94 protein-coding genes (2 of these 94 only partly in view) are annotated in these 115,343 nt (G+C 65.8%); 50 read left to right on the top strand and 44 right to left on the bottom strand.

The features are described from left to right. Positions 1–4,462, top strand: partial view of a LysM peptidoglycan-binding domain-containing protein gene (locus O3300_RS02595; protein ID WP_305051919.1) — the 3' end only. It extends 6,077 nt beyond the left edge of the window; only the last 4,462 of its 10,539 coding nucleotides appear in the window; the start codon falls outside the window, past its left edge; its stop codon occupies positions 4,460–4,462. A 15-nt stretch (positions 4,463–4,477) separates the two neighbouring features. Here the strand turns inward: O3300_RS02595 and O3300_RS02590 are convergent, their stop codons facing one another. Together O3300_RS02590 and O3300_RS02585 are read right to left on the bottom strand one after the other, a co-directional pair. Then, entirely contained in the window at positions 4,478–5,428 is a 951-nt protein-coding gene (locus O3300_RS02590; protein WP_305051918.1) for a 2-hydroxyacid dehydrogenase, read from the bottom strand. A 111-nt stretch (positions 5,429–5,539) separates the two neighbouring features. Further along, positions 5,540–6,229, bottom strand: a complete 690-nt coding sequence (locus O3300_RS02585; protein WP_305051917.1) for a hypothetical protein — start codon at positions 6,227–6,229, stop codon at positions 5,540–5,542. A 234-nt stretch (positions 6,230–6,463) separates the two neighbouring features. On the opposite strand from O3300_RS02585, the gene O3300_RS02580 reads away from it, so the two are divergent. From O3300_RS02580 to O3300_RS02540, 9 genes are all read left to right on the top strand, one after another. Next, complete coding sequence (locus tag O3300_RS02580) at positions 6,464–8,671, top strand: TonB-dependent siderophore receptor (RefSeq protein WP_305051916.1); 2,208 nt, start codon at positions 6,464–6,466, stop codon at positions 8,669–8,671. A gap of 98 nt (positions 8,672–8,769) precedes the next feature. Next, entirely contained in the window at positions 8,770–9,645 is an 876-nt protein-coding gene (locus tag O3300_RS02575) for a hypothetical protein (RefSeq protein WP_305051915.1), read from the top strand. Between the two features lie 68 nt (positions 9,646–9,713). Beyond that, positions 9,714–10,871, top strand: a complete 1,158-nt coding sequence (locus tag O3300_RS02570; protein ID WP_305051914.1) for a sensor histidine kinase KdpD — start codon at positions 9,714–9,716, stop codon at positions 10,869–10,871. A gap of 128 nt (positions 10,872–10,999) precedes the next feature. Beyond that, positions 11,000–12,454, top strand: coding sequence for a circularly permuted type 2 ATP-grasp protein (locus O3300_RS02565; protein WP_305051913.1), 1,455 nt, complete (start codon positions 11,000–11,002; stop codon positions 12,452–12,454). After that, positions 12,448–13,392: an alpha-E domain-containing protein gene (locus tag O3300_RS02560; protein ID WP_034787425.1), complete on the top strand. Its 945-nt coding sequence runs from the start codon at positions 12,448–12,450 to the stop codon at positions 13,390–13,392. Before O3300_RS02565 ends, O3300_RS02560 begins: the two co-directional genes overlap by 7 nt. After that, positions 13,392–14,201 (top strand): transglutaminase family protein, encoded by an 810-nt coding sequence (locus O3300_RS02555; RefSeq protein ID WP_305051912.1) that lies wholly within the window; start codon positions 13,392–13,394, stop codon positions 14,199–14,201. The genes O3300_RS02560 and O3300_RS02555 overlap by 1 nt, the downstream gene beginning before the upstream one ends. 91 nt (positions 14,202–14,292) lie before the next feature. Beyond that, a complete protein-coding gene (locus O3300_RS02550; protein WP_092604876.1) occupies positions 14,293–15,171 on the top strand; it encodes a peptidase in 879 nt (292 codons plus the stop codon). Positions 15,172–15,279: 108 nt separating this feature from the next. Continuing rightward, complete coding sequence (locus O3300_RS02545; RefSeq protein ID WP_305051911.1) at positions 15,280–16,611, top strand: alpha/beta hydrolase; 1,332 nt, start codon at positions 15,280–15,282, stop codon at positions 16,609–16,611. 103 nt (positions 16,612–16,714) lie between these two features. Continuing rightward, complete coding sequence (locus tag O3300_RS02540; protein ID WP_034787417.1) at positions 16,715–17,140, top strand: Fur family transcriptional regulator; 426 nt, start codon at positions 16,715–16,717, stop codon at positions 17,138–17,140. A 27-nt stretch (positions 17,141–17,167) separates the two neighbouring features. Here the strand turns inward: O3300_RS02540 and O3300_RS02535 are convergent, their stop codons facing one another. From O3300_RS02535 to zigA, 4 genes are read right to left on the bottom strand one after another with little or no spacing between them, the layout of a single operon-like run. Then, entirely contained in the window at positions 17,168–17,686 is a 519-nt protein-coding gene (locus tag O3300_RS02535) for a GNAT family N-acetyltransferase (protein WP_305051910.1), read from the bottom strand. Positions 17,687–17,729: 43 nt separating this feature from the next. After that, a complete protein-coding gene (locus O3300_RS02530) occupies positions 17,730–18,518 on the bottom strand; it encodes a hypothetical protein (protein ID WP_305051909.1) in 789 nt (262 codons plus the stop codon). Then, entirely contained in the window at positions 18,515–19,519 is a 1,005-nt protein-coding gene (locus tag O3300_RS02525; protein WP_305051908.1) for a GTP-binding protein, read from the bottom strand. The genes O3300_RS02530 and O3300_RS02525 overlap by 4 nt, the downstream gene beginning before the upstream one ends. Before the next feature lie 19 nt (positions 19,520–19,538). Beyond that, positions 19,539–20,765, bottom strand: coding sequence for a zinc metallochaperone GTPase ZigA (zigA, locus tag O3300_RS02520; RefSeq protein WP_305051907.1), 1,227 nt, complete (start codon positions 20,763–20,765; stop codon positions 19,539–19,541). Between the two features lie 390 nt (positions 20,766–21,155). On the opposite strand from zigA, the gene O3300_RS02515 reads away from it, so the two are divergent. From O3300_RS02515 to O3300_RS02490, 6 genes are all read left to right on the top strand, one after another. Then, a complete protein-coding gene (locus tag O3300_RS02515) occupies positions 21,156–21,800 on the top strand; it encodes a hypothetical protein (RefSeq protein WP_305051906.1) in 645 nt (214 codons plus the stop codon). A gap of 30 nt (positions 21,801–21,830) precedes the next feature. Then, entirely contained in the window at positions 21,831–22,937 is a 1,107-nt protein-coding gene (locus tag O3300_RS02510) for a hypothetical protein (RefSeq protein WP_305051905.1), read from the top strand. A 96-nt stretch (positions 22,938–23,033) separates the two neighbouring features. Next, a complete protein-coding gene (locus O3300_RS02505; protein WP_305051904.1) occupies positions 23,034–25,130 on the top strand; it encodes a bifunctional 2',3'-cyclic-nucleotide 2'-phosphodiesterase/3'-nucleotidase in 2,097 nt (698 codons plus the stop codon). A 56-nt stretch (positions 25,131–25,186) separates the two neighbouring features. Beyond that, positions 25,187–25,879: a tetratricopeptide repeat protein gene (locus O3300_RS02500; RefSeq protein WP_305051903.1), complete on the top strand. Its 693-nt coding sequence runs from the start codon at positions 25,187–25,189 to the stop codon at positions 25,877–25,879. A 128-nt stretch (positions 25,880–26,007) separates the two neighbouring features. Further along, positions 26,008–26,271: a hypothetical protein gene (locus O3300_RS02495; protein WP_251348811.1), complete on the top strand. Its 264-nt coding sequence runs from the start codon at positions 26,008–26,010 to the stop codon at positions 26,269–26,271. 280 nt (positions 26,272–26,551) lie between these two features. Next, positions 26,552–27,991: a catalase gene (locus O3300_RS02490; protein ID WP_305051902.1), complete on the top strand. Its 1,440-nt coding sequence runs from the start codon at positions 26,552–26,554 to the stop codon at positions 27,989–27,991. A gap of 81 nt (positions 27,992–28,072) precedes the next feature. Here the strand turns inward: O3300_RS02490 and O3300_RS02485 are convergent, their stop codons facing one another. Then, complete coding sequence (locus tag O3300_RS02485) at positions 28,073–28,405, bottom strand: hypothetical protein (protein ID WP_305051901.1); 333 nt, start codon at positions 28,403–28,405, stop codon at positions 28,073–28,075. A gap of 209 nt (positions 28,406–28,614) precedes the next feature. After that, positions 28,615–29,793 (bottom strand): hypothetical protein, encoded by a 1,179-nt coding sequence (locus O3300_RS02480; RefSeq protein WP_289905039.1) that lies wholly within the window; start codon positions 29,791–29,793, stop codon positions 28,615–28,617. 284 nt (positions 29,794–30,077) lie between these two features. On the opposite strand from O3300_RS02480, the gene O3300_RS02475 reads away from it, so the two are divergent. Genes O3300_RS02475 through O3300_RS02465 form a run of 3 tightly spaced genes read left to right on the top strand, consistent with a single transcriptional unit; the run spans position 30,078 to position 34,908 of the window. Next, positions 30,078–32,093 carry a serine protein kinase gene (locus tag O3300_RS02475; RefSeq protein WP_305051900.1) on the top strand — a complete coding sequence of 672 codons (2,016 nt, stop codon included), beginning with the start codon at positions 30,078–30,080 and terminating at the stop codon, positions 32,091–32,093. 2 nt (positions 32,094–32,095) lie between these two features. Further along, a complete protein-coding gene (locus tag O3300_RS02470; RefSeq protein WP_305051899.1) occupies positions 32,096–33,352 on the top strand; it encodes a DUF444 family protein in 1,257 nt (418 codons plus the stop codon). Then, positions 33,349–34,908: a SpoVR family protein gene (locus O3300_RS02465; RefSeq protein WP_305051898.1), complete on the top strand. Its 1,560-nt coding sequence runs from the start codon at positions 33,349–33,351 to the stop codon at positions 34,906–34,908. Before O3300_RS02470 ends, O3300_RS02465 begins: the two co-directional genes overlap by 4 nt. Before the next feature lie 280 nt (positions 34,909–35,188). Here O3300_RS02465 and O3300_RS02460 read toward each other — a convergent pair whose 3' ends face one another. Beyond that, complete coding sequence (locus O3300_RS02460) at positions 35,189–36,547, bottom strand: SDR family oxidoreductase (RefSeq protein ID WP_369812257.1); 1,359 nt, start codon at positions 36,545–36,547, stop codon at positions 35,189–35,191. Further along, complete coding sequence (locus O3300_RS02455) at positions 36,547–37,869, bottom strand: nucleotide sugar dehydrogenase (RefSeq protein ID WP_305051897.1); 1,323 nt, start codon at positions 37,867–37,869, stop codon at positions 36,547–36,549. Before O3300_RS02455 ends, O3300_RS02460 begins: the two co-directional genes overlap by 1 nt. 213 nt (positions 37,870–38,082) lie before the next feature. On the opposite strand from O3300_RS02455, the gene prsT reads away from it, so the two are divergent. Genes prsT through O3300_RS02440 form a run of 3 tightly spaced genes read left to right on the top strand, consistent with a single transcriptional unit; the run spans position 38,083 to position 44,111 of the window. Further along, complete coding sequence (gene prsT, locus O3300_RS02450) at positions 38,083–40,866, top strand: XrtA/PEP-CTERM system TPR-repeat protein PrsT (RefSeq protein ID WP_305051896.1); 2,784 nt, start codon at positions 38,083–38,085, stop codon at positions 40,864–40,866. A gap of 3 nt (positions 40,867–40,869) precedes the next feature. Beyond that, the gene (locus tag O3300_RS02445; RefSeq protein WP_305051895.1) at positions 40,870–43,350 is read left to right on the top strand and encodes a hypothetical protein; all 2,481 of its coding nucleotides are present in this window, start codon (positions 40,870–40,872) and stop codon (positions 43,348–43,350) included. Further along, positions 43,347–44,111, top strand: coding sequence for a serine protease (locus O3300_RS02440; RefSeq protein ID WP_305051894.1), 765 nt, complete (start codon positions 43,347–43,349; stop codon positions 44,109–44,111). The genes O3300_RS02445 and O3300_RS02440 overlap by 4 nt, the downstream gene beginning before the upstream one ends. Before the next feature lie 4 nt (positions 44,112–44,115). On the opposite strand, the gene O3300_RS02435 is transcribed toward O3300_RS02440, so the two are convergent. Both O3300_RS02435 and O3300_RS02430 read right to left on the bottom strand, forming a co-directional pair. Continuing rightward, entirely contained in the window at positions 44,116–44,862 is a 747-nt protein-coding gene (locus O3300_RS02435) for a long-chain N-acyl amino acid synthase (protein WP_099668059.1), read from the bottom strand. Between the two features lie 200 nt (positions 44,863–45,062). Further along, a complete protein-coding gene (locus O3300_RS02430; protein WP_289897990.1) occupies positions 45,063–45,686 on the bottom strand; it encodes an XrtA/PEP-CTERM system exopolysaccharide export protein in 624 nt (207 codons plus the stop codon). A gap of 243 nt (positions 45,687–45,929) precedes the next feature. Between O3300_RS02430 and O3300_RS02425 the strand changes: the two genes are divergently transcribed. The 12 genes from O3300_RS02425 to O3300_RS02370 are packed head-to-tail and all read left to right on the top strand — an operon-like array spanning position 45,930 to position 62,677. Further along, entirely contained in the window at positions 45,930–47,459 is a 1,530-nt protein-coding gene (locus O3300_RS02425) for an XrtA system polysaccharide chain length determinant (protein WP_099668061.1), read from the top strand. Between the two features lie 16 nt (positions 47,460–47,475). Next, positions 47,476–48,318 (top strand): XrtA-associated tyrosine autokinase, encoded by an 843-nt coding sequence (locus tag O3300_RS02420; RefSeq protein ID WP_099668062.1) that lies wholly within the window; start codon positions 47,476–47,478, stop codon positions 48,316–48,318. Further along, on the top strand, positions 48,302–49,831 hold the full coding sequence (locus O3300_RS02415; protein WP_305051893.1) for a TIGR03016 family PEP-CTERM system-associated outer membrane protein: 1,530 nt from the start codon (positions 48,302–48,304) through the stop codon (positions 49,829–49,831). The genes O3300_RS02420 and O3300_RS02415 overlap by 17 nt, the downstream gene beginning before the upstream one ends. Positions 49,832–49,841: 10 nt before the next feature. Beyond that, positions 49,842–51,002, top strand: a complete 1,161-nt coding sequence (gene wecB / locus O3300_RS02410; protein WP_305051892.1) for a non-hydrolyzing UDP-N-acetylglucosamine 2-epimerase — start codon at positions 49,842–49,844, stop codon at positions 51,000–51,002. Next, entirely contained in the window at positions 50,999–51,850 is an 852-nt protein-coding gene (locus O3300_RS02405) for an XrtA system polysaccharide deacetylase (protein ID WP_305051891.1), read from the top strand. The genes wecB and O3300_RS02405 overlap by 4 nt, the downstream gene beginning before the upstream one ends. Further along, the gene (locus O3300_RS02400) at positions 51,850–52,929 is read left to right on the top strand and encodes a FemAB family XrtA/PEP-CTERM system-associated protein (RefSeq protein WP_305053123.1); all 1,080 of its coding nucleotides are present in this window, start codon (positions 51,850–51,852) and stop codon (positions 52,927–52,929) included. The genes O3300_RS02405 and O3300_RS02400 overlap by 1 nt, the downstream gene beginning before the upstream one ends. Before the next feature lie 15 nt (positions 52,930–52,944). Beyond that, complete coding sequence (locus tag O3300_RS02395; RefSeq protein ID WP_305051890.1) at positions 52,945–54,246, top strand: TIGR03087 family PEP-CTERM/XrtA system glycosyltransferase; 1,302 nt, start codon at positions 52,945–52,947, stop codon at positions 54,244–54,246. After that, positions 54,243–55,853, top strand: a complete 1,611-nt coding sequence (xrtA, locus tag O3300_RS02390) for an exosortase A (protein ID WP_305051889.1) — start codon at positions 54,243–54,245, stop codon at positions 55,851–55,853. Before O3300_RS02395 ends, xrtA begins: the two co-directional genes overlap by 4 nt. Then, entirely contained in the window at positions 55,843–57,045 is a 1,203-nt protein-coding gene (locus O3300_RS02385) for a TIGR03088 family PEP-CTERM/XrtA system glycosyltransferase (RefSeq protein WP_305051888.1), read from the top strand. Before xrtA ends, O3300_RS02385 begins: the two co-directional genes overlap by 11 nt. Positions 57,046–57,055: 10 nt before the next feature. After that, complete coding sequence (locus tag O3300_RS02380) at positions 57,056–59,008, top strand: XrtA/PEP-CTERM system amidotransferase (RefSeq protein WP_305051887.1); 1,953 nt, start codon at positions 57,056–57,058, stop codon at positions 59,006–59,008. 4 nt (positions 59,009–59,012) lie between these two features. After that, positions 59,013–60,242 carry a TIGR04063 family PEP-CTERM/XrtA system glycosyltransferase gene (locus O3300_RS02375; RefSeq protein ID WP_305051886.1) on the top strand — a complete coding sequence of 410 codons (1,230 nt, stop codon included), beginning with the start codon at positions 59,013–59,015 and terminating at the stop codon, positions 60,240–60,242. Beyond that, positions 60,239–62,677 carry a glycosyltransferase gene (locus O3300_RS02370; RefSeq protein ID WP_305051885.1) on the top strand — a complete coding sequence of 813 codons (2,439 nt, stop codon included), beginning with the start codon at positions 60,239–60,241 and terminating at the stop codon, positions 62,675–62,677. Before O3300_RS02375 ends, O3300_RS02370 begins: the two co-directional genes overlap by 4 nt. Before the next feature lie 9 nt (positions 62,678–62,686). Here the strand turns inward: O3300_RS02370 and O3300_RS02365 are convergent, their stop codons facing one another. The 9 genes from O3300_RS02365 to O3300_RS02325 form a co-directional block, all read right to left on the bottom strand. Beyond that, positions 62,687–63,031, bottom strand: coding sequence for a hypothetical protein (locus O3300_RS02365; RefSeq protein ID WP_099668072.1), 345 nt, complete (start codon positions 63,029–63,031; stop codon positions 62,687–62,689). A gap of 158 nt (positions 63,032–63,189) precedes the next feature. Beyond that, a complete protein-coding gene (locus O3300_RS02360) occupies positions 63,190–64,287 on the bottom strand; it encodes a serine hydrolase (protein ID WP_305051884.1) in 1,098 nt (365 codons plus the stop codon). 57 nt (positions 64,288–64,344) lie between these two features. Continuing rightward, on the bottom strand, positions 64,345–66,084 hold the full coding sequence (locus tag O3300_RS02355; protein WP_305051883.1) for a serine hydrolase: 1,740 nt from the start codon (positions 66,082–66,084) through the stop codon (positions 64,345–64,347). A 209-nt stretch (positions 66,085–66,293) separates the two neighbouring features. Next, positions 66,294–66,938 (bottom strand): hypothetical protein, encoded by a 645-nt coding sequence (locus O3300_RS02350; RefSeq protein ID WP_305051882.1) that lies wholly within the window; start codon positions 66,936–66,938, stop codon positions 66,294–66,296. Positions 66,939–66,982: 44 nt separating this feature from the next. Next, entirely contained in the window at positions 66,983–67,282 is a 300-nt protein-coding gene (locus O3300_RS02345; protein WP_305051881.1) for a hypothetical protein, read from the bottom strand. A 336-nt stretch (positions 67,283–67,618) separates the two neighbouring features. Beyond that, complete coding sequence (locus tag O3300_RS02340) at positions 67,619–68,194, bottom strand: hypothetical protein (RefSeq protein WP_305051880.1); 576 nt, start codon at positions 68,192–68,194, stop codon at positions 67,619–67,621. A gap of 73 nt (positions 68,195–68,267) precedes the next feature. Continuing rightward, a complete protein-coding gene (locus tag O3300_RS02335) occupies positions 68,268–68,906 on the bottom strand; it encodes an Imm26 family immunity protein (RefSeq protein ID WP_305051879.1) in 639 nt (212 codons plus the stop codon). 44 nt (positions 68,907–68,950) lie between these two features. Then, positions 68,951–69,418 (bottom strand): MepB family protein, encoded by a 468-nt coding sequence (locus O3300_RS02330; RefSeq protein ID WP_305051878.1) that lies wholly within the window; start codon positions 69,416–69,418, stop codon positions 68,951–68,953. Further along, positions 69,415–69,648, bottom strand: coding sequence for a hypothetical protein (locus O3300_RS02325; RefSeq protein ID WP_099668077.1), 234 nt, complete (start codon positions 69,646–69,648; stop codon positions 69,415–69,417). Before O3300_RS02325 ends, O3300_RS02330 begins: the two co-directional genes overlap by 4 nt. A gap of 98 nt (positions 69,649–69,746) precedes the next feature. On the opposite strand from O3300_RS02325, the gene O3300_RS02320 reads away from it, so the two are divergent. After that, entirely contained in the window at positions 69,747–70,109 is a 363-nt protein-coding gene (locus tag O3300_RS02320; RefSeq protein ID WP_289905067.1) for a TfoX/Sxy family protein, read from the top strand. Here the strand turns inward: O3300_RS02320 and O3300_RS02315 are convergent. From O3300_RS02315 to O3300_RS02285, 7 genes are all read right to left on the bottom strand, one after another. Further along, positions 70,098–71,102 carry a 2-hydroxyacid dehydrogenase gene (locus tag O3300_RS02315; protein WP_305051877.1) on the bottom strand — a complete coding sequence of 335 codons (1,005 nt, stop codon included), beginning with the start codon at positions 71,100–71,102 and terminating at the stop codon, positions 70,098–70,100. The two genes, O3300_RS02320 and O3300_RS02315, sit on opposite strands and share 12 nt — an antisense overlap. Positions 71,103–71,189: 87 nt before the next feature. Next, positions 71,190–72,383 (bottom strand): hypothetical protein, encoded by a 1,194-nt coding sequence (locus O3300_RS02310; RefSeq protein ID WP_305051876.1) that lies wholly within the window; start codon positions 72,381–72,383, stop codon positions 71,190–71,192. 41 nt (positions 72,384–72,424) lie between these two features. Then, complete coding sequence (locus tag O3300_RS02305) at positions 72,425–73,615, bottom strand: hypothetical protein (RefSeq protein WP_305051875.1); 1,191 nt, start codon at positions 73,613–73,615, stop codon at positions 72,425–72,427. Between the two features lie 2 nt (positions 73,616–73,617). Then, positions 73,618–75,195, bottom strand: a complete 1,578-nt coding sequence (locus O3300_RS02300; protein ID WP_305051874.1) for an MBOAT family protein — start codon at positions 75,193–75,195, stop codon at positions 73,618–73,620. Next, entirely contained in the window at positions 75,185–76,258 is a 1,074-nt protein-coding gene (locus tag O3300_RS02295) for a glycosyltransferase family 4 protein (RefSeq protein ID WP_289915047.1), read from the bottom strand. Before O3300_RS02295 ends, O3300_RS02300 begins: the two co-directional genes overlap by 11 nt. 2 nt (positions 76,259–76,260) lie before the next feature. After that, on the bottom strand, positions 76,261–77,733 hold the full coding sequence (locus O3300_RS02290) for a lipopolysaccharide biosynthesis protein (protein ID WP_305051873.1): 1,473 nt from the start codon (positions 77,731–77,733) through the stop codon (positions 76,261–76,263). Between the two features lie 15 nt (positions 77,734–77,748). Beyond that, positions 77,749–79,833, bottom strand: coding sequence for a glycosyltransferase (locus O3300_RS02285; RefSeq protein WP_305051872.1), 2,085 nt, complete (start codon positions 79,831–79,833; stop codon positions 77,749–77,751). Between the two features lie 152 nt (positions 79,834–79,985). Between O3300_RS02285 and O3300_RS02280 the strand changes: the two genes are divergently transcribed. Next, positions 79,986–81,272, top strand: a complete 1,287-nt coding sequence (locus O3300_RS02280; protein WP_305051871.1) for a putative O-glycosylation ligase, exosortase A system-associated — start codon at positions 79,986–79,988, stop codon at positions 81,270–81,272. After that, positions 81,269–82,204, top strand: a complete 936-nt coding sequence (locus O3300_RS02275) for a polysaccharide deacetylase family protein (RefSeq protein WP_305051870.1) — start codon at positions 81,269–81,271, stop codon at positions 82,202–82,204. The genes O3300_RS02280 and O3300_RS02275 overlap by 4 nt, the downstream gene beginning before the upstream one ends. Here the strand turns inward: O3300_RS02275 and O3300_RS02270 are convergent. The 3 genes from O3300_RS02270 to O3300_RS02260 are packed head-to-tail and all read right to left on the bottom strand — an operon-like array spanning position 82,113 to position 86,916. Continuing rightward, complete coding sequence (locus O3300_RS02270) at positions 82,113–84,059, bottom strand: asparagine synthetase B (protein WP_305051869.1); 1,947 nt, start codon at positions 84,057–84,059, stop codon at positions 82,113–82,115. The genes O3300_RS02275 and O3300_RS02270 overlap by 92 nt on opposite strands. Continuing rightward, positions 84,056–85,312 (bottom strand): pyridoxal-dependent decarboxylase, exosortase A system-associated, encoded by a 1,257-nt coding sequence (locus tag O3300_RS02265; protein WP_305051868.1) that lies wholly within the window; start codon positions 85,310–85,312, stop codon positions 84,056–84,058. The genes O3300_RS02270 and O3300_RS02265 overlap by 4 nt, the downstream gene beginning before the upstream one ends. Next, a complete protein-coding gene (locus O3300_RS02260; RefSeq protein ID WP_305051867.1) occupies positions 85,309–86,916 on the bottom strand; it encodes an acyl-CoA ligase (AMP-forming), exosortase A system-associated in 1,608 nt (535 codons plus the stop codon). Before O3300_RS02260 ends, O3300_RS02265 begins: the two co-directional genes overlap by 4 nt. A gap of 186 nt (positions 86,917–87,102) precedes the next feature. On the opposite strand from O3300_RS02260, the gene O3300_RS02255 reads away from it, so the two are divergent. From O3300_RS02255 to O3300_RS02230, 6 genes are read left to right on the top strand one after another with little or no spacing between them, the layout of a single operon-like run. Further along, positions 87,103–87,858, top strand: a complete 756-nt coding sequence (locus O3300_RS02255; protein WP_305051866.1) for a GNAT family N-acetyltransferase — start codon at positions 87,103–87,105, stop codon at positions 87,856–87,858. Continuing rightward, on the top strand, positions 87,837–88,082 hold the full coding sequence (locus tag O3300_RS02250) for an acyl carrier protein (protein ID WP_305051865.1): 246 nt from the start codon (positions 87,837–87,839) through the stop codon (positions 88,080–88,082). Before O3300_RS02255 ends, O3300_RS02250 begins: the two co-directional genes overlap by 22 nt. Further along, positions 88,079–88,939 (top strand): hydrolase 2, exosortase A system-associated, encoded by an 861-nt coding sequence (locus O3300_RS02245; RefSeq protein ID WP_305051864.1) that lies wholly within the window; start codon positions 88,079–88,081, stop codon positions 88,937–88,939. The genes O3300_RS02250 and O3300_RS02245 overlap by 4 nt, the downstream gene beginning before the upstream one ends. Then, positions 88,936–89,823 carry a hydrolase 1, exosortase A system-associated gene (locus O3300_RS02240; protein ID WP_305051863.1) on the top strand — a complete coding sequence of 296 codons (888 nt, stop codon included), beginning with the start codon at positions 88,936–88,938 and terminating at the stop codon, positions 89,821–89,823. The genes O3300_RS02245 and O3300_RS02240 overlap by 4 nt, the downstream gene beginning before the upstream one ends. Further along, positions 89,817–91,094 carry a glycosyltransferase gene (locus tag O3300_RS02235; RefSeq protein ID WP_305051862.1) on the top strand — a complete coding sequence of 426 codons (1,278 nt, stop codon included), beginning with the start codon at positions 89,817–89,819 and terminating at the stop codon, positions 91,092–91,094. Before O3300_RS02240 ends, O3300_RS02235 begins: the two co-directional genes overlap by 7 nt. Continuing rightward, positions 91,091–91,789: a tetratricopeptide repeat protein gene (locus tag O3300_RS02230; protein ID WP_305051861.1), complete on the top strand. Its 699-nt coding sequence runs from the start codon at positions 91,091–91,093 to the stop codon at positions 91,787–91,789. Before O3300_RS02235 ends, O3300_RS02230 begins: the two co-directional genes overlap by 4 nt. Here O3300_RS02230 and O3300_RS02225 read toward each other — a convergent pair. Genes O3300_RS02225 through purT form a run of 4 tightly spaced genes read right to left on the bottom strand, consistent with a single transcriptional unit; the run spans position 91,776 to position 94,967 of the window. Beyond that, positions 91,776–92,519, bottom strand: a complete 744-nt coding sequence (locus O3300_RS02225) for a hypothetical protein (protein WP_305051860.1) — start codon at positions 92,517–92,519, stop codon at positions 91,776–91,778. The genes O3300_RS02230 and O3300_RS02225 overlap by 14 nt on opposite strands. A 15-nt stretch (positions 92,520–92,534) precedes the next feature. Further along, on the bottom strand, positions 92,535–92,981 hold the full coding sequence (locus tag O3300_RS02220) for a DUF6678 family protein (RefSeq protein ID WP_305051859.1): 447 nt from the start codon (positions 92,979–92,981) through the stop codon (positions 92,535–92,537). Then, positions 92,978–93,691 carry a DUF6058 family natural product biosynthesis protein gene (locus O3300_RS02215; protein ID WP_305051858.1) on the bottom strand — a complete coding sequence of 238 codons (714 nt, stop codon included), beginning with the start codon at positions 93,689–93,691 and terminating at the stop codon, positions 92,978–92,980. The genes O3300_RS02220 and O3300_RS02215 overlap by 4 nt, the downstream gene beginning before the upstream one ends. A 43-nt stretch (positions 93,692–93,734) precedes the next feature. Further along, the gene (gene purT / locus O3300_RS02210) at positions 93,735–94,967 is read right to left on the bottom strand and encodes a formate-dependent phosphoribosylglycinamide formyltransferase (RefSeq protein WP_305051857.1); all 1,233 of its coding nucleotides are present in this window, start codon (positions 94,965–94,967) and stop codon (positions 93,735–93,737) included. A 175-nt stretch (positions 94,968–95,142) separates the two neighbouring features. Here purT and O3300_RS02205 point away from each other — a divergent pair, with 175 nt between their 5' ends. From O3300_RS02205 to O3300_RS02195, 3 genes are all read left to right on the top strand, one after another. Then, on the top strand, positions 95,143–95,649 hold the full coding sequence (locus tag O3300_RS02205) for a sigma-70 family RNA polymerase sigma factor (protein WP_289909806.1): 507 nt from the start codon (positions 95,143–95,145) through the stop codon (positions 95,647–95,649). Next, positions 95,616–96,593 carry a FecR domain-containing protein gene (locus O3300_RS02200; protein WP_305051856.1) on the top strand — a complete coding sequence of 326 codons (978 nt, stop codon included), beginning with the start codon at positions 95,616–95,618 and terminating at the stop codon, positions 96,591–96,593. Before O3300_RS02205 ends, O3300_RS02200 begins: the two co-directional genes overlap by 34 nt. Before the next feature lie 66 nt (positions 96,594–96,659). Continuing rightward, positions 96,660–99,167: a TonB-dependent siderophore receptor gene (locus O3300_RS02195; protein ID WP_305051855.1), complete on the top strand. Its 2,508-nt coding sequence runs from the start codon at positions 96,660–96,662 to the stop codon at positions 99,165–99,167. On the opposite strand, the gene O3300_RS02190 is transcribed toward O3300_RS02195, so the two are convergent. The 6 genes from O3300_RS02190 to O3300_RS02165 form a co-directional block, all read right to left on the bottom strand. After that, the gene (locus tag O3300_RS02190; protein ID WP_369812256.1) at positions 99,164–99,661 is read right to left on the bottom strand and encodes a VOC family protein; all 498 of its coding nucleotides are present in this window, start codon (positions 99,659–99,661) and stop codon (positions 99,164–99,166) included. The genes O3300_RS02195 and O3300_RS02190 overlap by 4 nt on opposite strands. A 67-nt stretch (positions 99,662–99,728) precedes the next feature. Continuing rightward, entirely contained in the window at positions 99,729–101,168 is a 1,440-nt protein-coding gene (locus O3300_RS02185; RefSeq protein ID WP_305051854.1) for a TolC family protein, read from the bottom strand. After that, on the bottom strand, positions 101,158–102,501 hold the full coding sequence (locus O3300_RS02180; RefSeq protein WP_305051853.1) for an HlyD family type I secretion periplasmic adaptor subunit: 1,344 nt from the start codon (positions 102,499–102,501) through the stop codon (positions 101,158–101,160). The genes O3300_RS02185 and O3300_RS02180 overlap by 11 nt, the downstream gene beginning before the upstream one ends. Continuing rightward, positions 102,498–104,684, bottom strand: a complete 2,187-nt coding sequence (locus tag O3300_RS02175) for a type I secretion system permease/ATPase (protein WP_305051852.1) — start codon at positions 104,682–104,684, stop codon at positions 102,498–102,500. Before O3300_RS02175 ends, O3300_RS02180 begins: the two co-directional genes overlap by 4 nt. A gap of 90 nt (positions 104,685–104,774) precedes the next feature. After that, positions 104,775–107,813: a calcium-binding protein gene (locus O3300_RS02170; RefSeq protein ID WP_305051851.1), complete on the bottom strand. Its 3,039-nt coding sequence runs from the start codon at positions 107,811–107,813 to the stop codon at positions 104,775–104,777. A gap of 291 nt (positions 107,814–108,104) precedes the next feature. After that, positions 108,105–109,025 (bottom strand): LysR family transcriptional regulator, encoded by a 921-nt coding sequence (locus O3300_RS02165; protein ID WP_305051850.1) that lies wholly within the window; start codon positions 109,023–109,025, stop codon positions 108,105–108,107. Between the two features lie 109 nt (positions 109,026–109,134). Between O3300_RS02165 and O3300_RS02160 the strand changes: the two genes are divergently transcribed. After that, complete coding sequence (locus tag O3300_RS02160) at positions 109,135–110,628, top strand: MFS transporter (protein ID WP_289898039.1); 1,494 nt, start codon at positions 109,135–109,137, stop codon at positions 110,626–110,628. A gap of 111 nt (positions 110,629–110,739) precedes the next feature. Here the strand turns inward: O3300_RS02160 and O3300_RS02155 are convergent, their stop codons facing one another. From O3300_RS02155 to O3300_RS02145, 3 genes are all read right to left on the bottom strand, one after another. Next, positions 110,740–111,276, bottom strand: coding sequence for a CPBP family glutamic-type intramembrane protease (locus tag O3300_RS02155; protein ID WP_099664098.1), 537 nt, complete (start codon positions 111,274–111,276; stop codon positions 110,740–110,742). Between the two features lie 107 nt (positions 111,277–111,383). Next, a complete protein-coding gene (locus tag O3300_RS02150; RefSeq protein ID WP_099664099.1) occupies positions 111,384–112,964 on the bottom strand; it encodes a methyl-accepting chemotaxis protein in 1,581 nt (526 codons plus the stop codon). Between the two features lie 266 nt (positions 112,965–113,230). Next, the gene (locus O3300_RS02145; protein WP_305051849.1) at positions 113,231–113,665 is read right to left on the bottom strand and encodes a hotdog fold thioesterase; all 435 of its coding nucleotides are present in this window, start codon (positions 113,663–113,665) and stop codon (positions 113,231–113,233) included. Between the two features lie 143 nt (positions 113,666–113,808). Here O3300_RS02145 and lpxO point away from each other — a divergent pair, with 143 nt between their 5' ends. The 3 genes from lpxO to O3300_RS02130 form a co-directional block, all read left to right on the top strand. After that, positions 113,809–114,708 carry a lipid A hydroxylase LpxO gene (gene lpxO / locus O3300_RS02140; RefSeq protein WP_099664101.1) on the top strand — a complete coding sequence of 300 codons (900 nt, stop codon included), beginning with the start codon at positions 113,809–113,811 and terminating at the stop codon, positions 114,706–114,708. 83 nt (positions 114,709–114,791) lie between these two features. After that, positions 114,792–115,205, top strand: a complete 414-nt coding sequence (locus O3300_RS02135; RefSeq protein ID WP_305051848.1) for a DUF6331 family protein — start codon at positions 114,792–114,794, stop codon at positions 115,203–115,205. A 43-nt stretch (positions 115,206–115,248) separates the two neighbouring features. Continuing rightward, on the top strand, positions 115,249–115,343 hold the 5' end (the start) of the coding sequence (locus O3300_RS02130; RefSeq protein ID WP_305051847.1) for a carbonic anhydrase. Its footprint extends 538 nt past the window's final position; 95 of the gene's 633 nt are visible here — the first part of the coding sequence; the start codon lies at positions 115,249–115,251; the stop codon falls past the right edge of the window.

The following is a 115,343-nucleotide window of genomic DNA, read 5'->3' as shown; positions in this document are numbered from 1 at the left end:
CGGCACCGCGCTGGCCAGCGCCGCCACCCTGGCCCACGTATACGAGCTGGTGGGACCGTCGGCCGCCGATGCCCAGCGCCTGGAATACTTGCTGAGCGGCATGGCCGCCGTGGGCGAAACCCTGGTGGCCGGCCTGTTCCTGCTGTACAGCGAAGGCGGAAGCGACCAGGTGGCGCTGACGGGCCAGGCCGATGCCGACTACCTGTGCTTTCTGACGCAAACCAATCTGTCCACGGAAAGCCATCCGCCGGCCAGCCGCATGCTGCTGGACGCGGCGGGAACGGTCTTGCCGCGCGGCATAGCCAACAGCCCCTCGCAATTCATCAAGCTGCTGTGGGAGCAATCGGTGGTGCGCGGCGGCGGCTACTATCTGTATTTCGAGGACATGGTGTCGGGCGCCGGCCTGCCCCCATCCGTCTTCGACGCCACGGGCACGGCCACGCTGACCCTGGTGGTGCCGCTGGCGCGCCAGGCGGCGGGCGCCGCCGACACCGTGCCGAACTTCGTCAACGCCCTGCTGACGACGCAAGCGATCGATCCGCAGCAGGACGTGCTGGTGTTCGAATCGCTGAGCAAGCCGGCCAAGAGCCAGCCTTTGGCCCTGGCCGCCACGCGCACCCTGAGCGCCGTGGCCGCCACGTACGGCATGGGCGTGGGACAGCTGGCGCGGCAAAACGCCGTGCGGCCGCTGCGCGCCGGCGCCAGCGTGCCCGTGGCCGGCATCCTGCACCAGCTGAACCTGCAAGACATGGCCGCGCCCGCGCAAGCGCTGGAGCAGCTGGCCGCGTACTACTCGGCCGGCGCCACCCCGCTGAGCGCGGTGCAGATCGCTGCCTACAATCCCGGCGTGACGGTGACGCTGGGCGCGACCATGCGCATTCCGCCGCTCGTCTACCGCGTGCCCGCCGCCTCTGGCGGTCCCGGCAATACCTTCGCCGCCCTGGCCGCCTACTACGGCTTGTCGGTGGACGCCCTGGCCCTGGGCGCGGCCGACACCGAAGGCCTGTACGACGATGGCGCCGTGCTCGACGTCGACAGCCTGGCCCTCGATGCGCAAGCGACATTGGCGCCGGGCAACCTGTCGTTCCAGCTCAAGCGTACCAATGACGGCGTGCCCGTGCTGCCGCCCAACCCCACGCCGCAGCAACAGCAGCAATATGCGCAGGCGACCCTGTCCGCGCTGTACAACACGCTGTCGGCCGGCCTGGGCCGCAACCCGTTTTTCCTGCCCAGTCCCTACAGCCTGCCTTTCGGACCGCAGGACCATGCGAACGACAGCGACGGCGGCGGCGATGGCGACGATGGCGAAGCCCACCGCCGGCGCTATGCGGCCGCGGCGCTGGCCGATTACGACTACCGCCAGGCGCTGGGCTACCTGGGCAACAACAGCCAGGGACGGCCGTTCGCCACGCTCAATGCGGCGCCGGCCAATCCGCCGGCCGGCCTGCCGCCCGCCGCCGACAATCCCTACCTGGGCGTGGGCGGCCATGCGTCGCTGGCCCTGCGCTGGCAAGACCTGTTCGGCAACACCACCGTCACGCCGTTCGAGGCGCCGCCGGCCGGCTACACGGGTGCGCTGGACCAGGCCCCCGCCCCGCTGCGCTACACGGATCGCCTGCTGGGCCTGTCCGCCTGGCCGAAAGTCCAGGCCAGCTACCTGTATGGCACGGATGGGGGCGGCGCGCCCGCGCTGCTGCTGACCTTGCGCATGGATGGCCTGGCCTACGCCACGCCAGCCGACGCGGCACAAGACTTGCCTTTCTATCAATGTCTGTACTTCCAGCTGCACCAGGACTATACGGGCCTGGGCGTGCCCGGACTGAGCGGAAATGCGGTGAGCATTTCCCTCAGCAACTCGCTCTTGGCCACGCCGCTGCAGCCGCTGGACGAGGCCCGGTCGCGGCAGGTGCGCGACTTCGCCGCCGCCTGCGCCATCTACTTGCAAGCCCTGGCCAACGGCGGCAGCGCCACGGCGCCCGCCGCCACGCTGTCGGTGCCGGTGCCGCTGGCGCAACTGGCCAGCGCCAACCGCATCGCGCTCGACGTGGCGCTGGTGCTGACGCGCCAGGCCATCCTGCTCGATCCCGCACTGGCGGCCCTGCCGGACGGCGCCAGCGTGGTCAGCGCCGTGTTGCCGCAGGCCGACACGAACGGCGGCGCGTCCAGCTTCACCACGTTTGCCAAGGCGCTCGAAGCGTGCCTGAAGACGCCGCAATGGTCGATGCGCGCGGGCGCGGGGCTGACGCGCATAGGCAGCGCCGGACAGCAGACGCAGCAGTTGTTCGCCGTGCGTTTCAGCGACACGCCGGGCCAGGGCATCCATTTCCGCCTGGGCCAGCAAGCCAGCTACTACGCGCCGTTGCCCGTCGCCAATTCGCTGGAAAGCCGCACGGTCAGCATCGACGCCTATCCGACCAATACGCCGCATGCGCTGACGCTCAATAGCGTCGACCTGAACCTGTGGCTGCAAAGCTGTCTCGACGCCATCGACAAGTTCCTCTCGGCCACCTATGCGCCGCCCGCCTACATCCTCGATCGCCTCAACGGCGTCGCCGATCCGCTGCAGAGCGGCCAGCTGGGCCTCGTACTCAAGGCGAAACAGACGCTGGCCGACGTCATCAGCGCCACGGTTAGCCCTGTGCTCAGCAGCAGCGCCGCGGACGAAGCCACGCGCGTCAGCGCGGCCGCCACCATGCGGCAGCAACTGCTGACCACCCTGGGGCCGGCCTTTGCCGCCGGCGCCGTGGTGGTGTACGGCGTCGACCAGGTCACGGGCGCGGACGACGAAGACGAGGGCGCGCCGCCAGCGCTGTACGGCCAGCCCGCCGGCGCAGGCACAGCCGACGGCGCGGCCGGCGACGGCAACCAGAACTACACCTTGTTCCCGACCCGGCTGCCTTTGCTAGGCACGGCCGCGCTGGACCAGAGCCGGCTGTCATTCAACTTCATCTCGAAGAACGTCGAAGGCCAGGCCTATGTGCCGCTGGACTTGCGCTATCAGATCACGCACATGGAATTCGACCAGCGCCCCGTGCCCGGCATCGAAAACTACCTGCAAAGCCAGTGGCTGCTGTTCATCACGGGTCCGTTCGAGGTACCGCTGGGCAATGGCACGCAATATATCCCCGTGCTGAACCGCGCCCTGCCCGTGCCGCCCACGGTCAACCGGCAGACCGCCACCGCGTCCGCCGCGCCGCAGGGCGGCCGCATGCGCCTGGCCGCCGGTGGCTTGCAGCCGGCCCAGCTGGCCCAGTGGGATTACGGCTTCAGCTACACCTATCGCCAGGCGGCGCAGGATGCCGTGCACGTCAGCGTCGTGCTCAACGTGCCGTCGCAGGTTGCCAGACTGTCCGCGGCGACCGGTCCCGACCTGTTCACGGCGCTGGCCGCCTTCGTCAGCAACTATCCGCTCATCTCGGCTGACCTCGACGCCTTCCTCGCCCCCCTCGATGGCAAGCAGGATACGCCCGATAGTGTCGCCAAGGCAACACTGGCCACCACCGCCTTCCAGCAGCTGGTGACCCAGGTGGCAACCAGCTATGGCCAGCATTTCGGCACGGCGCGGCTGGCGGCGGCGCAAGGCGAGACCAGCGTGGCCGTGGAATTCGACGCGCGCCTGGAAGACCATGGCGGCGACGCCTGGTATGCGCTGCTCAATGTCACCGTTGGCGGCGCGCCCGCCACCTACGACCCGCTGTCCGGCACCCTGAGCAACGGTATCGTCAGCGTGCCCGTGCCCGTGCTCGACATCGATGCGCTGCAGTACCGGGCCACGCCGGCCACGCCCACGCCGCCCGATGCGCTGCTGGCCTACCGCTACGCGGCCATCGCCGCCGACGCGCCCGACCTGTCGTTTGCCGCCGCGCTGGCCAATACCGGCCGCGAGGTGCGCATGCCGGGGCTGAACGTGATGGTGTACAAGAACGCCCAGGCTTCGCTGTACGTGCAGCGCAACCGCTACCTGTGCCCGCCCAGCCAGACGCAGGTGTCGACCATGCACGCCTTCCTGTACCAGACGCCGGTCGTCAAGTTCAGCGACCCCATCCTGCCACGCCTGAGCTGGCAAGGCTATGATTTGCGGCAAGTCGCACCGGTGGGCGGCAGCGACGTGGCGGCCTATATGCGAGGCTTCTTCAACGCCCTCTTCACGGGCGCCTCGGGCAGCGTGCGCATCGCCATGGATGGCAGCTATTCCTACAGCGTGATGCCGGCCGTGGCGGGCTTTCCCCGCACTTCGCTGCCGGTCAGCCTGCTGCCGGCCGTGCTCGCGCCCATCGATGCGGCCCAGCCTCCCGCCGCGCCCATGGCGCTGGTGGCCCAGGTGCAGCAATGGTATGACGCGCAGCAGCCGACCACGGATGGTGGCGCCGCCATGGATTTCCGCCTGAACTTCTTTACGGACGGCGCGCCCGAGCAACTGTTGCTGTCGCTCGAAGACGTGCGCTGGGTGGTGCGGCCCTGACGCGGCGGCGCAGCGTCAGGGCACGGGCGTGAGCAGCGGCAAGCCGGCAAAGTGGGCTTGCAGATTGTCCAGCACCAGCTGGCCCATGGCGTGCCGCGTTTCCACGGTCAGGCTGCCCACGTGCGGCGTGAGCACCACGTTCGGCAAGGCGCGCAAGGCGGCTGGCACGCGCGGTTCGTCCGCAAACACGTCGAGGCCGGCCGCGCCCAGGCGGCCATCCTGCAAGGCGGCGATCAGCGCGTCTTCGTCGATCAGGGCGCCGCGGGCGATATTGATCAAGGTGCCTTGCGGGCCGAGCGCGTCGAGCACGCTGCGCTCGACGATCTTGCGCGTGGCCGGCGTGCCCGGCGCGCAGACGATCAGATAGTCGCTTTCCTGAGCCAGGGCCAGCAGCGATGCGGCGCGTGGCGCGCTCGCGCCGGGAATGGCGCGCGGCTGGAAGTAGCGCACCTTGACGCCAAAGGCGGCCAGGCGCAGCGCGATGGCTTGCCCGATCTGGCCGAAACCGAAGATGCCGGCCGTCTTGCCGCGCAGGCTGGATGCGGGGACGATGGCTTCGCGGCGCTCCCAAGCCCCGTCGCGCACGAAACGGTCGAGCGCCACGATATGCCGCGCGCTGGCCAGCAGCAAGGCCAGCGCCACGTCGGCCACGTCATCGGTCAGCACGTTCGGCGTGGTGGTGACGGCGATGCCCCGTTCGCGCGCCACGTCCAGCGCCACGCCGTCGAGGCCGACGCCATTGACGGCGACGATTTCCAGCTTCGGCAACAAGGCCATGTCGGCGGCGTTCAAGCCCAGCGCACCCGTCGTGACGACCCCGCGGATGGCCGAAGCGCGCTGGGCCAGCCAGGCGTGGCGCTCGTCCGCCGGCACTTGCCAGGCGTGGTGGCAGGTGTAGTGCTGCTCCAGCTGCGCGTTGACGGCAGCCGAAGGGCTGGGAGCGAGGATGAGGAGTTCGGGGAGCATGGGCGTCCAGGTTGGTGTCGACAGGATTAGCAGACGCAACTTAGCATATTTGGGAACCGGCCGGGGCTGAGCGCCCCGTATGCCGTGAAAACCGTGTACTGCGCGGAAACGTTAGCCCGGGCAAGGCACGCGTTTGACCTTGCCGCCCGTCCTGGCCGGGTCGGCGCCCGAGCCTGGATTCTCGGCCATGCCAAAGCACGTGGCGCCGCCGGCGCTGACGACGCGCGTGGCGGGCCGGCCGTCGGCCGTCAGGTAGTCCTCCACGCGGATGACGGGGCCGCCGCGCCAGGCGGAGGCGACCAGTTTCTGGAAGGTGCTTTCGCTTTTGAGGTCGGCAGCGGCCAGCCACGGCTGGTCTTGCCTGCGTTCGCCGCGCAGGGCCTTGTCAGCGGCGCCCGCCGCCAGCCGGGCGCGCGTGAGCAAGTCGGCCGTGGCAGGCGCCGTGGCTGGCGCGGCGGGAAATTCCTCGGCCGGTACGGTGATCGCTTCGGCCGCCACGGGCGGCGGCGCGAAGAAGACGGGCGGCGCGGCGGGCGGCGCAACGGCCCGCGCGCGCGGCGCAGGAACCGGCATGGGCATCGGCAAGGCCATCGGCGGCGTCTGCGGCAGCGCACGGGGCGGCAGCAAGGTCATGAACGCCACTTCCGTGTATTGCTTGAGTTGCCGCGCCGGCAAGAGCAGGAAATACAGGCCCAGCACGTGCATGGCCAGGATCAGCGCGACGGCGGCGCCTTTCAGGCTCAAGCCGTCCCGTATGCGCATGCGCATGGAAGCGGACGGTAAATGGCGAAGCAATGGCATGCGGTGTCCTGTGGGCGCGGGGCGCGATGGCCTATTCTAGCGAAACTTGGATTTGCGCATTAATAAATCCGCAAGGTATCGCCTGGCGCGCCTTTTTCCCCCAGATTCCAGCACCCTGGCTTGCCCGGTGTTGTACGAATGGCGACTTTCTTGCTCGCTTTCTCACACTTTCCCACGCGCTGCGCTGTGCTGGAATATAATGATAATCATTCTCATTAATATCCAGATAACTCCATGCGCACCTTCCACCTCGTCCCTACCCCGTTCGCCCTGGCCGCCTTCCTGCTGGCCAGCGCCGCCGCCCACGCCCAAGCCACCACCACCGCGCCGGCCGGCGACGCGCAAACCATGCCCACGGTAGTCGTCAATGCCTCGGCCGATGCGTCGGCGGAAGGCCTGTCGAAGGCGTATGCGGGTGGCCAGGTGGCGCGCGGCGGGCGCATGGGTATCCTCGGTGCCGTGGACATGATGGACTCGCCGTTCGGCAGCACCAGTTACACGCAGCAATTCATTGCCGATCAGCAAGCGCGCAGCGTGGGCGACTTGCTGCAGAGCGATCCGGCCGTGCGCATGTCGCGTGGCTATGGCAATTTCCAGGAAGTGTATGTGATCCGCGGCTTCGCCCTCGATTCCGACGACGTGGCGTACAACGGCCTGTACGGCGTGTTGCCCCGTCAATATGTATCGCCGGAATTGCTCGAGCGCGTGGAAGTGTTCCGTGGCGCCAGCGCCTTCCTGAATGGCGCGGCGCCGGGCGGCAGCGGCATCGGCGGCGCCATCAACCTGATGCCCAAGCGCGCCGGCAATGCGCCACTGACGGAATTGACGGTGGGCGTGGAATCGGGCGGCCACGCCTATGCAGCCATCGACGTGGCGCGCCGCTTTGGCGAGCGCCAGGAATTCGGCGTGCGCGTCAACGCCGCCAAGCGCCAGGGCGAGACCGGCATCCAGCGCGAAGACCACGACGTGGGCATGTTCTCGGTCGGCCTCGACTACCGCGGCAGCGGCTACCGCCTGTCGGCCGACGCCGGTTACCAGAATTTCGACCTGACATCGCCGCGCCCGTCCGTCGGCATTGGCAGCGTGGCCGTGCTGCCATCCGCACCCGATGCGTCGAAGAACTTTGCCCAGCCGTGGAGCTATTCCAAGGAGCACGATGTGTTCGGCACGGCGCGCGCCGAAGTGGACCTGGCCAAGGATGTCGTGGCCTGGGCCGCATTTGGCTCCCGCTCGACCAAGGAAGCCAACAGCCTGGCCGAACCGACGTTGACTTCGATCAATGGCGACGCCACGGTGTCGCGCTTCGACAATGCCCGCAAGCAAGAAATCCGCACGGGCGAACTGGGCATTCGCGGCAAGCTCGTTACGGGCGCCGTCAAGCACACCCTGGTGGCCAGCTGGTCCGGGCACTGGAATGAAGCGAAGAACGCGTTTGCGATCGGCGACAAGTTTGCCACCAACATTTACGCCCCGGTCGACGTGACGGCGCCGCCGGCGCCCTACACGGGCGGCATCATGAGCGACCCGCGCATCACCCAGAAAACCATCCTCAACAGCTACGCCCTGGCCGACACCATGGCCTTCCTCGACGACAAGCTGCTGCTGACCGTGGGTGTGCGCCGCCAGCAGATCAAGGATGCCGCTTACGACTACAACACCTCGGCGCCGCAAGGCAAGGCCTATGACGAGAGCGCCACGACGCCCGTGGCGGGCATCGTCTTCAAGGCCAGCAAGGACGTGTCGCTGTACGCCAACTACATCGAGGCGCTGGTCAAGGGGCCGACGGCCACGGGAACGTATCTGGAAAACGGCCAGCAGGTCAATGTCGAGAACATGGGCGAGGTGTTTGCGCCGTATAAATCGAAGCAAAAGGAAATCGGCGTCAAGTATGACGGCGGCAAGCTGGGCATGAGCGCGGCCCTGTTCACGACAAGCAAGCCTTTGCTGGCCGTGCTCGGCAAGCGGGCCGAACTTGATGGCGAGCAACGCAACCGCGGCCTGGAATTGTCGATTTTCGGCACGCCGATGCAGGGCGTGCGCCTGCTGGGCGGCTTGACCTGGCTCGATGCAAAGCTCAGCAATACCGGCGTGGCCGCCAACAATGGCAAGAAACCCATCGGCGCACCGGAAACGCAGATGAGCGTGGGCGGCGAATGGGACGTGCCCGGCGCGCCAGGCCTGACCCTGAACGCCCGCACCATCTACACCTCGACGCAATACGCGGACCTGGCCAACACCCGGCAACTGCCATCGTGGACCCGCCTCGACATCGGCGCGCGCTACCTGACGCAAGTGGCGGGCCGTGACGTGACCTTGCGCGCCCGCGTGGACAACGCGACGGACCGCAATTACTGGTCGTCAGCCGTGTCGTCCTTCAATATCGGCTCGCTGGTGCTGGCCGCGCCGCGCACCGTGGTCGTGTCGGCCAGCGTGGCGTTTTAACGACCACGCGCCTGTCGCACGATGAAAAGCTGCCTTCGGGCAGCTTTTTTATGTGTGTGCGCCTGTGCCGCAAGGCGCGCTTCGGCGACAATGCCGACATGAAACGACTCCCTGCCCTGCTGCTGTTGCTTTGCCTGTCCCTGCCGGCCCTTGCCCAAAAACAAGCCGCCTGCCCGTACGCCGCCTGGAAAAGCGGCTTCAAGGGCGATGCGCTGGCGCAAGCCACGTGTTTGCTGCGTCCCGTCAAGCTGTATGCGCGCTTGGGGGACAGCGCGCCGCTGCCGGACTTTCTGGCCGCCCGCATCGGCCAGCGCGCGGGTATCGCGCCGGCCCGCCTGCGCGCCTGGCTGGCGGAACAGGGCATCGCCGAGGCGGACGTGGGCGGCGCCGTCGACGCGCCCCTGTCGCGCGCCGTGGGCCGGCTGGCCGCGCCGATGGCGCGCTATTTCGTCATCCACGACACCAGCTACCCGAATTTCTTGTTAGAAACCATTCCCGACCACATCAACGACGCCAGCTGGGATTTCAACGACTTCAGCTTGCGCAATCCGGCGCTGGGCGGCGGTCCGAAAGGCCATGTCTACGTGAACCGCCTGGGCGGTTCCTTGCAGGTGCGCGATTTCAGCATGGCCAGCTTTGCCAGCAAGCTGGAAAAGGACAAGCCTTCGCTGACGGGCCTGTTCCTGCACGTGGAACTGGTGCAGCCGCGCAACTCCGTGCCCGGCGGCGGCAAGGGCAACGATGGCCTGGCGCCCGATCCCGGCTTTACGCCGGCGCAATACGACCGCCTGGCCCTGCTGTATATCGCCGCCAGCGTGCGCAAGGGAACGTGGCTGATTCCCGCCTTCCACGCCGTGCTCGATACAGGGTTTGCGAATGGTCATGATGACCCACAGAACTTTTCGCTGAGCGAGTGGTCAGCCTCGCTTTCCCGCCTGTATGCGGCCTTGCGCCAGGCCGATACTGGACAATAAAGCGTTTCCCCGCCGGCTGATTAGGCGCATACTATTGCAAGCATAGTCACTGCGGTCAGGGAGGCCAGGTGAGCATCAGCACGGATCAGCACGTGGGTCGCCAGGCCGGCGCGCACCAGCCATTGCAGCGCGCGCAGCGCATCTTCGCCATGCGCGACGCCGTCCTCGAGGCTTGGGAACAGCGCGTGCGCGCCAGCGTGCGCGGCGCAGACCAGCTGCTCACGCCCATACTCATCAATACCTTGCCGGCCTTTTTCGACAACCTGGCCGAAGCCCTCACCCCCGGCCACCCGCGCGACAACGCCGCCAGCAACAGCAACGTGCCCGCCGTGCATGGCAACGAACGGGCGCGCATGACCAATTACGGCCCGGAACAGGTGATCCAGGAGTACCAGATCTTCCGCGACTGCTTCGCCGCCACTGCGCATGAGTCCGGCATCACCCTGCGCAGCAAGGATTGGCAAGTGATCAACAAGTCGATCGACGTGGGCATCCGCGAATCGATACGCGAATTTACCAGCATGCATGAAAGCTTCCGGCGCCGCGTCGCGGCCGGCCTGTCGCACGACATGCGCAATCCCTTGGCCGTCATCAGCACGAGCGCCCAGCTGTTGTTCAGGCCAACCGACCCGGAGCGGGTAGTATTGCTGGCGCACAAGATTGTCGAGCACAGCAAGCGGCTCGACAGCATGATCGAGGAATTGCTCGATGGCCTCAGCTACCACCAGGGCCAGCAACTGCCGCTGGTGCTGAGCCAATTCGACGTGCTGCCGCTGGTACACGCCGTGGCCGGCCAGGTCAACTTGCAGCGGCCGGACAAATGCCGGGTCAGCGGGCAAGCGGTCACCGGCTGGTGGTGCGAGAACTCGCTGCGGCGGGCGCTGGAAAACCTGCTCGGCAATGCCCTCAAGTATGGCGACGACACGCCCATCAGCGTGCACGTGGAAGCGGTCCACGAACGCCTGATCGTCACCGTCCACAATGGCGGCCAGGCCATCGCGCCGGAACAGGCCGCCCGCATCTTCGACTACTTGCGCCGCGAAAACGACAACCCCGCGCCAGGCTGGGGCATCGGCCTGCCCTTCGTGCAAAGCGTGGCCGAAAGCCACGGCGGCAGCATCGCCGTCGACAGCGCGTCCGAAACGGGCACCAGCTTCATCTTCGACGTGCCCGTCGATTGCCGCCCCTTCGTCCCGTCCGCCGACGTCCCCAAGAGTGGCGCCTAGCGCACCGAGTTGGTGCAAGGAATGGCGTGACGCCACAAAAGTGGTCATATTTACACCTGTTCACGTCCGCCCTGTTGGCACGCTTCCTGCTGAGCTATACCCAGACACGGCTCAAGGGAAATCACAACATGGCAAATTTTTTCAATGAAATGACTGCAAATGAAGTGGGTACGGACAGCAAGGTACGTGAACACTATCGTGAATTCAGCAATTGGCTGGAACAGCAATCGCCCGAGACCATCGCCCGCAAGCGGGCCGAAGCCGACCTCACGTTCCGCCGGGTCGGCATCACGTTCGCCGTGTATGGCGACGATGCCGGCACGGAACGCCTGATTCCGTTCGACACCATCCCCCGCATCATCCCCGCCGCCGAATGGGCGCAGATGCAGACGGGCCTGGTGCAGCGCGTGCAAGCCTTGAACATGTTCATCCATGATATTTATCATGAACAAAACATCATCAAGGCGGGCATTATTCCCGCCGAGCAAATCTACAAGAATGCCCAGTACCGCCCGGAAATGCAGGGTATATCCGTCGCTTCCGACATCTACGCCCACATCGCGGGCGTCGATATCGTGCGCGCCGGCCAGGGCGAATTCTATGTACTGGAAGACAATTTGCGCGTGCCCTCCGGCGTGTCCTACATGCTGGAAGACCGCAAGATGATGATGCGGCTGTTCCCGGAACTGTTCGCCCGCAACCGCATCGCCCCCGTCGACCATTATCCGGACATGCTGCTCGACAACCTGCGTTCCGTCGCGCCCATGGGCGTGGACGACCCGACCGTCGTCGTCATGACGCCCGGCATGTACAACTCCGCCTACTTCGAACACGCCTTCCTGGCCCAACAAATGGGCGTGGAACTGGTCGAAGGCAAGGATTTGTTTGTCAACGATAATTCCGTGTACATGCGCACGACGCGGGGCCCGAAGAGGGTCGACGTCATCTACCGCCGCGTGGACGACGACTTCCTCGACCCGCTGGCCTTCCGCTCGGACTCGTCGCTGGGCGTGCCGGGCCTGCTGTCCGTGTACCGCGCGGGACGCGTGACCCTGGCGAACGCCATCGGCACGGGCGTGGCCGACGACAAGTCGATCTATCCTTTTGTGCCCGACATGATCAAGTTTTACTTGTCGCAGGAACCGATATTGAACAACGTGCCCACGTACCAATGCCGCAAACCGGCCGATTTGTCCTACGTGCTGGCGAATTTGCCCAAACTCGTGGTGAAGGAAGTGCATGGCGCGGGCGGCTACGGCATGCTGGTGGGGCCGGCGTCCAGCCTGGCGCAACTCGAGGATTTCCGCCAGCGCCTGCTGGCCAATCCGGGCGGCTACATTGCCCAGCCGACACTTGCCCTGTCCGCCTGCCCCACGTATGTCGAGGCCGGCATTGCGCCGCGCCACATCGATTTGCGCCCGTTCGTGCTGTCCGGCAAGACAATTTCCATGGTGCCGGGCGGCCTGACCCGCGTGGCCCTCGGCGAAGGCTCGCTGGTGGTCAATTCCTCGCAAGGGGGCGGCACCAAGGATACCTGGGTATTGGAAGCCACATCCGCTTTTGCAGGAGAAAAAACATGCTGAGCCGCACCGCCGATCATTTGTTCTGGATGGCCCGCTACACGGAGCGGGCGGAAAACACGGCGCGCATGCTGGACGTCAACATGCAGACGTCGATGCTGCCCCAGTCGGAGCAGGACGCGGAACAGGGCTGGCGCGCCACCCTGGGTATTTCCGAGCTACAAAGCGCCTACGACCATAAATATGGCCGCTTCCACACGCGCGACGTGCTCGACTTCATGGTGCGCGACCCGAACAATCCGTCTTCCATCCTCGCCTGCCTGACGGGCGCGCGCGAAAACGCCCGCGCCGTACGGGGCACCCTGACGACGGAAGTGTGGGAAATCCAGAACGCCACCTGGCTCGACATGCAAAAGCGCCTGAAGAGCAATCTGCTGGAAACCGACCCCAGCCAGTTCTTCGAATGGGTCAAGTACCGCTCGCATTTGTCGCGCGGCGTGACCCTGGGCACCATGCTCAAGGATGAAGCCATCCACTTCATCCGCCTGGGCACCTTCCTGGAGCGGGCCGACAACACGGCGCGCATCCTCGACGTGAAGTTCCACGGCGCGCGCGACACGTCGAAAGACATCACCCAGCGCGACTTTTACTACTGGGCGGCCCTGCTGCGCTCCGTTTCCGGCTTCGAAATCTACCGCAAGGTGTACCGCGACGTGATCACCCCGGCACGGGTGGCGGAATTGCTGATGCTGCGCGGCGACATGCCCAGGTCGCTCTTGGCCTGCATGGATGACGTGGTGGAAAATCTCAAGCATATCCGCAACGACGTGTCGGCCGATACGGAGCGTTTCGCCGGCAAACTGCATGCGGAGCTGAAATTCGGCCATATCGACGACATCATGAAGGCGGGCCTGCACCATACATTGACGGAATTTCTGGAAAACATCTATGACCTGGGCAACCGGGTCAGCCGCGACTTCCTCGTTCCCTTGGCGGCCTGATGCAGCTCACCATCCGCCACGAAACCCATTACGCCTATAGTGCGCCGCTGGCCTACACCATCCAGCAGCTGCACCTGACGCCGCGTATCGAGCCGCAGCAGCGCGCCCTGTCCTGGCATATCTCCACGCCGGGCCAGTGCCACGCCTACACGGATGCCTACGGCAATCTGTCGCACATGCTGACGATTAACGGCAGCCATCAGTCGCTGAGCCTGGTGGCGCACGGCGTGGTGGAAACCATCTACCCGCACAAGGGACGGCTGAACCTGGTCGATACCCTGTCGCCGCTATTGTTTACCATGCCGACGCCGCTGACCCAGGCCAACCCCGCCATCCTCGAACTAACGGCCGCCAGCCTGCCGGACCGCCGCGTGACGGCCGGCACGGGCCATTTGCTGCGCCTGGCCGAGCACATCGTCGGCAAGGTGGCGTATGAAAGCGGCGCCACCATGGTCACCACCACGGCCGGCGACGCCCTGGCCCTGGGGCGCGGCGTGTGCCAGGACCACGCCCATTTGTTCCTGGCGTGCTGCCACGCCTGGGGCATCCCTGCCCGTTATGTGTCCGGCTATATCGATCCGGGCACGACGGGCCACGCGGCCAGCCATGCCTGGGTCGACGCGTGGACGGAAGACACGGATTTCGCGGGCTGGGTCAGCATCGACGTCACGCATGCGCGGCTGATGACGGATGCGTATTGCCGCCTGGCCATCGGACGCGACTACGATTCGGCCGCGCCCGTGCGGGGCGTGCGCCAGGGTGGCGGCACGGAAACATTACGAGTCGATGTGCAGATCGTGCCCGTGTAAACGGGCAGGAATGAGGCTGGCCGGGCCTTGCAGGCGGTAGGCCGGACCCGGCTGGTGTAAAATGCTTCCCCTTTTGATTTGATTTACGACGATGACTTATTGCATAGGCATGCGCCTGAACGAAGGCCTGGTCTTCCTGTCCGACTCCCGCACCAACGCCGGCGTGGACCAGGTGGGCACCTTCCGCAAGATGAGCGTGTTCGAAAACCCGGGCGACCGCATGCTGGTGCTGATGACGGCCGGCAATTTGTCGATCTCGCAGGCGATCCGCCAGATCGTGTCCGAGCACGTGGATGCGGACGGGCGCAGCATCTGGAACGTGGCCAGCATGTACGACGCGGCCCGCATCGTGGGCGAAGCCGTGCGCACCGTGCACCTGCGCGAAGCGAAGGCGCTGGCCGACTGCGGCATCGATTTCAATGTCAGCATCATTCTCGGAGGCCAGATAGGCGCCGAGCGCTGCCGCTTGTTCCAGGTGTATTCGGCCGGCAATTTCATCGAATCGCACGATGAAAACACGTATTTCCAGATCGGCGAAGCGAAATACGGCAAGCCCATCATCGACCGGGTCATCAACCCGTTCACTCGCCTGGACGAGGCGGCCAAGTGCGCGCTCATTTCCATGGATTCGACCCTGCGCTCGAACATTTCCGTCGGCTTGCCGCTGGACTTGCTCGTCTACGAGACGGGCAGCCTGGCCGTCACGCGCTTCGTCACCATCGATGAAAAGAACCAGTATTTCCGCATGATCCGCGATACGTGGGGCGAACAATTGAAGCATGTGTTCGAAGGCATCGTCGATCCCGTGTGGAATGCGGCGCCGGAAACGACGACGAACGTATTATCGTCGGCCAACATGCACAGCAAGCCCGTACGCGTGGCCATCCCCGAGCACGTGAGCCGCGGCGGCCTGACCGTGGCGCCCCTGCAATCCCTGGCGCAGCAGTTCAGCGACGACAAGCAGCATTGACCGTTGACAGGTCCGCTGCGCGGGTCGCTGGACAAGTCGCTTTCCGCGTGCTTTTATGGCAATATGGGTTGACATTCAATCCAGATTGACCTGAAAGGCAGGTGGCGCATGGACTTGATCACTTCCGCCGTCGTGGCAGCCATCGGGCATGGCGCGCCCGGCCATGCTCCCGAAGCCGTCGCCAGCCACTATGAACGCCTCAAGCAAGCCATCGCCAAGTTCGACGGCGCCGCCGCCATCCTGGCCGCCATCGCCGCGCTGGAAACGGCGCCAGCCGATCCCCAGCGGCAACTGGCCCTGGCGGCCGCCCTGTCGACCGCGAAAGTGCCGGACGACATGGAAACCCTGTTTGCCGCGCAAGGCTTGCTCGATGCGGTGCAGCCCCCGCTGCGTCCATTCCCCCCGTCGCCCGCCCCTGCCGACCAGGGCGCCGTCGTGTCGAACTATGCGGTGGTGAAAGTGTATTTCGCCACGGACCGCCAGCGCGACGTGGGCAAGCCGCCGGCCCAGCGCTTCAGCGGCGAACGCAACATCATGGGCGGCAATGGCCCCCTCAGCTATGGCAGCTGCGACATCAGCATCCCCCGCGACCATCGAATGGGGCAGCTGGAATCGCCGTCGCTGTGGCGCCTGGAATTTCGCGACGACCCGGCCAAGCACGTGGTGGTGCTGTCGGCCGACGTGCAAGACCGCGGCAACTTCTTTGCCGCCTTGAAGACCCAGATCCGCGCCTCGGACGGCAAGAGCGCCTTTATCTTCGTGCATGGCTATAACGTGAGTTTCGAGGATGCGGCGCGGCGCACGGGACAGATGGCCTACGACCTGGGCTTTGACGGCGCGCCCGTGTTCTACAGCTGGCCGTCGCGCGGCGAGGTGGCCGGCTACACCATCGATGAAAACAATATCGAGTGGAGCACGCCCCATCTCGCCAGCTTCCTGACCGACTTTCTTGCCAGCACGGAAGCGGCGCAAGTGTATCTGGTCGGACACAGCATGGGCAGCCGCGGCCTGGCGCGGGCCGTGGCCGACTTGCTGGCCGCGCAGCCGCATCTGGCGCAAAAGATCACGGAAATCATCCTGTCTGCGCCCGATATCGACGCCGCCATCTTCAAGCACGATATCGCGCCGAAACTGGCTGGCGCGCGCAATCCCGTCACCCTGTATGCCTCGTCGCAAGATCTGGCCCTGGCCGCCTCGAAAGCCGTGCACGGCTACCCGCGCGCGGGCGACAGCGGCGCCGGCATGCTGATCGTGGCGGGCGTGGAAACCATCGACGCCACGGGGGTCGACACCAGCTTCATGAAGCACTCTTACTTTGCGGAAAAGCGCTCGGCCCTGTCCGACATGTTTTATCTGATACGCAACCAGGCACGCGCCGACCAGCGTTTTCTCGACCCCGTCGATACGGTGGCCGGCCGCTATTGGACGTTCAAACCGTGACGCCGTTCCATCGAGTACGGCACGCATGCTAAGATACGGCCCATAGGGTGGCAACGGGCACGGCGATGACGCCGCCAGCCGATCCCCCGCAAGCAGGCCTATCATGTTGACATCATCTTCTACACCGCAAGCCGAATCGCTGATCCGCAACACCAATGCCCGCGTCACCAAGACGCGCGTGAAGGTGCTCGACTTTTTAATGGCGCAAAGCCGTTCGCTGACCCACCATGAAATCCAGCAAGCGCTGTCGCAGGACAGCGACATCGATTCCGTCACCCTGTACCGGGTGCTGGAATGGCTGACGGAAAATGAACTGGTGCACCGCATCGCAGGCGCCGACCAGGTGTGGCGCTTCAGCGCGGGCGCCGGCCACCAGGCGCACGAACACGCGCACTTCCAGTGCACGAAATGCGCGAACGTCACCTGCTTCAATGAAGTCAAGCTGCCCCCGCCCGTGCTCTTGCCGGAAGGTTTCAGCGGCGGCGAAGTCGATTACCTGATCAAGGGCCTGTGCCCGCGCTGCAAGTAAACGGTACCGGCAGCGGTACCGGCGGCATTACCTGATCAATAAAGCCAGGTGATGCTCGTCATAGAACAGCTCGCCCACGCGCATCGAGCGCGGTTCCGTGCCATATGCGATAAATCCCAGCGATTCATACAGGCCCAGGGCGGCATTGTTTTCCGCATTCACGCTCAAATGCACTTGCATGACGGCGGGGTCCGCTTCGGCCTGGGCGATGCAGGCGTTCACGAGACGCCGCGCCACGCCCTTGCCCCGCTGCGCCACATCGACAAACACGCCCCACAGCAAGGCCTTGTGCGACAGTTGCCGCATGGATTCACGCCGCAAGCCGGCAAAGCCGACCAGGCGTTCGCCATCGAAGGCGCCGAACGCCCGGTGCAGCGGGCCGTCGGCGATGCGCTGAACGTGTTCTTCGGGCGTGCGGGCCAGCTCATCCTCGCGCGAAGAGGAAAACGAGCTGGGCGAATCGAGGATGGCGCGCAGGCGCAGCGCGCAAAAGGCGGCGGTGTCGGCCTGCGTCAGCAGGCGGATGACGATTTCAGGTGCGGGCATGGTGGAATCCGGCAGTTTTTTTCCATTATACCCACGCCCCGCCTCAGGCACGCACGCGGCGCAAACCCAGCAAGGTCCAGCCGTACAGGGCCGCCATCAGCAACACCATGGCCGCACCGAGGGCCGCCGTCCAGCTTTCCGGCAGCGACCAGGCCGGATCGAGCTTGCCGGCCGCCATGTACGCGGCCATGGCCACGCAGATGGCGACGATGGGCCAGCCCAGGCGGCGCCGGAAGGCGCGCACGAGGTCAATCTGGCCGGTGCGCATGACTTTTGCCGTGACCCAGCCATCGAAGGTATCCGTCACGCCCATGCCGACGGTGAATACCAGGCCCGTGAGCAAGGCCGGCTGCATGCCGCCCAGCGCGACGGCTGCGTAGCCCCAGGCGGCCGCCTGCAGGGCCGTGTCGAAGACCAGCGCGAACAGCATGCCGACGAGAATGGCGGCGAACGGCCCGGACGCGCCCCGCAGCCAGCGCGGCAGCAGCCGGCCGCGCACCTCGGCCAGCTGGGCGCCGGCCAGCAAGCTGCGCGCATTCAGGGCCGCAATCAGCAGCAGCAAGCCGATGGGCAACCATTCCAGCCAGCCGAACACGGTTTCCGACGGTGAAAATTGCTGTGACGCCACGGCGGCCACGGCCACGATGGCCAGCACGGTGACGCCATGGCCCAGCGCAAACAGCGCGCCCATCCACGGCGTCCAGCGGGGCGCCGCGGCCTGGCTGCGCAGGGTCAGGCCGTCGACGGCGGCCAGGTGGTCCGGTTCCAGCCCATGCCGCATGCCCAGCAAAAAGATCAGCGCCAGGGCGGGCAAGCCCGCTTCCACGCTCACGCCGCCACCTCGGCGGGGCTGTCCGCCTTGGCCACGCAGCGGTCCAGGCCCCGAATCAGCATATCCTGCGGCAAGTCGCGGCCGATGAAGATCATCTTGCTGGCGCGCGTTTCCCCGTCGCCCCACGGCGCGCCCAGTTCCGAGCCCATCAGCATGTGCACGCCCTGGAAGACGGCGCGGCACGGCACGTCGGCCACGTACAGGATGCCCTTGTAGCGCATCAGCTGGCTGCCAAACAGCTGCACCACGGCGTCGAGAAAATTTTCCACCTGCAACAGATCGAGGGGCCGGGACTGGTGATAGACGAACGATTGCACGCCGTCGCCATGGCGGTGGCCCAATTCTCCCAGGAAATCCGGCTCCAGCTCGACGATGGCGTTCAAATTGAAACCGCGGATGTTCAGGATATCGCGCAAGGGCACATTGCCAAAGCGCACTTTCTGGATGCTGGCGCGGCCATTGATGGCGACCAGGCGCTGGCGCAGCGCGGCCAGCTCGTCCTTGCCGACCAGGTCCGTCTTCGACAGCAGGATGCGGTCGGCAAAACCCACCTGCTCCTGCGCTTCCTTGTGCGCCGTCAATTGCTGCTGCGCATGGCGCGCATCGACCACCGTCAGGATGGCGTCAAGCATGTAGTACTCGCTGACGGATGGCTCCGCAAAGAAGGTTTGCGCCACGGGGCCGGGCGCGGCCAGGCCCGTCGTTTCGATGATCACGTGGTCGAAAGCGATGGTGCCGGCTTCGCGTTTGGCGTGCAGTTCGCCCAGGATGCGGATCAGGTCGCCGCGCACGCTGCAGCAGATGCAGCCATTGTTCATTTCCACGATCTGCTCGTCGCTGTCCTGCACCAGCAAGCCATGGTCGATGCTTTCGGCGGCGAATTCGTTTTCGATCACGGCGATGCGCACACCGTGATCGCCCTGCAATATGCGCTTGAGCAAGGTGGTTTTCCCGCTGCCGAGAAAACCCGTGATGATGGTGACGGGGATCAATTCTGTCATATTTGTTTCCTATCGATGGTTAATCTTCCAGTTCTTCCATGCGCTGCCACTGCGGAAACGGATCCGGCAGCTTGCGCCAGGCGGCCATGCCCTGGCGCGTTTCCGTGTAGTTGAGTTGGCATTTCTTCAAGTCCGCCTCGATGGCGGCCTGGTCCATGTCCTGGCCGATGAAGACGAGCTCCTGGTAGCGGTCGCCATACGGCTCGCTCCAGCCTGTTTTGACTTCCGCCAGCGAGGCCGCATCCGTGGGCCAGCGCTCCTTCGGCACGGACGCCCACCACAGACCCACGGGTTCGATATTCATCAGCTTGCCCGCGCCGGACAGGCTGGCCACCCATTCGGGCCGGCTGGCCAGCCAGAAATATCCCTTGCTGCGCACCACGCCCTTGATCGGCTGGGCGATGTAATCGTGCAGGCGCTGCGCGTGGAACGGCGCTTTCGCGCGGTAGACGAAGCTGCTGATGCCATACGTTTCCGTCTCCGGCGCATGCACGCTGGCCAGCTCCTGGGCCCAGCCCGGCATGCCGGCCGCCTGTTCCAGGTCGAACAAGTTCGTGCCCAGGATGGCGTCCAGCGGCACGACGGACTGGTTCGTTTCGATGATGCGCGCGCCGGGATTCAAGGCTTTTAAAATGGCCAGCACGCGCAGGCGCTCGTCCGCCGCCACCATGTCGACCTTGTTGAGGACGATGACATTGGCAAATTCGATCTGTTCCGTCAGCAAATTGGCCAGCTGGCGGTCGTCGCCCTCGCCGGCGATTTCGCCGCGCTGCTCCAGGCTGTCTTCGCTGTGGAAATCGTTGAGCAGGTTGGCGCAGTCGACGACGGTGACCATGCAGTCGATGCGCGCCACGTCGTTCAAGCTGTCGCCGTGCTCGTCCTCGAAGTCGAAAGTGGCGGCCACGGGCATCGGTTCGCCCACGCCCGTCGATTCGATCAGCAGATAGTCGAAGCGGTCTTCCGCGGCCAGGCGCCGCACTTCCAGCAACAGATCGTCGCGCAAGGTGCAGCAGATGCAGCCGTTGGACATTTCCACGAGTTTTTCTTCCGTGCGCGACAGGGCCGCGCCGGCCGCCTCAGCGCCATCCCTGACAAGCGAAGCGTCGATATTGACTTCGCTCATGTCGTTGACGATGACGGCCACGCGCTTGCCTTCGCGGTTGCGCAGTATGTGGTTGAGCAAGGTGGTCTTGCCGGCGCCGAGAAAGCCGGACAGGACGGTGACGGGGAGTTTGCGCTGTGGCATGGGGATTCCTTAGGCTGGCTGAGTTGGCGAAGGTCGCACTAATGCAAATGAATTGCGTTTTCGAATTATAATGCAACTAACCTGCATTTACCTGGCGATCTTTGCCTGCCACCGTGAAAAAGAGGAATCCATGCGCTACCAGCAGGATCAGTATCCCGGCCCTCGACGTGCTAGAGTGCGAACTCGTCGGCGATGCCATCGAAGTAAGCGCATGGCGGCTGAACTGTTGTCAACAGCCCCTGGATGATGCGATGAAGACTGATTCTGCCCCCCGTGCAGACATACAGCCGTGCTTCTCAGCCGTGCGGCCGCGCGAGCATCACATCGGCTGGCTTCGATTTTATTAGCCCTTAGCAAGCCGCTCTTAAATATTTTATTCTCGCCTAGCCAATGAAAAAAATACTGATAATAAGCCTGCTCGCTCTCATCTCCATATATTCTTTTAAGAAAATGATTTACAACCCGTATATATGGAAACAAACCATTAACAGCCCTGAGCATAAATTGCAAATTGGAAGTTTTATTTTTAACAAAACAACAGGGGTTAATGGTGGAAGCCAAAGCATTCAAACGGATTATTACATTTTCAAAGTAATAGAGATCAATGGCGATCATGTTCGGCTTTCTGTGGTCAGGCAATTGTCGAAAAATAACACAATTTTACAATCCGACTTCTCGACCACAAAAGAGAATTTTGAATATTTAAAAAAACATATCAATAAAATTACAATTACAGGAATTTTGACAAAAGACTTATTCGTGGGAAATTATGAGCCATATACCGTGAATGATTATTTGCTAAAGAAGTATCCTTCATTGGAAAAATCAAGGTATTACTTCGAAGATATCCCTGAAGAGAAGAAAAATTTGCCGTTACCGACAGACAATAACAAACTACAGGATTATTTTAGTACAATCTATTCCAAAAAAGAAATTATTGAAAATGGCAAGCTTGCTCTCTGGGTTTTAAATAATAGCAATAATCCTGAATTGGCCAAAAGATCAGCAGAAGATATAGATTTAATACAAAATTAGATTTTGTCGCGCTTGATCAATTGTGCTTGCATGGCGCGTGAAGATACTCCATCTTGCCACAGTTCAATTTTCACAATCACCAAGGAATCGATGTTCTTGCGCAACTCCATAAGGCGTCTTGCCGTACTTGTTTTGATGATGGGCAGCGCCATTGCCGCAGACATAAAAAAGCCGATCCAGCACTATCTTTACTTTAGTCACCGTGAACTGAACGGGGAAAACATCCGCTCGGATAAAGCGTTAAACGATGCCCGCTTCCGTGGCGCGCAAATCGTCTACACCTGGCGCAGCCTGGAGCCGCAACAGGACCGGTATGATTTTTCGGCGATCCGCCACGACATCGCCTTTCTCGATTCAATCGGCAAAAAACTGTGGATACAACTGCAGGAAAAATCCTTCACGCCGCGCCATAATGTGCCGGCCTATCTGCTCAGCGATCCTCGCTACCAGGGCGGCATCATCAAGCAAAGCATGCTCTCGGCGCCGGAGCGCGACCCGCACAAACCGGTGACGGATGATGAGTACGGCTGGTCGCCAAAGATGTGGGAACAACCGGTGCGCGACCGTTACCAGCGCTTGATCCGGGCGCTGGGCCAGGAATTCGACGGAAAAATCGAGGGCATTAATTTCAGCGAAAGCTCGATCGACATCGGCGTCGAGGACGGTAAAGGAAATACGATTTTTCCCGATGATTTCAAGCCGCAACAGTATGTCGATGCCATCAAGGAAAACATGCGGGTGCTGGCCGGCGCCTTTCCTCACACCAATACCATGGTGTATTTGAATTTTTTGCCAGGTGAATGGCTTCCGTGGAGCGACAAGGGTTATATGCGCAGCGTGTTTGCGCAAGCGCAAACGCTGCATATGGGCGTGGGCGGCCCCGACCTGATGCCGTATCGAAAAAGCCATATGGGCCAAAGCTACGGCTTCATCAAGGACTACCCGGCCGATCTGGTCAAAGGCATGGCCGTGCAAGACGGCAATCTGCGCCAGATCAATCCCCGCACCGGGAAAAAAAACTCGGTCGAGGATGTCCTCGACTTTGCCCGCAACTACCTGGGCCTGGACTATATTTTCTGGGTGGAGGATGAACCATACTTCAGCAATGAGGTGTTGATAAAGCTGCCGGCGCATTGATGCGCCGGCACGACGCCATGCGCCCTGCCACACTGTCATGGTGGCGTCATATGCCGGCGTTACAGTCGCGTCTTTTGAATCATTCTAAGGGCGGCAATGAAAACAAATTGGATCATGCTGGCGGCGCTGGCAAGTGCAGGTCTCGTCGGTTGCAACGGCAGTTCGAACACGGCGCCGGCCATTCCCGAAGGCACGACGGTCACCGTCGCCTTGCTGGAAACCACGGATATCCACTCGAATGTCCTCAGCTATAACTATTACGCGCTGGCCGAAGACACCAGCCTGGGCCTGGAACGCACGTCGACCCTGATCCAGGCGGCGCGCGCGGAAAATCCGAACAACGTCTTGCTCGACGATGGCGACGTCATCCAGGGCACCTTGCTGGCCGACCTGCAGGCCGTGGCCGCGCCCGTGCCTTGCAGCGGCACCTTGGCCGTGCACAAGGCCATGAACGCGCTGAAATACGATGCGGGCGGCATGGGCAACCACGAATTCAACTACGGCTTGCCTTATCTGAGCCAGATCACCAACACGGATTTCGGCATTCCCGGCGTGGCCAAGCCGACGGGCACGTGCGGCGCGCCCGTCTTCCCTTCCGTGCTGAGCAATGTCGTCGGCGTGTCCAGCGGCAAGCCGATTTTCCAGCCCTACACCCTGCTGCCCCGCGATTTCGCCGCCACGGCGCCCGACGGCAGCAAGCTGACCGTGAAAATCAATGTGGGCGTGCTGAGCTTTGTGCCGCCGCAAATCCTCGAATGGGATCAGAAAGTACTCGCTGGCAAAGTCAGCGTGACGGGCGTGCAGGAAGCGGCGAAACAATACGTGCCGGAATTGCGCAACAAGGGCGCCGACCTCGTCGTGGCCCTGTCGCACGGCGGCCTGGATACCAGCCCCTACAGCCCGAAGATGGAAAACGGCAGCTATCACCTGACCAGCACGGGCATCGACGCGCTGATGATCGGCCACTCGCACTTGATCTTCCCGAAAGGCAAGGAAGAAGGCGCGGCCGCCCTGGATGCCTCGTTTGCCGCCTTCCCCGCCAGCGCGAAGATCGACGCCGTCAACGGCTTTGTGAACGGCGTGCCCACCGTCATGGCGCAAAGCTGGGGCCGCCGCCTGGGCATCATCAAGCTGACCATGGCCTACCAGGGCGGCAAGTGGGTGGTGCAGCCGGCCAAGACGACGGTGGAATCGCGCGGCTTCAAATACCTGGATGGCAAGACCCTCGTGAACGCCGACCCGGCCATCGCCCCGCTGGTCGCCACGGAGCACGCGGCCACCATCGCCTACGCCAAGCAACCACTGGGCATCAGCACGGATTTCGAGATGTCCGCCTACTTCGCACTGGTGGGCGACGTCAGCGCCATCCAGCTGGTGAACCAGGCGCAGCTCGATTACGTGAAAAATTTCATCGCCACCAGCACGGATGCCACCTTGTCCAGCTACAAGAACATCCCCGTCATTTCCTGCAGCGCGCCATTCAAGGCGGGCCGCAACGGGCCATCGGACTTCACGGACGTGGCGGCAGGCGCCTCCCCGGCCGCGCCGGTCGGCTTGCAAGTGCGCAATCCGGGCGACCTGTATTTATATAGCAACAACAACCTGCAAGCCGTGAAGATCAAGGGCGCGGACTTGAAAGCCTGGCTGGAAACGTCGGCCAAACAATTCAACCAGATCGACCCGGCCAGCAGCGCCGAGCAAGACCTGGTGCCGTCGTATGGCACGATCTATAACTATGACGTGTTCTACGCGGAAAACAATGCGCTGACGTACCAGATCGACGTGACGAAAAAGCCGGGCAGCCGCATCGTCAACCTCACGTACAAGGGTGCGCCAGTGGCCGATGGCGATGATTTCATCGTCGCCACCAACGATTACCGCGCCGGTGGCGGCGGCGCCGTGCCGGGTATCGATGGCAGCAAGACCATCATCAAGTCGCCCGATGCGAACCAGGCCGTGGTCAGCAACTACCTGGCGTCGCTCAGCACCAAGGGCGGCAAGGTGACTCTGGCCAATAATGGCAGCGCGCGCAGCTGGAGCTTCGTCAAGACGGCCACGGCCGGTCCCGTGATCCTGCGCTCGGCGCCCGGCCATCTGGCCCTGGCGCAGGCGAGCGGCATCACCAACGTGGCGGCCGAAGGCGGACTCGACGCCAGCGGCTTTGCCAAGTACCGCATCGACCTGAGCAAATAAGGTTCGAGGGCCGGAACAAGCCCAGTTCCGGCCCGTTTTGATGAAAGCTGATCACAATGAAACACGCACTCTCCCTGCCCGCCGTCGTGCTGGCCTCCGTCCTGGCCGCTTGCCAGGCGTCGCCACCGCCCACGGCGGCGGAAATCGAAGCCGTCGCCATGCATGCGCGCCAGGCAGGCGACCACCAGGCCGAGCGCAAGGTGCGCAGCTGGGCCGGCAAGGACATGCCCGTCGCCGAGCGCGAACTGGCGCTGATTTACCAGCCCCGCGCCGAACGCCGTGCCGAGGCCTTGAACCTGTTCGAACAGGCGGCCCGCGCCGGCGACACGGAAGCGGCCTTTGAGCTGGGCCAGATGCTGCGCGCGGCCACGCCGGCCCAGGCCTGGCTGTGGTACCGCCAGGCGGCGCAGCAAGGCCACGCGAAGGCGGCCCTGATGCTGGGTTTGCTTGCGGCGAATGGCGAAGGCGTACCGAAAGACGCCGTGACCGCCGCGCACTGGCTGGACAAGTCCAGCGAGCTGGGCAATCCACACGCCATGTTCCTGCTGTACAACGCCTACCGCGAAGGCCGCGGCGTGCCGCGCGACCTGGCGAAAGGCCGCGAATTGCTGGAAGAAGCGGCCCACCACGAATACCCGCCCGCCATCCAGGAACTGGCCATGACGGTGCAAGCGGACGACGCTCTGCGCGCCGGCCACCTGATGAAGGAAGCGACGGAGCACCGGCACAATAACTGGAACAAGTTTTAAGCCAGGTCAAGGCCGGCCCATATTGCCAAATGGAATGCTTGCCGGTGGCATAAGCTTGCCTGGCACGGACAGCTGTTCGCGCACAATTTTATCGCGAGGCAGGCATGGCAGATCACCGGTTGGGCCCCATGACAAAGAGCGACTTGCAGTTCAGCTATCCGGACGGCCCGGCGGCCGGCGACGACCCGGCGCAGCGCGGCATCCCCGACAGCAGCCTGCTGAACCGCCACGAATGGTATGAAGTGCTGTACAGCTGCAACAGCTGGTCCGGCGGCAGCCTGGCGACGGCCTTGAAATGCGAACGCCTGATCCAGCGCCACTTGCCCGCCGACATACGCGGCCATGCCGCCGTGCTGACGTGGCTGCGGGCGAACTGGGCCCAATATCGCTGATACCGCCAATACCTATCGCCAATACGTCGGAAATCACGCTGCGCTTTGCGCCAGGTCAATCGTGTTGGGCTGGACAAGGCCGAGAGGCTATGATGGGCAAGCCGCTTCCCCGGACGCGGCGGGGCTGTTGCCGGCTCCGAAATGGATTACACTGAATTTGCTTTTTAGAAATTTGTTACTCTGGACCAGCCTCGGTGAGCACGTCGCACACGCTCAGCCCAGCCAGTGTTTGGGTAGGCCCTGGCTCGTCCGTTGACCTCCCCTATAAAGAAAGAGTCCAATGAAAAAGCTGACCACCGCCTTTGGCGCGCCCGTAGTCGATAACCAGAACATCCAGACGGCCGGCCCGCGCGGCCCCGCCCTGCTGCAAGATGTGTGGTTCCTGGAAAAGCTGGCCCACTTCGACCGCGAAGTCATCCCCGAGCGCCGCATGCATGCCAAGGGTTCCGGCGCGCACGGCACATTTACCGTCACGCACGACATCACGCGCTACACGCGGGCGAAAATCTTTGGCGAAGTGGGCAAGCAAACGCCGATGTTCGCGCGCTTTTCCACGGTGGCGGGCGAACGGGGGGCGGCGGACGCGGAACGCGATATCCGCGGCTTCGCGCTGAAGTTTTATACGGAAGAAGGCAACTGGGACCTGGTCGGCAACAACACGCCCGTGTTTTTCATGCGCGACCCCTTGAAATTTCCCGATTTGAATCACGCCATCAAGCGCGACCCGCGCACGGGCTTGCGCAACGCCAACAGCAACTGGGATTTCTGGACCTCGCTGCCGGAAGCCCTGCACCAGGTGACGGTGGTGATGAGCGACCGGGGCTTGCCGCGCAGCTTCCGCCACATGCACGGCTTCGGCAGCCATACCTTCAGCTTCCTGAATGCGCAAAACGAGCGTTTCTGGGTCAAGTTCACCTTTAAAACCCAGCAAGGCATCCAGAACCTGACGGATGCCGAAGCCGAGGAACTGGTGGGCAAGGACCGCGAAAGCTCGCACCGCGACCTGTATGAAAGCATCGAAAACAAGGATTTCCCCCGCTGGACGCTGTACGTGCAGATCATGCCGGAAAAAGAGGCAGGCACGTATCACCTCAACCCGTTCGACCTGTCGAAAGTGTGGCCGCACGGCGACTATCCGCTGATCGAGGTGGGCGTGCTGGAATTGAACCGCAATGCCGACAACCATTTCGCGGAAGTGGAGCAAGCGGCCTTCAATCCGGCCAACGTGGTGCCCGGCATCAGCTTTTCACCGGACAAGATGCTGCAAGGCCGGCTATTCTCGTATGGCGACGCGCAGCGCTACCGCCTCGGCGTCAACCACAGCCACATCCCTGTCAACGCGCCGAAATGCCCGTTCCACAGCTATCACCGCGATGGCCAGATGCGGGTCGACGGTAACCAGGGCGGAACCTTGGGCTATGAACCGAACAGCGAGCAGGAATGGGCCGAGCAGCCCGATTTCCGCGAGCCGCCGCTCAGCATCGAAGGCGCGGCCGACCACTGGAATCACCGCGTCGACGAAGATTACTATTCGCAGCCGCGCGCCCTGTTCCGCTTGATGACCGCGGCGCAGCAGCAAGCCTTGTTCGACAACACGGCGCGCGCCATCTCGGGCGCCTCGGAGCAAGTCAAGCAACGCCACATCGGCAACTGCACCCTGTGCGACCCCGCCTATGGCGCGGGCGTGGCCGCAGCGATCGGCCGCCTGAGTCCAGGCTGATAGTAAACACGGAAGGCCTGGCGACAGGCCTTCCGCCGCCGCCATCCGCGGCCGGAGGCCCCCGCCGCCAGGCTGGCTGGCCTAGCGGCGCTGGATATCGATCTGGCCCGTGATGCTCGTTTCCACCGGATAACCCTCGACCTGCAACGGCACGCGCCGCTTGACGGACGAGTCGCGCAGATACACGACGAGCGCTTCTTTGCCCACGGCCGTCTGCCCCAGGCTGACGCCTTCCACGCCGTCGATGGCCATCAGCGCCCGCTCGTTGCGCCGCCTGGCCGCTTCCAGGCGGCCCTGCGGCGCAGCCTGGGCATGGTGTCCCGGGCCCTGTCCAGGGGGGGCATCCGGCAAATACGGCATGGCGGCGTCCTCGAAGACGGCATATGGCGATTGTGCGAACTTACTGTTTGACATGACACACCCTCCTGATATGACAAACCCTCCCGATGCCTTGCATGATACACCCGGCCAACCGGCGCTGCAGCACGCTTCGCCGGCCAAGACCATGCGCGACAGCCGGCCTTGCGCAAGACTTGAGCAATACTTAAGCAAGATCGTCATCGTGCAAAAAACAGCGTCAGGCAAGGCGGCGCGGGGCCGCCCCGCCGGCTCCTAAAGTGTGCTCAGGTGTACAAATTGATGTCGAGCGCCACCACCACGCGCCGCATCTGGTTGGCAAACGTGATGTTGCCGCCGCCGGCAAACAGCAGGCCGACGGGATTGCGCTGCTGGTTCCAGGTCCAGATGGACGAGCCGGAATCGCCGCCCGCGCTGAACGCCCCGCTGACGCCCGTGATGGCGATCTGGTCCTGGAACAGCGCGATCCTGCCGCCGCCGTAATTGACGTTGATGGTGGCGCCCAGGCCCGTGATGCGGCCCTGCGTCAATTGCGTCGTGCGCCCGGACTTGCCGACCATCATGCCCAGTGCGGGCGCCACGAGCGCATTGCTGATGCGGAAGTACGCGGGCACGCCGCCGCTCAGGTAGACCAGTTCGGGACGCACCCTGTCTGGCCAGGCCCAGCCGGTGGCACAATCGACAAAGTTGACGCCGCCGCTGAAATTGATGGGCACGAAGCGTTCGAGCACGGCCACCTGGTCTTGCGGGCAGCGGCCGCCGTCGATGGGGCCAGGCTGCACGATGCAATCGTTGAACACGCCGCCGTTGGAATTGGCCAGCACGTGATTATTGCTAAGAATCATCAGGCGGCTGTTGCGCGGCGCGCTGCGCCCCACGGCCAGGCAGCCGATGGTGCCGGCCGTGATGCGGAAATGCCCGACCGACACGCCGCCCGGCGCGGGGCGCAGGCGGAAACGGTGGGGCTGCGCATCGATCACGCCCGTGACGACGATGTTGACGGGCACCTTGTCGCTGGCCACGGCGCGCACGCCCATGGCCCCCACGATGGCAGCCTTGGCCCGGTCGACGGAAGTGGGCTCGGCCACGTACAGGGTCAGTGCCGGCAAGCCCGGCTCGCCGGACGAGCTGTCGCTGGCGCCCTCGCCCAGGCCGATGGACACGCCCTGGATATTGCCGCTGTCGCTGAAGGCGTCGGCCGCGCGCGCGCCGCCCGCTTGCGCGATGCTTTGCCGCATGCCATCCTCGATGCTGCGCTTGATTTCCAGCAATTCCATGCTGACACCGCTCAGGGCGTCGGGCACATCCGCGACGGACGCGCTCTCGATCGTATTGTCGTCTTCGCCGGGGACGGAAAACTGGCCGACGGCCTCTTCATCATCCGCGCTCTGTCCCCTGCCGCTGCTGCCGGGCGGGGCGCTGAAACCATTCTCGTTGCCTATCATCGTGTTCTCCTCGTGGGTCGCCGCAAGCTTCCAGTGTGGACGCGCTGCGCGGGCCGGTATTGATCTGGATTGAACCGCGCGGATGCCAGGCTGCCCTGCCCCAATGGGGGCCAGCGAGTACAAAAATAGTTCCCTCGTCAAGGTTGAGCGGGATCAGGCGTGCGGGCAGAGGCGCCGCCGTATACTTGGCCGACAGGCTGGAACCGGGCCTGCTCCACGGCAGCAACGCCAGCAACAGCAAGGATGGGGAAACAATGACGAGCCCTGCAATAACGAGCCCTGGTATGACACGCCAATCCGACGACGCCCCTGCGGCAGCGGCCTCAGCCGGCGCCAATACAGCCGCCGACAATGCGACGGACGCCGGTGGCGCGGCCCAGCATGCGGGTTTCGTGCACGGCATGGCGGCCTGGGCGGAAAAACACCGCATCACGCCCTGGCGCGGCAGTTTTGCCGACTTCCTCGAGCAAATCCTGCCCGGCCGCGCCGCACTGCTGACGCGCAGCGCGCACCGGTACCTGTGGGACATGATGCGCTGGAATGGCCAGACCGACGGCAACGGACGCTTCCGCTGCCGCCTGTTCGACGACGAGCTGTTCGGCATCGACGAGGCGATCGACCGGGTCGCCGCCTACTTCAAGGCGGCCGCCGCCGGCTCCGAAGTGGGCCGCCGCATGTTGCTGTTGCTTGGCCCGCCATCGGGCGGCAAGTCGACCATGGTGATCCTGCTCAAGCGGGGCCTGGAAGAGTACAGCCACAGCAGCGAAGGCGCGCTGTACGGCATCGCCGGCTGTCCCGTGCACGAATCGCCGCTGCACCTGGTGCCGCACAGCATGCGCGCCGACTTTCGCGCCAGCTATGATGCCGAGCTGCAGGGCGAACTGTGCCCACATTGCCGCGCCCGCCTGGAAGAGCAGTATGCGGGCGACTTCCTGCGCATGCCCGTCGAGCGCATCCATTTGTCCGAGGCGGGCCGCTGCGGCATCGGCACGTATGCGCCGCACGATCCCACGACGGCCGACCTGGCCGACCTGGTCGGTTCCGTCGACCTGTCGAAAGTGGCGCAATACGGCGACGAAGGCGATCCGCGCGCCTGGTCGTGGTCCGGCGCCGTGTATGCGGCCAGCCGCGGCATGCTGGAAATGATCGAAATCCTCAAGGTCAAGCGGGAATTCCTCTACTTGCTGCTGACCTTGACGCAGGAAAAGAATGTCAAGGTGTCGCGCTTCCCCCTGATCTACCTCGACGAAACCATCCTCGCGCACACGAATCTGGCCGAATTCCGCAAATTCCTGCAAGAAAGCGAAAACGAGGCGCTGCTCGACCGCATGGTCATCGTGCAAGTGCCCTATACGCTCAATTACCGCGAAGAAGCGCGCATTTACCGCAAGCTAATCCTGGCGGCCGCGCCCGCCTTCCGCGACGTTCACCTCGATCCGCACGTGCTGCATGCGGCGGCCGTGTTTGCCATCCTCAGCCGCATGCCCGAGGGCGAGGACAAGGAGGCCGAGCTGGTCAAGAAACTGCGCATCTACGCGAACGAAGATGTCGACGACTTGCAGCCGGCCGACCTGCGCCGCATGCGCGAGCGCGACAAGTCGCCCGACGAGGGCCTGTCGGGCGTGTCGCCCCGCTTCGTCATCAATGCCCTGTCGCACGCCATCATTTCCGCCCAGCGCAACAGCCTGTCCACCATGGACGTGCTGCTGGCCCTGAAAGACGGCATCGAAAACGATGCGCGCATCGAACCCCGGCGCAAGCGCAAATGGGTCGATTACCTGGTGCTCACGCGCAAGGATTTCTATAACCGCTGGGTCAAGGCCGACGTGCACAAGGCCTTGTTCGTGTCATTCGAGCAAGAAGCGCAAGACTTGCTGAACAAATATCTCGATGAAGTCGAAGCCATGCTCGACAACCGCCAGATCCGCGATCCCATCACCAGCGAAGAGCGCCGTCCCGACGAGCGCTTCCTGCGCGCCGTGGAAGAGAAAATTCACATCAGCGACTCGGGCAAGCAATCTTTCCGGCAAGAAGTGGTGCGCAAGGCCATGAGCGCCTTCAAGCGGGGCGAAGCGTTTGGCCTGGCCAGCCATGCGCCATTGCACGACGCCATCCAGCAATACCTGTTCGAGCAGCGGCGCGACGTGCTGCGCCTCGTCGGCTCGGCCAAGCGGCCCGACGACGACGTGCGGGCCAGGATCTCCGCCGTCGAGCAGCGCCTGGTCGACGAATACGGCTATGACGCCCATAGCGCGCGCGAAGCGCTCAACTACGTGACCACCTTGCTGGCGCAGGAATAGCCATGGCCGCCACCACGACGCCAGCCAGCGGCACACAGGATGGCCATCCGGCCTGGGGGGATTCCACGGACCCCACAGGCGCGGCGGCGGCGGGTGGCGCGCCAGCCCTGGCCCGGCCCTGGTATGCGCTGTTCTCGCGCGGCGCGCGCGACTGGCTGCGCCACAACCAGAAAGTGCGCGAAGCCGTGCAGGCGCACTTGCCCGAGCTGGTCGCCACGCCCGACCTGATCGGCGGACCGCAGCAGCGCACGGTGCAAGTGCCCATGCGCCTGCTCGAACATGCGCGTTTCCGCCTGGCGCCCGCGCGCAGCAGCTTGGGCGCGGGCCAGGGGGACGGCCAGCCCGGCGATATCCTGCGCCCGGCCCGGCCCGCCGCCACGGGCGGGGCCGGCACGCAAGGTGACGGCGGCGATGGCGAGGGGGCCGTGCGCCTGCTGCTGGAGTTTCCCATCGACGACATACTCGACTGGCTGTGGGACGCCTTCGAATTGCCGCACCTGACGCCACGCCACCTGGGCGCCATCGACGACGTGCGGCTCGTGCGTAGCGGCCTGGATCGGCATGGCGCCCGTTCGCGGCTGGACCGGCGGCGCACCGTCAAGGAAGCCATCAAGCGGCGCGCCCTGCAAGCGCAGCCAGTGCCCTTTACCAATGAGGACTTGCGCTACCGCCAGGTGCTGCCGCAACCCCGGCCCAGCACGAACGCCGTCGTGTTTTTCGTGCTGGACGTGTCGGCCAGCATGGCGCAGCCAGAGCGCAAGCTGGCCAAATCGTTCTTTTTCTTTGCCTTGCAAGGCTTGCGTCGCAGGTATGCGCGCGTGGAAACGCGCTTTATCGCCCATACGACGCGGGCCTGGGAATTTTCCGAAGCCGAGTTCTTCCAGGTCAATGGCATGGGCGGCACCATGGCGTCCACCGCGTTTCGCCTGAGCCGCGAATTGCTGCAGGAACACTACGCGCCGGGCCGCTACAACGCCTATCTGTTCTATGCCTCCGATGGCGAAAATTTCAGCGAAGACCGGGGGCCGGCCAGCGCGGCCCTGGGCGAACTGGCCGGTTTGCTCAACTATATGGGCTATGTGGAAACCGTGCCCGGCGTGCCGCGCAGCCTGGAAACCGAAATGCACAGCTTGTTCGCCGAGCAGGAACGGCGCGGCTTGCCCTTGCACAGCAGCATCCTCGGCAAGAGCGACGACGTGTGGGAAGCCATCCGCACCTTTTTCCGGCACGAGGCGGCCGATACGGAGGATGCGGCATGACGCGGCATGACGCCCCGCGCCACGCCGACACGGCCGATATGGCCGATACAGCGGACACGGCGAACACAATTGGCCTGGACGGCTACGCGGCGCGCATCGAAGCGCTGGCGCGGCAACTGGGGCTGGCGTTCGCCCCCGTCGAGTTCGAGCTGGTGCCGGACAGTTTCATGGCCGAAATCGCCATCTATGGCTTGCCCGTGCGCATGCGCCACTGGTCGTTCGGCGTGCGCTACATCCACCAGCTCGTGCATCAAAAGATGGGCAACTCGCATATGTTCGAAGTCATGTTTCCCGGCGACCCTTGCCATGCCTACATGGCCGAACACAATTCCGTGGCGGAAAACACCCTCGTCACGGCCCACGTGCTGGGCCACGCCGATTTCGCCAGCCGCAACGCCCTGTTCCTGCGTTTCGGCGTCATGGCGGGCCAGCATATCCTGGAACAGAGCGCGGCGCGGGCGCAACGTCTGGAAATGGCGCTGCAACGGCACGGGCAGGAACAGGTGGAAGCCGTGCTCGACGCGGCACTGGCGCTGGAGCAGCACGTGGACATCCACGCCGAGCTGCACCGCCCGCCCTATGCCGCGCTGTCCGGACCGGCCGGTGTCGCCGGCAGGCGTGGCGGCGCCGGGGGAGACGACCCGTTTGCACGACGCTACCGGCGCCTGCCCGGCGAAGCGGCCGCGCTGGCGGCGCGCGAGACGGCACGGGCGCGCGTGACGCAGCGCCCGCTCCTGCCGCCGCAGCCCGAATACGATTTACTCTGGTTCATCGCGCAACATGGGCCGGACCTGGCCGACTGGGAACGCGATATTTTCCTGGCCGTGCGCGAAGAGTCGTTTTACTTCTATCCCGTGTACGCCTGCCAGATCATGAACGAAGGCTGGGCCTCGTACTGGCATGCGCGGCTGCTGCGCGAAGCGGATTTCCTGCCGCCGGCCCTGTACCTGGCGGCCCTCAAGTCGCACTCCGACGTGGTGCGTCCTTACGCGGGCGAGCACCAGCAGGCGCTGGCCGTCAACCCCTATCACCTGGGCTTTTGCATGTGGGAACACATCATCGAGCGCGAAGGACTGGCGCGGGCGCGCCAGATTTGCCGCGACGACGATGACTGCAGTTTTATTCGCAACTATCTGGATGCCGAACTGGCTGACCGCCTGGGCCTGTTCGTGCATGAAAGCCGCCGCGACGGCGAAACACGGCTGGCCAGCCGCGACTTGCGGGTCATCCGCGAAGCCATCCTGGCGCCCAAATACAACTATGGCGCACCGTGCATCGCCGTCACCCTGCTCAACGACGACGGCAGCCTGGTGCTGCGCCACGACCACCTGCGCGATGGGCGCGGCCTCGACCTGGAGCGGGCGGAACAGGTGCTGGCGTACATCGCCCGCGTCTGGCGCCGTCCCGTCACCCTGCATACGGCCGACTTTCGGGGCACGCCAAGGGTTCTACGCAGCAAGAGCGACGGCGTACCCGAGCCGCCCTCACCGACAGCGTCAGCAACAACGTCAACAGTAACGTCAGCAACGCCGACAGCGCCGCCCACGCAACGCTGAACGCCAGGCACCGGGCACCAATCGGTCTGGCGGTCTCGCGGTCTCGCGGCCAGGCGGCAGGACGGATAGCGAGCCTGCGCATCTGGCATGGGCATCTGGTCGACATATCTGGTATGGGTATCTGATGTGGGTATCGGGTATCTGTATCTGATATGTATGTCGGCATGCATATCTGGCAATGAAAAGTTGCCGATGACCAGTGCCGGACTCGGACTCCGCCGGCCGCCTGCGCGCGCGCCGCAAGCGCGGCCGGCACGTGCCTGCCTGGCCAGCGTGTTTTTCAAGCCCCGTCCGCCTGCGCCACATACCAGGCGATGGTGTGCCGCAAGCCTTGCGCCAGGTCGTGCGTGGGCGCATAGCCGAGCAAGCGGGCCGCCTTGGCAATGTCCGCCTGCGAATGGCGCACGTCGCCGGCGCGAAACTCGCCGTACTGCGGCGCCTGCGGCACGTGCTGCGGGCGGGCGGCAAGCAGCATCTGCTGCATGGTGGCGTGCAGCTGCGTCAGGCTGGTGCGGGCGTTGACGGCCACGTTGTAGACCTGGTTGACAGCCGCCGGGTCGGTACCGGTGGCGGCGAGGATATTCGCTTGCACGGCGTTGTGCACGAAGCAAAAGTCGCGGCTGGTGGCGCCGTCGCCGTGGATGAGCACGGCCTCGTTGTCCAGCATGGCGGCGATCCAGCGGGGAATGACGGCCGCGTAGGCGCCCAGCGGATCCTGGCGCGGACCGAAGACATTGAAGTAGCGCAGCCCCACCGTCTGCATGGCGTAGCAGCGCGCGTACACTTGCGCATACAGTTCATTGACATATTTGCTCAGGGCGTACGGCGACAGGGGCGCGCCGATGTGTTGTTCCACTTTCGGCAAGTCCGGATGGTCGCCGTACGTGGCGCTGGAAGCGGCATACACGAAGCGCCGCACGCCCGCCTCGCGCGCGGCGGCCAGCATGTTCAGGAAGCCGCTGACATTGACGGCGTGGCAAAGCAGCGGGTCTTCCAGCGAACGGGAGACGGAACCGAGCGCCGCCTGGTGCAGCACATAGTCGACGGCAACGCCGTCACCGGCGCCGGGACCGTCCGGATCGTCCGGACCTGCACGGCCGTCCGGAGGTTCGCCGCCGTCGCTTGCACCGGCGGCATGACCCGCATGGTGCCCGGCATGACCGGCATGAGCGGCATGAGCGGCGCCGATACTGGCGATGTCGGCACCTGCACCTGCACCTGCGACGCCGCCTGCGCCTGCCATGCCGGCCATGCTGGCAAAACCGGCCATGCCGTCGCCTGCTCCGCACGCGCACGCGCACGCTTGCGGGTCGCGGATGTCGCCTTCGATGAAGGTGAAGCGCCGCCACGCCTGCTCGCCCACGCTGGCGCGCACCTGCTCCAGGTTGTGGCGGTGGCCCGTCATGAAATTATCGAGGCCGCGCACTTCCTGCCCCAGGTTCAGCAGGGTTTCCAGCAAGTGCGAACCGATGAAGCCGGCCACGCCCGTCACCAGCCAGCGGTGCGGCGCCTGCGCCAGCCGTGCGCAGGCCAGCGCGTACGCGCCGGCAGCCGGGCCGCCAGCGATAAGGCCAGTGGGAGCGCCAGAGGGGGCGCCTTGCGCCGCGCCCGCCGCCCGCTCGAAGGCACCGGCCGCCATCACAGCCGCCACACGTGCAAGCCGCCGTCTTCCAGCGGACGGGGATCGAAATGCGATTTGATATCGATGAAGCAACCGTTTTCCAGCACCTTGGTCTGGAAATCCGCCAGCGGCCGCGCCAGCAGGGCCTGGTGCGAGACGGCGCTGATGATGGCCTCGGCCCGCGGCAGCTGCTCCCAGCTTTCCAGGGTCAGGCCGTATTCTTCCAGCGCTTCGCGGCCATCGGCCACCGGGTCGTGCACGTGCACCTGCACGCCGTACGATTGCAGTTCGTGGATCATGTCGACCACTTTCGAGTTGCGCAAGTCCGGGCAATTTTCCTTGAAGGTCAGGCCCAGCACGTTCACGTGCGCTCCCTTCAGCTTGAAACCTGCCCGCACCATTTCCTTGATGGTCTTTTCCGCCACGAACTTGGCCATGCCGTCGTTGATGCGGCGCCCGGCCAGGATCACGTGCGGGTGGTAGCCCAGCATTTCCGCCTTGTGCGTCAGATAATAAGGGTCGACGCCGATGCAGTGGCCGCCCACCAGGCCGGGACGGAACGGCAGGAAATTCCATTTCGTGCCCGCCGCCTGCAGCACTTCCAGCGTGTCGATGCCGATGCGGTCGAAGATGATGGCCAGCTCGTTCATCAGCGCGATATTCAGGTCGCGCTGCGTGTTTTCGATCACCTTGGCCGCCTCGGCCACGCGGATGCTGGACGCCCGGTGCACGCCCGCCTCGACCACGCCTTCATACAGGGCGGCCACCTTGTCGAGGGTGGCGGCGTCGTCGCCCGAGACCACCTTGCGGATGCTGTGCAGGGTATGGTCGCGGTCGCCCGGGTTGATGCGCTCGGGCGAAAAGCCCACATGAAAGTCTTCCTTCCAGCGCAGGCCCGAATGCTGTTCCAGGAGGGGGATGCAGATTTCCTCGGTGGCGCCCGGATACACGGTGGACTCGTAGATGACGATGGCGCCGCGCCGCATGTGCCGGCCGACGGCCGCGCTGGCGCCGGCCAGGGCCGAGAAATCGGGATTGTGCGCGCTGTCGACGGGCGTGGGCACGGCCACGACGATGAAATCGGCCAGTTGCAGCTCGGCCGGATCGCAGCCGACGCTCAGCCCTTGCGCCGCCAGCAACTGTTCATGGCTGACTTCGCCCGTCGGGTCGATGTGGCGCCGGTAACTTTCTACCTTGCGTGCCGACAAGTCAAAGCCTATCGTGCGCTGGCGCATGCCGAATGCCACGGCCAGCTGCAAGCCCACATAACCGAGCCCCACCACCGCCACCACGCCCGCCTTGCCATCCACCTTGCTATCCGCCTTGCTGTCCATATGCATGTGCTCCGAAGGGTTGCGGCCTGAGCATCGCCGTCCGGGAAATTCTACGGTCGCCGGTCCGGCCATTCTTGAGCGGGAACAAGGAACGCGGGGCGGCGGCCGGCAGGCGCGCGGAGAATCGGCGGCTTGTTGAGCGCAATCAAGGAGAGCGGCGGCCATCTTTTTAAGCTAGGTCATGCCGATCCCTCATGCACGCCGCTACCGGAGACTTCCATGGCCCGTTCCCTGCCCCGCCCTTTCCCCGGCCTGCCGGCCGCCGCGCTGTGCTGCACCCTGCTGCTGCCCCTGCTGACGGCTTGCCACGGCACGCAGAGCAGCGAGACCCTGCTGGCCGACGCGCAGCAGTACCGCCAGAAAGGCGAAGCGCGCGCCGCCATCATCCAGTTGAAGAACTTGCTGCAAAAGGAGCCGGACAACAAGGCCGCGCGCTTGCTGCTGGGCAGCATCTACATCGACACGGGCGAAGCGCTGTCGGCCGAGAAAGAATTGCGCAAGGCAAAATCACTGGGCCTGGCATCGCAGCAAGTGATGCCATTGCTGGGCAAGGCCTGGCTGATGCTGGGCCAGTTCGACAAGGTGCTGGCCGAGATCCCCGACGATGCTGCGCAGCCCGCCAGCGTGCTGGCCCTGCGCGGCGACGCCTTGCTGGCCCTGGGCCGCCAGGACGAGGCGCGCGCCGTGTACGCGCGCCTGCTGGAAGCCCATCCGGACCAGCTCGAAGCCTTGCTGGGCCTGGCGCGCCTGGCCGCGCTGCAGCAGCAGGTGCCGGCGGCCGAGCTGCTGCTGGCGCAAGCGTTGAAAGGCGCGCCCGCCAACCTCGACGCCTTGCGCCTGCAGGGCGACCTGCTGCGCCTGCAAGGCAGGAATGGTGCGGCGCGGCTCGCCTACATGCAGATCCTCAAGATAAAACCGGATAATACCCAGGCGCACATCGACCTGGCCAACCTCGACATCCTGGAAAACCGCTACCTGGAAGCGGCGGCCCAGCTGGCCACGGCGCGCAAGACGGCGCCCAACAGCCTGGGCTTGCTGCAAACCCAGGCGCTGCTCGATTTCCGCGAAGGCAAGCACAAGGCGGCCTTGCAAGGCTTGCAACTGGTGCTCAAGGCGGCGCCCGACCACATGCCGTCCATCCTGCTGGCCGGCGCCGTGCAACTGGCGCTCGGCTCGCCGCCCCAGGCGGAAAGCTACCTGCGGCGCTTCCTGGCCGTGTATCCGCGGCACCTGTATGCCGTCAAGATGATGGCGTCGATCGAATTGATGCGCAACAAGACCGACGCGGCGATCGACTTGCTGCAGCCGATGCTGGCCGCCTTCCCCGAAGACGTGGAATTGCTGTCGCTGGCCGGCGAAGCCCACTTGCGCGCGCGCCAGTACGACAAGGCGACAGCGTATTTCGAACAGGCCAGCATCCTGGCGCCGGACACGGCCAGGCTGCACGCGGCGCTGGGCATCAGCCGCCTGGGCCAGGGCGAGAACGGCCGCGCCATCAGTGAACTGGAACGGGCCAGCATGCTCGACAAGAGCACGCCGCAGGCGGGCACCATGCTGGTGATGACCTTGCTGCGCAACAAGCAGAACGACAAGGCCCTGGCCAGCGTCAAGATGATGGAGCAACAACAGAAAGGCACGAATCCCTTGCTGCTGAACCTGAAAGGCGGCGTCTACCTGGCCTTGCACGACTTGCCGGCCGCGCGCGCCAGCTTCGAGCAAGCGCTGGGCATGGACCCGGTCTACCTGCCCGCGCTGAATAATCTGGCGCAGATCGACCTGGTCGAGAAAAAGCCGGAGCAAGCCAGGCAGCGCTTCGAGCGGGCGCTGGCGAAGGCGCCGAAAAATGCCGACCTGTGCGCGGCGCTGGCCAAGCTGGCCGCGTCGCAGGGCAAGACGGACGAGGCGCGGCGCTGGCTCGAGCGGGCCCACCGCGACAATCCCGACGCCGTCGCGCCGGCCCTGCTGCTAAGTAACTTTTACCTGAAGACGGGCGCGCCCGACAAGGCGCTGGAACTGGCGCGCACCCTGCAGACGGGCCATCCGGGCGACGCCGATGCGCTGGCCCTGCGCGCCCAGGTGGAATACAGCGCCGGCCTGGCGCCGGCCGCGCTCGACAGCTACATCAAGCTGGCCAGCATACAGAGCACGTCGGCGCCCTTGCAGATGCGCATCGCCAGCCTGCACATGGCGCTGGGCGACCATCACAATGCGCTGCAAGCCGTCAAGCGGGCGCAGGCGCTCGATCCGGCCCTGCTGGAAGCGCGCGTGGTGGAAGTGGCCATGCTGCTGACCCTGAACCGCCAGCGCGAGGCGCTGGCCGTGGCGCGCCAAGTGCAGGAACAGCAGCCGAAGCTGGCGGCCGGCTACAAGCTTGAAGGCGACGTGCTGATGGAACAAAAGCTGCCGCAGCAAGCCGTCAAGCTGTACCAGCACGCCTTCGGCATCAGTCCCATCGGCCCCTTGCAAGTGCAGCTGTACCGCGCCTTGCAGGCGTCAGGACAGGAGCGCGAAGCCGATGCGCGCATGGCCGCGTGGCTGAAAGAGCATCCGGAAGACTTGCCGACGCGCACCTACCTGGCAGGCACCCGGCTGGCAGCCAAGCAATACCGCGCCGCCATCGAACAGTTCCAGTATGTCGTCGCCAAGGATGCGGGCAACGTGGTGGCCTTGAACGACCTGGCCTGGGCGTATCAGCAGGAAAAGGATCCGCGCGCGCTGGCCACGGCCGAGCAGGCGCTGAAGCTGGCGCCCGAGAATGCCGCCGTGCTCGACACCCTGGGCTGGATCGCGCTGGAGCAAGGCGACGTCAAGCGCGCCACGACGCTGCTGCGCAAGGCGGCGGGCCTGGCGCCCGCATCGCCCGAAGTGCAGTACCACCTGGGCGCGGCCCTGGCGAAATCGGGCGACAAGGGCGGTGCGCGCAAGCAACTGGAACAACTGCTGGCCGCCAACAAGGACTTTCCGCAGCGGGCCGCGGCGCAGGCCTTGCTGACCCAGTTGTAGGCCATGGCTGTGCAAGCGGCCATGCCCGGCGTGGCGGCGCGGCCGCTGGCCCTGCTGGCGGGCGCGGCCTGCATGCTGGCCCTGCGCCATTATCCGCTGGGCCACGGCTGGCCCGGCCTGCTGTTTGCCATCCTGCTGCCCGCGTATTTCCTGCTGCTGTGCTGGCGTCCCGCCTGCTGGCTGTTCTGCGTGCCCGCCCTGCTGCCCGTGCTGGACCTGGCGCCGTGGACGGGCTGGTTCTTCCTCGAAGAAATCGACGTGCTGCTGTTGCTGACGGTGGCCTGCGGCTATTGGCGCCTGGGCGGACCCAGCCAGCCGGCAGCGGCGCGGCTGTCGCCCGCCGCCCGCCTATGTTTGCTGCTGTGCAGCCTGGCCTGGCTGGCGGCGCTGCTGCGCGGCGTCCTGCCGCTGGCGCCGCTCGACCTGAATGCCTGGGACAATTATCTGAGCCCCTACAACAGTTTGCGGCTGGGCAAGGCATGGGCCTGGAGCATGCTGCTGTTGCCGCTGCTGCTGCGCGACGCGCATCCGCTCGCCCTGCGCCGCTACGCGCTGCCGGGCATGCTGGCCGGGCTGGCCATGGTGTCCCTGTTCGCCCTGTGGGAACGGGCCGTGTTTCCCGGCCTGCTGAACCTGTCGAGCGACTACCGCATCACGGCGCCGTTTTCCGCCATGCACACGGGCGGCGCCGCGCTGGACGGCTACCTGGCCCTGGGCTTGCCCTTTGCTGGCCTGTGGCTGGCGCGCACGCGCAGCCGCTGGCAGGCGGCGCTGGCCTTGCTGCTGCTGGCCCTGGCCCTGCACGCGGCGTTCACCACCTTTTCACGGGGCTTGTACGCGGCCCTGGCGGCGGCCATGCTGCTGGCCTTGTGGCAAGCCCTGCGGACGGCGCCCGGCGCGGGGCGGCAAGCGCGCGGCCGCCCGCCCGTGCGGGGCATCTTGCTCAAGCTGCTGCTGGCCGGCCTGGGCACCGCCCTGCTGCTGTACATGTTCAGCCTGGCCGGCTACCGGGGCTTGCTGGCCGCCGCCGTCCTGCTCGCGGCCAGCTTCGTGCTGGCGGCGCGGCCCTTGCCGTGGCGCCTGGCGCCGGCCAGCCTGCTGTGCGCGCTGTGCCTGCAGGGTCTGCTGGCCGCCTGGTGGCCGGAGCCGGCCGGCCAGCCAACGGCCGGCTGGCTGAAAGGCCCGTATTTCCTGTTCCTGCTGGCCGCCATGCTGCTGACGGGCACCTTGTGGCCGGGCGGCGCCGGCGGCAAGGGGCCAGCCAGGCTGGGTCTGGCGATGATGGCGTGGACCATGCTGGCATGCAATCTCGCCTGGATAGGCTGGCACTGGGCCGGTCCGCCCGCCCTGCTGCCGGCCGGCCTGGTCGTGCTGCTGGCCATGCTAATGCTGTGCAACGGACGCTTGCACCCGCCGCTGTGGCGGCTGGATCGGGCCAGCCTGAGCATCGCGGGCGCGGCCGGCATCCTGCTGTTGCTGGCCATCCCCGTGTCGGCCAGCTATTACGCCACCGAACGCTTCGCCACCACGGCCTTCGACATGCAGGGCCGCTTGCGCCACTGGCGGCAAGTGCTGGCCATGCAGCCGCCCGACTGGGGCAACCGCCTGTTCGGCATGGGCAGCGGCAGCTTTCCCGCCACCTATTATTGGCACAATCCGGGGCGCGAGGTACCGGCCAGCATCGCGTATGCCGAGGACAGGGATGCGCCCGGCAATTATTATGTGCGCCTGGCCAGTCCCGGCTACAGCGCCGGCTATGGCGAACTGCTGCGGCTGCTGCAACGCCTGCGCGTGCAACCGGCCACGCGCTACACCCTGGCGCTCGATGTGCGCAGAAGCGGCCCCATGCCCGTGCTGCAGGTGCGGCTGTGCCAGCGGCAATTGTTGTATGCACAAAATTGCGTGGAAATCCCCCTGCGCCTGCGCCCGCCCCCGCCCGGCAATCCGCCGGCGGCCTGGCAACACTATGACGTGCCGTTCGACAGCGCCTGGCTGGGCACGGGCGCCTGGCTGCTGCGCCCGCCCGTGCAGCTGGAACTGGCGGTCAGCGGCACGGCCGCCTCGTCCGTGCTCGACGTCGACAACCTGAGCTTGCGCGCGCTAGGCGGCGAGGAACTGATCGCCAACGGCCGTTTTACGCAGGCCAACAATTACTGGTTTTTCAGCAGCGACCACCATCACTTGCCGTGGCATATCAAGAGCATGGCGCTGCATCTGCTGGTGGAAACGGGCTGGTGCGGCGCACTGACCATGCTGGCCCTGCTGGCCGTGGCCGGCCAGCGCCTGCTGCGCCGCGCCGCGCGGGGCGAGCCGGGCGCGCTGGCCTGCGCCGCCGCCCTGCTGGGTTTTCTCGTCGTCGGCCTGTTCGACAGCCTGCTCGACGTGCCGCGCCTCGCCCTGCTGTGCCATCTGATGCTGCTGTGCGCGCTGCTGCAGCCCGCGTCCTGCCCGCCACCTCCCCACCTAGAAAGCGCGCCGCCATGACAACCCTGTTTTCCGCCCTCCTATTCTGCCTGGCCCTGGCCAGCGCGCCGTGCCGCGCCGATGCGCCGCTGGCGCAAACCATCGCGCGCATCAAGCCGTCCATCGTCGGCGTGGGCAGCCTGCAAAAGACGCGCACGCCGCCGATGAATTTCATCGGCACGGGTTTCGTGACGGGCGACGGCTTGAGCGTGCTGACCTGCGCCCACGTGATCCAGAAATTGCTCGACGCCAATCCGAACGAAGTCATCGGCATCCTCACGGGCCAGGGCGAGGCGGCGCAATTTCGCCCCGCCAGGGTCCAGGCGCTCGATACGGAACACGACCTGGCCTTGCTGCGCCTGGCGGGCGCGCCCCTGCCCGCTCTGGTGCTGGGCGACGCGGCCACGGTGCGCGAAGGCCAGGCCATGGCGTTTACGGGCTTTCCGCTGGGCACCTTGCTCGGGCTGCACCACGTGACGCACCGCGCCACCGTGTCATCGCTGACGCCGGTGGTCATGCCCAGCGAAAACGCGCAGCGCCTCGACATCCGGCGCCTGGCGCAGCTGCAAAAGGCGCCGTACACCGTGTTCCAGCTGGACGCGACGGCGTATCCGGGCAGCAGCGGCAGCCCCCTGTTCGATCCCGAGACCGGTCTCGTCTACGGCATCGTCAACATGGTATACGTCAAGGGCCTCAAGGAAGCGGCCATCAGCGCCCCGAGCGGCATCACCTACGCGATTCCGGGCAGCTACATGCAGACGCTCTTGCTGAAAAACAAATGAGTGATCAGTTGCGCCCCTGCCTCAGCCGGTCCGTAATGCCAGGCTCATCCCATGTCGGAAAAAAAAAGGGGTAAAACGACCGTTCACCCCCATGCTGTTCCATCAGGCCACCGTATTTACGGATCTGGGCCCCCATGTAATCGAGGTCCAGCCGTAGCAGCACGGCCGGCGCCCCCACGCGCGTGCACTCGCGCTCGCCGCCAAAGTCCTGGAAACCCAGCATGCGCTTGTAAAACACCACGTGGCGCGGGTTGACTTCGATCACGTAATCCGTAAAGCCGTGAATATTGTGGGCATAGATATAAGAGATATGAATCAGCGCCGCGAACACGCGCTTGCTCACCCCCTTGTCGATGGCCAGGCGCGACGGTTCGCACAGGCGCCGGCCTTCCTCGCGCAGGATGTCGAGCTTGTCGCGGAAGTTTTCATCGGCCGGCAAGCCGGTCTCGTCATTGTCGAGGCACAGGGTCATGGTGCCGACCGTGGTGCCGGCCGTTTCCGCAAACAGCGTGATTTTATTCAGGGCATGCGCGATGCCGGGGTCGACGGCATAGCCGCGCCAGCCGTACATCTTGCGGATCAGCAAACTGGCCGCCTCGCGCCGGCCGCGCGAATTGGCCATGCGGATATGAAAGCGCTGCAGGTCGAGCTCATGCTCCATGGCAGGGTCGATCTGCCCCTCGCCCACCACCAGGTCATTGAAAGTACCGGGCGTGTCGAAGGAAATAATGGGTTCATCTTCAAAGCTCATCTTGTCCTCACGTTCATCGGCAGCCGTCGAGACGGACTGAAGCCAATGCCTTGTGACAAGAGAAAAACTGGAGAAGTTCCCGCGCCAGGCAAAAAAAACAGAAGAAATATGCTATTTAATAGCAAAATTGCATGCTGAAATTTGCCTGCAAGTACAAAATGACAAATATAAGTGCTGTTTTGATATTGCCGAGTCCGCTATTAAAAGAAGCTCTCCGGTATCAGCAGCACGTCGCCCGGGCGCATCATCACGTTGGCGGAAATATCGCCACGCTTCAGGAGGTCGTCGAGGCGCACGCCCAGCTGCTGCTGGTTGCCTTCGCGCATGCGGATGATGCTGGCCTTGTTGCCGGCCGCAAAATCGGTGATGCCGCCCACGGCGATGAGCACGTCCATCAGCGACATGCCCAGCCGGTACGGCAGCGCCTGCGGCTTGGCCGCCTCGCCGATGACGCGGATCTGCTCGCCATACGGGCCCGAGAAATTGGTGACGATGACCGTCACGACGGGCTGCTGGATGAACTTGCCCAACGCTTGCTCGATGTCGCGCGCCAGCTGGGTCGAGGTCTTGCCGCTGGCGGGCAAATCCTCGACCAGCGGCGTGGTGATCTTGCCGTCCGGCCGCACGGCCACCGTCAGCGACACTTCCGGATTGCGCCAGACGATGATGTTGACGGAGTCTCCCGGTCCGATCAGGTAGTCGTGCATGGGCGCGCTGTCGTCGGAGGGCGCCAGCGGATGGGACGTGCGGCAGGCGCCCAGCAAGCCGGCGGCCAAGGCCAGGCCCAGCGTGTTGCAGACAAATGCACGGCGAAACGGATTCATGCGGAGCCTCTTCGAGTCGATGGCGCGTCCATGGCCGGCCCCGCAGAACCAGCCTGGGCCGCGAACTTCCTATGATTATTAAAACCCGGCAAGTCAACCTTGAGGCGTATCAAGAAGCAATCATCTTGGGAAATTTTGCCTCCCAGCCGCCCTATACTTTGCTTACTCAACAGGCAAGCATTTCTTGCAGGACGCCGTCGCCAGCCCATCGACCGTGCAGCACCGTCACCTGAAGGAAGCGACATGGAAGAATTGATACAGCAATTGCTTTCCAGTCTGAAAGGCATCTGGAAGTACCGCTGGCATGCGGTGCTGGTGGCGTGGCTGGTGGCCGTCGTCGGCTTCATCAAGGTGATCACCCTGCCCGACGACTTCCAGACGTCGGCGCGCGTGTTTGTCGATACGCAAACCATCCTCAAGCCGCTGATGGCCGGCATGACCAGCGTGCCGAACACGGAACAGCAGGTGGCCATCATGAGCCGCACCCTGCTCAGCCGTCCGAACGTGGAGCGCGTCATGCGCATGGTCGACCTCGACCTCGATTCGAAGACCGTGCGCGAACACGAGGCCCAGCTCGACGACCTGATGAGCCGCATCAAGATCACGGGCACCAACGCGTATGACATCTACACGATCAGCTACAGCGGGCGCGACCCGAAGCTGGTGCGCGACGTGGTGCAAAGCCTGCTCACCATCTTTGTCGAAGGCAGTTTCCAGGGAAAAAAAGGCGATTCGCAAAAGGCGGTGCAATTCATCGACGAGCAGATCAAGAATTACGAGGACAAGCTGAGCGCGGCGGAAAACCTCGTGAAGGAATTCAAGATCCGCAACAACCTGCTGCTGCCGCGCCAGGGCATCGACTATGGCAGCCAGCTGCTGATGTCGTCCGATAGCCTGAACAATGCCAAGCTGGAACTGGTCGAGGCGGAACAGGCCCGCAAGGCCATCCAGAGCCAGATCGAGGGCGACGAGCCCGTGCTCGACCTGGAACCGAACGCTTCGGCCATCGCGAATCCCGAACTCGACGAGCGCATCGCCACGCTCAACAAGAACCTCGACAGCCTGCGCATGCAATTTACGGAACTGCACCCCGACATCATTTCCTCGAAGCGCCTCATTGCCCAGCTGGAAGAACGCAAGATCGAGGAAAGCAAGCTGAAGACGGCGGCCGGCGACCCCGGCAAGAACTACAGTCCCATGCTGCAGCAGCTGAAGGTGGCGCTGACGGATGCGGACGCCAAGGTGGCCGCCATCCGCGCCCGCGTGCAGGAATACAACGCGCGCAATGAACGCCTGCTGGCGCAGAGCAATGCCGTGCCCGAGGTGGAATCGCAGCTGGCGCAGCTGAACCGCGATTACATCATCAACAAGGAAAACTATGAAAAGCTGATCGGCCGGCGCGAAGCGGCCAAGCTGTCGGGCGAACTCAGCTCCACCACGGAAATGATGGCCTTCAAGATCATCGACCCGCCCACGGTGCAATATGCGCCCGTCGGCCCGAACCGCCCGCTGCTGTTCAGCGCGGCGCTGGGCGCGGCCCTGGTGGCCGGCGTCGCCACGGCCTTGCTCATCAGCCAGGTGCGTCCCACCTTCCTCAGCCCCGCCGAACTGCGCGACGCCACGGGCTTGAACGTGCTGGGCACGGTATCGATGAACTGGACGGCGCTGCAGCAAGTGCGCCGCCGCCGCGCACGCTACGGCTTTGGCGCCTGCCTGGGCAGCCTGTTCGTGCTGTACGGCGGGGTCATGACGGCCGCGCTGCTGAAATTCTAGATCCCGGGGAGCGACGATGAGCAGCAAGGACAGCGGCAAGCAGGAACCCACCATCCTGGGCGTGGCCGAGGCCGGCGTGCCGTATGGCGTGGAGGGCGCGGCGGGTGCGGATGGCGCGGACGCGGCCCGGTCGCCCCAGTACCGCCCCCTGAACCTGGCCCGGCTGGCGGAGCAAGGCATGCTCACGCAGGAAGGCGGACGCAGCTCGGTGGCCGAGGATTTCCGCATCATCAAGCGCCCGCTGCTGCGCCAGGCGCGCGCCAGCGGCGCCGAGGCCATCCGCCACGGCAACCTGATCGTCGTCACCAGCGCCATGCCCGGCGAAGGCAAGACCTACTGCGCCGTCAACCTGGCCATGAGCATCGCCATGGAAATGGATATCACGGTGCTGCTGGTCGATGCCGACGTGGCGCGCCCGTCCGTGCTGAAAGTGCTGGGCCTGCCGCCGGAGCCGGGCTTGATGGACGTGCTGCTCGACCCGCAACTGGCCATGGGCGACGTGATCCTGAAAACCAATGTGGCCAACCTGAGCATCCTGCCCGCCGGGCGCAGCAACAAGCATGCGACGGAATTGCTGGCCAGCCGGGCCATGAGCCGCCTGCTGGCGGAAATTGCCAGCCGCTACAGCGACCGCGTCGTCATCTTCGATTCGCCGCCCCTCTTGATCACCAGCGAGGCGCACGCGCTGGTCGGGCAGATGGGGCAAGTGGTGATGGTGGTCGAGGCGGAAACGACGACGCAGCACGCCGTCAAGGAAGCGCTGCGGCAGATCGAGTCGTGCGAACACATTCATTTGATCTACAACAAGACCAAATCGTTCCCCGGCAACGACTACTACGGCTATGGCTATTACGACTAGCGGCCGGGTTCCGCTGCCGCTGCTGCCGTTCCTGTCGCTGCTGCTGCCCCTGCCGGCCGGCGCCGTCGACTGGCTGGTGAAACCGTCGCTGCGCCTGCGCGAAAGCTATACGGACAATGCCTTGCGCGCGCCGTCCGGCCAGGCGCAATCGGACTTCATCACGGAAATCGCGCCCGCCATCGCCCTCATCGGGACGGGTCCCCGCCTGCGCGTGCACCTCGATTACAGCTGGCGCAAATACCTGTCGGGGCAGCGCGCCGATACGGATACCCACGAACTGCGCGCCTCGGCCGACGCCGAGCTGGTGCAGGACTGGTTCTTCGTCGATGCGGACGCCAGCGTGAGCCGGCGCAACATCTCGCCATTCGGCCCGCAACTGATCGACGGCCTGCCCGACACGGACAATGCCAGCACCGTGCGCACGACGGGCATCAGCCCCTACCTGCGCCACCGTTTCCGCGGCCTGGCCGCGGCCGAGCTGCGCTACACGCGCAACACGGTCGACAGCGGCGGCGACCTGCTCTCCGTGCACAGCGATGAGCTGGAATTGCTGCTCAATGGCGAGCCGCGCGGCAACGGCTGGACCTGGAACGCCAGCCACGACGTGCGCCGCACGCAGGACAGCAAGCTGGCGCCCGTGCGCATGCAGCGCAGCAGCGCGGGCTTGCGCTATCCCATCAACAGCAAGTGGGCGGCCACGGCCAGCGGCGGCATGGAAAAGGAAGGCTATCTGTCGACCAGCGGCAAGGCGCCGGCGGGCCGCTTCTGGTCGCTGGGCGGCGTGTGGACGCCGTCGCCGCGCACCAGCGTGGCCTTCAGCACGGGCAAGCGCTTCTTCGGCACCACCTACAGCCTGGACGCCACCTTCCTGCAGCGCCATACCAACTGGCAGCTGAGCTACGGCGAAAACATCACCACCATGCCGACGCAGTTTTCGCGCCTGGGCGACCGCGATGCGGGCCGGCTGCTCGATCAATTGTGGCGCGGCATCTTTCCCAATGCGCGCGACCGGCGCTTGCGCATCGACGCCTTCCTGCGCTACGCCAACAGCCTGGGCCCGGAACGGGGCGCCATCAATTACTTCAGCCACCGCTATTTCCTGCAAAAGCAGCTGAAGCTGATGATGGCGCGCGCCACGGCGAAAAGCACGATGATCGTCGGCGTCACGGCCGTCGACCGCACGGCGCAAACGGCCAGCGGCATCGACAGCGGCTTGCTGCCCGGCGTGGAGTTCGGCAGCGAAGACCGCACGCGCCAGATCGGCGGCAACCTGGGCTGGGGCTGGCAAGCCAATTCGCGCACCACCGTCAATGTCAATGCCGGCTACGCCGGCGTGCGTTCGCTGAGCGCGCCCCGGCGCGACAACAACATCACCTTGACGGCCGGCTACACGCGCATCCTGCAGCCGGACATGACGGCCAGCATCGACGTGCGGCACACGCGGCACGCCAGCAACCGCGGCGGAGACTACCGCGAAAACGGCGTCAGCGCCACGCTCACCATGCAATTCTAAGGAGCCCGCAATGTCCGACCCTTCGCTGTCATCCGCCGCGCCGGCGCACCTGCTGTGCGTGGTGGCCGCGCGCCCCAACCTGATGAAGATGGCGCCCATCCTGGCCGCCCTGGCGCGCCATGCTCCCGCCGTGCGCGTGACCTTGCTGCATACGGGCCAGCATTACGACACGGCCATGAACGAACAGCTGTTCATCGACCTGGACATGCGCCCGCCCGACATCGCCCTCGACGTCGGCTCCGGCAACCACGCGCAGCAGACGGCCGAGATCATGCGCCGCTTCGACGCCGTGCTCGACGTCCATCCGCCGCTGGCGCCCGACGCTGTGCTGGTCGTCGGCGACGTCAATTCCACGCTGGCGTGCGCGCTGGTGGCGGCCAAGCGCGGCACGCCCGTGATCCACGTCGAGGCGGGCTTGCGCAGCGGCGACCGGCGCATGCCCGAGGAAATCAACCGCGTGCTGACGGATCAATTATCAAGCCTGCTGCTGACCAGCGAGGAAGGCGCGCGCGCCAACCTGCTGCGCGAAGGCATCGCCGCCGAACGCATCCACTTCACGGGCAACGTCATGATCGACAGCCTGCGGCAGCAGCTGCCGCGCGCCATGCCGCCCGCCATCACCCTGCGCGCCCACGGCCACGCCTGCCCGCCCGCGTATGGCCTGTTGACCCTGCACCGGCCGTCGAACGTGGATGACCCGGCGCAACTCGAAGCGCTGCTGCAGGCGCTGGGACAGCTGTCCCGCCGGCTGCCGCTGCTGTTTCCCATCCACCCGCGCACCCTGGCCGGCCTGCGCCTGGCGGGCCTGGAAGGGCAGCTGGCGCGGCATGCCATCGTCAGCCTGCCGCCGCTGGGCTACCTGGAAATGCTGGGCCTGATGCAAGAGGCGCGCCTGGTGCTGACGGATTCGGGCGGCGTGCAGGAAGAAAGCACGGCCCTGGGCGTGCCCTGCCTGACCCTGCGCGACACGACGGAGCGCCCCGTCACCGTCAGCGACGGCACGAATACCCTGGCCGGCACGCAGCCGGCCGCCATGCTGTCGCTGGCGCGGGGCATCCTGGACACGGGCGGCAAGCGCGGTCGCCTTCCGCCCCTGTGGGACGGCCACGCGGCCGAGCGCATCGCCGCCGTCGTCGCGCCCTGGCTGGCGGCGCGCCGGGGCACGCCATGACGCCGCCGGCGATGCTGCGCAATGCGCTGACCATCGACGTGGAAGACTATTTCCAGGTGTCCGCCTTCGCGCCGCACATCGCGCGCGCCGACTGGCCCCGCCTGGAATGCCGGGTCGAGGCGAATATCGAGCGCATCCTGCTGCTGCTCGATGCGCGGCGCATCCACGCCACCTTTTTTACCCTGGGCTGGATCGCCGAGCGCTATCCGGCCATGCTGCGCCGCGTGGCGGACGCCGGACACGAAGTGGCCAGCCATGGCTATGCGCACCAGCGCGCCTGCGACCAGTCGACCGCGCAATTCGCCGACGACGTGCGCCACAGCAAGACCATCCTCGAGCAGATAACGGGGCTGGCCGTGCACGGCTACCGGGCGCCCAGCTTTTCCATCGGCGCGGCCAACCTGTGGGCCTTCGACGTGCTGCAGGAAGCGGGCTACCGCTACAGTTCCAGCATCTACCCGATCCGCCACGACCACTATGGCATGCCGGACTCGCCCCGCTTCGCCTGGCGCCCGCGGGGACCGCTGGGTGTGCTGGAATTGCCCGTCAGCACCGTGCGCCTGCGCGGACGCAACGTGCCGGCCGGCGGCGGCGGTTATTTCAGGCTGATGCCGTATGCACTGTCGCGCTGGCTTTTGCGACGCATCAATTCGCGCGACGGGCAAGCTGGCATATTCTATTTTCATCCTTGGGAACTCGATCCCGGCCAGCCGCGCCCGGCGGGCCTCGACGCCAGGACGCGCTTTCGCCACTACCTGAACCTGGGTCGCATGGAAGCGCGGCTGGCGCGCCTGACGGGCGATTTCTCCTGGGACCGCATGGACCGTATTTTTCTGGAAAGCACATGATGCACGAGGCCAGCCTTCCTCCCGACCCGCTACATGGCAGCGCCGCTATCGCCGTGCGCTCGCTGCAGGGGCACGAACATGCGCGCTGGGACGCCTTTGTCGACACGTGTCCGGAAGCGACCTTCTTTCACCGCGCCGGCTGGCACACCATCATGCAGCAGGGTTTCCGGCACGACAGCCATTTCCTGTACGCGGAACAGCACGGGCGCATCGCCGGCGTGCTGCCGCTGGCCCATGTGCGCAGCCGCTTGTTCGGTTCGTCCCTCGTGTCGCTGCCCTTTTGCGTGTACGGCGGCATCGCCGGCGGCGGCGCGGCCGTGCGCCAGGCCCTCGACGGCGCGGCGCTGGCGCTGGCCCGGCGCCTCGGCGTGGGCCACCTGGAATACCGCTGGCGCGAGGTGGAACAACAGCCGGACGCGGCCTGGCTGCACAAGCCCCTGTACGCCACCTTCCGCCGCGCCTTGTTCCCCGAGGCGGAACAGAATCTGCTGGCGATCCCCCGCAAGCAGCGCGCCGTCGTGCGCAAGGCCATGGCGGGCGGCCTGCACAGCGCCATCGACTACGACCTCGAGCGTTTCTACCCGCTCTACGCATCCAGCGTGCACCGGCTGGGCACGCCCGTCTTCGCGCGCCGCCACTTTGCCCTGCTGCGCACGGTGTTTGGCGGCGATTGCGAGATCCTCACCGTGTATCACGGCCAGCAGGCGCAAGCGAGCGTGCTGCTGTTCTATTTCCGCGACGAAGTGCTGCCGTACTATGGCGGCGGCAGCGTGCTGGCGCGCCGCACGGGCGCCAACGATTTCATGTACTGGGAAGCGATGCGCCGCGCCAGCGCGCGCGGCTGCCGCCTGTTCGATTTCGGCCGCAGCAAGCTCGGCACCGGGGCATACGATTTCAAGAAGAACTGGGGTTTTGCGCCGCAGCCGCTGCCGTATGCGTGCCGGCTCGTGCGCGCCAAGGCGTTGCCGGAAGTCAATCCCCTGAATCCGAAATACGCGCTGTTCATCCGCGCCTGGCGCCGCCTGCCGCTGCCGCTGGCCAACCTGCTGGGGCCGCACATCGTGCGGCAACTGGGCTAAGCAAGGGAACATACCATGCGCGAACTGCTCTTCCTCGCCCACCGCCTGCCGTATCCACCCAACAAGGGCGACAAGATACGTTCGTGGCACATGCTGCAATACCTGAGCCGGCATTTCCGCGTGCACCTGGGCTGCTTCATCGACGATGACGACGACTGGCGGCACGCCAAAAGCGTGGCCGCCCTGTGCGCCAGCACGCGCTTCATCGGCTTGCAGCGCGGCACGGCCCGCTGGCGCGCCATGCAGGCGCTGCTGTCGCGGCAAGCCATGAGCGTGCACTATTACCGCGATGCGCGGCTGCTGCAATGGGTCGACGGCTTGCTGTCCGGCGGCAAGGTGCGCCATGCGCTGGCCTTTTCCGGGCCCATGGCGCAATACATCGACGGCAGCGCGGGCCGCGCCCTGCACCGCGTCATCGATTTCGTCGACGTCGATTCCGACAAGTGGCGCCAGTACGGCGACAGCAAACCCTGGCCCATGTCGCTGCTGTACCGGCGCGAAGCGCAGCTGCTGCTGCAGTACGAACGCCACATCGCCCAGCAATTCACGGCCGCCAGCTTCGTCTCGCCGGCCGAGGCGGCCCTGTTCCGCCAGTGCGCGCCGATGGCGCGGCGCAAGACGGGATACTTCAACAACGGCGTCGACACGGCGTATTTCACACCCCAGCCGGGCCGGGCCAGCGTGTATCCGGCCGGCGTGCAGGCGCTGGTATTTACGGGCGCCATGGATTACTGGCCGAATATCGACGCCGTGCAATGGTTCGTGCGCCACGTCTGGCCCGCCCTGCGGCGCGAGTTTCCCCGGTTGCAGTTCTATATCGTCGGCAGCGCGCCCGTGCCCGCCGTGACGGCGCTGGCCAGGATTCCTGGCGTGGTGGTGACGGGCAAGGTGCCCGACATCCGCCCCTACCTGGCGGGCGCGGCCCTGGCCGTGGCGCCCCTGCGCATCGCCCGCGGCGTGCAAAACAAGGTGCTGGAAGCGATGGCGATGGGCAAGATCGTGCTGGCCACGCCGCAGGCGCTGGAAGGCATCGCCGCCCAGCCGGGCCTGGAACTGCTGCTGGCGCGCGACGAGGCCGAATTCATCCACCATGCCGCGCGCGTGCTGCGCCATGCCCAGGATGGCGCGGCCGAAGCGGGCGGCGCGGCCATGGGCGCGGCGGCGCGCCAGCTGGTCTTGCAGGATTACGACTGGGAGCGCAATCTGCGCGGCCTGGGCGCCATGCTGGGCATATCGGCCGAGGCCGAGGCCGGGTCGAATACGCCTGCCGGCGGCGCCGCCGCGCCCGTGCTGCCTGTGCGGGAACCGTCCACATGAGCGTGCAACTCGACCCGGTGGCCTGCTTGCCGGATGCGGCCGTCCGGCCGGACGGGCATGGCCAGCGGCATGCCCTGCCGCTCCTGCTGCTGGCCCTGGCCGCCGTCGTGCTGCTGTACCACGCCACCTTCTGGTCGATGCTGGAATTGTGGTCGCGCTCGCAGACCTTCGCGCACGGCTTCTTGATCGTGCCCATCAGTTGCTGGCTGGCCTGGCGCCGGCGCGCGCGCCTGGCCTTGCTGGCGCCCCAGCCGTCGCGGCCGGGCTTGCTGCTGCTGGGCGCGCTGGGCCTGGCCTGGCTGCTGGCCGACGCCGCCAACGTGCCCGTGGTGGAACAATATACGGCCACGGCCATGCTGCCCGCCTGCGTGCTGGCCATCCTCGGCTGGCCAGCCGTGCGCCTGCTGGCCTTTCCCCTCGCGTATCTGTTTCTCGCCGTGCCGTTTGGCGAAGTCTTCCTCGAACCGCTGATCGACTTCACGGCCGCCTTCACCGTCACCGCGCTGCAATGGACGGGCGTACCCGTGTTTCGCGATGGCAGCAATTTTTCTCTGCCCACCGGGAACTGGTCAGTGGTGGAAGCGTGCAGCGGCTTGCGCTACCTGATCGCCGCGCTGGCCCTGGGCGCCCTGTTCGCGCATGTCAACTTCCGCAGCACGCGGCGGCGCCTGGCCGTCATGGCCGCCGCGCTGCTCGTGCCCATCCTCGCCAATGGCGTGCGCGCCTATATGATCGTGATGCTGGGCCACCTGAGCAACATGCGCCTGGCCGTGGGCGTCGACCACCTGATCTACGGCTGGCTGTTCTTCGGCCTGGTGGCGCTGCTGCTGTTCTGGCTGGCCGCGCGCTGGCGCGAACTGCCGCCGGCGCCGACTTTGCCGCCCACTTTGTCACCGACCTTGCCAGCCGCCTTGCCCGCGCGCCCCGGCACCGGCGCGGCCAGCCTGCGCGCCGTCGTGCGCGCCAGCGCCGCCTGCCTGCTGCTGGCGGCCCTGTGGCCCGCCCTGGCGCTGGCCAGCCACCGAGACGACGGCGCCGCGCTGCCCGCCATCGTGCTGGCCTTGCCCGATCCGCCCGCCTGGCGCCGCCTGCACGATGCGGCACCGGGGAGTATCGACTGGCAAGCGCCGTATGCGGGCAAGCCCGCGCTGTTTGCCGCCACGTATGCGCGCCAGGACGGCGACGGCGCGCCGGTGGGACTGCAACTGCGCTGGTATGCGCGCCAGGTGCGCGATGCCGAATTGCTGACGCATCTATCTTCGCCCTACGGCGCGCGCTGGACTGCTCTGGCGCAGCGCGTGCGGCAGGTCGGTTTGCCCGGCGGCGCCCTGGACGTGCGCGAAAGCGTGCTGGCCCACGGCGGCGAGCGCCTGCTGGTGTGGCGCGTCTACCGCCAGGGTGGCGTCGTTACGGCCCGGCCCGTGCTGGTGAAACTGCTGCTGGCGCAAGCCAAGCTGCTGGGCAGGCGCCAGGATGGCGCCGACCTTATCGTCTTTGCCGCCTACGACGAGCTGGCGCCGCCGCCGCGCGCGCACCTGCAAGCCTTCCTGCGGGCGGCGCTGCCCGTCATCGAACAACGCTTGCAGGAGTTGCCGCATGGCCCTTGACACCGAGACGGGCCGCGCGCCGGCGGCCAGCACGGCCCCGCTGATCGTGCACGTGATCCACCAGCTCGACGTGGGCGGGCTGGAAAACGGCCTGGTGAACCTGATCAACCATTTGCCGCCGGAACGCTACCGGCACGCCATCGTCTGCCTGAAGAACGCCACCGCGTTTCGCCAGCGCCTGACCACGCCCGGTGTCGACATCATCAGCCTGGACAAGCGCGAGGGCAAGGACTGGCGCCACTACGTGCACCTGTACCGCGTGCTGAAACAGCTGCGCCCGACGCTGGTGCACACGCGCAACCTGGGCTGCCTCGAAGCGCAACTGCTGGCCTGCCTGGCCGGCGTGCGCCTGCGCGTGCATGGCGAACACGGGCGCGACATGAGCGACTTGCACGGCACCCGCCGCAAATACCGGCTGCTGCGCAAATGCATGCTGCCGCTGGTGCAGCACTTCATCGCCGTCAGCGCCGACCTGGGGCAATGGCTGGTGGACGCCATCGGCGCGGCGCCCGCGCAGGTGTCGCACATCGGCAATGGCGTCGACAGCGTGCAATTCCATCCGCGCCTGGGCCCGCCGGCCGCCGTGGGCCCGCCCGGCTTCCTGTGCAACGGCGCCTTCGTCATCGGCAGCGTGGGCCGCATGGCGGCCGTCAAGGACCACGCCTCGCTGGTGCACGCCTTTTTACTGTTGCTGGCGCAGCCGGGCGCCCGCGCGCGCCTGCGCCTGATGATCGTCGGCGACGGGCCGTGCCGCCAGGCGTGCCTGGACTTGCTGCGCCAGTCCGGCGTGGCGCACCTGGCCTGGCTGCCCGGCGCGCGCGACGACGTGGCGCAGCTGCTGCGCGCCATGGACCTGTTCGTGCTGCCGTCGCTGGCCGAAGGCAGCTCGAACACCATCCTCGAAGCGATGGCGACGGGGCTGCCCATCGTCGCCACGCAGGTGGGCGGCAATGCGGAACTGGTGCAGTCGGGCTGGAGCGGCACCCTGGTTCCGCCCGGATCGCCCGAGATGCTGGCCGACGCCATGCTCGACTATTACAGCATGCCCGAACTGGGGCCGCGCCACGGCGCGCGCGGGCGGCGCCAGGTGCTGGCCGAGCACAGCCTGCCCGCCATGGCCGGCGCCTACCTGGCCGTGTACGACCGCCTGACGGGCGCGCGCCAGCCCTCCCCCCTCTCTACCACTCCCTGAAAGGCCTCCCATGTGCGGCATCAGCGGCATCTTTGATTTGCAGGGCCAGCGCGACATCGACGTGCTGCTGCTGGCGCGCATGAACCACAGCCTGCGCCACCGGGGGCCGGACGAAGGGGGATTGCACCGCGAGCCGGGACTGGGCCTGGCGCACCGGCGCCTGTCCGTGATCGACCTGGCCAGCGGCCAGCAGCCGCTGTTCAACGCCGACCGCAGCATCGCCATCGTCTTCAATGGCGAAATCTATAACTATCGCAGCCTGATGGCGGAACTGCGCCAGTTCGGCCACCCGTTCCGCACCAGCAGCGACACGGAAGTCATCGTCCACGCGTGGGAACAATGGGGAGAGCAATGCGTGCAGCGCCTGCGCGGCATGTTCGCCTTCGCCCTGTGGGACCGCCGGCGCCACCTGCTGTTCCTGGCGCGCGACCGCCTGGGCGTGAAACCCCTGTACTACGGCGAGGCGGACGACGGCACCCTGCTGTTCGGCTCCGAACTCAAGGCCCTGCTCGCGCATCCTGCCATGCCGCGCGCGCTCGACCCGCTGGCCGTGGAAGAGTATTTCGCCTACGGCTACGTGCCCGAGCCGCGCAGCATCTTCCAGCACGCGCGCAAGCTGCCGCCCGGGCATACCCTGTCGATTCGCGCCGGCCAGCCGCTGCCCGCGCCGCAGCCGTACTGGGACGTTCCGTTCACGCCGAACCCGCCCGCCAGCGAAGCGCAGGCGGCCGACGAGCTGCTGGCGCGCCTGCGCGAAGCCGTGCGCATCCGCATGGTGGCCGAAGTGCCGCTGGGCGCCTTCCTGTCCGGCGGCGTCGATTCGAGCGCCGTCGTGGCGCTGATGGCGGGGGCCAGCAGCACGCCCGTCAACACCTGTTCCATCTCGTTCGGCGACCCGGCGTACAACGAAGCGCGCTACGCCGACCTGGTGGCGCGCCGCTACGCCACGGCGCACCACGCGCGCCAGGTCGAGCAGGACGACTTCGAACTGATCGACCTGCTGGCCAATCTGTACGACGAACCGTTCGCCGACAGTTCCGCCATGCCCACCTACCGCGTCTGCCAGCTGGCGCGCCAGCGGGTCACGGTGGCCCTGTCGGGCGACGGCGGCGATGAAAGCCTGGCCGGCTACCGGCGCTACCGCCTGCACACGCGCGAGGAAAAGGTGCGCAAGGCCATGGACCCGCTGCTGCCGGCCGGTTTGCGCCAGTCGCTGTTCGGCACCCTGGGGCGGCTGTACCCGAAGGCCGACTGGGCACCCCGCTTCCTGCGCGCCAAGACCACGTTCGAAGGCCTGGCGCGCGACACGACGGACGCGTATTTTCACGGCGTCAGCCTGCTGGGCGACGCCATGCGCGCGCGCCTGTTCAGTCCCGAGTTGCGGCGCAGCCTGCACGGCTACCGCGCCGTGGAAGTGCTGCGCCGCCACGCGCTGGCCAGTCCCGCGCAAGACCCGCTGTCGCAGGTGCAGTACCTGGACTTGAAGACCTACCTGCCCGGCGACATCCTCACCAAAGTCGACCGGGCCAGCATGGCGCATGCGCTGGAAGTGCGCTCGCCCCTGCTCGACCATGAACTGGTGGCGTGGATGTCCGGCCTGCCGCCGCAATTGAAGCTGCGGCGCGGCGTAGGCAAGTACCTGCTGAAAAAAGCCTTGCGCCCGCTGCTGCCCGACGCCCTGCTGTACCGCCAGAAGATGGGTTTTTCCGTGCCGCTGGCCGACTGGCTGCGCGGCCCGCTGCGCCAGCGCCTGCAACAGCGGCTGCTCGGTCCCACCCTGGCGCAGTGCGGCCTGTTCGACATGGATTACGTGCGCCTGCTGCTGGAACAGCATGCGAGCGGGCGGCGCGACTACAGCGCGCCCCTGTGGGCGCTGCTGATGTTCGAGTCCTTTTTGCGCCAGGTGCTGCCGGCGGGTGCACCCAAGACGCCGGCGCCCGCGCCGGCCATGGCAATGGAGTAGATCCATGCGCATCCTGCACATCCTCGACCACTCGCTGCCCCTGCACAGCGGCTACACCTTCCGCACCCTGGCCATCCTGCGGCAGCAGCGCGCGCTGGGCTGGCACACGATGCAGCTCACCAGTGCCAAGCAGGGGCCGACGGATGGCGCGCAACAGCTGGTCGACGGCTGGCATTTTTACCGCACGGCGCCCGATGCGCGCTGGTGGGCGCGCCTGCCCGTGCTGCGGCAGGTGGCCGTCATCACCGGCCTGGCCGTGCGCCTGCGCCGGCTGGCGCGGCGGCTCAAGCCCGACATCCTGCACGCGCATTCGCCCGCCCTGAACGCCATCGCCGCCCTCAACGCGGGCCGCGCGCTGGGCATCCCCGTCGTGTATGAAGTGCGCGCCTTCTGGGAAGACGCGGCCGCCGACCATGGCAGCAGCCGGCCCGGCGGCCTGCGCTACCGCCTCACGCGGGCGCTGGAAACCTACGCGCTGCGCCGCGCCGACGCCGTCACCACCATCTGCGACGGCTTGCGGCGCGAACTGTGCGCGCGCGGCGTGCCCGCGCATAAAATCACCGTCATCCCGAACGCCGTCGATGCGGCCGCCTTCAGCGCCACCGCCGCCGAAGACCATTGGCTGGCGCACAAGCTGGGCCTGCATGGCCACCTGACGATCGGCTTCATCGGCTCGTTTTACGCCTACGAGGGACTGGCCCTGCTGCTGCGCGCCATGCCGCGCCTGCTGGCGGCGCAGCCGGCATTGCGGCTGCTGCTGGCCGGCGGCGGCCCGCAGGAAGCGGCGCTGCACGCGCTGGCGGCCCAATTGGGCGTCGCCCACGCCGTGGTCTTCGCCGGCAGGGTGCCGCATGCGCAGGTGGCCACGTATTATCAGCTGATCGACATCTGCGTGTATCCGCGCCTGCCGATGCGCCTGACGGAGCTGGTGACGCCCTTGAAACCGCTCGAGGCGATGGCCCAGGGCCGCCTCGTGGTGGCGTCCGACGTGGGCGGCCACCGCGAACTGCTCCAGCATGGCAAGACGGGCGTGCTGTTTCGCGCCGGCGACGCCGACGCGCTGGCGCACGCCATACTGGCCCTGCTGCTGGCGCCCGCCGGCTGGCCGGCGCTGCGGCGCCAGGCGCGCGCCTTCGTCGAGACGGAGCGCAGCTGGGACGCCAGCGTGGGCCGCTACGCGCCCGTGTATGCGCGCGCGGCCGCGGCACGGGTGGCGGCGGGAGCGATGCCATGATCTTCACGGGCCTGCGCATCGCGCTGGTCGGCCCGCTGCCGCCGCCGGCCGGCGGCATGGCGAATCAGACGGCGCAACTGGCGCGCCTGCTGCGCGACGATGGCGCGCAAGTGCAGCTGCTGGCCGTCAACGGCCCCCTGCTGCCAGCCTGGCTGGCGCGCATCCGCTACCTGCGCGCCGCGCTGCGCCTGCCCGTGCACCTGTGGCGCCTGTGGCGCGCCGCCAATACGGTCGACCTGTTCCACATCATGGCCAATTCCGGCTGGTCCTGGCATTTGCAGGCCGCGCCCGCGTTGTGGATCGCCAGCCTGAAAGGCAAGCCGGCCCTGCTCAATTACCGGGGTGGCGAAGCGGCCGCTTTTTTCGCCCGCTCGCCGCGCCTGGTGGCCTTCAGCCTGCGCCGCGCCAGCGCCATCATCGTGCCCTCGGCCTACCTGGCCGGCGTCTTCGAGCGCCATGGCCATACGGCCCACATCGTGCCGAACGTGGTGGACTTGCAGCGCTTTACCCACGCCGCACGTGCCGCGCCGGCATCGGCCGATGGCCCGTGCATCCTCGTGGCGCGCCACCTGGAAAGCCTGTACGACAACGCCAGCGCCGTGCGTGCCTTCGCCCTCGCGCGACGGAGCTATCCCACGGCGCGCCTGGTGCTGGCCGGCGGCGGGCCGCAGCGCGCGGCGCTGGCGCGCCTGGCCAGGTCGCTCGGCGTTCTCGATGCCGTGCGCTTCGCCGGCCCCGTCGACAACGCCGCCATGCCGGCCCTGTACCAGGCCAGCGACATCGTCCTCAATCCCAGCCTGGCCGACAACATGCCCAATTCCGTGCTCGAAGCGCTGGCTTGCGGCGTGCCGGTCGTCAGCACCAACGTGGGCGGCATCCCCGCCCTGCTGCACGATGGCGTGACGGCGCTGCTGGTGCCGCCCGGCGAGCCGGCCGCCATGGCGCAAGCCATCGTGGCGCTGCTGCGCGACCCGCCCCGCGCGCGGGCCATGGCAGACGCGGGCCTGGCGCACGCCGCCACCTTCGGCTGGCCCTGCGTCGCGCCCCGGCTGGCCGCCCATTACCGCCGCATCCGCGCCGCGCCGCGCCCCGGCGCCTACACGCGCTGCGTCGCCCGCTGGCTGTTTCCCCTGCACGAATGGTTGAAGGGGCACCATAGCGCGCGCCTGCTGCGCCGCCTGGAACGCTCGCAGTGGTGGAGCGCGCAGCAGCTGGAAGCGTGGCAGCTGGCGCGCCTGCGCGCGCTGCTGCGCCACGCGGGCGCGCACGTGCCGCATTACCGCGCCCTGTTCGCCCGCAGCGGCTTCGACCCGGAACAGGTGCGGCAGCTGGCCGATCTGGCGCGCCTGCCGCTGCTGCGCAAGCGCGACATCGCGGCTGCGCGCGACAGTTTCAAGTCCGCCCGCGCCGTGGGCTTGCGCCCGTTCGCCACGGGCGGCTCCAGCGGCGAGCCGCTGCAGTTTTTCCTGGGACGGCGCAGGGTCAGCCACGACATCGCCGCCAAGTGGCGCGCCACGCGCTGGTGGGGCGTCGACATCGGCGACCGCGAAGCCGTGTTGTGGGGTTCGCCCATCGAGCTGCATGCGCAAGACCGCGTGCGCCGCCTGCGCGATGCGCTGCTGCGCACCACCCTGCTGCCCGCGTTTGCCATGTCGTCCGACCGCCTCGATGGCTACGTGCGGCAGTTGCGCCGCTGGCGTCCGCGCATGCTGTTCGGCTACCCGTCGGCCCTGTGCCGCATCGCCAGCCACGCCGGCGCGCGCGACCTGCCGCTCGACGGCCTGGGCGTGAAAGTGGCTTTCGTCACGGCCGAACGCCTGTACGACGAGCAGCGCGCGCAGATCGCCGCCGCCTTCGGCTGCCCCGTGGCCAACGGCTACGGCGGGCGCGACGCGGGCTTCATCGCCCACGAATGCCCGGACGGCGGCATGCACATCACGGCCGAAGACGTGATCGTGGAAATCCTTGATGGCCAGGGCCAGCCGCTGCCGCCGGGAGTGACGGGCGAAATCGTCGTCACCCACCTGGCCACGCAAGACTACCCGTTCATCCGCTACGCCACGGGCGACATGGGCGCGCTGGGCACGCAGCCGTGCGCCTGCGGCCGCGGCCTGCCCCTGCTGCAGAAAATCGAAGGGCGCAGCACGGATTTCCTCACCGCCATGGACGGCACCGTCATGCACGGCCTGGCCCTCGTCTACATCGTGCGCGAACTGCCGCAGGTGCGCAGCTTCAAGATCATCCAGGAAACCCTGCTGCGCACGCGCGTGCTGCTGGTCTGCCAGCCGCGCCTGGACGACGCCACCCGCGCCGTCATCGTCACCGGTTTCCAGGCCAGACTGGGCGCGCAAGTGGACGTCGTTATCGAGGAAGTCGACGAAATCGCGGCGGAGGCGTCGGGCAAGTACCGCTATGTGCTCAGCAAAGTCGCCTAGCCAGGCGGCCTACGACGACATCAGATAATTCTTCCCCACCACGCGACCATGCCGGTCCAGTTCTAAGGACCACACCTCCAGTTCCGTGTTCAGGCGGTTCTCGAACCACAGCCGCTCGACGCAAGGCGCGGCGCATGGCGTGGTGGAATACTGTTTGAAAGAGACTCCCGCACGCTCCACATGCGTCGGCGCGCCGAAGCGGTCAAGCACCGCTTGCCGCGTATCGCCCGTCTGGATTTGATAGAACGCCGCCTTGCGGCTGTTGGAAAACACGCAGCATGCGGCGACATACCAGGCCGGGCTGAGGATGAGCAGGCACAGCAGGATTTTTTTAGGCGATATCTTGATTGGCATGCCATATTGTCGATGACTTCATCCGGCGCGACAAGCGGGCCATGCTGGCGAAAGCGAGGCCACAGCTGGCGCAAACAGTGGCGCTGGACGAACCACATAAACTGCAAATCGCGCAGATGCGGTGTTCTTCCATATATTCCTGAAGCAAATCGGGCCTTCTATCTTAAAAGATTGCTATTCATTACTATTTCCCTTATTTTTATTTCAAAATAGTAATGAAGGCCGCTATCCTCGCTATATTGATTTTCCAACACAACCACATCGACGTCTTTTTCAGGAAAATACACTTTAATCGATGCAAAGCCCAGGCCTTTTCCCGAGTGGCCTATATATTTGACGGGCGATGTATCGCTCACATAAACGCCGTAGCCATAACCGTTCTTCCCATCGCCGAAAGCGACATGCTGGCTGGATATGTCGTAACTCGTCATCAGTTGATAGGTTTCCGGCTTTAACATTCTGCCCCGATGCAGATTTTCATCCCAGATCGTCAAATCTTTTGCATTTGAAACAATACCGCCGGCCGGGATGAAGCCGATCCAGTCTTTTCCCTGCACGGGATGCGCCTTCAGCGCGAATACATTTTCCGTGTTCACATAGCCATTGATGACCTTATTATTCTTATCTTCCTCATAGCAAAAACTGTTTTTCATTCCCAGTTCCTTGAACAAGTCATTTGCTGCCTCGATATACGTTTTCCCGCTGACTCTTTCAAAAATTTGACCCAGCATGGTATACGTTGTCACTCCATACAGAAAATCCGTTCCCGGCTTGAAGCTCAGCGGCTGGCCGATTTCAGTGATTCCCGCCGAAAAGTTGAGCAATTGATGCACCGTCACTTGATCGGCCCAGGCTTGCGGCAAATCGGGCAAGTATCGTCTCACGGGACTGTGCAAGTCTATCTTGCCTTTTTCAACTTCCCTTAAAATCAATACAGCCGTCATTTGCTTGCTGTTCGACATGATCCTGAAATTATCGTCCGGCCTTAACGGTATCTTGTTCTCAAAATCCGCATAGCCATGGGCTTTCGAGTATTTTGTTTGCCCATTTTTCGTGATGAGAATGACGCCATTAAAACGTCGTGGACTGGTCGCCTGTATCAGCTTGTCAATCCTGGCGGAGTAATCATCGGCCTTTTCCGCATGGGCATGATCGCCAGCCTGGGCATGCACGAAGGCGGATGCCATCAGCAAGAAAGAAAACGCCACTGCTTTTAATGGCAGCAGCGTCTTGTTGTCCGTATCGGGATTTTTCATGGGAAATTGTCGGTTAGTTGTTTATTTCCAGGGAAACACCGTGCTCGACCGCAGCGTTCAGTCGTCCACCAGATCGAAGTCGGCAAACAAGCCGTCCGCCGTCAGGTAAACCAGCAGCGTGCGCTCCGGCTGGATGCCGCTGGCATGGTAGGCAAGGACGCTGTCCACCTTGCTGCCATGCCGTTCGATCGCGCGGCCAGCAACAGCTTGCTCGTGCAAAAAAGTCAGAGACTTCACATTGGCGAGTTCGCCAATCGCCTGCGTGCCAAAGTTGCTCTTGATGCCCGGCGTGGCAAAATCCGAGTTGGCCAGGGCGCTGCCGCCACGCGCGATATCGGCCAGCAAGGCCTGCACACTCCGGGTACGCGCAGGCTTGGGGTCGGTGCGCGCTTTCAAGGTGTGCATCAGCGGGCCGATGCGCGGCGCCGTGCTGGCTTTGTCCTTGGTCGTCACGATGACGCCTGTCACCTCGCCCTGTGCATCGACGGCGAACGCCAGTTCGCAATTGCGCGACGTCGAATGGAAACGGTGCGCGCCGACAGGCACGAAAGTTTCGTCCGGCAAGCCATCGTAAATGCTGCGCAGCTGGCCACCCTGCACATCGAAGGTGCCTATCGTGTTGTTCGCCAACTCGTAGCGGCCCGTGTAGCGGCTGAGTGCCCTGGCATCGACCCTGATGACTGGGTGCTTGCGCAACACGGCGTAATCGGCATCCGGCCAGCGGTAGGCGCGGCCGATGGCGTCGGTCAGGCGGTCCATCATGCGGGAATTGTCATTCGCGTTAATCATGATCACGGCGCCCTGGCCCGTGCGGGAAAATGCCGTCAACAAGGTATCGAAGCCTTCGTCACGCCCGCCGTGCGAGAAGCGTTGCGCGCTGCCGCTGCCGTGCAGGAAGACGCCCAGGCCCGCGTTCTCTATTTGCGGGGTCAGCATCTGTTGCGTCAAGGCTGCCGAGATGACCGGATTCGACGTGCCCGCCAGGGATTGCTGCACGCCGATGGCGAAGCGCGCCAGGTCCGACGCGTTGGTCCATAAACCGGCCGCCGCCATTTCCGGATACACATGCCAGCGTCCCGCCACCAGGCTGCGGTCGGCAAGGTGGCCGCTGGCATTCAGGCGCGCGCGCTCGGCTGGCGGCGGTTGCACATAGGAGCTCTCCTGCATGCCCAAGGGCGTGAGGACCGCGTCGCGCATGTAGTCGGGATACGCCTGGCCACTGACGTCGGCCACCATTTGTTGCATGACGGTATAGCCGCCACCGGAGTAACGCACCTTGCTGCCTGGAACCATGTCAACGCGGATGGGCGCCGTATTCGCCGGTTGCTCGCCGTTCAGCACCTGGACCACGGTGGGCAGCGGCGCATTGCTGGCGTAGCCGGGGAAGCCGTGCACGGTCAGGCCGGCGTTGTGGCTGAGCAGCCTGCGCAAGGTCACCTTCTGTTCGGCCGTCAGGGCGCTGTCCGGCAGCTTCCACGTGAGCAGCCGGGGATTGACGTCTTCGTCAAGGCCAAGCTTGCCCTGCTCTACCAGGTGCAGCGCCCCCAGCGCGGCCACCGGCTTGCTGACGGAACCGGCCTGGAACAGTGTGTGCGGGCCGACCGGCGTCTTGCCGTCCTTCTCCGTGACACCGTACCCTTGCGCCCTGACAATCTTTCCGTTCTCGATGATGGCCAGCGACAGTCCTGGGATTTGCCGCATCGTCATTTCGGCCTTGACGATGTCGTCCAATGCGTCCGCCCGGGCGCCACTTGCAAACAACAGGGGAAGGACCAGTGCCAGGGGATGAGCTCGCATAAACGATTCTTTCAACGGTGATGGACGGATGCCAGGAAGGAAACGTTGACGATACGTCAGCGCCCCCTGCCGCCATGCGGGATTGCGACAGGCCGTCAAATATCAGTCATGGACGGTCATTTTCCCGGATGAGTTGCGGCCCGCATTTGCTGGCGCGGCGAATTCCGGCTGCTTGCCGCCGTTGGCAGGTTCTGCGCCGTTGTGGGCCTTCACGCATCGCCGGTACTTGAAATATTCTGCACCATACTTAGCTCCCAGTGCTTTTGCCATTTTTCTGAATCGTCCTGATCGAACCAGCCAGCTACGTAAGAGGATATTTCATCCGCATCCTGCAAGTTCGATTCTGCCAAATATGAAACTGTCGCTTGAAATCCCGCCCCAATAAAAAATTCCACGCCCATTGATGTTCCGACATCCATATTTATATGCTTTGCTACCCAAAGGCTATGGATATCGCTTGTGCTGCCTAGACGATAAAGCAAGAAGGCACAACGATAAATTTCTTCGTAAGAATCACCATCATCCTTAATTGTCCCATTCCAAAGCGCAATTCTATACTGCACTTCCTTCTCGAAGACTTGTCGAATTAGCGTGGAGTATGGCGCGAGTGGCCGCTCCAGCAGAATTTTGTAGAGTTGTTGGCGTACCCGCGGCGAGTCGAGTTCACTCTCGCTGTCAGGTGTCAGAAGTCCTTGGGAATGTTCAAAACACGCAAGAATTTTTTCAGCACACAAGAAGGATATTTTATTTTTTTCTGCAGACCTGTTTTGACTTATCTCAACTTCAACCTGCGCCACAATCTGAGGCGTGATAGGCAATTCTGGCGTATTTTTACGCTTAAAAAAATTCCACATTAAACTTGGCCTTTTAGATCCTGTCCGCTCCCACTTGAGAGCACTTAACTGTCCTGCTTGCGCCTTGTGAAAACCACCCAGGCAAGCACCACAATGCCTGCAACGACACATCCGGCCAGACTGACGGCGGCGCCAAAAATGTACCACGCCACATCGAATCCGTGACTATAGAATGTTCCGACAAATAGCCCGCTCACCAGCCAGATTAATACAGCTAATGTCAGCAGGAAGTTTTTTACTTTACGAAGGGGGTGACCAAGGCGCATCTGTTGAATGGCGGCCATGCCCATGGCTAAACAAGCCAAGCCAGCCGCAATTATCAAGCGTGAAAACGAATACTCCATGTCGCAACCTGACTTGTAGCTGAGCCGGCGGGCCCAGAGATTAAAAGACCGGGGGGCTTCAGTGCCGCAGCCCATTCTCGCTTGCAACGACACCGCCGGCCTGAATCCGCATTATGGAACTTGTGTGGCCAGACGAATTGGCAAGCGTCCAGGCGTCCGCTACTGGCCGCTACCGTACGATTGCAGTATCTCAGTAAAGGTCTTATTGCCATCCTGATAAAAATCAATTTCTCAAGCCCTTATATCACAGCGGCAAGGCGCAGATAAACTCTAAAGTGGCAAGGGGCCTGTACAAATTCTTTCCGTGCAGGACGGTGCGCCCCCATGTGCCACCCTTCACTCTTCAGCGCTATCTACCCCTATCGGCGCATTTCTGGCGATCTCGTCCAGATTTTCAAGCACCGTGTTCGTCAGGGGAACACTAAGCCCACGGACGAGAAGGCCAAGCAATCCGATTTCCCGCATCATCGCTTTGCGCTCATCGTAATCGGGATTTTCTGAGTAGTGGAGTACATCCACATTCTCAAGCACTCTTTCAATCGAAGCGCAAAAATCGGCAAGCTTGCCATATTGCATGTACTGAATCGCATAACTGGCTGAAATAAGCGCATTTTGTGCAAGATGGCCCTCGATGGCGCCAAAATCATCGCTGTCAGGAATTTCCGAATCAAGGGTCGCCAGCATATCCGCCAATACCTGTTCGTCTTGAAAGCAGGCCTCCCCATTCAATGACAGGTCGACGATGTCCAAAAAATACCGGGACCTGTTTTCACCATAGCGGACATCGAATTGCTCCATCAATGGCGCCTGGCGCCTGATGAAATTGATCAATACTGCAACATTTTCACGCTGCGAGAGCCTGGCCGCCGCATCAATGATGTGCTGACCATATTTATTTATAAGCAATTGCATTTCAACCTCTTTTTTCTTTGGCGTTCCTGCCATGGAAGGCAGGGCAACGCTGCTATTCCGACGCGATTCCGCATCATATACCGGAGCCGCCCCCACCGCCCTCGATCCTGCTTTTCTTTTTGGCTTGAACCGCCCACAGCTTGAATTTATCATCCATGGCTTCGGCGAGAGCGATCGCCCTGACGAGCGCCTCGGGATTGTCTGCTTTCATGTTTTCAGGCAGCCTGTGGTAGTCATGCGGCTCGTCCGCATTGAATATCCCTGCCAAATGCGCATTCACCCTGAGAATAAGATGCAGCGCTCGCCAGCAGATGGGTCTTTCGATCCAGGATAGATCCCGGTCGCATTGAGACTTCGGAATTTCTTTTCCTCCGACCCAAAGATAAGGAACAAATGAAAATGTAATATCATCGTAGTTGGACTGCGATTTATCGTAATACGGATCAGAAAAAAGCACCCGCCACTTGGGTACTTCCGAAAAACTGAAAGATGTCATCACAGGCCGGAACAGGCGTTGACTCATATCGATATCTTCCATGCAGGCAGGCGGTATCGTATAGAACCTTGCAAAAACCTCCAGCAAGTAACCCACATTCACCGGAACATTTTCAATAAATCTCGCCATCACAAAACCTTGCTCTTGCGATGGATTGAGTGCAGGGATATAAAATACATCACCCGGCTTCACGCTTTTCCCTGACAGTTTTATCATGGCTTACTCCTGATAAGAATGGAACGGGATCAGTTCCGCCATTTTCAAGTTTGCAACAAACGCACGATTCCGGACAAATCGTCCTGTGCCGCAAACCACGCCGCCTGCCAGCGCTGCGTGCGCTGTGCCTGGATGGACTCCGGCGCGCACCACGGCGGATACACGCGCAGCGCACGCTTGCCGCCCTGGGCGGCGCGCGACATTACGCCGCGCCCGATCAGCACGCTGCGCGGGAAGATGAAAAAGCCGTGCCGCGCGCCAACGTCGTCAGCCACGGCGATGATGACGATGTCGACGGGGTCCGCTTCATCCAGCGGGGCAATGTCGGCGTCGGGATGGGGGCGCTTCCAGACGGTGACGAACTGGCCGATCTTCGTCGGCGTGGTTTTGGCCACGCGCAAGACCAGGCGCTTGCCGTGCAGCTCGGCGCGGCAGGCGCCGTAATCCGCGCTTTCCGCTTCCGGCACGGGCGCTTGCGGCAAGCCCAGGAAAGCCCAGGGACTGGCCTTCATTGCGCGCTGAACTCGGCTGCGGCCTTGGCCGCCCACAGCGCTTCGGCATGGCTGGCGAACGGGCTGTCATAACCGTCGACCTTGCCATCTTCGTCGACAAAGTACAGCCACCAGCCATCGCCCTGCTCGCGGATGGCCGTCTGGCCCGGTGCGCAGTGGGATTCGATGGCATCGCCGGCGGCCAGGGTGGCGATGCGGATGCCGCGGTGAACAAGATGCTGGGGGGTCATGGCAAAATAGCTAATGCAAAATAAATAATGGCGATAGTGTAGCCGCCGCGGCCCGTCCTGGCCAGTGCGCTACACTGTTCTTTCACACGGAGGACGACATGGCATCACAGCAAGGCACGGTGGATTTTTTGCTCGACCAGATGGCGGGCGCGGGCAGCATCAGCGCGAAAAAGATGTTTGGCGAGTATGGCCTGTATTGCGATGGCAAGATGTTCGCCATCGTCGCCGACGACCAGCTGTTCATCAAGCCGACGGACGCGGGCCGCGCCTGGATCAGCGCACAAGGCACGCTGCAGGAAGCGCCGCCCTATCCGCAAGCCAAGCCGTATTTCCTCATCGATGGCGGGCTGTGGGACGAGCGCGACTGGCTGAGCCAACTGGCGCGGCGCACGGCGGACGCCTTGCCGCTGCCGAAACCCAAGCCGCCGCCCAAGCCTAAAAAGCAGGTGTCAGCTGGCTAGTACGCTGTTTTCGCACGCCTTGCCCTGGCGGAAGCACGCGAGGTTGTGATACGTGATGGCGGCGATCTCGCGCAGCGCTTCCATGGTGAAGAAGCCCTGGTGGCCCGTCACCAGCACGTTCGGGAACGTCATCAATCGCTGGAAGATATCGTCGTCGATGATGTCGGACGAGCGGTCCTGGAAGAACAGATTGCTTTCCTGCTCGTACACGTCGATGGCGAGCGAACCGAGCTGGCGCGATTTGAGCGCCTCGATGACGGCGCCCGTGTCGATCAAGCCGCCACGCGACGTATTCACCAGCATGGCACCCTTCTTCATCAGCGGCAAGGTTGCTTCGCTGATCATGTGGCGCGTGCTGTCCATCAGCGGACAATGCAGCGAGACGATGTCGGACTCGGCCAGCAGCCGCGACAGCTCCACCATCGTGCCCAGGTCCGCGAACGCGGGCGCCGGATACGGGTCGTGGCCCAGCACCGTGCAGCCGAAACCCTTGAAAATGCGCGCCGTGGCCAGCCCGATCTTGCCCGTGCCGACAATGCCGACCGTTTTACCGTGCAGGGTGGAGCCCAGCAAGCCATCCAGCGAGAAATTGCCTTCGCGCACGCGGGCATACGCGCGGTGCGTGTGGCGGTTCAGGGTTTGCACGAGGGCCAGGGTGTATTCGGCCACGGCTTCCGGCGAGTAGGCCGGCACGCGGGCGACGAACAGGCCCAGGCGCCTGGCCGCTTCCAGGTCGAGGTTGTTGTAGCCGGCGCAGCGCAGCAGGATGGCGCGCACGCCGTAGCCGTGCAAGGCTTCCAGCACGGCCACGTCGAGCACGTCGTTGACGAAGACGCACACGGCGTCGGCCCCTTGCGCCAGGACCACGGTTTCCTGGCTCAGCAAGGCGCTGTGGTAGACCAGTTCGATGCCGGCGGAATCGGGCTGGGCCGGCAAGGCTTCGTCGAAGAAGCGGCGGTCGTAGGGCTGGCTGGCAAAGAAGGCGATTTTCATGGGGAGTCCTGGAACTTGCTGGATGGCAAAACATTATCATAGCGCAAGCGCCCTGCCCCACGCCGTACGGCTGGCGCCGCCGGTCGCCTATTTGGGTTCGCGGGGCAAGGTCAGCGCGTGGCGCAGGTAGGCCGTTTCCTCGGCGTGCTGCGCGTGGTAGCGCTCGCGCGCGGCGCGCATGGCCGCCTGGTGGGCGTCGATGCTGGCCTGCGTCAGCTCCACGCCGAAGTCCGCCGGCGGCGGCTCCGGGCCGCCGAACAGGCGCGCCAGGATCATGCGGCCCACATTGTCGCGGTAGTGCGATGCTTCCCAGTAATAGCGCATCTCGCGCGCGCCCGTCACTTGGGGGATCGGCTCGCTGGTGATGCTGTTAAAGCCGGAAAAATCCAGCAGGCGCACGTCGCAGCCCTGGCGCCGGTAGCGTCCGGCCATGTTCGTCAGGTCGCGCTGCCACGCTTCCATGGCAGCCCACTTGCCGCGCCAGTACAGGGCGTCGAGCGTGAGCGCATGCGTGGGATTGATGTACAGGCGCAAGCGCGTGCCGCCGCGGCACAGTTTCCCCACGCTTGCATCGAAGGCGTGCAGCGCGGGCGCCGTGGGTCCCAGGCCGTCGCTGAATTCCTGCAGGCGCGGCGTGAAAGCGCGCGCCGTGCCGGTCCAGGTACGGTTGCGGCTGGTGAGGCAGGATTCGTCGCGCTGGCCGTGCAGTGCCAGGCTGGACAGGCACACGCCGTCATAGCTGCCGCTGAGGATGCGCCACGTGTCGCGCGTCATGTCGACCGTCAGGCCACGCTTGATGTTGAGCAAGGCGCGCCGCGCGAAAAACGCGGGGCCGGGGTCCGTCAGGCCCGGTTCCACGCCGGCCGACCCCAGTTCCAGCGAGAACGAGGGAGCGTCGATGCCCCACACCATGGTGTCGACATGACTGACCCTGGCCGCATGCTCGGCCAGGCGCATGGCTTCGCCGATGGAAGCGCCCGACACGGCGCTGTTGAAGACGCTCTTGCCTGCGAACAAGGTGCGCACGCGATGCGTCGGCAAGCCCATTTCCGTGCGCGAATTGCCGATGTAGACGACGGCCGGCCGGTAGCGCGCCACGGCATACGTCTTGCCCCACACGCTGAGTTTTTCGGTCGTCGGCCGCAATCGCTGCAGCAGCGGGCTGTCCCACTGGTGCAGCAGATATGGATCGACGTGGTAATTGACGGCGGACACGAGGGCCAGCGCGGCCAGCACGCAGGCGAAGAAGATGGCGAGGTAGCGGCGGGCGGTGGTATCCATGGTCGGCACGGGAAGTAGCAACATGAGTAGAGAAATGGCGTTCAGCGCCGGATCAGCGGCCCGTCCAGCACCTGCCGCGCATAGGCCGCCTCGCGCGCGTGTTCCATGCCATAGCGGTCGCGCGCCGCGCGCATGGCCTCCTGGTGGTCGTCGACGTTGGCCTGCGTCAGCTCCACGCCGAAATCGGCCGGCGGCGGCGTGTCGCCGCCGAACAGGCGCGCCAGGATCAAACGGCCCACATTGTCCCGGTAATGCGACACTTCCCAGTAATAATGCATGTCGGGCTTGCCGCTGACGAGCGGGGTCGCTTCCGTCGTGATGCTGTTAAATCCGGAAAAATCATGCAGGCGCACGTCGCAGCCGTGCAGGCGGTGGCGCTCGACGAGCTGCACCAGTCCCCGCTGCCAGGCTTGCATGGCATCCCACTTGCCGCGCCAGTGCAGCGCGTACAAGGTCAGCGCGTGCGTGGGGTTGATGTACAGGCGCAGGCGCAGGCTGCTGCGGCACAGCTTGCCGATGCTGGCGTCGAGCGCCAGTGTCGAGGGCGGCGTCGGCCCCAGTCCGTCGCCGAATTCCTGCAGCCGCACGGGAATCGCGTCCTTCGTTCCCAGCCAGTGCCGCATGCCCTTGCGGGTGCACGTCTCGTCGCGCTGCCCGTACAGGGCCAGGTTGGAGCGGCACACATCGCCGGCCTTGCCCGTGAGGATGCGCACGCTGTCTTCCGTCATGTCCAGGGTCAGGCCCCGCTTCAGGTTGACCAGGGCGCGCCGGGCGAAAAAGCCGTGTTCGGCGCCCGTCAGGCTGTCTTCCACCCGCGCCGCGCCCATGTCCAGGGAAAAAGTGGGCGCGTCGACGCCCCACACCATGGTCTCGACGCGGCTGACCCTGGCCGCATGCTCGGCCAGGCGGATGGCGTCGCCGATCGAGGCGCCGGACACGGCGCTGTTGAAGACGCTCTTGCCGTCGAACAAGGCGCGCACGCCCGTCGGCAAGCCCAGTTCCGTGCGCGAATTGCCGATGTAGATGACGGCGGGACGGTAGCGCGCCACGGCGTAGGTCTTGGCCCAGGCGCCGAGCTTTTCATTGAGCTGGCGCGGGCGCTGCAGCAAGGGACTGTCCCACTGGTGCAGCAGATAGGGATCGACCTGGTAATTGAGCAAGGAGACGGCGCCCAGCACCAGGCCGACGCAGGCGAAAAAGCCGGTGAGGTAATGGCGGGCTGCGGTGTCCATGCTCAGAACTGGAAGTAGAGAAACTCGGTGACCCGGTTCATGCCGAAGATGCAGGCGATGAACAGCGCGGCAAAGCCCACGCTCCAGCGGCGCGTGGGGCGCCAGCTGAAGGCCCAGCGCCCTGCCGGCTGAAAGATTCTTTCAATGGCAGGCTCGTAGAGAAAGAATATTTCTTGCGTATTCGGCGCCTTGAAGGCCAGCAGCATCGCCGCCAGCAGCACGGGCAAGCCCGGTCCCGCCAGTTCGATCCAGCGGATGCCATCGAACGCGGGATGCATGCCCCACTGCGCCAGGCTGGCCCCATGGCTGGCCAGGCCGCGCGGCAGGCTCACGCCGTTCGCGCCCACCAGCGCGCCCGCGATATCCCAGGCCGTGGCCACGTCGGGCGCGCGGAAAAAGATCCAGGCCAGCATGACGGCAAGAAAAGTCAGCAAGCCAGGCCACCAGCGCAGCCAGCGGTACGCCCGCGCCGCGCCGAACACGCGCTGCCACGCCTGCTGCAGCACCAGGTACAGGCCGTGCAAGCCGCCCCAGATGACGAAGGTCCAGCCGGCGCCGTGCCACAGGCCGCCCAGCAGCATGGTCAGCATCAGGTTGCGGTAGCGCATGGCCTCGCCGCGCCGGCTGCCGCCCAGGGGAATATACAGATAGTCGCGCAGGAAACGCGACAAGGTCATGTGCCAGCGGCGCCAGAAGTCGGCGATATTGGCCGCCTTGTACGGCGAGTTGAAGTTCAGCGGCAATTTCACGCCGAACAGGCGCGACAGGCCGATGGCCATGTCGGAATAGCCGGAAAAGTCGAAATACAGCTGGAAGGTGTAGGCCAGCACGCCGATCCACGCTTCGATCAGGGTGGGCGTGGCGCCGGCCGCGAAGACGGGGATGGCCAGCGGCGACAGGTTGTCGGCGATCAGCACTTTTTTTGCCAGGCCAATCGTAAAAATCGACAGGCCGATGGCGAAATTGGCCGCGCGCGGGTGGGCGTTGGCCGGGTCGGCGAATTGCGGCATCATGTCGCGGTGGTGCAGCACGGGCCCGGCGATCAGGTGCGGAAAGTAGCTGACGAACAGCACGTAATGGATGAAGCGGTATTCGCGCACCTCGCCCCGGTGGCAATCGACGAGGAAGGCGATCTGCGTGAAGGTAAAGAACGAGATGCCGATCGGCAGGATGATGTCGAGACCGGACCACGGCAGCCTGCCAGCGCCAGCACCGGCACCAGCAAGCCCGGCGACGGCATTCACGCTGTCGATGAAGAAGTTCGCATATTTATAGTAGGCGAGCAAGCCCAGGTTCAGCGCCAGCGCCGCCAGCAGCACGCGCTTGCGGGCCGCGCCTGCGCGCGCGCCGATCAGGCGCCCGGCGGCGTAATTGACGCAGATGGATGCCAGCAGCAGCGGCAGGTAGCGCACGTCCCACCAGGCATAGAAGAACAGCGATGCGCCGGCCAGCCAAGTGGCCGGCGCCAGGCGGCGCCAGCTGGCGGAGGCGCCGGCGGTGGCCCAGCGGTCCAGCAGGAAATAGCCGGCCAGCACGATGGGCAGATAGCCGAACAGGAAGGCGAAGGAATTAAACAGCATGTTGCCTCCTGGCCGGCAGCGACTGCGCCTGGTAATAACACTCGGCGATCTGCGCCGCCACCCGTTCCCACGTAAAACGTTCCACCAGCGCTTGCACGCTGGCGCGTCCGGGGGGCAGCGCCAGCAATGCGAGGATGGCCTGGCGTTGCGCGGCGCCATCGTCCCAGCGCACCTTGCGCAGCGCAAACGCGGAATCGGGCAAGTCCAGCGCGCTTTGCGCCGTCATGACGACGGGCGTGCCGGCCGCCAGCGCTTCGAGCACGCTCAAGGGAAACACTTCGCCCTGGCTGGGCAAGGCCGCCACGGCCGCCGCATGGTAGGCGCTGGCCAGCAGCGGGTCGGCGTGGTCGAGCGCGCCCAGCCAGCTGACGTGCGGCAAGTCCAGCAATTGCTGCAGATACGCTTGCTGTTCGCGCGGCGCGGCGCCGATCAGCACCAGGGGCAAGCCGGCGCCCGCCAGCGCCTGGGCCAGCCCCAGCTGGTTTTTATACGGCGAAATGCTGCCCACCATCAGCACGAACGGCCCCGCGATGCCTGTCTCGCGCAGGAACAAGTCGCCATTGGCCGTGAAGAAATGCGGGTTGATCCCGTTCGGCAAGACGCGGATGGCTTGCGCCGGCATGCCGAAACCGTGCACGATGGCGTCGCGCTCGGCCTCGCCCAGGGCGATCACCACGTCGGCCAGCTGCAGGGCGCGCCGCGTCTGCGCATAGCTTGTCTGCACCATCCATTCCGTCAAGCGCCCCGCCAGCCGGTCGGCCAGCCGCGCGCGCCAGGCGCTGGCCCGGCCCCAGCCCGGCGACAGCAGCGGCGACAGCACCACGGGCACGCCTTGCTCGCTGGCCATTTCCATGATGCGGTAGGTGCCATTGCTCGCCGAAAACACGTGCAGCACGTCGAAATCGGCCAGCCGCTGATGGTTGGCGTCGACCAGCTGCACGGCCAGGGGACGCGCCGGCAGCTGGGGCAGCCGGTTCAGCGCGGCAATGGTTTCGCGTACCTGGATCTGCAAGCCGCCGTCGCGCTGGAACAGCATCGGGTAGGACAAGATACCGACACGCATGGTCATCCTTTCGTCCATTTGACTGCCAGCCAGCGTCCCGCCAGCTTGCGTTGCAATAACAAAAATTCTCCGGCCAGCTCATGCTGCAACAGGAAAATCCCCGCCAGCCAGCACAGCAAGGTGACGAGCGCCGTGCCCGCCAACGCCAGCAGCGCCGGCGTGTCCACGGGCAGCCACAGCAGCGCAACGACGGGCGCGACGCCACTGACGCCGCACAGCAGCAGGCTCTTGCGCAGGGCCCGCGCCAGGATGCGCCAGTCCAGGGCGCTCAAGCGCCGCAGACAGCCGTAGTTCAGCCAGCTGCGCAGCACGTTGCTGAGCACCACGGCCCAGGCCACGGCCACCAGGCCGAACGGCGCCGCCGCCAGCAGCAGCGCCACCTTGATGCCGCCGGCGCAGGCATCGAGCCGCACTTGCGCCTGCAGCTGGCCCGTCGCCACGAACAGGTAGCGGGCCATGCTGAACATGCTATACACGGCCGAGGACAGGCACATGATGCGGATCAAGGGCACACAGCCTAGCCATTGCGTGCCATACAACACCTTGACCAAGGGCAAAGCCATGCAGGCGAGAAAGAGAAAAAACGGCCAGGCCAGCGCCGTCATGTAGCTGATCGTGCGCAGATACACGAGTTCCGCCCCGCCCTGCCCCCCTTCCCCGCGGGCGCGCGCCGCGAACAGGGGAAACACGACGGGAGAAATGGCGCTGGTGATGGCCTGGTTGAAAATATTGAGCACGCTTTGCGCCTTGCCGAACAGGGCCAGGCTTTCAATGCCGATCAGCTTGCCGATGATGAGGTCCGGCGCCGCCACGCCCGCCTCGTCGACGAGGCCGCCTCCCGTCGCATACGCGCCGAAACGGCCGATGGCGCCCATGCCCCGTCGTCCCGGCAGCCACGGCAGCTCCTTGGGACGCACGAGCAGGCTCACCAGCAGCGACGCACAGGAACCGGCCAGCGCCGCCCACACCATGCTCATGTAACTGCAGCCCTGCAGCGCCAGCAGCACGGCCACCAGCAGGTTGACGGCGCTATTGGCCGCATTGATGGCGTAGATGGCGCGAAAGCGCAGTTGCCGGCGCAGCATCGGCAAGGTCAGCGCGCTGAACGGAATCAAGACAAAATTGATGGCCAGCAGGCGCAGCACGAGGGTCAGCCGGGGTTCGCCATAGAATTGCGCGAGCGGCGCGCTGGCCAGCAGCACCACGCCCGCCAGCAGCCAGGCGACGAGCAGGCTGGTGGCCAGCGCGGCCCGCAATTTCACCGTATCGAGCTGCTTTTCCTGGATCAGGTATTGCCCCACGCCAAAGTCGCGCACCACTTGCGCCAGCGCCACCAGCACGGCGCCCAGCGAATACACGCCCACCTCGGCCGGCGTCAGCAGGCGGGACAGCACCATGGTGGCGATGATGCCCAGCAGCAGCACCGTGTATTTTTCGGCGAAGGAAAAGAAAAACGAATGGCGGGTGGCGTTCATCCCCGTGACCGGCGCCTACACGAGGCCGGCATAGAACTGGCGCAGCTGGCGCTCCAGGCGCGGCATCGAATAGCGCTGCACGGTTTCTTCGCGGGCCAGCCGTCCCATGCGGGCGCGCCGCGGCGCATCCATCAGCAGCTGCGCCACGGCCGCGCAGGCGGCGTGCTCGTCGTCCAGCGGCAGCAGCAAGCCGCCGGCGCTGTCGTGCAGGATATCGTGGGTGCCTGGCACGTCCGTCCCCACGGCCGGCACGCCGCACGCCATCGCTTCGATGGTGGCGATGCCGAAACCTTCATTTTTGCTCAGCAGCACATGCAGGTCGAAGGCGGGCATCAGCCATTCGACGCGCTGCTGGAAACCGGCAAACACGACTCTGTCCTGCAAGCCCGTCTGTTGCGCCTGCAGCCGCAGCATGGCGTCCAGCGGCCCCGTGCCCACGAGTACTACATATAAATTGGGAAACCGGGGCGCCAGGCGGGCGAACAGGGCCAGCAGCGCTTGCGGGCGCTTCTGTGCGGAAAGCCGCGCCACGCAGCCGAGCACGAGGGCGTCCGGCGGCAGCCCCAGCTGCTTGCGCGCCAGTATTCTCCGTTCCGGCGAAACGATGAAGGTCTCCGTATCGACGCCGTTGGGAATCACGGCCAGCCGCGTGTCCGGCGCCAGCATGTCGCGGTACAGGTCGAGGAAATGCTGCATGGACGAGGCCGACACGGCATACACGCCCTTGACGGCGCGAAACGCTTCCTGCAGCCGGGGCCGCTGCCAGTCGCTGAACGGCTCCAGGGGAAACGCATTGTGCACGCTGATCACGGCCGGCAGCCGGCATTGCCGGGCCAGCCACAGGATGGAAGCGCCATAGCTGGTCCAGCAAAACGCCACGTGGACGATGTCGGGCCGCAGCCGCCGCAGCCGCCACGCGCCCGTGACCCTGGCGCGCAGCCAGTTCCAGCGCCGCCAGGCCCAGTGTTCGAGAAACAAGGGCGGCTCATACACGCGCACCTGCAGCTGCTGCGCGCGCAAGCCTTGCGCCCACTGGCTGAAACCGGGAAAGCGCCGCAGGGCCAGCACGCTGTCATAACCGTTCGCGCCCAGCATCTTCGCCTCTTGCGCCATGCGCAGTTCCATGCCGCCCAGCTCGCCCGAATAACTGCTGATGACGATGCGCGGCAAGCGTTTGCGCCGTCCCCGCCACGCTTCATGGAAGAAACCGCGCAGCCAGGCCCGTTCCCACTGACGCAGGAACAGGTCGGCGTGGTCGCGCCGCAGCCAGGCCCGCACGGCGCCCAGGGTATCGCGCACGTATCTGCCCAGCATCCAGCGCGGCACGCCGAATAATTCCACGCTGGGGGCGAGGGTCGCCAGCCGGCACTGGCCCCGGCCGAACAGCATGGCGCGGCGCAGTATCCAGGCGCGCCGCACTTGCGGGGCGCGGATGATGTGCGCCACTTGCGCCCGCGGACAGAACCAGGAAGGGTTGCCGGCCGCATGCATCTCCAGGTTGAGCCGGGTTTCGCTGCCCATGGCGTAATTGGCGCCCTGCGGGCCGATGCTTTCGTCATAACGGGCGCCCGCCTCGAAGATGCGGCGGCGTATCGCCATGTTGGCGCCCCAGACGAGGCCAGGATAGATGGGGGCGTCGCGCAAGTCGGCGCTGGTGATGCCCCACGTCAAGCCGACGGGCGTCAGGCGCAGCAGCCATGCCTCCGGTTGCTCGCGCCAGGCGGGCACGATGGCGCCGCCGAACAGGGCGTAGCCGGGGTGGGCGCGCGCGCTGTCCTGCAAGCGGCACAGCCAGTCGGATGCGGGCATGGCGTCGTCGTCGCCAAACACGAACAGCTCGCCGCCATCGCCCCCTTGGCGCAAGGCGTGTTCGACGGCGTCGTTCAGGGCGGGACTGCGGCCCCGCCGCGCCACGTAGATATAGCTCAAGGGCAAGCGGCCGCGAAAGGCGGCGATCACCTCGGCCGTGGCGTCGGTGCTGCCATTGTCGGCGATGACCAGGCGCCAGCCGCCCCTGGGCGACTGCAAGCCCATGTAGGCGCGCAATACCTGGGGCAAGGTGCCGGCGCCATTGTAGGTCGCCATGAGAACGGTCAACAAGGACATGCCTCCTTGGTCTTACCATGACAAAACTGATTGGCAGTTTCAACAACGCCGGGCGGTATTGAACCAGTGTACTGAGCCTGCCCGCCAGCCCGTTGACAGGCATCAAGACCTTGGCAAGCCGGGCAACACCAGGAGCGTCCCCCTTCATGCGCGACATATTGATCACCGTCATCATCCTGGGTTCGCTGCCCTTCATCCTGAAGGCGCCGGCCATCGGCGGCCTGATGTGGGTCTGGGTCAGCGTCATGAACCCGCACACGCAGGGCTGGGGTTTCGCCACCCACATGCCGTTCGCCTTCATCATCGCCATCGCCACCCTGCTTGGCCTCTTGATGACGCGCGAACCGAAGAACTTGCCGCTGACCCCCGTCAGCGTGCTGCTGCTGCTGTTCGTCGCGTGGATGAACGTCACGGCGCCGTTCGCCCTGCTGCCCCAGTCGTCGTGGGTGCAGTGGAACAAGGTCATGAAGATCATGCTGATGAGCTTTGTCGTGATGATGGTGATACGCTCGCGGCGCGACATCGTGCGCCTGGTCTGGGTGCTGGTGGGCTCGATCGGCTATTACGGCGTGAAAGGCGGCGTCTTCACCATCCGCAGCGGCGGCACGGAACGGGTGTGGGGGCCGGAAGATACGTTTATCGGCGATAACAACGCGCTGGCCCTGGCCCTGATCATCACCATCCCCCTCATGTATTATTTGCAGCAAAACACGGACCGGCGCTGGCTGCGCCACGGCTTGTCCGGGGCCATGCTGCTGTCGGCCCTCGCCGCGCTGGGCTCGTATTCGCGCGGCGGCTTGCTGGCCATCGCCGCCATGGGCCTGTTCATGTGGCTGAAAAGCGACCGCAAGCTGGTGCTAGGCGCGCTGCTCGCCGCGGTCACGCCGCTGTTGCTGGCCTTCATGCCCGAGCGCTGGGCCGAACGCATGGACACCATCAATACCTACCAGGACGACGAATCCGCCATGGGCCGCCTGAATGCGTGGCGCATGGCCTGGAACCTGGCGCGCGACCGCTTTTCCGGCGGCGGCTTCGACGTCTCCGACGCCGCCGTCTTCGCCCGCTATGCGCCGAACCCCATGGATGTGCACGCGGCGCACAGCATCTACTTCCAGGCGCTGGGCGAACACGGCTTTATCGGCTTGCTCATTTATCTGGCGCTGGGCATCGCCACCTGGCGCACGGCGGCCGCCATCATCCGCCGCACGCGAGGCAAGCCGGAATTGCGCTGGGCGCACGGCCTGGCCACCATGAGCCAGGCCAGCCTGATCGGCTTTGCCGTGGGCGGCGCCTTCCTCAGCCTGCTGTATTTCGACATGCCGTATTACCTGATGGCCGCCCTGATCGCCACGCGCATCGTCGTCGAACAGCAGGCGCCGGCCCCGACATCGCGCCAGGCCAAGCCCCGCGCCGCCATCGCGGAGCAGCCATGACGGCCGCCTTGTCCATCCTGATCTACCACCGCGTGCTGGCGCGGCCCGACCCGCTGTTTCCCGGCGAAGTCGATGCGGCCCTGTTCCAGCGCCAGTTGCGCCTGTTAAAGCGTTTCTATACGCCGCTGCCGCTGGGCGATGCCGTGCGGCGCCTGCAGGATGGCAGCCTGCCGCCGCGCGCCGCCTGCATCACTTTCGACGACGGCTATGCGGACAATGCGCAAGTCGCCCTGCCGCTGCTGCTGCGCCACGGCTTGCATGCCACGTTCTTTATCGCCACGGGCTACCTGGACGGGGGACAGATGTGGAACGACACGGTGATCGACGCCGTGCGCCAGGCGCCAGGCGCCGTGCTGGACTTGCGCGCACAGGAATTGGGGACCTTCCCCATCGCCACCCTGGCGCAGCGGCAGGCGGCCATCGCCACCTTGCTGGGCCGGCTCAAATACCTGCCCTTTGCGCAGCGCCAGCGCCTGGCCGTGCAGATCCGCCGCCAGGCGGGCGCCCGGGCAAGCGCGCCAGCCATGCTGAGCACGGCGCAACTGCGCCAGCTGCACGGGGCCGGCATGACGCTGGGCGGGCATACGGCCAGCCATCCGATTCTATCGACCCTGGCGGAGCGGGCCGCGCAGCTGGACATCGCGAATGGCAAGCGCCAGCTGGAAAGCCTGATCCAGGCGCCCGTCACCCTGTTTGCCTATCCGAACGGCAAGGCCGGGCGCGATTATGGCGCGCCGCACGTGGCGATGGTCAAGCGCCTCGGTTTCCAGGCGGCCGTCGCGACGGACTGGGGCGTGGCGCGCCCCGGCGCGGATCTGGACCTGCTGCAGCTGCCCCGCTTTACGCCGTGGGATCGAGGACGGCTGGCGTTTCTGTGGCGCATGCGGCAAAACCGCCGGCAAGCGCACCCAGCGCGCCCGGATGCTGGCTGAGCCACTGTTCCAGCATCAGCAGCAGCCACACCATGGTGCCGTGATAGGCCGGGTGTTCCGCCAGCAAGCGCCCTTGCAGATCGTCGATGAAGGCGGGCCGCACGATGCCGCGCCCGCGCAGCTGGGTCAGGTTGTCGAAGGCAAACTCGCGCAGCGGCACGTGGCTGTGCAGCCACTGGCCGAACGGCAGGCCGAAGCCGTGCTTTTTCTTGCGCACGATGGCCGGCGGCAAGATCTCGGCCAGCGCCCGCTTGAAGAACGGCCGCAAATTTTGTCCGTCGAGCTTGTCCCGCGGCGCCAGGCGCGCGGCAAACGCCACCATCGCATCGTGCAGGAAGGGAAACGCCGCTTCCACGCCGGCCAGTTCGCACGCCTTGCGCACCTTGAACAAGTCGTTGTCGGCCAGGGTGAAGCGCATGTCCAGGGCCAGCAGCTCATTGATCTGGCTCAAGCCCTGGCCTTGCCGCTCCCAATACGCGCCATTCACGCAGCCAGGCGCCATGCCGGGGTCGATCGTATCGATGAAGCCCGCTTCCAGCACCGTGCGGTAGCCATGGCGCAGCAGCAAGTTGTAGCCGTCGAGGCGGGCCGGCAGCGGCAAGCTGGCTTGCTCGATGTAGCGGCGCGCCTTGTCGCCCAGGCGCCATGGTTTGCCTGTCTGTTCACGGAACAGCAGCGGTTCGATGATGGCCTGGCGCAACATGACGGGCAAGCGCTCGTACTGCGACAGCAAGGCCTGGTGCGCATAGCGCGCATTGCCGCCAAACAGTTCATCGCCGCCGTCGCCGCCCAGCAAGCGCGTCACGCCATCCTCGCGCGCCATCTGCGCGCAATAGTAAGCGGGAATGGCCGAGGCATTGCCGAAAGGCTGGTCGAAAATGGCCGCCATGGCGGGGATGGCGGCCAGCACGTCGCCTGGCGTCACATAGCGTTCGTGGTGCAGGCTGCCCGCATGGCTGGCGGCCAGGCGCGCATACGCCATTTCATCATAGCCGGGAAAGTCGAAGCCGATGGAATACGTGCGCGCAGGCCGCCCCGTCACTTGCCCCATGATGGCGGCCAGGGTGGAACTGTCCGTGCCGCCGCTGAGAAACGCTCCCGTGTCCGCCCCATCCGCGCCCAGGCTGCTTTCCACGGCCAGTCGCAGCAGGCGCAGGAACTCCTGCTTGTTGCTGGCGAAGGTGGCCCGCGTGCGCGCCGCCGGCTCGTGGAAGGCCAGCTGCCAATAGCTGCCCTTGCATTGCTTGCCGCCCCGCATGTGCAGGTATTCGCCGGGCAGCAAGCGCTGCTGGCCCAGGTAAGCCGTGGCCGGGCCCGGCACCATGTGGAAGTACAGGTAGTGATACAGGGCCTGCGGATCGAGCGCGCCCCGCACGGACGGATGGGCCAGCAAGGCGTCCGCCGAGGAGGCAAAGAACAAGCCTTGCGCATTGCTCGCATAGCTGAGCGGATGCATGCCGGCGCGGTCCACGGCCAGCAGGGCCGAGCCGGAAAAAGCGTCGAGGATGGCCAGCGCGAAGGGTCCGGACAGGCTGGCGCAGGCCGCCACGCCCCGGCTCAGCCACAGGGAAGCGAGGCGGCACGCCACGTCGTCGGCCGAACCGTCGAGCTCGGGCCGGCCCCACAGGGCCACTTGCAAGCCATCTTGCTGATACACATGGCGGCTGCCGTCGATGGCGGCCACGGCCACGCCGCCCACTTCGCTCAAGCTGCTGGCCAGCGGCGCGCCATCGAAACGCGACAGGGGCGCGGCCATGCTTGTCAGCGCCGTGGCCGCATTGGCCGCAGCGCCATCGGACGCAGCGCCGTGCGCCACCGCGCCAGGCGCGGCCAACCAACCGCACAGGCCGCTCATACGAGCACCTCGGCCGGCAGCGGATGGCCGAGAAAGGCCGTCGGGCTGGCCGTCAAGCCGTACGCACCCGACTGGAACACCACCACCAGGTCGCCTTCCTCGGCGCGCGCCATGTCCATCTGATCGGCCAGCAAGTCCAGCGGCGTGCACAGCGGCCCCACGACGGACGCCACTTCGCGCGGCCCGCCCAGCAGCCGGTTGCCGATGGCGACCGGATAATTCTTGCGGATCAGCTGGCCAAAGTTGCCGGATGCGGCCAGGTGATGGTGCAAGCCGCCATCCGTCACGAGAAATACCTGTCCATGCGACACCTTGCGTTCAAGCACCTTGCACACATACACGCCCGCCTCGGCCACCAGATAGCGTCCCAGTTCCAGGTTCAGGCGCGCGCCGGGCGCTTCCTGGGCCAGGATGGCGAGCTGCCGCTGCAAGCCTTCGGCCACAAGCGCCAGGTCCAGCGCCTGGTCGCCGGGAAAATACGGCACGCCGAAGCCGCCGCCGATATTCAGGGTGCTCAAGGGCGACGGCGCGCTGTCGGCCAGTTGCAGGGCCAGTTGCACGCTGAGCGCCTGCGCTTCGGCCAAGGCTTGCGCCGACAGGCTTTGCGAACCCGCATACAAGTGAAAGCCATGAAAATCCAGTCCCAGCTGGCCGATGCGCCCCAGCAGCGCCGGCACCAGGGCCGCATCGACGCCGAACGGCTGCGCCCCGCCGCCCATGCGCATGCCCGTGCGGCGCAAGGCGAAGTCGGGATTCACGCGCACGGCCACCCTGGCCGTCAGGCCCAGCCGTTCACTCGCCAGCGCCAGGCGTTCCAGCTGGGCGCCCGATTCCACGTTGACCAGCACGCCCGCGGCCACGGCCCGCGCCAGTTCCCCGTCGCTCTTGCCCGGTCCCGCAAAACTGATGCGTTCGGCCGGCATGGGCGTATCGAGCGCGGTGGCCAGTTCGCTGCCGGACGCCACGTCGATGCCGTCGACCAGGCCCGCCAGCGACTGCACCACGGCCGGCATGGGGTTGGCCTTCATGGCGTAATGCACGTGCACGCCGGCGGGCAAGGCGGCGCGCAAATCGGCCACGCGCCGCGCGATGTGCGCCCGTTCATAGGCATAGAACGGCGTACTGCCCACCCGCTGGGCCAGCCGGCGCAGGGAAACACCGCCGATCTGCAGCATGTCGTTTTCCACTGCGAACTGGCGCAACGGTTGGTGCGACGGCAATTCCGTATTGTTCGAGCGTATCAAGTCTTTCATGCCGCATCTCCTGATTGGACCGCATACGCATGCGCCAGTTCCCTGGCCAGCAAGGGGCGGTCGATCTTGCCGTTCGGGTTGCGCGGCAACACGCCGTCGCGGATCTCCACCCACAGCGGCACCATATAGCTGGGCAGGCGCGCGCGGCAGGCGGCCAGCACGCTGTCGCGCAGCAAGACGACGCCCGGCGCGGGCGTGACGAGCAAGGCGATGGCCTGGCCCAGCACGGCATGGGGCAAGCCCAGCGCGGCCGCCTCGCCCACCAGCCCGCTCCCATACACGACTTCCTCGATCTCGGCCGGGCTGACCCGGTAGCCGGACGTCTTGATCATGTCATCGCTGCGGCCCACGAAATACAGGTAGCCGTCCGCATCGCGGCGCACCGTGTCGCCCGACCAGACGGCCAGTTCCGGCAGCACCAGGCCGCTCGCCTGGGGCGGCAGCGGCTTGAAGCGCTCGGCCGTGCGTGCCGCATCGTTCCAGTAGCCGAGCGCCACCAGCGCGCCACGGTGCACGAGCTCGCCCGGTTCGTCCGTGTCGCACGCGCTGCCGTCCGGGCGCAGCACCAGCACTTCCGCGTTGGGGATCGCTTGCCCGATGGAATCGGGGCGCCGCTCCAGCTGTTCCGGCGCCAGGTAGGTGGAGCGAAACGCTTCCGTCAAGCCATACATCAGGTACACCTGCACGCGCGGCAGCGACTGGCGCAGCCGGTCGAGCGTGGCGCGCTGCATCACGCCGCCCGAATTGGTGATGTAGCGCAAGGGCGTGGACAAGGGCCAGCTCAGCTGCGACAGCTGCACCCACAGGGGCGGCACGGCGGCCAGTCCCGTGATGGCTTCCTGCTCCACGGCTTCGACGATATCGCGCAGCAGCAGATAATTCATCAGCACGGCGCAGGCGCCGCTGGCAAACGCCGTCGTCAGCTGGCTCAGGCCGTAATCAAAACTGAGCGGCAGGACGCACAGGATGCGGTCTTGCGGCGTATTGCGCAAATAGCCCGACACGCTGAGCGCGCCCGCCAGCATGTTGCGGTGCGACAGCACCACGCCTTTCGGCCGCCCCGTGCTGCCCGAGGTATATAGAATGGCGGCCATGTCCGCGTCGATCGCCGCATGCGGCCGGGGCGCGGACGCGCCGGCGGGCACGTTGGCGGGCATGGCGCTCCACGCCAGCACGCGCACCTTGCCCAGGCGCGATTCCGGCAGCGCTTCGCCCGTCAGCAGCACCGTGCGCAAGTCCGGACACGCGGCCAGCGCGGGGCCCAGCTGCGCCAGGCGTTCGCGCGAGGTGACGAGGATGTCCACGTTGCAATCGGCCAGGATATACGCCACCTGCTCCGGCCTGAGCAGCGGATTGACGGGCACGAACACGCCGCCGGCCGCCGCCGTGCCGAACATGGCGCTGACGTTTTCCGGGCGTTTTTCCAGGTATACGGCCACGCGCGCGCCACGCTGCAAGCCCAGGGTCAGCAGGGTGCAGGCCGCCTCGCGCACGGATTGCGCCAGCGCGGCATAGTGCATTTCCTCTCCCTGCCACGACAGGGCCGGCGCCTGGGGCGCACGCTGCGCCGTTTCAAAGATCAGATCGTGTATCAGTGTCGCCATCGTGTCATCCCCGGGTTGCCATGATTGCCATGCATTCCCCTATGATTCAGACAAACGGCCACAGCGGTCTTGATTTTGATCAATTAACAGTTTCAGCAACACAGCTTGAGCCGGCGCAAGACCGCCGCTGGCCGCTGCGCTCTAATGGACAGCGTTGGCTGCATAGCCGCCCCATCCATTACCGCCATGGCCCTGTCCCCGCAATTTCCCCTGCTGCAACGGCTGGCCGCCAGCATCGCCCGCCTGGGCTGGCGCGACAGCGCCTGGCTGGCCGTGGCGCGCTTGCTGGCGATGGCGCCGGGCGGATGCTGCGCGCTATATCGCTACCAGTTCGTCGCGCAGGCCGTGGCGCCCGGTTCGCTGTGCCGCGGACGCGGCCAGTCGATCAAGGTGACGCCCTGCCTGGCGGAAGCGGACTTGCCGCCCGGTCCCGAACGCCGGCCCGGCGCCCTGCGCGAGCGCTACCGGCAAGGCGCGCAATGCCTGGTGGCGCGCGACGCGTCGGGCATGCTGGGCTGGATCTGGCTGCTGCGCCACGGCTGCCAGGAAGACGAGGTGCGCGCCCGCTATGCGCTGGCGTCGCAGCAGTCGTCGTGGGACCTGGACGTGTGGGTGCATCCCGGACGGCGCGGCGGCCTCGTCTTCGCGCGCCTGTGGGAAGAAGCCAACGCCGTGCTGCACGCGCAGGGCGTCCGCTGGACGTGCAGCCGCATCTCGCGCTTCAACCGCGCCTCGCTGGGCGCCCATGCGCGCCTGGGCACGCACGCGCTGGGCACGGCCACCTTTCTTCGCTGCGGGCGCTGGCAAGCGATGGCCGCCAGCCTGCCGCCGTATCTGCACCTGTCGCGCCGCGCCGACGATATTCCCTGCCTGGCCTTCGATACGTCTTCCCTGCCGCACTACCCTTCCCTGGAGCTGACATGCCGCATCTTGAAGCAGTAAAGCACATCCTCGACACGACGCTGGGCTTGAACGGGCGCGTGCTAGAAGCCCACACGCCGCTGCTGGGCAGCGTGCCGGAACTCGACTCGATGGCCGTGATCGGCGTGATCGCTGCGCTGGAAGACCATTTCGGCATCACAGTCGCCGACGACGACATCCATGCGCGCCACTTCGCCACCGTGGGCACCCTGCACGATTTCGTGTTTGCAAAGCTGCGGGCATGAACCGCGCCGCCCTCGACGCCCTGCCGCTGCTGCCCTTCTTCCTGCCCGCCAGCGGCGGCCAGCGCTACTGCCTGCTGCACCTGCCGCCGCCGGGCCAGGCCACGCGCGGCGGCATCCTCTACGTGCATCCATTCGCGGAAGAGCTGAACAAGAGCCGCCACGTGGCCGCCGCGCAGGCGCGCGCCTTCGCCGCGGCCGGCTACAGCGTGCTGCAGATCGACCTGTTCGGCTGCGGCGACAGCAGCGGCGACTTTGGCGAAGCGCGCTGGGACATCTGGCACAACGACCTGCACCTGGCTTGCGCGTGGCTGGCGCAGCGCGTCGACGGCCCGTTGAGCGTATGGGGCTTGCGCCTGGGCGCCCTGCTGGCCCTCGATTTCGCCAGCCGCGCGCCGCTGCCCCTGGCGCGCTTGCTGCTGTGGCAACCGGAACTCGACGGGCGGCGCAGCATCGACCGCTTCCTGCGCCTGCGCCTGGCGTCCCACATGCTGGCCGGGGCCTCGCAGGAAGCGCCCGGCCAGGCTCGCGCCGCGCTGGCGGAAAGTGAACCTGTGGAAGTGGCCGGCTACCTGCTGGCGCCCGAACTGGCGCACGCCATCGACGGTGTCAACGCGTCGACGCTGCTGCCTTGCGTGCCCGTCTATTGGCTCGATTACCGCGCGGCGGAGCAAAAGGACGCTTGGTCGCCGCCGCTGCTGGCGCGGCAATGGCGCAAACGCGGCGCCGCCGTGCACGTGGCCAGCTTCGATGACGGCCCGTTCTGGCACAGCGGCGAGCTGCTCGCGTGTCCGCAACTGCTGTACGCCACGCGGGAACTGTGCCGCGACTGGCTCGACGAGGAAAGATCTCCGAGATGAAGCGCGACGACAGCCGGCAGCACCCCGCGGCGCATGCCGTGCGCGAGCTGGCCCTGCGCTTTCGCAGCGCAGCCGAAGACGAGGAGACGCAGGCGCGCCTGGCCGGCATCCTCAGCCTGCCCGATGCGCCTGGCCCGCGCGGCGTCCTGATCGTCACGGGCGGACCGCAGTACCGGATCGGCAGCCACCGCCAGTTCGTCTTGCTGGCGCGCGCGCTGGCCGCACAAGGCTGGCCCGTGCTGCGCTTCGACTTGCGCGGCATGGGCGACAGCGAGGGCGGCGCGCGCGATTACCGCGCCGCCGGTCCCGACATCGCCGGCGCGCTGGCGCAATTCTTCGACGCCGTGCCCTCGTTGCGCGAAGTGGCGCTGTGGGGCTTGTGCGACGGCGCCACGGCCGCCGCCTGCCATGCGCCGCGCGACGCACGCGTCAAGGCGCTAGTCTTGCTCAACCCGTGGGTGCGCAGCAGCGCCGGCCTGGCGCGCGCCACCTTGCGCCATTACTATTTGGCGCGCCTGCTGCAAGGCGACTTCTGGCGCAAGCTGGCCAAAGGCGGATTGCGGCTGGGCGCCAGCCTGGCGTCGCTGCGCCAGGTGGCGGCCGCCACGCGGGCAGCGCCAACGGGGGAAGACGACGCGCCCGCGCCGGCCCTGCTGCGGGCGCTGGCGCAATTCCAGGGCAAGGTCTTGCTGATCCTCAGCGGCGACGACCTGGGCGCGCGCGAGTGGCAAGCGCTGCTCGATGGCGACGCGGCGTGGCGCGCCGTGGCCGCCCGCGGGCAATGGACGCAGGCGCAGGTCGACGGCGCCAACCACACATTTGCCAGCGCCGCCTGGCGCGGCGCGGTCGAACAGCTGTGCGCACGGTGGCTGCAGTCATGGTAGCGGCCCTACCAAAACGGGTGCTGATGGTCGCCTACCATTTTCCGCCCCTGGCCGGCGGCAGCGGCATCCTGCGCACCCTGGGCTTTGCGCGCCATTTGCCCGACTGCGGCTGGCAGCCGCTCGTGCTCAGCCCCAGCGCCAGCGCATATGCGCAGCGGGGCGATACGCAACTGGCGCAGGCCGCCACGCAAGCCACCGTACGGCGCACGCTGGCGCTGGATGCGGCGCGCCATTTCGCCATCGGCGGGCGCTATCCGCGCTGCCTGGCGCTGCCCGACCGCTGGAGTTCCTGGTGGCTGAGCGCCGTGCCGGCCGGCCTGCGCATGATCCGCGCCTACCGTCCCGACGCCATCTGGTCGACGTACCCGATCGCCACGGCGCATTTGATCGCGCTGACCCTGCAAAAACTCAGCGGCCTGCCGTGGATCGCCGACCAGCGCGACCCGATGCTGGACGACAGCGACCCGCAGGCGCCGTATCCGCCCGAGCCGCGCCTGCACCGCATGCATGCGTGGATCGAACAGCGCATCGCGGCACGCAGCGCGGCCATCGTCTGCACCACGCCGGGCGCCATCGCGGCGCACCAGCGGCGCCTGGCGCAGGTGGCGCGCGAGCGTTTCCACCTGATCGAGAACGGTTACGATGAAGACGGCTATGAGCATGACGGAGGCCATGAACGCGCGGGCCGGCGCGGCCGCTTCCTGCTGCTGCACAGCGGCGTGATCTACCCGTCCGAGCGCGATCCGCAAGCGTTGTTCGAAGCGCTGGCCCGGCTGCGCCGCGACGGCGTGCTCCACGCGCGCAATTTCCAGCTGGTGCTGCGCGCCACGGGCCACGATGCGTGGCTGGCGGGCCTGCTGGTGAAATACACCATCCTCGACCTGGTGCGCCTGGAACCCTTGCAACCGCACGGCACGGCGCTGCAGGAAATGCAGGCCGCGGACGGCTTGCTGCTGCTGCAGGCGGCCAATTGCAACGGGCAGATTCCCGCCAAGCTGTATGAATACCTGCGCTGCCGCCGGCCCATCCTCGCGCTGACCGACGCGGCGGGCGACAGCGCGGCCAAGCTGCGCCACTGCGGCATCGACACCATCGGCCAGCTGGCCTCCAGCGGCGATTGCGCGCGCGCCCTGCTGCGCTTCCTGGAACTGGCGCGCCAGGGCCAGGCGCCGCTGGCCAGCCCCGCCGCCATCGCCCTGCAATCGCGGCAAGCCCGCAGCAACGCCCTGGCCGCCTTGCTGGACCAGGTCAGTCACAGGAGACCGACATGAAACATCGCCTGCTTGCCTGCACCCTCGCCGCCTGCTGCGCCCATGCCGGCGCGGCCGAATGCCCGCCCTACGTCAAGCACACGCCGGGCGGCGACTACACGAACGAGGAAGACCGTTCCGGCCTGTCCGTGGTCGAGAAATTCCATTTTTCGCGCGCCGTGGAAACGCTCACGCAAGGCATGACGACCAGCCTGGGCGGCGATATCAGCTACACGCTCGAGCACTTCCCGAATCACCACCGGGCGCTGGCGTCGATGGCAAAACTCGGCTTGCGGCTGAAAAGCGCGCAACCCGTCGGCGCCCGCTACACGGTCAACTGCTACTTCGAACGGGCGATCGCCTTCGCGCCGCACGACGTGACGGCGCGCATGGTGTATGGCAACTACCTGCTGGCCACGGGCCAGGACGCGGCGGCGCTGGAGCAGCTGGACTCCGCCAGCCGCCTGGCGCCCGACCAGGCCACCATCCAGTACAACCTGGGCTTGATGTATGTAAAAAAGAAGGAATATGACAAGGCCAGCGCGCACGCGCAAAAAGCCTACGCGCTGGGCTTTCCCTTGCCTGGCCTGAAGAACAAGCTGAAGGCGGCGGGCAAGTGGAAAGAACCGCCGCCGGCCGCCGTGGAAACCAAGGAAGCACCGAAGGCAGCGACAGAACCGGCCGTGCCGCCGGTCGAACAGCCTAGCGGGGAATGACGGCGGGCCGCCCGGCCACGCTCAGGTGCGCCGTCGGCGACGCGGCCAGCGCGGCCGCCAGGTCGCGCCGCGACTGCGCCTTGTCGGCGGCATTGCCGATGTGCGCCAGTTCCGCCGGCTGCAGCACGGTGGCGGTGAGCAGCATCACTTCGCCATACGGCGTGTCGAATGACGGGGGAATGGTGGCCACGCCCTGGGCCAGCAGCACGCCCACCTGTTCGTTTTCGTCTTCCAGTCCCTTGGGCGCATCCTGCACGTCCAGCACCATCGACACGCTGCCGTGGCGCTGCACCAGCAAATCGATGGAACCGTGGTCGGCCACGTTCTGGCTGACCTGGTAGATCACGTCGAAGAGCCACGATTGCGCCACTTCCTGACCATCGAAGGCGGACAGCGACGCTTCGATGCACACTTCCAGCAGGTGGCCGCGCGGGACGAACACGTCGTCGTCATCCTCGAACGGATCGCTCAAGCCATCGCTGGCGAGAATGATCGACTCGGCGCGGCGGATCACGCGCCACGCCTGGCGCAACGATGGCCAGCGCGGGCCTCCCATGAAAGCGGGATTGACGAGGGGCGCCAGCACGTCGGCATCTACAGTGCCCAGGGTGGCATAGAAGGCGTCGCGCGCGGCGCAGGCCGCAGCCAGCATCCGCGCGCCCGCTTCCTTGCCGACGACGGCGTCGTCCGGTTGCGCTACCTGGGGAATATCGTGTTCGTTTTGAGACATGGGAATACTCTTGAATTAGTCGGCAGGTGGAAAGTCATGATAGGAACGGGGCAGATAGCCCCAGATGCGCGCCACCCGGTCGCGCACCTCGAAATCGAAGCCGATGCGTGCCAGTTCCGGCACGATCCACACGCCATGGTCGATGATTTTCTTGGGCAGCAGCATGGCCACGTGTTCTTCCGAGTACAGGCTGATGTCGAACCATTCCACGCCCAGGAAGGGAAACGGCGGGTGGTAATCCCATTCCGTATCCCAGCGCGAGACATAGCCGGTGACGGAGCCGTAGCGGTAGGACGGCGCCCAGTCGGGCTGCCCGCGCATGAAGGCCAGCAACGCGTTCCACTTGCAGTCGTTGGCGGCGCCGGCCAGGTTGCGCCGCGCGATGTGGCCGCGCAGCTTGCGCTTGACATCGTCGCCGCCCGCATCGGCCTGCGGCAGGCTGTGCGTCGCTGATGCCGTCATGCGGGCGTCTCCTGCGCGTCGCTCACGCGGAGGTTCGCCCGCAGATCCTCGACCAGGCGCTTGCGGCTGCTCAAGGCGTATTCGATGGGCGAAAAAGGCATGGCGGCCGCCGCATAGGCATCGATCAGCGCATGCATCTGCTGCGCCTGCGCTTGCGGCAACAGCGTCTTGCTGCCATTCCCGCTTTGCTGCGCGAGCTTTTCCTGCAACACTTCCTTCCAGGCGATGTGCGCCTCGGACATGGGATTGGCCACGCACAGGGAAAACGTGCCGTTCAAAAAATACGTCCAGGCGCTGTCGGTGCGGGCGCGCAAGCCCTCCGCGATCGGCGCGCCCCTGTCGTCGAAACTGTCGCGCAGGCGCCAGGTCGTCAGGTTCAAGGTCGCCAGCGCGGCCCCGTAACGCGACGCAAATTGCGCCTGCAGGCGCGCTTGCGCCATTTCCGGCCCTTCGGCGAGTGCGTGCAGCGCCACGGCGATCCAGGCCAGCTGGGACGGTGGAAAATAACGGCCGGCCCTGGCCCCCGGCGCCGCCATGGCGCCAAAGACGAACGAGCACAGATTGCCACTGGCATCGACCACGTATGCCGGCGCGGGAACCAGACGAGCCTGGATCAGGGCGTCGATTTCTTCCATGGTCATGGCGGCGGCGGCCGCCAGCTGCGTCTCGTCCAGATAGTGCTGCGCGAGATAATGATCGAGTTCCGTCATGCGCCGGCTTCCATGTTGATGACTGTGGTATCGGCCAACACGCTTACGGCGCCACCGGCTTGACCTTGGACGCGGCCAGCACGGCGCGCGCGCGGGCTGTGTCGATATCGTCGGCCGTGGCCAGCGCCACGCCCATGCGGCGGCGGGCGAACGATTCCGGCTTGCCGAACAGGCGCAAGTCCGCGCCCGGCACGCTCAAGGCGTCGGCCACGCCTTCGAAGGCGATGCCTTTCGCTTCCAGCTGGCCATAGATGACGGCCGAGGCGCCGGGCGAACGCAGCGCCACGTTGACGGGCAAGCCGAGGATGGCTTTCGCGTGCAGCTCGAATTCGCTCTGCACCTGGCTGGCCATGGTGACCATGCCCGTGTCGTGCGGACGGGGGCTCACTTCCGAGAACCACACCATGTCGTCCTTGACGAACAGCTCCACGCCGAACAGGCCCAGGCCGCCCAGGTTGTCCGTCACCTTGCGCGCGATCTCGCGCGCGCGTTCGAGCGCCAGCGGCGCCATGCGGGCCGGCTGCCACGATTCCACGTAGTCGCCGTGCACCTGCAGGTGGCCGATCGGCTCGCAAAACTGCGTCTCGACCTGTCCCGCAGCACCGACGGCGCGCACCGTCAGCAGGGTGATTTCGTAATCGAAGTCGATGAAACCTTCGACGATGACCCGGCCCGTATCGACCCGGCTGCCGCTGGCCGCATATGCCCACGCCGCGTCCACCTCGGCGGCGCCATCCAGCTTGGACTGGCCCTTGCCCGACGACGACATCACGGGTTTCACCACGCACGGGAAGCCGATCTCCCGGCAAGCGTCCTGCAACTCCTGCAGGCTGCTGGCAAAGCGGTACGGCGACGTGGCCACCCCCAGGGTTTCGGCGGCCAGGGTGCGGATGCCTTCGCGGTTCATCGTCAGCACGGCCGCGCGCGCGTTCGGAATGCACGTGATTTGTCCGGCCGCTTCCAGCGCCGCCAGGGTATCGGTGGCGATGGCTTCGATTTCCGGCACGATCAGATCCGGCTTTTCCAGGGCTATCAAGGCAGCCAGCGCCACGCCGTCGCTCATGTCGATCACGTGCGAGCGGTGCGCCACCGGATGGCCCGGCGCGTTCGGATAGCGGTCGACGGCGATCACTTCCACGCCCAGGCGCTGCAGCGAGATGATCACTTCCTTACCCAGCTCACCGGAACCGAGCAGCATGACTTTGATGGCGGTGGGCGACAGCGGTGTGCCGAAGGTGCGGGGCGCGATGGTGCTGCTGGTGGTGCGAGTGGTCATGGCAGGGTCTGTAGGCGGATGGAAAGATGGCTGGGACTATAACAAATGCCGGCCCGCTTGGACAGAGTGCGCCAATGGTGCAGGCGCTGGCGGCGGCACTTGCCAGCGCCCGCAGTCAATGCAATAATTGAGAATGATTCTCAATTAACTATCGTCGTCCATCGTCCCAGCCGCCATGAACCCTGCCGCACCGCCCGACCTTGCCACCCTGTACCGCGCCCACCACGGCTGGCTGCAGGGCTGGCTGCGGCATAAGCTGGGCTGCGGCGCCGATGCGGCCGACGTGGCGCACGACACCTTCCTGCGCCTGCTGCAGCGGCGCGAACGGCCGCAGCCGGCCCTGCGCGAACCGCGCGCCTACCTGACGCGCATCGCGCAAGGCCTGGTGATCGACCATTACCGGCGCCGCGACGTGGAATACGCCTACCTGCAGGCGCTGGCCGCCCTGCCCGAACAGACGGCGCCGTCGCCCGAAACGCGGCTGCTGATCATCGACACCCTGGTGCGCCTCGATACGGCGCTCGACGCCCTCAAGCCGCGCGCCAGGCAGGCCTTTTTGCTGGCCCAGCTGGACGGCTTGACGGGCCCCGCCATCGCCGCCAGGCTCGAAGTCTCGCTGGCCACCGTCGAGCGCGACCTGGCCAGCGCGTGGCGCGCCTGCTACCGCGTGTATTTCCAGTGACGGCCGCCTTGCAGGACGACCCCGTCGAGCAAGCGATCGCCTGGGCGGTGCGCCTGCAGATGCACGGCGCCACGCCGGACGCCCTGCTCTCGCTGCAGCGTTGGCGCGATGCCGATCCCGGCCACGAACAGGCGTGGCAGCGCCTGGCCGCCATCGGCCACCAATTCTCGGGCTTGCCGCCGGAAGCGAGCCGCGCCACCCTCGACGCCAGCCTGGCGCGCCGCCGCCAACGCCGCCAGGCATTGAAAGTGCTGGCCGGCATCGGCTTTGCCGGCACGGCCGCCTGGTTCGCCATCGACACGCAGGCCGACTACCGCACGGGCACGGGGCAGCGCCTGGCCGCGCGCCTGCCGGACGGCAGCTTGCTGCACCTGAATGCGGGAACGGCCGTCAGGCTGCGCTTTGACGGCAAGCAACGGCTGCTGACCTTGCTGCATGGCGAGCTGGCCGTCACCACGCAAGCCGACCCGCAGCGCCGGCCGTTTCTCGTCGACACGGGCGAAGCGCGCATGCTGGCGCTGGGCACGCGCTTCACGGTGCGCCGTCTCGCCGGCGCCGACGGCATGCTGACGCGCCTTGCCGTGCAGGAACACGCGGTGCAGCTGCAGGCAGGTACAGGCGTGGCCGGTCCCGTGCTGGTGCAAGCCGGCGACAGCGTCGTGACAGATGGCGCGCGCACCTGGCGCGAGCCGGTCCATGACGATCCGGCCGCCTGGCTCGACGGCGTGATTGCCGCGCGCGACATGCCCCTGGGCCAGCTGGTGGCCGAACTGGCGCGCCACCGGCACGGCTTGCTGCTGTGCGACGCCGATATCGCCAGCTTGCCCGTCTCCGGCGTCTTCCAGCTGGACGACCCCGAGCGGGCCCTGCGCGTACTGCTGCAGACGCAGCCCATCGTGGCCGTGTACCGCACGCGCTTCTGGGTCACGCTGAAAAAAGCGTAAAAAAGATGAGGGGATCGGGCTGGCCGCACGGCATACAGCTTGATACCCCCCAACTTGATAGCGATTATGAACCACTCTTTCCTGCCCCGCCCCCAGCCATTCCCCCCGCTTCCCGCCCGCTTTCCTGCCCGGTCTCCCGCCCGCTCCCGCCTGGCCGGCGCCGTCGCCGGCGCCCTGCTGCTGCTCGGCGCGGCGCCCGTCCTGGCCCAGCACAATCCACAGCAGGCCAGCAGCGCCAGCGCCACGTATGCCCTGCAGATCGCCGCCGGCCCGCTCGATGCGGCGCTGGAACAGCTGGCGCGCAAGGCGGGCCTGACGCTTACCTACCAGGCGGCCGAGGTGCGCGGCTTGCGCACGGCCGGCCTGGCCGGCAATTACAGCGCCGCGGCCGGCCTCGATGCGCTGCTGGCCGGCAGCGGCCTGGCGGCGCTGCGGCTGGCGCCCAACGATTTCGTCCTGCGCCCCCTGCCCGGGTCGGCGAACGCGGCGGCCGATGGCGCGCAGCAACTGGCCGAAATCACGGTCACGGCCGGCGGCGAGCCGGCGCTGGAAACGGAAGGCAGCGGCGCCTATGCGGCGGCGCTGGCCGGCACGGCCACGCGTTTTACCCTGTCGCCGCGCGAAACGCCGCAATCGCTGACCGTCATCACGCGCCAGCAGATGGATGACCAGGGCGTGCTGAGCCTGGCCGACGTGCTGCAGCAGACGCCAGGCGTGACCGTTTCGCACGACGATACGGAGCGCTACAACTACTATGCGCGCGGCTTCAGCCTGAACAGCTTCCAGTATGACGGCGTGCCCACCTTCGATTTCAGCACCAATTCGAACGGCCTGGGCATCCGCGACATGGCCATCTATGACAGGGTGGAAGTGGTGCGCGGCGCGAATGGCCTGATGAGCGGCGCCGGCAGCCCGGCCGGCGCCGTCAACCTGGTGCGCAAGAAACCCACGCGCCAGTTCCAGGCGTATGCGCAGGCGGGCATCGGCAGCTGGGACCGCTACCGCGCGGAAGCCGATGTCTCCGGCCCCTTGAATGCGGACGGTTCCGTGCGCGCGCGCCTGGTGGCCGCGCACCAGGAGCACGGCTCCTACATCGACTATTACCAGCAGGACAAGAGCGTGGTGTACGGCGTCATCGAGGCCGATGTGACGCCGCGCACGCGCGTGCTGGCCGGCATCGATTACCAGAAAATCGATTCGAAGGGGTCGTCGTTCGGCCAGAATCCCCTGTTTTACGCCGATGGCAGCCGCACGCGGTTCGCGCGCGCCTTCAACCCCGCCGCGCGCTGGACGGACGCGGGCAGCACCAGCACGCGCGTGTTCGCCGCCGCCGAGCACCTGTTCGACAACGGCTGGCAAGTGAAGGCGGAAGCGAGCCACTGGAAAGGCGATACGGACCAGTTGCAGGCGAACATCATCAGCTGGGGACCGTATCCAAACCCGGCCACGGGCCTGGCTACCGTGCAGCGGGGCGCGAAAACCTATGTCATCGACAGCAATTCGCTCGATGCGTATGCGACGGGACCATTCCAGTGGCTGGGCCGCCAGCATGAACTGGTGCTGGGCGTCAACGCCAGTCACCGCACGTCCGACTACCTGGCGTATGGCGGCGGCAATGTGGAAATCGATTACCGCCACTGGAACAACGATGTGCCGCTGCCGGCGAGCATGGCCGTCAGCCTGACGCAAAAATACAGCTTCAAGGAGTATGCGGCGTACGGCGCGGCCCGCTTCAAGCCGGCCGATGACCTGTCGCTGATCGTCGGCAGCCGCCTGAACAGCTACGAGCGCACGGGCGCCCTGATCTACGGCTGGGGCGGCACGGGCCGCGACGACGCGAAGGAAAAACACCGGCTGGTGCCGTATGCGGGCGCCGTCTACGACTTGAACGGCACGTATTCCGCGTATCTCAGCTATGCCAGCATCTTCGAGCCGCAATCGGTCAGCGACGCGAATGCCAGGGCGCTGCCGCCCACCACGGGGAAATCCTGGGAAAGCGGCATCAAGGGCGAGTTTTTCGAGCGCAAGCTGAACGCCAGCGTGGCCATCTTTCACATCCAGCAAGACAACCTGGCCGATTACGTGGGCACGGACGCCAACGAACGGGAAGTCTACCGGCCCATCGACGGCACCACCACGCGCGGCGTGGAGCTGGAAGTGGCGGGCCAGTTGTTGCCGGGCTGGCAAGTGCAGGCGGGCGCGACGTTCAGCCGCCCGCGCGACAAGGATGGCCAGCGCATCGATACGACGCGCCCCGAACGCAGCGTCAAGCTGGCGACCAGCTACCGCCTGGGCGGCGACTGGCGCCGCTTGAGCGTGGGCGGCAATATCAACTGGCAAGGCCGGACCTATTACCACACCGTCCTGACGGGCGACGTGCCGGCGCGCGCCGACGAAGGCAGCTTTGGCGTGGCGGGACTGATGGCGCGCTACGAGTTCGGCAAGGGGCTCAGCGCCGTGCTGAATATCAATAATGTCTTCGACAAGCGTTACTACAGTGGCTATGGCCTGTACGGCAGCGGCTACTATGGCGACCCGCGCAACGCGCAGCTGACCTTGCGGGCCAGCTTCTAACCGGCGTACGCCCGCTTGATCTCGTCAATGTCGATCTTTTTCATGCCCATCATGGCCTTCATCACGCGCCCGGCCTTGACGGGATCGGGATCGGTCAGCAGCTTGATCATGAGGGTGGGCACGATTTGCCAGGACACGCCGAACTGGTCCTTGAGCCAGCTGCATTGCTGCGCTTCCGGCGGCCCCCCTTCGGACAGCAGGCGCCAGTAATGGTCGACCTCGTCCTGGGTTTCGCAATTGACCTGGAACGAGATCGCCTCGGAAAACTGGAACAGGGGGCCGCCATTCAAGCCCGTGAACGTCTGGCCGTCCAGCTCGAAGGCCACCGTCAGCACGCTGCCCGGCTCCTGGCCGTGGATTTCCCTGCCCTCCTCGCCATAGCGCAGGATCTGGCCGATCTTTGAATTGGGAAAGATGCCCGTATAAAACCGGGCCGCCGCCTCGGCGTTGCCGTTGAACCATAAACATGGGGTAATCTTTTGTACGCTGTGCATGATGTCTCCCTTGGCCGAAGTAGAAACACCTTCCCTGCGCGGGAAGGCCAGTGCTCCATCATAGTCACTATCGCGCCGTCGAGGCGCGCAATTTGCCGCCGCCTGTGCCGCCGCTTGCGCCACCCTCTTGCGCGATATCGGCGCGTCCCAGCATGCCGGCGCTGGCCAGCAGCCGCAGCCGGGCCGAGCGCCATTCCGCCTGGCAACGAATGCGTTCCTGCTGCGCTTCCAGCAGCGCCGACTGCGTATTGAGCATTTCCAGGATGTCCGCCGCGCCCAGGCCGAACTTGCGCTGCACGCTGGCCAGCGCGTCCTGCGCCGCGTCCAGCCACGTCTGCGCGGCAGTCAGGTTGGCCAGGGCCGTGCTCGCCTCCGCATGCGTCCTGACCAGGTCCATCAGGGTCTGCTGCTGTATTTCCTGCGCCTCCGCTTCCCTTTGCTCGGCCTGCGCCTGCGCGCCGCGCACCTTGTAGTGGCGCGCAAAACCGTCGAACAGGGGGATGTTGAGCGAGATGCCCACCAGCGTTTCGCGCGTGGAGGCCGGCGACAAGCCCTGGTTGGGGCGGCCGTTCTGGTACAGATTCGCCGTCAGGTCGATGCTGGGCCGGCCTTCCGAGCGGGCCACGTCCACCCGTTCGCGCGCGGCCGCCAGCTGCGCCTGCGCCGCCACGATGGCCGGATGCCGTTCCCTGGCCTGCGCCAGCCAGGCGCTCAAGTCGTCGCGCAAGCCCCCGTTCAAGCCCGCCCCGGCGCCATCCCCGTCGTCGTCCACCAACACCGCCGTGCCGGCCGGCAAGCCCAGGGTGTACACCAGCACGGCGCGGGCCTTGCGCTCGTCGCCGTCGGCGCGGCTGGCGCCCAGGGCCGCCTTGGCCAGCGCGCTCGTCGCCTGCAGGGTATCGCTGTGCGAGCCCAGGCCCCGCTGCGCGCGCCGCTGCGTCGCCTGCACCGTTTCCCGGGCCAGCGCCTCGTATGCCTGCCGCATCTGCACGCTGGCGCGCGCCGTCTGCGCGTCGAAATACGCGCTGACCGTCGCCGCCAGGGTCTTTTGCAGCACGGCGTCGCGGTTGGCCAGGGCCGCATCGAGCAAGGCCTGGGCCGACCGCTGGCCCGCCGCCCGGCCGCCAAAGTCGAACAGACGCCAGGACAGGCTGAGCGAACCCGTATTGCTGTCCAGGCTGCTGGAAGCCGTTCTGGCGCCGGGATAGGCCGTGCGGTCATGCACGCGGCTCAGGCTGCCGTTCAGGGTGGGCAGATAGGCGGCCCTCGCCTCGCCCACGCCGGCCGCCTGTAGCCGGATGCCGGCCCAGGCGCCGTGCACCTGCGCGTTGCGGCACAGGGCCAGGTCGACGGCCGCCGGCAGGGTCAATGGTAAGGTCAGCTGTGCTTCGGCCTCCCAGGTGGACGGACATGGCGCGGTATTGAACTCCATCGGCTGTTGCGCCTGCGCGGGCAAGGCCCCCAGCAAGACGACAGCCAGCAAGGCGGCGCGGCATCTAGCGTTCATGCAGCGCCTCCTTCTGGTGCTGCACCAGCGGCGAGAGCACGTATTCGATCACCCGTCGCGTGCCCGTGCGGATTTCCGCGCGCACGGCCATGCCGGCCGACAGGGGCACCAATCTGCCGTCGACGGCGATGGCCGGCTGCTGCAGCGTGATCCGAACGGCGTAGACGAGGCCCTTCTTCTCGTCCTCGATGGCGTCGCGCGAGACGCTGCTGACGACGGCGGGCACGGTGCCATACTTTGTGTAGTCGAAGGCGTCGACCTTGACGGCGACCGCCTGCCCTTCCTGCACGAAGCCGGCGTCGCGGTTTTCCAGCATGGCGTCGATTTCCAGCCTGCCCTGGCGCGGCACGATCTGCATCAGCGCCTGCGCGGCCGGCACCACGCCGCCCACCGTGTGCAGCTTGAGCTGCTGCACCGTGCCGTCGACGGGGGCCGTCAAGCGCAACAGGCTGCCGCGGGCGCCGGCGCGGCGCGCATCCTGGCCGCTGGCGGCTGCCACCCTGGCCCCTTCCGCCAGCGCGTCGTACGCATCCTTGCGCGTCTGCGCGACCAGCGCCGCCCGTTCGCTGCGGGCCGACGCCAGCTGGCCCGCCAGGTCGATGCGCGCCTGCTCCTTTTCCAGCCACGCGTGTTCGGCCACGTCGCGCGTGTCCGCCAGCGCCTGGTAGTCGCCAGCGCGCTGCACCGCCAGCGGCAGCGCCTGCGCATAGCGGGCGATTTCGCCGTCGAAATGGGCCAGTCTGGCGCGGAAGCTCGCGTACTGGCCATCCACATGCGCCTGCGCGGCGGCGACGTCGGCGGCGGAAGCCTCCGCGGGCGGCGCCAGCTTCGGCGCGCGCACGGTGTCGACGGCGGCGATCAGCGCGCGCGAGCGGGCCATCTGCAGCGCGGCCGCCACGGCGTCGCCGGCAGCCTTGTCGCGCTCCGCGTCGGGGCCGCGGCTGTCGAGCTCCACCAGCAGCTCGCCCGCTTTGACGGCTTGTCCTTCGCGCACGTGCAGGGCGCGCACGGCGGCCACGTCGACGGAAGCGATGGTCTTGGTATTGCCGGAGGGAATGATCTTGCCCGCCGCATTGACGATGATGTCGACCTTGCCGAAGACGGCCCACAGCACCACGCAGCCGACGAGCAGCATCAGCACGCGCGCCGTGAAGCGCAGCGACGGCGACACGGGCCGCTCCTGCAGCGCCAGCGCGGCCGGCAGGAAGGCCGCCTCGTCCTCGCTCAGCACGGGGCCGCCCAGGGTGGCGCGGCTGCGCCAGCTGTGCCGCAGCACCTGGCCATAGCGGGCCAGCAGTTCGCCATACGCGGCCAAGCGGTGGCCGGCGCTCATGCGGCGCTCCCGGTCGTTCCCTGCTGCAAGCCGTACAAATGGGCATAGATGCCGTTCGGCCTGGCCAGCAGCGCCTTGTGCGTGCCCAGTTCTGCCACCTGGCCCCGCTCCATGACGACGATGCGGTGCGCCTCGCGCACGGCCGACAGGCGGTGGGCGATGATCAGCACGGTGCGCCCCGCGCAGATGCCGCGCATATTGTCCTGGATGATTTTTTCCGACTCATAGTCGAGCGCGCTCGTCGCCTCGTCGAAAATCAGGATGCGGGGGTTGCCGACGAGGGCGCGGGCGATGGCGATGCGCTGGCGCTGGCCGCCCGACAGGCCCGTGCCATGCTCGCCCACCATGGTGTCATAGCCTTCTGGCAACTCACAGATAAAGTCGTGGGCGCCTGCCAGTTTCGCCACGGCAATGACGGCGTCGATGGGCAGCGCCGGGTCACTCAGCGCGATATTGTCGCGCACGGAACGGTTGAACAGGATGTTTTCCTGCAGCACCACGCCGATCTGGCGCCGCAGCGAGGCCGTGTCGATGACGGCGATATCCTGCCCGTCGATCAGCACCCTGCCCCGTTCGGGGATGTACAGGCGCTGCGCCAGCCGCGTCAGGGTGCTCTTGCCGGAGCCGGAACGCCCGACGATGCCGATCACTTCGCCGGGCGCGATGGCAATCGACACGTCGCGCAGCACCTCGGCCGCGTCGGGCCGGTAGCGGAAACCCACCTGCTGGAATTCGATGGCGCCCGCGATGCGCGGCATGCGCGCCTTCTGGCTGCCGCCCAGGCCGCCGGATTCCGTGCTGGCATTCAGGATATCGCCCAGCCGGCTCATGGAAATGCCCACTTGCTGGAAATCGTTCCACAGCTGCGCTAGGCGCAGGATGGGCGAAGCCACCTGCCCGGCCAGCATATTGAAGGCCACCAGCTCGCCCACCGTCATTTTCCCGTCGATGACGAGGGTGGCGCCCCACCACATGATGGCGGCCGTCACCAGCTTGCTGACGAGAGTGACGCCGCCGCTGGCCAGCATGCCGATGTTGTTCGCCGACAAGCCCGCCGACACGTAGCCGGCCAGCTGCTTTTCCCACTGCTGCTGCCAGCGGGGCTCGACGGCCATGGCCTTGACCGTGTCGACGCCGCTGATCGTTTCGACCAGGAAAGACTGGTTTTCCGCGCTGCGGTTGAATTTGTCGTTCAAGCGCCCCCGCAGCACGGGCGTGAGCAGCATCGACAGGGCCGCATACACGGGAATCGAAGCCAGCACGATCACGCTCAGCGCGGCGCTGTACCACAGCATGGCGGCGATGAAGATGAAGGAAAACAGCACGTCCAGCACCAGGGTCATGGCGTTGCCGGTGAGAAAGGAGCGGATGCTTTCCAGTTCATGGATGCGGGCCACGGAATCGCCCACGCGGCGCGCCTGGAAATACGCGATCGGCAAGGCCAGCAGGTGACGGAACAGGCGCGCGCCCAGTTCCACGTCGATCTTGCTGCTGGTGCGCGCAAAGACATAGGTGCGTATCTGGCCCAGCACGGCCTCGAAGACGATGGCGCAGACGAGGCCGATGGCCACCACGTTCAGGGTCTGCATGGCGTGGTTGACCAGCACCTTGTCCATCACCACCTGGAAAAACAGGGGCGTGGCCAGGCCGATCAGCTGCAGCACGAAGGAAATCAGCAATACTTCGCCCAGCAGCCGGCGGTATTTGACGATGGCGGGGATGAACCAGCTGAAGTCGAAGCGGGCCGTCTCGCCCGCGTAGCTGGCCTTGCTGGTAAAAAAGATCAGTTCGCCCGACCAGATGGCGAGGAAATCGTCGCGGCCCAGGATTTGCGGCGGCTGGCCCGGATGCTGGACGAGCACCTTGCTCACGCCGCCGTCGCCCGTGTCGACCTTGCCGAGGATAAAGAAACGGCCGTCGTGGCCGATGGCGATGGCCGGCAGCGGCGCCTGCGCCAGCCGTTCAGGCGCTTGCTGCACCAGCTTGGCCGTCAAGCCCAGCTGTTTTGCGGCCAGCAGGACGGTTTGCCGCGTGAACACGGACTGGCCGAATGCGTGCTTGAGCTGGGCGCCGTCGGCAGCGATGCCATGCAGGCTGGCCATCAGCAGCAGCGACAGCAAGCCCGTGTCGGGCGCGGCAGGTTCCAGGGGGGACGTATCGTGGCGATATGAAAATGCGGTCATCGGATCATGTCAGAAATTCAATGGCGCAGCCTGGCCGAGGCTGCTCACCCCGGCCAGGCTGCGTGCTGGTGAAACTAGCCTATTAAACGATCAATGCGCCGCCGCCAGCTGGATCTGCGACGCCGGGCCGCCATGGGCCGACCACGGCGCCGATGCGGCCGCCGGCACGGCAAAGCCGGCCATCGCTTGCACCAGCTGCGCCGCATCCGCTTGCCAGCCGCCGAAACCGCCCTGGCTAGCGGCACTGAATGGCTGACCGGAACGCCAGTTCTGCGCCAGCACGGGCGCCAGGGTGGCGGCCGTGCCGGCAGGTAGAGTGAGCTGGCCGGCTGGCGGCGGCGTCAGGCTGGCCATCGCCTGCACCAGGTTTTGCACCTGGTTGCCCAGCAAGACGCGGCCATCGGCCATGCGGAATTCCTCGATGCGCCGCTCCGCGCTCTCGTACCAGCCGGTGACGGTGATCTTGTCGCTGGTGCCGATGGTGCTCACTTCCAGGTTCGTGCCCACCTGGCGGAACCACAGTTGCTCGGCGCTGACGCCGGCCAGGAAGGACACCACGTCGCGGCTGCCCGCCTCGTTGGCTTCATTGATCATGTCGGCGCCGTCGCCGCGGGCGAAGATATAGGTATCGTTGCCCAGCACACCGGCCAGGACGTCGTCGCCCTTGCCACCCTGCAAGATATCGTTGCCCAGGGCGCCCAGCAGGGTGTTCTTCAGTTCATTGCCGATCAGCACATCATCGAACTTGCTGCCGACGACCGCGTTGAAATTGGCCACCACATCCACGCCCGGACGCGCCGCCAGGGCCGTGCCTACGGCTGCGAAGGCAACCGTCGCGCCGGCGCTTGCGTTGACGTAATTGAGCGCGTTGCCCGCACCGCCGCCGTCGAGCACGTTGCCGCCGGGGGTAGTGACGAAAAAGATGTTGTTGGTGAGGGAGCTGCCCGTCACGGTCAGGCCAGAGCCCCCGAGGCGCACATTCTCGACGTTGTCGGCCACCGTGTAGTTGACCGTGGTAAACACGGTATCGTTGCCGCCGTTGTCCCGTTCGTCGATGAAATCGCCGCCGTGGTTGACGTAATACGTGTCGTCGCCGCCCAGGCCCTGCAGCAGGTCGGCGCCGGCCGTGCCATACATGACGTCGGCATTTGCCGTGCCTGTGAAGGTTTGCCCCGTCGGCTGCGTGGGGCCGTTGAAGTGCCAGGCCTGAGCCAACGCGGGCGCCAGGGCGGCGGCCGTGGCGGCAGGCAAGGTCAGCTGGCCCAGCGCCGGCGGCGCCAGGTACGCCATCGCCTGCACCAGCGATTGCACGTCGGCGCCGCGCAGGACGTGGCCGGCGGCCGTGCGGAATTCCTCGATGTTCGGCGCGGCCGCGTTCCAGGCGCGGATGGTGATCTTGTCCGTCGTGCCGATGGTGCTCACTTCCAGGTCCGCGCCCACCTGGCGGAACCACAGCTGGTCGATGTTCACGCCGGCCAGGAAGGCGATGGCGTCGTAGCCGGCGTCGGCGGAAAGCTCGGTGATGACGTCGGCGCCGTCGCCGCGGGCAAAGACGTAGGTATCGTCGCCCAGGCCGCCGGCCAGCGTGTCGGCACCCTGGCCGCCTTGCAAGGTGTCGTTGCCGAGGCCGCCGGACAGGCTGTTGGCCAGTTCGTTGCCGATCAGCACATCGTCATAGGCGCTGCCTGTCACGCTGGAAATATTGACCAGCACATCGCTGCCAGGCAGGAACGCGGTACTGCCGCCGACGGGGGCGATGGTCGCCGTGGCGCCCGCCCTGGAACCGGCATAGGTGGCGGAATTATTGCTGCCGATGCCATACAACAAGTTGCCGCCGGCTACGTCGACGTGAAAGACGTTACCGCTGCCGTTGCCTGTCACACCCAGGCCCGCTGCGGCCAGGTGCAGTTCTTCGATGTTGGCGGCCATGGTGTAGTTGACGGTCGTGTAGACAGTGTCGCGGCCGCCACCAGGCTGTTCAGTTACCACGTCGTTGCCATGGTTGACGTAATAAATGTCGTCGCCGGCCAGGCCCGCCATCACGTCGGCGCCCGCCGTGCCCTTGATGATGTCGGGGTTCGCCGTGCCGGTGAAAACGCCATTGCCGGGCTGGTTTGGTCCCTCGATGCGCCAGTTCTGCGCCAGCACGGGCGCCAGGACGGTGGCTTCGTAGACAGGCAAAGTCAGCTGGCCAGCCGGCGGCGGCGTCAGGCCCGCCATCGCCTGCACCAGGTTTTGCACGTCGCCGCCCAGCAGCACGCGGCCGTCGGCCGTGCGGAATTCCTGGATGCGGGGCACGATGCCGCCGCTGAACCAGCCATTGACGGTAACCTTGTCCGTCGTGCCGATGGTGCTCACTTCCAGGTTCACGCCCACCTGGCGGAACCACAGCTGGTCGGCGCTGACGCCGGCCAGGAAGGAGACGACGTTGTGGCTGCCCCCTTCCACCATCTCGGTGATGCCGTCGGCGCCGTCGCCGCGGGCAAAGATATAGGTATCGTCCCCCTGCATGCCGACGAGCAGATCGTCGCCCTTGCCACCGCGTAAGGTATCGTTGCCCAAGCCGCCAATCAGGCCGTTCTTGAGCTCGTTGCCGGTGAGGACATCGTCGAACTTGCTGCCGGAGATGCTCATCAGGTTGACCAGCACGTCGCTGCCCGCAGGCGCCGTCAGAGGGTCATTCGCGCCCAGCAGCGTTGCCGTCACGCCCGTGCGGGAACCGACATACACGACAGAGTTGCCCGTGCCGCCGCCATCGATCCTGTTGCCACCGGCCGTATCGACGTAAAAGATATTATTGGTATTGGCGGTGCCCGTGACGGTCAGCCCGGCGGCGGTCAGGTAGACTTTCTCCACGTTCTCGGCCACCGTGTAATTGACGCTGGTGTACACGCTGTCGTTGCCGCCGTTGGCCAGTTCGACGATCACGTCGCCGCTGTCGTTGACGTAATACGTGTCGTCGCCGGCCAGGCCTTCGAGCACGTCCGCGCCCGTGGTGCCGGTCAGCACATCCGCGTTCGCCGTGCCGATGAAGCGCTGCGGTGCCGCCGCGACACTGTTCAGGTATGCCTCGATGGCGGACATGCCGTCGGCGGAGGTGGAAGTTTGCGATGCAAATTTTTCAGTCATGTTGCAGTTTCCTGTCATTAAACGTCAAAACCAAGAGTGAATATGTCGGCGCAAGCTGACATGCAAGGCAAAAGTTCCGGCCGCCTCCACTTGCAGTTCAGCGTGCACCTTCAACGGTCCGGCACTTTCGGCGCAGGGACGGCGCGCGATTGAACGCCGCCTCGCATGCACGCCGTATTGACGTTCAAGCGGGTGTAGCACTGTTATTTGTCATGCAAATGTCACACTGCATGCTGGAAGGGAGGCGGGGAAGGAAGCGCGCGGGCGCGCCCGCTGCGATGGCGTCTGGTTTCAGGCGGCTGGGGGAGAGCTCTCGCTTGACGGCCGGGCGCCGAACGTCTGGTCCTGCAGCTGCGCCACCAGGAAATCGATGAACACGCGCAAGCGCGGCGGCAAATGGCTGCTGGCCGGCCACAGCAGCCAGAATGCCGTGCGCGCCTGCGTATGCGCGTCCAGCAGCGAAACCAGTTGCCCCGCCGCCAGCTCGCGCTGCACGGCGAACGCGGGCAGGTAGGCGATGCCCTGCCCTTGCAAGGCCAGGAAGACGCGCATTTCCACGCTGTTGCACACCATGCCGGACGCCGGCTGGGCCAGCGCGTCCATCAGCGGCCACGGCTCCAGGCGGCCCGTGGCGGGAAAACGGTAGTCCAGGCGGGCGTGCCGCAGCAGCGCGGCGCCATCGGCGGGCCAGCCATGGCGCGCCAGGTAGGCAGGCGACGCCACCAGCAAGCGGCGGAACGTGCATAGCTTGCGCCGCATCAAGCTTGAATCGGCCAGCTCGCCCGTGCGCACGACGGCGTCGAAGCCGTCGCTGACGAGGTTGACCATGGCGTCGGAAAAATCGAGATCGAGTTCGATGGCGGGATAGGCTTGCATGAAAGCGCCGATGGCCGGCTCGAACAAGCCGCTGTAGCGTGGCAGGCTGATACGCAGGCGGCCGCTGGGGCCGCTGCTGGCCTCGCTCAATTCCAGCTCGGCCGCTTCCACCTCGGCCAGGATGCGCTTGCAGCGCTCGAGGAACTTTTCCCCTTCCGCCGTCAGCGCCAGGTGCCGCGTGCTGCGCTGGAACAGGCGCGCGCCCAGCCGCGCTTCCATGCGCGCCACGCTCTTGCCCACGGCCGACGAAGACAGGCCCAGCAGCCGGCCCGTGGCCGAGAAACTGCCGCTGTCGGCCACCTGTACGAACATGGCGATGCCGCCGAGACTATCCATGCGCTCCCCATTAAAGACAAATGTGTCCGATATGTTGATCAGTTTAGCCCATTTTTCTTCAATGACGGGCGCGCCATACTTGCCGCTCCTTCTATCCGAGCCCACTTCCATGCCCTCTTCCCCACGTTTGACGCTTGCCCTGCAAGTGCTGGCCGCCTGCCTGACAGGCTTGCTGATTCCTTTGTGCTTCACGGGCCCGGCCGTCGCGCTGCCCGCCCTCGGCGCCGAATTGCGCGGCAGCGCCGCCGCCCTGAACTGGGTCATCAATGCATACATCCTCAGCTATGGCAGCGCCATGATGGTGGCCGGCAGCCTGACGGACGTGCTGGGCCGGCGCCGCGTCTGGCTGGCGGGCCTGGCCCTGTTTTGCGCGGCCACCCTGGCCATCGCCATGGCCCCGTCCGTCGCGCTGGTCGCCGCGCTGCGCTTCGTGCAGGGCCTGGGCGGCGCGGCCGCGTTCGCCGCCGCCATGTCGTCGCTGGCGCCCCTGTTCCACGGCGCGGCGCGCAGCCGGGTGATGAGCGTGCTGGGCACGACGTTCGGCCTGGGCCTGGCCTTCGGCCCGCTGGCGGCCGGCGCCATGCTGGAACTGGCCCGCTGGCCCGCCATCTTTTACGCCACGGCCGCGCTGGGCGCCATCGGCGCGCTGCTGGTGCTGGCCAGCGTGCCGGCCGATGCGCCCCGTGCCCAGGGCCGGCTGGACTGGCCCGGCGCCCTCAGCTTCAGCGGCGCGCTGTCCCTGTTGACCCTGGGCATGCTGCTGGCACCCGAACATGGCTGGCGCAACGGCGCCGTGCAACTGTCCATCGCCTCGTCCGCGCTGCTGTTTTGCGTGTTTGTCGCGGTCGAACGCAGGACGGCGCGGCCCATGCTGGACTTGACCCTGTTCCGCCAGCGCCGCTTCGTCGCCGTGCAAGTGCTGGCCGCCTCGCCCGCCTTTTTGTTCATCGTGCTGATCGTCATGCTGCCGGGGCGCTTCATCGGCATCGACGGCGTGTCGCCGCTGGCGGCGGGCCGCCTGATGATCGCCCTGGCCGCGCCCCTGCTGGTCGTGCCCATGCTGGCGGCGCTGCTATTGCGCTGGGTCAAAGCCGGCACCGTGTGCGCGGCGGGATTGCTGCTGGCGGCCGCCGGACTGGCCTGGCTGGCGCAAGTGCTGGGCAACGGCGGCACCGCCGCGCTGGCGGGACCGCTGCTGCTGGTAGGCGCCGGCATCGGCTTGCCGTGGGGCTTGATGGATGGCATGGCCCTGAACGTGGTGGACACGCCGCGGGCCGGCATGGCGACGGGCATCTTCAATACCGTGCGCATCAGCGCCGATGGCGTGGCGCTGGCCCTGGCGGGCGCCGTGCTGGCCAGCCTGATCGGCGCCGCGTTGCAGCGCCAGCTGCCCGCCGGCCTGCCCGTGCTGGCCGCCGCCAGCCGCGCCGCGCTCGGTGATATCCAACAGGCAACTCAGCTGCTGGGCGGCCAGGAAGCGCTGCTGCGCGCCAGCTATGACGCCGCCTTCCGCCATTTGCTCAATGGCCTGGCCGTGCTGGCCGTGGCGCTGGCGGCGCTGGTGCCGTATTTACTCAAGAAAAGAGAACTTCACGACGCTTGACAAAACCGTCGCGAGCGGAAGGTAGAGGTGGTCGAGAAGCGCAACCGTACTCAGGTACGGTGAGCATCGCAGGCCATCTATACCGACGCGCAGCAGGTTTGGGCAGGCGTCCTAGGCGTCCAGGCCGTAAAACACGGCGACGAGGATGGCGATGTTGTTGCAGGCGCGCGAGAATGTCGTTGTGGCGTAGGCCACGGCCACACTTGGGCCGCGGTAGCGCAGGTAGACAAAGCTGAACATGGCGCCCGACCCCAGCGCGACGATGGCGTGCAACAAGCCGCCGCTGATGAAATGCACGATGGCCCACAGGATGGCACCGATAAAAATGCTCAGCTGACGGCTGGCGCCCAGGCGCCGGAGGATTTCCAGCGGCAGCAGCTGGCCGAGGAAGGTTTCCAGGATGGGGGAATAGATGACGACCCAGAACACCAGCAGGGGCAGCGACATTTCGCGCTTGAATTTGGACAAGCCCGTGTGCGCGCCCCAGTATTCGGGCGGCAACAGCCATTTGGTGAGGAACAGGATGGCAAAGCACAGCATGCAGGTGAGTAACCCCCAGCCGAGGCCGGCAAGGGCCAGCTGCAGCACGGGAGGCGCCGGGCCGTCGTCGTCCGGGCTGGAGAGATCATGGCTGCTGCGCACTTGCATGAGTAGTCCTGGCGGTGATCCAGCGCTCATTGTAGCGCGGAATACGGCTGTTCGCGCATGGCTGTGGAGCGCGGCGCATGGCGCGCCGCGCTGCCGTGCTCTCGGCGTCAGGCCGCCAGGCGCAGCGGGCCGTTGGCCGGCTTGGCCAGTTTGAAGATGCCCACTTCCTGTTCCAGCTGCGCCGCCTGCTGCTGCAATTCATGCGCGGCGGCCGCCGCCTGCTCGACCAGGGCCGCGTTTTGCTGGGTCACGCGGTCCATGTCGACGATGGCGCGGTTGACTTGCTCGATGCCGGCGCCCTGCTCCTGCGTGGCGTGGCTGATCTCGGCCATGATGCCCGTCACCCTGCCGATGCCGGCCACCACGTCATGCATGGTGACGCCGGCCTGTTCGACGAGCAAGGTTCCCGTGCCCACCTTGCTGACGGAATCGTCGATCAGCAGCTTGATTTCGCGCGCGGCGGCGCTTGACCTCTGCGCCAGGTTGCGCACTTCCGTGGCGACGACGGCAAAGCCGCGTCCCTGCTCGCCCGCGCGCGCCGCTTCCACGGCCGCGTTCAAGGCGAGGATATTCGTCTGGAAGGCGATGCTGTCGATCACGCCGATGATGTCGACAATCTTGTTCGACGAGGCATTGATCAGGCTCATGGTGTGCACCACTTCGGCCACCGCCTTGCCGCCCTGCTCCGACACCTTCGACGCTTCGCGCGCCAGGTGGTTCGCCTGCTGCGCATTGTCCGCATTCTGGCGCACGGTGGAAATCAGTTCTTCCATCGATGAGGCGACCTCTTCCAGCGAGCCGGCCTGCTGCTCCGTGCGCTGCGACAGGTCGCGGTTGCCCGATGCGATCTCGGTCGAGGCCGTGGCGATGCTTTCCGTGCCGTGGCGCACCTTGCCGACGATGGCGGCCAGGTTGTCGCGCATGGTCTTGATCGCGAACAATAAACTGCTGTCGTCGCCGTGGCGCGTGTGCACGTCGATGGCCAGTTCGCCGAGCGCGATGCGGCCCGCGATCGAGGCCGCATACCCCGGTTCGCCGCCCAGCTGGCGCAGCAATCCCCGCGTGATGACGGTGGCAACAAAGATGCAAATGAGTACGCTGAGGGCGGCCAGCACGCCGATCCAGCGCAGCGACTGGCCATAGATGGCGCGCGCGGCCACGCTGGCCTGCTCCGACTCGCGCTGCACGTTTTTCAGCACGGTATCGATGTCGGCGACGATCTGGCGCCGCAGGGGGCTGCACTCCTCGACGAGGAAGGTGCCGTACTGTTCCATCTGCCCCGTGGCGCGGAACTGGCGCGGACGCTGCAATTGCTGCGCCATGGTGTTCAAGCCCGCGCTGACTTTCTCGAATTGCGGATCGCCGGCGAACCGCGGCGCCAGGCGCGCCAGCGCTTCCAGGTACAGCGCCTTCTGGCTGTCGAGGATGGCCAGCTCTTTTTCGGCGGCGGCCTGGTCATGGAAGATATACGCGTTGCGGGCGGCCAGGCCCGTCTGGTCGAGCGCTTCGCGCGCCACGTACAGCGGGTCCAGTTTTTCCAGCTGGACTTTGTCTTGCGCGTCCATGGCGCCGGAGATGGCGCCGATGCGCAGCAGCGCGAAAGCCGCCAGCACCAGCATGAATACCACCAGCAGCCCGAAGCCTGCGCTCAGGCGCGCGCCTATCGTCAAACGATTGAATGACATCATTGTTGTTATTGCCCTGTAAATAAAGTTGATTGTTGCTGGTTATTTAAAAACCAGCGATCTGCTCGCCGTCGTGTTGCCTTTCCTGCATGGCGCAGGATGGGTCTCTAACTGGCGTTTTTTGGGCAGTCAGCTTCTAATTTCGGGCAATGCAGGCGCGCGGGACATACCCTGCGCCATACAACAGCACACTGAATTATAAGCGAACAGCGTTACGGATGATTCCACGCGCTCACTTTTAATGCCTTGACGCATATCAAAAAAGACAATTAACGCTGGCCTGGCGTATCGATGACGGCCATGGTGATGCGCGAGATGCAGCACAGCTTGCCGTCGTCGTCGGTGATGCGGATTTCCCAGACCTGGCTGGTGCGGCCCCGGTGGATCGGCGTGGCGCGCCCCGTCACCTGGCCGCCGCGCACGCCGCGCACGTGGTTGGCATTGATTTCCTGGCCCACGCTCACTTGCCGGCTGGAATCGAGGCAGGCATTCGCGGCCATGCTGCCCAGGGTTTCGGCCAGCAACACGGAAGCGCCGCCATGCAGCAGTTTAAAAGGCTGCATGGTGCGGTGGTCGACGGGCATGGTCGCTTCGATCCAGTCGGGGCCGAAGGCGCTAAATTCGATGCCCAGGTGGCGCATGGCCGTGCCTGCACTGGCGGCGTTGAGGGTGGCCAGGTCGAGCGGTGCGTGCCAGATTTCCATCGTTACCTCATATCAGTGGGGAGAACAGCCATTGTAGGACAGAGCGCTGCCGCGCGCCGCTTCATCTTTCCTTCACCGTGGCACGGGGTGGCGCCGGCATTAACTGGTTATAATTGCCCCATTCTTAAAAAACGAGGTTGTGTATGAAGTGGGCCTTGCTGGGCATTTTTGTGTTTTCTGTTTTACATATTCATTTTCGTGGCAAGGTGCGCCTGCCGTTCCGCCGCCAGATCTTCGATCACTCCTCGTTCATGGCGCCGCTGAACCTGTTCATGCACACCTTTTCCAAGGTGCCGGCCACGCCCTATTTAGCCGTCGAGCAATTCCCGGAACTGGCGCCGCTGCAGCAGAACTGGCAGATCATCCGCGATGAAGCGCTGCGCATGCAGGAAATGAAAAAGATCAAGGCGGCCGAAAAGAACAATGACGTGGGTTTCAATTCCTTCTTCAAGTATGGCTGGAAGCGTTTCTACCTGAAATGGTATGACGCGAACCACCCGTCGGCGCAACAGATGTGCCCGCAAACCTATGCGCTGCTGCAATCGATTCCCTCGATCAAGGCAGCCATGTTCGCGGAACTGCCGCAAGGCGGCAAGCTCAACCCGCACCGCGACCCGTTCGCCGGCTCCCTGCGCTACCACCTGGGCTTGCAGACGCCGAACGACGACCGCTGCTTCATCGATGTCGATGGCGAACGCCACAGCTGGCGCGACGGCCAGGCCGTGATGTTCGATGAAACATATATCCACTGGGCCCGCAACGACGCCGACAGCGACCGCATCATCCTGTTCTGCGACATCGAGCGCCCGATGCGCTACCGCTGGGCGCAAGCGCTGAACCGCTGGCTGGGCCGCACCCTGATGACGGCCGCCGCCTCGCCGAACGAGCTGGGCGACCAGGTGGGCGGCGTGAGCAAGCTGTTCCAGATTTCCTGGACCATGGGCCAGTACCGCCGCCGCTTCAAGGCGTGGAACAAGACGGCGTACCAGGTCACCCGCGTGGCCCTCGTCGTGGGCGTGATCGCGCTGATCTACTTTATCTAGATGCCGGCATCGCCTGTTTGACAAAAACCGCCTTCGGGCGGTTTTTTTTATAATGCGATGCCACTCACCAGGAAAATCTGAAAATGACCGAACGCGACCGCCAGTACGATATCCAGATCGGCGACGATGCATGGATCGAGTTCATCCGCCTTGACGGCCGCTATGACCAGGCCATCGACATCGATGCCCTGCTGGACGGCCTGTGGCCGCTGATCTGCCGCCTGGAAACCTATTGCGTGGCCGGCTGTTGCGGCATGGATGCCTTCGATTTCACGCCCGAAGGCATCGCTGCGGCGCTGGTAGACCTTGACCGCGCGCAACTGCACGCCGCCTGCGCGCAAGCCCGCAACGCCGTGGCAGCAGCCGCCAGCGACGTCTTCACGAGCAACACGCTGAACCACATGGCCGACAAACGCGTGTTCCTGCAATTGCTCGAGCATGTCGGGCGCTGCACGGCGGCCCCTGAAACGGGCCGGGCGGCAAGCCAGCCGCGCTGACATAGGCGATAATACGGGTTCACACCACTCTCTTCTCTTATTTATGCGCGACATCATTGCCGGATTTCTACGTTTCCAGAAGGAAGTCTTTCCTGAACGCCGAGAGCTGTTCAAGACATTGGCCACGGGACAGACGCC

It is taken from the genome of Janthinobacterium sp. SUN206, from assembly GCF_030587305.1.
Taxonomy (GTDB): Bacteria; Pseudomonadota; Gammaproteobacteria; order Burkholderiales; family Burkholderiaceae_D; genus Janthinobacterium; species Janthinobacterium kumbetense.
Note: the sequence above shows the minus strand (reverse complement) of the source record. Positions and strands in the feature narration are given on the sequence as shown.

Bases quoted from the DNA above. Each gene is read 5' to 3' on its own strand.
- O3300_RS02590 (WP_305051918.1), bottom strand. From the start codon at position 5,428: ATGCTCCCCGAACTCCTCATCCTCGCTCCCAGCCCTTCGGCTGCCGTC.
- O3300_RS02585 (WP_305051917.1), bottom strand. From the start codon at position 6,229: ATGCCATTGCTTCGCCATTTACCGTCCGCTTCCATGCGCATGCGCATA.
- O3300_RS02580 (WP_305051916.1), top strand. From the start codon at position 6,464: ATGCGCACCTTCCACCTCGTCCCTACCCCGTTCGCCCTGGCCGCCTTC.
- O3300_RS02575 (WP_305051915.1), top strand. From the start codon at position 8,770: ATGAAACGACTCCCTGCCCTGCTGCTGTTGCTTTGCCTGTCCCTGCCG.
- O3300_RS02565 (WP_305051913.1), top strand. From the start codon at position 11,000: ATGGCAAATTTTTTCAATGAAATGACTGCAAATGAAGTGGGTACGGAC.
- O3300_RS02560 (WP_034787425.1), top strand. From the start codon at position 12,448: ATGCTGAGCCGCACCGCCGATCATTTGTTCTGGATGGCCCGCTACACG.
- O3300_RS02555 (WP_305051912.1), top strand. From the start codon at position 13,392: ATGCAGCTCACCATCCGCCACGAAACCCATTACGCCTATAGTGCGCCG.
- O3300_RS02550 (WP_092604876.1), top strand. From the start codon at position 14,293: ATGACTTATTGCATAGGCATGCGCCTGAACGAAGGCCTGGTCTTCCTG.
- O3300_RS02545 (WP_305051911.1), top strand. From the start codon at position 15,280: ATGGACTTGATCACTTCCGCCGTCGTGGCAGCCATCGGGCATGGCGCG.
- O3300_RS02540 (WP_034787417.1), top strand. From the start codon at position 16,715: ATGTTGACATCATCTTCTACACCGCAAGCCGAATCGCTGATCCGCAAC.
- O3300_RS02535 (WP_305051910.1), bottom strand. From the start codon at position 17,686: ATGCCCGCACCTGAAATCGTCATCCGCCTGCTGACGCAGGCCGACACC.
- O3300_RS02525 (WP_305051908.1), bottom strand. From the start codon at position 19,519: ATGACAGAATTGATCCCCGTCACCATCATCACGGGTTTTCTCGGCAGC.
- zigA (WP_305051907.1), bottom strand. From the start codon at position 20,765: ATGCCACAGCGCAAACTCCCCGTCACCGTCCTGTCCGGCTTTCTCGGC.
- O3300_RS02515 (WP_305051906.1), top strand. From the start codon at position 21,156: ATGAAAAAAATACTGATAATAAGCCTGCTCGCTCTCATCTCCATATAT.
- O3300_RS02510 (WP_305051905.1), top strand. From the start codon at position 21,831: ATGGCGCGTGAAGATACTCCATCTTGCCACAGTTCAATTTTCACAATC.
- O3300_RS02505 (WP_305051904.1), top strand. From the start codon at position 23,034: ATGAAAACAAATTGGATCATGCTGGCGGCGCTGGCAAGTGCAGGTCTC.
- O3300_RS02500 (WP_305051903.1), top strand. From the start codon at position 25,187: ATGAAACACGCACTCTCCCTGCCCGCCGTCGTGCTGGCCTCCGTCCTG.
- O3300_RS02495 (WP_251348811.1), top strand. From the start codon at position 26,008: ATGACAAAGAGCGACTTGCAGTTCAGCTATCCGGACGGCCCGGCGGCC.
- O3300_RS02490 (WP_305051902.1), top strand. From the start codon at position 26,552: ATGAAAAAGCTGACCACCGCCTTTGGCGCGCCCGTAGTCGATAACCAG.
- O3300_RS02485 (WP_305051901.1), bottom strand. From the start codon at position 28,405: ATGTCAAACAGTAAGTTCGCACAATCGCCATATGCCGTCTTCGAGGAC.
- O3300_RS02480 (WP_289905039.1), bottom strand. From the start codon at position 29,793: ATGATAGGCAACGAGAATGGTTTCAGCGCCCCGCCCGGCAGCAGCGGC.
- O3300_RS02475 (WP_305051900.1), top strand. From the start codon at position 30,078: ATGACACGCCAATCCGACGACGCCCCTGCGGCAGCGGCCTCAGCCGGC.
- O3300_RS02470 (WP_305051899.1), top strand. From the start codon at position 32,096: ATGGCCGCCACCACGACGCCAGCCAGCGGCACACAGGATGGCCATCCG.
- O3300_RS02465 (WP_305051898.1), top strand. From the start codon at position 33,349: ATGACGCGGCATGACGCCCCGCGCCACGCCGACACGGCCGATATGGCC.
- O3300_RS02460 (WP_369812257.1), bottom strand. From the start codon at position 36,547: ATGGCGGCCGGTGCCTTCGAGCGGGCGGCGGGCGCGGCGCAAGGCGCC.
- O3300_RS02455 (WP_305051897.1), bottom strand. From the start codon at position 37,869: ATGCATATGGACAGCAAGGCGGATAGCAAGGTGGATGGCAAGGCGGGC.
- prsT (WP_305051896.1), top strand. From the start codon at position 38,083: ATGGCCCGTTCCCTGCCCCGCCCTTTCCCCGGCCTGCCGGCCGCCGCG.
- O3300_RS02445 (WP_305051895.1), top strand. From the start codon at position 40,870: ATGGCTGTGCAAGCGGCCATGCCCGGCGTGGCGGCGCGGCCGCTGGCC.
- O3300_RS02440 (WP_305051894.1), top strand. From the start codon at position 43,347: ATGACAACCCTGTTTTCCGCCCTCCTATTCTGCCTGGCCCTGGCCAGC.
- O3300_RS02435 (WP_099668059.1), bottom strand. From the start codon at position 44,862: ATGAGCTTTGAAGATGAACCCATTATTTCCTTCGACACGCCCGGTACT.
- O3300_RS02430 (WP_289897990.1), bottom strand. From the start codon at position 45,686: ATGAATCCGTTTCGCCGTGCATTTGTCTGCAACACGCTGGGCCTGGCC.
- O3300_RS02425 (WP_099668061.1), top strand. From the start codon at position 45,930: ATGGAAGAATTGATACAGCAATTGCTTTCCAGTCTGAAAGGCATCTGG.
- O3300_RS02420 (WP_099668062.1), top strand. From the start codon at position 47,476: ATGAGCAGCAAGGACAGCGGCAAGCAGGAACCCACCATCCTGGGCGTG.
- O3300_RS02415 (WP_305051893.1), top strand. From the start codon at position 48,302: ATGGCTATTACGACTAGCGGCCGGGTTCCGCTGCCGCTGCTGCCGTTC.
- wecB (WP_305051892.1), top strand. From the start codon at position 49,842: ATGTCCGACCCTTCGCTGTCATCCGCCGCGCCGGCGCACCTGCTGTGC.
- O3300_RS02405 (WP_305051891.1), top strand. From the start codon at position 50,999: ATGACGCCGCCGGCGATGCTGCGCAATGCGCTGACCATCGACGTGGAA.
- O3300_RS02400 (WP_305053123.1), top strand. From the start codon at position 51,850: ATGCACGAGGCCAGCCTTCCTCCCGACCCGCTACATGGCAGCGCCGCT.
- O3300_RS02395 (WP_305051890.1), top strand. From the start codon at position 52,945: ATGCGCGAACTGCTCTTCCTCGCCCACCGCCTGCCGTATCCACCCAAC.
- xrtA (WP_305051889.1), top strand. From the start codon at position 54,243: ATGAGCGTGCAACTCGACCCGGTGGCCTGCTTGCCGGATGCGGCCGTC.
- O3300_RS02385 (WP_305051888.1), top strand. From the start codon at position 55,843: ATGGCCCTTGACACCGAGACGGGCCGCGCGCCGGCGGCCAGCACGGCC.
- O3300_RS02380 (WP_305051887.1), top strand. From the start codon at position 57,056: ATGTGCGGCATCAGCGGCATCTTTGATTTGCAGGGCCAGCGCGACATC.
- O3300_RS02375 (WP_305051886.1), top strand. From the start codon at position 59,013: ATGCGCATCCTGCACATCCTCGACCACTCGCTGCCCCTGCACAGCGGC.
- O3300_RS02370 (WP_305051885.1), top strand. From the start codon at position 60,239: ATGATCTTCACGGGCCTGCGCATCGCGCTGGTCGGCCCGCTGCCGCCG.
- O3300_RS02365 (WP_099668072.1), bottom strand. From the start codon at position 63,031: ATGCCAATCAAGATATCGCCTAAAAAAATCCTGCTGTGCCTGCTCATC.
- O3300_RS02360 (WP_305051884.1), bottom strand. From the start codon at position 64,287: ATGAAAAATCCCGATACGGACAACAAGACGCTGCTGCCATTAAAAGCA.
- O3300_RS02355 (WP_305051883.1), bottom strand. From the start codon at position 66,084: ATGCGAGCTCATCCCCTGGCACTGGTCCTTCCCCTGTTGTTTGCAAGT.
- O3300_RS02350 (WP_305051882.1), bottom strand. From the start codon at position 66,938: ATGTGGAATTTTTTTAAGCGTAAAAATACGCCAGAATTGCCTATCACG.
- O3300_RS02345 (WP_305051881.1), bottom strand. From the start codon at position 67,282: ATGGAGTATTCGTTTTCACGCTTGATAATTGCGGCTGGCTTGGCTTGT.
- O3300_RS02340 (WP_305051880.1), bottom strand. From the start codon at position 68,194: ATGCAATTGCTTATAAATAAATATGGTCAGCACATCATTGATGCGGCG.
- O3300_RS02335 (WP_305051879.1), bottom strand. From the start codon at position 68,906: ATGATAAAACTGTCAGGGAAAAGCGTGAAGCCGGGTGATGTATTTTAT.
- O3300_RS02330 (WP_305051878.1), bottom strand. From the start codon at position 69,418: ATGAAGGCCAGTCCCTGGGCTTTCCTGGGCTTGCCGCAAGCGCCCGTG.
- O3300_RS02325 (WP_099668077.1), bottom strand. From the start codon at position 69,648: ATGACCCCCCAGCATCTTGTTCACCGCGGCATCCGCATCGCCACCCTG.
- O3300_RS02320 (WP_289905067.1), top strand. From the start codon at position 69,747: ATGGCATCACAGCAAGGCACGGTGGATTTTTTGCTCGACCAGATGGCG.
- O3300_RS02315 (WP_305051877.1), bottom strand. From the start codon at position 71,102: ATGAAAATCGCCTTCTTTGCCAGCCAGCCCTACGACCGCCGCTTCTTC.
- O3300_RS02310 (WP_305051876.1), bottom strand. From the start codon at position 72,383: ATGGATACCACCGCCCGCCGCTACCTCGCCATCTTCTTCGCCTGCGTG.
- O3300_RS02305 (WP_305051875.1), bottom strand. From the start codon at position 73,615: ATGGACACCGCAGCCCGCCATTACCTCACCGGCTTTTTCGCCTGCGTC.
- O3300_RS02300 (WP_305051874.1), bottom strand. From the start codon at position 75,195: ATGCTGTTTAATTCCTTCGCCTTCCTGTTCGGCTATCTGCCCATCGTG.
- O3300_RS02295 (WP_289915047.1), bottom strand. From the start codon at position 76,258: ATGCGTGTCGGTATCTTGTCCTACCCGATGCTGTTCCAGCGCGACGGC.
- O3300_RS02290 (WP_305051873.1), bottom strand. From the start codon at position 77,733: ATGAACGCCACCCGCCATTCGTTTTTCTTTTCCTTCGCCGAAAAATAC.
- O3300_RS02280 (WP_305051871.1), top strand. From the start codon at position 79,986: ATGCGCGACATATTGATCACCGTCATCATCCTGGGTTCGCTGCCCTTC.
- O3300_RS02275 (WP_305051870.1), top strand. From the start codon at position 81,269: ATGACGGCCGCCTTGTCCATCCTGATCTACCACCGCGTGCTGGCGCGG.
- O3300_RS02270 (WP_305051869.1), bottom strand. From the start codon at position 84,059: ATGAGCGGCCTGTGCGGTTGGTTGGCCGCGCCTGGCGCGGTGGCGCAC.
- O3300_RS02265 (WP_305051868.1), bottom strand. From the start codon at position 85,312: ATGAAAGACTTGATACGCTCGAACAATACGGAATTGCCGTCGCACCAA.
- O3300_RS02260 (WP_305051867.1), bottom strand. From the start codon at position 86,916: ATGGCGACACTGATACACGATCTGATCTTTGAAACGGCGCAGCGTGCG.
- O3300_RS02255 (WP_305051866.1), top strand. From the start codon at position 87,103: ATGGCCCTGTCCCCGCAATTTCCCCTGCTGCAACGGCTGGCCGCCAGC.
- O3300_RS02250 (WP_305051865.1), top strand. From the start codon at position 87,837: ATGCCGCATCTTGAAGCAGTAAAGCACATCCTCGACACGACGCTGGGC.
- O3300_RS02245 (WP_305051864.1), top strand. From the start codon at position 88,079: ATGAACCGCGCCGCCCTCGACGCCCTGCCGCTGCTGCCCTTCTTCCTG.
- O3300_RS02240 (WP_305051863.1), top strand. From the start codon at position 88,936: ATGAAGCGCGACGACAGCCGGCAGCACCCCGCGGCGCATGCCGTGCGC.
- O3300_RS02235 (WP_305051862.1), top strand. From the start codon at position 89,817: ATGGTAGCGGCCCTACCAAAACGGGTGCTGATGGTCGCCTACCATTTT.
- O3300_RS02230 (WP_305051861.1), top strand. From the start codon at position 91,091: ATGAAACATCGCCTGCTTGCCTGCACCCTCGCCGCCTGCTGCGCCCAT.
- O3300_RS02225 (WP_305051860.1), bottom strand. From the start codon at position 92,519: ATGTCTCAAAACGAACACGATATTCCCCAGGTAGCGCAACCGGACGAC.
- O3300_RS02220 (WP_305051859.1), bottom strand. From the start codon at position 92,981: ATGACGGCATCAGCGACGCACAGCCTGCCGCAGGCCGATGCGGGCGGC.
- O3300_RS02215 (WP_305051858.1), bottom strand. From the start codon at position 93,691: ATGACGGAACTCGATCATTATCTCGCGCAGCACTATCTGGACGAGACG.
- purT (WP_305051857.1), bottom strand. From the start codon at position 94,967: ATGACCACTCGCACCACCAGCAGCACCATCGCGCCCCGCACCTTCGGC.
- O3300_RS02205 (WP_289909806.1), top strand. From the start codon at position 95,143: ATGAACCCTGCCGCACCGCCCGACCTTGCCACCCTGTACCGCGCCCAC.
- O3300_RS02195 (WP_305051855.1), top strand. From the start codon at position 96,660: ATGAACCACTCTTTCCTGCCCCGCCCCCAGCCATTCCCCCCGCTTCCC.
- O3300_RS02190 (WP_369812256.1), bottom strand. From the start codon at position 99,661: ATGCACAGCGTACAAAAGATTACCCCATGTTTATGGTTCAACGGCAAC.
- O3300_RS02185 (WP_305051854.1), bottom strand. From the start codon at position 101,168: ATGAACGCTAGATGCCGCGCCGCCTTGCTGGCTGTCGTCTTGCTGGGG.
- O3300_RS02180 (WP_305051853.1), bottom strand. From the start codon at position 102,501: ATGAGCGCCGGCCACCGCTTGGCCGCGTATGGCGAACTGCTGGCCCGC.
- O3300_RS02175 (WP_305051852.1), bottom strand. From the start codon at position 104,684: ATGACCGCATTTTCATATCGCCACGATACGTCCCCCCTGGAACCTGCC.
- O3300_RS02170 (WP_305051851.1), bottom strand. From the start codon at position 107,813: ATGACTGAAAAATTTGCATCGCAAACTTCCACCTCCGCCGACGGCATG.
- O3300_RS02165 (WP_305051850.1), bottom strand. From the start codon at position 109,025: ATGGATAGTCTCGGCGGCATCGCCATGTTCGTACAGGTGGCCGACAGC.
- O3300_RS02160 (WP_289898039.1), top strand. From the start codon at position 109,135: ATGCCCTCTTCCCCACGTTTGACGCTTGCCCTGCAAGTGCTGGCCGCC.
- O3300_RS02155 (WP_099664098.1), bottom strand. From the start codon at position 111,276: ATGCAAGTGCGCAGCAGCCATGATCTCTCCAGCCCGGACGACGACGGC.
- O3300_RS02150 (WP_099664099.1), bottom strand. From the start codon at position 112,964: ATGATGTCATTCAATCGTTTGACGATAGGCGCGCGCCTGAGCGCAGGC.
- O3300_RS02145 (WP_305051849.1), bottom strand. From the start codon at position 113,665: ATGGAAATCTGGCACGCACCGCTCGACCTGGCCACCCTCAACGCCGCC.
- lpxO (WP_099664101.1), top strand. From the start codon at position 113,809: ATGAAGTGGGCCTTGCTGGGCATTTTTGTGTTTTCTGTTTTACATATT.
- O3300_RS02135 (WP_305051848.1), top strand. From the start codon at position 114,792: ATGACCGAACGCGACCGCCAGTACGATATCCAGATCGGCGACGATGCA.